The sequence below is a fragment of the Bradyrhizobium sp. ISRA442 genome, from assembly GCF_038085055.1.
GTDB lineage: Bacteria > Pseudomonadota > Alphaproteobacteria > Rhizobiales > Xanthobacteraceae > Bradyrhizobium.
This window is the reverse complement of record NZ_JALGCN010000003.1, coordinates 1-113,329: the sequence shown is the minus strand read 5'-3', so window position 1 is coordinate 113,329 and position 113,329 is coordinate 1. Positions and strand designations below refer to the sequence as shown.

Below are 113,329 nucleotides of genomic sequence, written 5' to 3'. Positions count from 1 at the left end.
TGGCGCAGGAACGGCAGCAGCGCACCACGCGCTGCTCCCCCAGCGCCGAGCATCAGGACGCGCCGGCCGGCCATTTTGACGCCGAGATTGACCGCGATGTCACGCACCAGGCCGATCCCGTCGAAATTCTCGGCAATGATCCGATCGCCGTCGAATTTCAGGCAATTTGCGGCGCCTGCTCGTTTGGCGCTCTCTGAAAGCTCGTTTGCATAGGCGAAGGCATCGAGCTTGAATGGGGCGGTGATGTTCAGCCCCTTGGCGCCCTCGGCCCGGAATTGATCGACCCGTTCGTTGAAGCCATTGAGTGGCCCCTCGATCGCCTCATAGACGAGGTCTTGTCCCGTCATCTTGGCGAAAGTGCCGTGGATGAGGGGTGATTTGCTGAAGCCGATCGGGTTGCCAATCACCGCATAACGATCGCTCATGGTTCACTCCTGCACGGCGGATTCGTTGTAGAGGACGCCGTCGCGCACCATCGCCTCGACGAGCTCGGCCGACAGCCCCAACGAGGCGGCAATGCGGCGATTGTCCTGGCCGAGCAGTGGTGCCGGAGTGCGCACCGTGGTGTCGCAATCGGAGAAACGGAATGGCAGGTTCGGCAACGTCACCTTGCCGAGCACAGCATGTTCCTGCTCGACCAGCATGCCGCGCGCGTGGATCTGCGGGTCCTTCACGACCTCTTCAATGGTCTGCACGGGAGCGGACGGCACACCTGCTTCATCGAGTGCGGCAAGACAAGCATCCCGGGACGGCTGCGACAGCGTCCAGTTGCGCACGACGTCCATCGCTTCGGCATAGTGGGCGTTGCGCGCGGCAGGCGTGGTGAAGCGCTCGTCGGATAACAAACTGCTTCCTCCGATCAGCGTCGCCAATCGTCGCCAGGCATCATCGACTTGCGCGGCGATAACAAGATTGCCGTCCTTGGCCGGAAAGACGCCGTAGACGGTGGAATCCGGCTGACCGCTTCCGGTTTGCTTCGGCAGGTCGGTACCGCCGGAGAGGAAGTACCGCTGAACCGCATAGTCGTGCATCGAGACCATGCAGTCGTACAACGCCAGATCGATATGCTGACCGCGCCCGGACGACGCGCGGCCGACCAGCGCTGCATTGATGGCAGCCACACCGTGAATGCCGGTATACATGTCGGCCAGTGGCATCCGCAGCAGCGGCGGCGCTTCACCGGGGGAGCCAAGTTGCGCCAGAGCGCCCGACATCGCCTCTGCGATCAGGCCGAAGCCTGGGCGGTCAGCATAGGGACCGGTGTGGCCATAGGCGGAGACTGAGCAGTAGATCAGTCTGGGATTCCGCGCCGACAGCGCCTTGTAACCGAGCCCGAGGCGCTCAAGTGCGCCGGGGCGGTAGTTCTCGATGAAGACGTCGGCTGTGTCGACCAGCTTCATCATCATGTCGAGACCACGCGTGTCGCGCAGATCGATGCACAAGCCCTGCTTGCCCATGTTCTGCTGCAGGAAGTAGCCGGATTGTCCGTCCTTGAAATAGCCGTGGGCGCGGCCCGCATCGCCTTCCTTCGGACGCTCCACTTTGATGACTTCCGCGCCCATCGCGGCGAGGCAACGGCCCATGAACGGGCCTGCCAGAAAATGGCTGTAGTCGATGACGCGAACGCCTTTGAGCGGCAGATCTTGCCCCGTCATGCCTGCTCTCCTACGGCATTGTTCTTCGGGCGCATCGGAATCATCAGCCGATGCTCACCGAGCTGCACCACTTCGCCGCGCTGATTAATCAGCTCCGAGGGCAGCACCACGATGCCCCACCCCTCACGCTTGGTGGTGCGCATCGAGCCGACGCGGAACTTCACGTGCACGGTGTCGCCGAGCTTGATCGGCAGCTTGAAATCCCACGTCCAGCCCAGCGACATTCCCGGAAGGAAGCGGTAGTCGGCACGGGTCTTCAAACCGTCGGCCAGCGACAGACCAAACAGCCCGTGCGCGACGCGCGTGCCGAATGGTGTGGTCTTGGCGTATTCCTCGTCGACATGGACCGGCGTGAAATCACCCGTCAGTTCGGCATAGGCATTCACCATCGCTTCGGTGACCGTCACAGAGGGGGTGACGCATTCGTCACCGACCTTGGCATCATCCCAGTAGCGCTCATCGGTCATGTCGCGTCTTCCTCTAACTCTAGGCACGAGGATTAATCGCCAGGGCGGCTTCCACAGCGCCGGCGCTCGCTTGCAAGATTTCGACGTTGAGCCCGCCCGGAAGCTCGAGCCAGTTCGGCCCGGCGGGTAGCGCCTTGGCGCCCCAGGCGGCGGCACGGGCGAGCACGCCTGCGTAATCGTCGACCATGATGCCGAGATGGGCGAGACGCCCCTCCGGCCCGACAAAATGCGGATCCTCGATGAGTTGCACGCTTCCGAGCACCCATACCTGACGCGGGCGCGCGCCGTCGGCGGGTTGCTCGTCGCGAATGGCAAGACCAAGCACCTCACGAAAGAAGCCGACGTGATGATCGACATCCGCCACGCGGATCGCGACGTGTTCAATGTACGCGCGGGGCAACGACATCGTCTCAGGCCTTTCCCGGATAGTCGCTGCGGGCGTATTCGAGCCCTTTGACGAGCGCGACGAGGGTCGAGTTGACGGGGGTCGGCACGTTGAGCTTGGCGCCCCAACGCACGACAGAGCCGTGGATGTAGTCGACCTCGGTCAGATTGCCGGACTGCAAGCTCTGCAACATCGACGTCTTGAACTCGGGCGGCAGTCCGGCAGACGCCATCGTCCAGGCTCGGCGCGGATCGGCGATCGAGATCTTCACGCCGGCCGCCTGCGCGACCGCGATGCCCTCCGAGATCGCGGCCAGCGCGCAATCTTCCAGGATCGGTAGCGAATAGAGACCGCCGTAAGTCAGCCCGGTAACGGCGGTAATCCCTCCTCCAGCGACGTTGATGAACAACTTGTCCCACATCGTGCCCAGGATGTTGTCGCTGAGCAGCGTGAGAATGCCGGCACGATTGAACGTCTCGGAGATTCGCTGTGCGCGTTCCGTCAAGCGTCCATCGAACTCGCCGATGATGGTTTCCTTGCCGATGACCCCGGAGCGCACATGACCGGGGCCGAGCAGCACGCCGCCGACGTAGGTCTTACCTGCCATGACCCTGTCACGGCCGACTTCCTCCGAAAGGATGTCTTCGTGACCAAGCCCGTTCTGAAGCGACATCACGACCGTCTGCGGCCCGATGATCGGCGCTGCCGTCCGGATCGCATCCCGCGTGTGATAGGATTTGACGAGGACGATGACGAGGTCCGCCACGATGCCGACCTGGCTCGGGGAGGTGCAGGCAGAGACCTTCACGACGGTCTCGGCGTCACCTTCGAGCATCCGCAGACCACTGGCATTGATCGCGTCGACATGGGCCTGAAACGGATCGATCAACCAGACCTCGGCACCGCCGCGCGCCAGCGTGCCGCCGATGGTCGAGCCCAGGGCTCCTGCTCCGATAAAGCAGATCCTCATCCGAACGCTTCTCCCTCACCCATTTTGGTGTTGGAAGCGTGCTAGCAGGCCGCCTGGTATTTGGATATGCTATGATCCTTATATCCATTATTGCAGATCGCAATGAAGCACCAAGACGCCTCCGAGACGAACCTGCTGGAGCCGCGCCTGCTCCGGCTCTTCGACGCATTGTTCGCCACGGGCAGCGTTACCAAGGCGGCCGAGAAGCTCGGTCAAAGTCAGCCGACCATTTCGATCTGGCTGGCCCGCCTGCGCAAGGAGTTGGACGACCCGCTCTTCACTCGGTCGGCGGAGGGAATGCTGCCGACCCCGCGCGCCGAGGCGCTCATCGGCACGGCCAGACAGGCGTTGGAGATGCTGCGGCGTCTGGCGGAGCTTCGTCCCGAGTTTGATCCGGCGACGGCAAAGCGGCACTTTGTGATCTGCATGACGGATGCGAGCCACATCACGCTGCTTCCGGCCATCCTCGCCTACGTTCGTCGTGTTGCGCCGGGCATCCGAATCGAGGCGGCGCAGATCGGCGGCGATACCCCACGAATGCTGCAGTCTGGCGAGGCCGATCTGGCGCTCGGCTACATCTCGGACCTCGACGCCGGGCACTTCCAACAAGCGCTCTTTCCGCAGGATTGGGTCTGCCTGGCGAATGCAAAACATGCCCGGATCCGCGACCGCATCACCGCAAGTGATTTCAGGCGTGAGGCGCACGTCGTCATTCGCTCCGGCACCGGACATCAGTTGCTCGCGGACGCCCTACAGGAGCAGCGGATAGTCCTTGACGTTGCGCTCGAGCTACCGGGCTTTTTGGGGTTACCCGCAATCATCGGCACGACTGACCTGATCGCCACCCTTCCAAGGCACATCGGCGAAACGTTGGCTCACTATTACGGACTGCGCGTGCTCGACTGTCCGCTGGCGATCGCCGGCTTTACGGTGAAGCAATATTGGCACGCCCGCTTCCATCACGACCCGGCAAGCCAATGGTTGCGTGACGTGTGCGGTGAGCTCTTTCAACAGCAGGAAGTGCGGGGTCTACATCGTTCCGGGCGGCCAAAAAAACGAAGGCCACGCGATTTGCCGTCGTAAGGGAGCGCTTATTGGTCGCGCGGACATCGCTAGAACGGCGGTTGCGGGCCCGGATTCGAACATACGGAAACTCGCGCACTACCAGGAAGATAAATCCGCGAACTCTTCCCGCGATCATTTGGCGAGCATGATCGTACAACATCGTGCTTCAGCGTGGAAAAGCGCAGTTTTGGTGCCCAGGGAGGGGAACATACGTAATCACCGACAAGACAAGCTGCTGTTTGTCCTTAATATGGTGGCCTGAGTCCCCGGGAGGGTGGCGGAGTTTTGCTGCCGCGAAACCCCACAATTGCGGGAGCTTTTCTCATCGCCGGGGCAGGCTGGCCCGCTGGAAAGCGTCTTTATAGCCTGCTGAAGCCGCCCCTTGTCCCCTCCCCTGGCGGTTCAACTTGGCCTAGGAGTAGCTGACCATCCCCGAATCGCGGCAGCGACAACCGCAAGCGTCGCCTTCGCGCCATCGGCCTCGCCCTTCTCGAAATCGCCTTCCGTCTGCGCCATCGCATTCGTGACGTGCGCAAAACAGACGACGGGACTGCCGCTCTTCGCGCTGAAGGCATAGAGAGCGGCGGCCTCCATCTCGACGGCGAGCGCGCCCAGATCCCGCGCTCGCGAGATGGCGGCCTCGGTCTCGCGATAGGAGGCATCGGTCGTCCACGTTGCGCCCCGATGCATCGTGATGCCCGGCAGAGCCCACCCGGCCTGCTCGACATTCGTGAGTAGCGACGCGTCAGGTGCTTCGGCGAAGGTCGAGCCCGGTAGGTAATGATAGCTCGTCCCCTCGTCGCGCAGCGCGCGGTCGATGAGCACGAAGTACGGCGTCGGCCCGATCGGAGTGATTTGTCCGGCTGACGTGACGCTGACGAGCAGCCGGCAGCCGGACGCGAAAAGTTGCTCGGCGACCAGCACGGCGAACGGCGCGCCCACGGCGCAGCCGACGATCCCAACCTCGCCCAAGCCGTCGAGATCGAAGGCAAGAAGCTCCGTGTGATAGCAGGCCCAGCCTTCATGGACACGGCCGGCGCCGGTCCGCTTGAGGTGACGGACGACGTCACCGTCCGGATCGAGGACGCAAAGCTCCGGGACAGTGGCGAGCGGCAATTGCCTCTGCCGGCGCGCCTCCCTCAACAGCGCTTCGGGCCGAAAGACCGAGGGCGCGTTGTGGTCCTTGAGGCCGACAATCGGCCACGCGGCTTCTGCGCGATGAGGCTTATCATCCATGATGCACCTGATCGGCTTGTCTCAAGCGAGGGCTTCGACCGGCAGGCCGGCGGCTTTCCATTCGGGATAGCCGTCCTCGAGCCGGCGGACGCGATAGCCTTGGGCCCGGAGCGTTGCGACCGCTTCGAACGAAAGGACGCAGTAGGGGCCGCGGCAGTAGGCGACCACCTCGCGCCCCTTCGGAAGTTCGCCGAGCCGTCGTTCCAGTTCGCCAAGCGGGATGTTGAGCGCGCCCGGCAGATGGCCAAGAGCGAACTCGTCATCAGGACGGACATCGAGCACGGTGACCAGATCGTCGTGCAATCTTGCGACCAGATCATCTCGCGAGACCGGTTCGAGCGCGTCGCGGGCGTGGAAGTAGTCGGTCACGACGCGGCCGATCTCGGCGACATTCCGCTCGCCGACCCGACCTAGCGCCTTCATCAGCGCGACCACTTCGGTATCGCCGGCCAGGCGATAGAGAACATGTTTACCGCGACGCTCCGTCTCGACGAGGCGTGCACGCCTGAGGATCTGCAGGTGGCGCGAGGTGTTGGCGAACGTCAGATGGGCGCGGGCCGACAGCTCCTCGACGCTGCGCACCCGCTGGGCGAGATGCTCCAATAATTCAAGCCGATGCGGATGGCCCAACGCCTGCGCCACCTCGGCGAGGTTCTCATAAATCGCGTGTTTCGGTCCGGCACTTGACACGGCAGCTCCTGAATATATCAATCAGCAGATTGATTGAATGTCACTAGCCGCTCTTTGAGAGGAGTGCAAGTCCATGATCCTCCGCCAGTTCTTGCATAGCGAGCCCATCGGCATTTCCTACCTCTTCGGCTGCGGCGGCAAGGCGGCCGGCGCGGTCGTCGACCCTGTCGGCGACATCCAGCCCTATCTGCAAGCCGCCGACAATGCCGGCATGCGCATTCACTTCGTCATCGACACGCATGTTCATGCCGACCACCTCTCGGCGGGACGGGCTCTCGCGGACGCAGCGGGGGCGTCCTACGTGCTCTCATCGAACGCGGGTGTGTTGTTTCCGTTCAAGGGGGTTGGCGACGGCGACGTCCTTACGCTTGGCAACGTCACGGCGACCGTTCTCCACACGCCGGGTCACACACCCGAGCACATCTGCATTCTTGTGACCGACCGGACGCGCGCGAACGAGCCCTGGTTCGTCCTGACCGGCCACACTCTGATGGTCGGCGATCTCGGCCGTACCGAGCTCGCCGCCAGCGCCGAAGAAGGCGCCAAGCAACTGTTCCGCAGCGTGCGCAAGCTGAAGGGCTTGCCTGATTACGTCGAGGTACTGCCCGGCGCCTATGCGGGTTCGGTTTGCGGCCGTCGGCTGAGCGGCAAGCCGTGGTCCACGATCGGCTTCGAGAAGCGGCACAACCAGGCCTTAGTGATCGCGGACGAGGCCGAATTCGTCCGGTTCATGGTCGCCGAGATTCCACCGGCCCCGCCGGAGGCCGCGAAGATCAGAGCCGCCAATTCAGGCGTCACTGCTGCTGCGGCCTGACGCCATGAGCGAAGCCGTATCCGCGTCACAAGCGGCCACATCGGTCAGGCTGGGACTGAAGGAGAACTGGCCGCAATTCGCGCTACTCGTCCTCATCAACGCTTTCGTCGGCGGCATGGTCGGGATCGAGCGCACCGTCGTGCCGCTGATCGGTGCCGAGGAATTCAGGGTCGAGACGACCACGTTTGTCATGTCCTTCATCGTCAGCTTCGGCGTCGTGAAGGCGTGCGCCAATCTGGTGTCCGGGCAACTCGCCGACAACTGGGGGCGCAAGCGTGTCCTCGTCCTGGGCTGGCTCGCCGGGCTGCCGGTGCCGTTCATGATCATTTGGGCGCCGAGCTGGACGTGGGTCATTGCCGCAAACGCGCTTCTCGGCATCAACCAGGGTTTTGCCTGGTCGATGACCGTGATCATGAAGATCGATCTGGTTGGGCCGAAGTCGCGCGGACTCGCTGTCGGCCTGAACGAGTTCGCCGGCTATCTCGCGGTCGGCGTGACCGCCTATCTCACCGGGTACATTGCGTCGGAATACGGGCTGCGGCCGGCGCCGATCTACCTCGGCGTTGCCTACGCGATCCTCGGCTTGGCCCTCTCCATTCTGCTGGTGCGCGACACGCGCGAGCATGTGCGGTTGGAGACGGCGGGGCACGCCCGGCAGGCCGCTCCAATCAGCTTCAAGGAGATATTCCTCCTCACCTCCTTCAGGGATCGCAACCTGTTCGCGGCGTCCCAGGCCGGCCTCGTCAACAACCTCAACGACGGCATGAGCTGGGGCATCTTCCCGCTGTTCTTCGTGTCCTTTGGTCTTTCGGTCGAACGCATCGGGGTCCTGAAGGCGGTCTACCCGGCAGTCTGGGGCATCCTGCAGGTCGCCACGGGTCCTCTGTCCGACCGCTGGGGCCGCAAGGGCCTGATCGCAGCCGGCATGTGGATTCAGGCCGCCGGCCTGTTCCTGACGGCCGCGACCAGTCACTTCGAGTGGTGGCTGGTCGGCAGCCTGCTGCTCGGTGTCGGTACGGCCATGGTGTATCCGAGCCTGATCGCCGCGGTGTCCGATGCCTCGCATCCGAGCTGGCGGGCGCGCTCGCTCAGCGTCTACCGCTTCTGGCGCGATCTCGGCTACGCGATCGGGGCGCTGTCGGCGGGCATTATCGCGGACAGATTTGGACTTGCAGCAGCGATCGTTTCGATCGCCGCCCTGACGTTCATCTCCGGCGCCGCCGTGGCTGTCTTGATGCGCGAACGTGCGGCTGGCTCGGTTGACCTGGCGCAAAACGCGGGCCGACCGGCGGAGTAGAGTTTGGGTTCTTCAATGCTGGAGCAAGCCCATGAAGAAAGTCTTGGTCCAAACGGTCGCTGCTCTCTGTCTCCTACCGGGGGCAGTGTGGGCGCAGGTTCAGGGACCGTCAGATGCCGAACGTTACTATGGTTGGGGTCCACACATGATGGGCTGGGGCGGAGGCTGGTACGCCATGATCTTCGGTCCGTTGTTCATGATCCTCTTTCTCGGGCTCCTTGTTGCCCTCGCGGTTGTACTTGCTCGCTGGCTGGGCGGCCCGTGGCCAGGGACATATCCGCCAAACCAATTGCCGCCTGCCCGCACGCCGCTCGATATTCTCAAGGAGCGCTTTGCGCGTGGCGAGATCGACAAGACGGAATTCGAGGACCGGCGACGCGTCCTCGGCGAATAACTCGGCGCGCCGCCTCGAGCTCGCTTAGTCGGAGGAGGGAACGTGATTCTGCTGATACTGAACGATCCGCCCTACGGCACCGAGCGGACCTACAACGCCTTGCGCCTCTCCCTCGCTCTCGCAAAGAGCGATCCTGCGATCACGGTGACGGTCTTCTTGATGGCTGACGCGGTAGTGGCCGCGAAGTTGGGCCAGAAGACGCCAGACGGCTACTACAACGTGGAGCGCATGCTGAAGGGCGTTCTCGCGGGCAAAGGGCAAGTCCTGCTTTGCGGCACCTGCATGGACGCCCGCGGGCTCACTGATGCCGAGATGATCAATGGCGCGAGACGCAGCACCATGGCCGAACTCGCGACCCTTACCGCTTCCGCCGAGAAGGTACTGGTATTTTGAACCACCGAGGAGCTGGCATTGCCGCCGATTTATCTCGACTACAACGCGAGCACGCCAATCGATCCAGCGGTCGCGGCGGCGATGCAACGCTTCCTGAAGGAGGCTTTCGGCAATCCCTCCAGCGGCCACTGGGCGAGCACGCCGACCAAGGCCGCCCTGGAGCGCGCCCGCGTTCAAGTCGCCGCGCTGATCGGCGCCGCGCCCGACGAGATCGTGTTCACCAGCGGCGGCAGCGAAGCAAACAATCTGGCGATCAAAGGCACGTTCTTCGCGCCGAACCGCCAAGGGGCGCACATCATCACGTCGGCAATCGAGCATCCGGCTGTTCTTGCTCCCTGCCGATTTCTCGAGCGGTTCGGCGCCTTGATTACTCATGTCCCGGTGGACCGAACAGGCCGCGTCGATCCGGAGGACGTCCGTCGCGCGATCACTCCGCAGACGACCCTCATCAGCATCATGCATGCCAACAACGAGGTCGGCACCATCCAGCCGATCCGGGAGATCAGCGAGATCGCGCGGGAGCACGGCATCCGTTTTCATACCGACGCGGCGCAGTCAGTCGGCAAGATCTCGACCAAGGTCGACGAACTCGGCGTCGACCTGTTGTCGATCGCTGGTCACAAGCTCTATGCGCCGAAAGGCGTCGGTGCACTCTACGTGCGCGGCGGCCTCGAATTGGAGCCGTTGATTCACGGCGCTGGTCATGAGCTGGGCCGCCGTGCCGGGACGGAGAGCGCATTGCTCGCTGCTGGGCTCGGAGCAGCATCCGCATTAGGGCAGGACCTCGCTCCCATGGAACGCGTCCGGGCTCTGCGTGATAGATTCTGGCATGCACTGCAAGATCGTTTCGGCGATCACGTCGTGCTCAATGGCCACGCGACACATCGTTTGCCCAACACCCTCAACGTATCATTTGTCCGCAAGATCGGTTCGGATATCCTGGGACAACTCAGCGACGTCGCGGCATCGACTGGTTCGGCGTGCCACTCGGGACGGATCGAGCTCTCGCCCGTCCTTGCCGCGATGGGCGTGCCGGAGAGGATCGGCATGGGAGCGATCCGCTTCAGCTTAGGAAGGACCACCAAATCGGACGAGATCGATGATGTGGTCACACGTCTGGCTGGGGTCGTCTCGACCTGATCGCTTGGGTGGAGCAGATCATTTGTTGTTCTGAACGGGTCGTTTCTCCGCCAACAGGAGAACAGCTTCGTTCGTGCAATCGCTCGCGGCGTACAGGATCGTGCTCGGGCGCGGAAAAGCGTAGCTTTGGTGCCCAGGGGCGGAATCGAACCACCGACACTGCGATTTTCAGTCGCATGCTCTACCAACTGAGCTACCTGGGCGTGCTCCAAGAGAGGGGCCAAGGCCCATCGAGCGGGCGGTTTATAGTGGGCTCGGAGCGGCCTGTCCACCCGGCTTCGCCTGAAGGCGTCGCGGGGGGGCGGCCCGGCTGTGCACAAGGTGGGACTGGGCCGGGATGCAGCAGCCGGGCGCGACGCTCTATCTATATAAATACTTGATAATATTCATCTATTCGACGTCGTCTTCCTCGTCGTCACGGCCGGGGATGACGTAGGCGCCCTTCAGCCAGCGGTTCAGGTCGACGTCGCGGCAGCGCGAGGAGCAGAACGGGCGGGTCGCATGCTCGGCGGGCTTGCCGCAGATCGGGCATTTTCGCTGCGGGGCGGGGTTTTTGACGTGGTCGTTCATGGTCGCGGCAACTTCCACAAGGTGAGGGAGTTCAAGCGCCTGTCGGCAAACGGGTTCCTCCGGCGCACGCGCACGTATCCTGTAGGGGCGATTCTACTTTGCATGGGGTTGTTTTCGAGATTTTTGTCGGCGCGGCCGGCGCCGCCGTCGCGCTCACATGCCGGCGGCGTTGAGCCAGCCGAAGCGGATCGGAAAACCTTCGCCGCCGAGCAGCGCCGTGGTCTCGTAGAGCGGCAGGCCGACAACGTTGGTATAGGAGCCGACCATCTTCACCACGAAGGAGCCAGCGATGCCCTGCACGGCGTAGCCGCCGGCTTTGCCGCGCCATTCGCCGGAGCCGATATAGGCCTGGATGTCGTCCTCCGACAGGCGCTTGAAGCGGACGCGGGTCTCGACCAGGCGCTGGCGGAAGGCCTCGCGCGGCGTCACCAGCGTGATCGCGGTGTAGACGCGGTGGTTGCGGCCCGAGAGGAGGCGCAGGCACTGCGCGGCTTCATCCACCAGGTTGGCCTTGGGCAGGATGCGGCGGCCGACCGCCACCACCGTGTCGGCGGAAAGGATGAAGGCGCCGCGCAGCTCATCGTCGAGCTGCACCGACTTCAGCGCCGCGTCGGCCTTCGCCCGCGCGAGGCGGTTGGCGCAGGCGCGCGGCAGCTCGCCCCGCCTCGGCGTCTCGTCGACGTCGGCGGGCCTGAGCGCGTCCGGCTCAATGCCGGCCTGGTTGAGCAGCGACAGGCGGCGCGGCGAACCGGAGGCAAGAACGAATTTGGGGCGGCCAAGCATCAGGTGATTTTGAGGGGACGAAGCAGGGTGAATTGCGCGCGGAACCTATCGGAAGGGGGCTGATTTCACAACCCGGGAACCCGGACTTTACTGATTCGAGGCTGCCAGGATGCGTGTGCCTGCGGTCTGTGACGGGGGTGTTACGGCGGTGTCTGTCGCGGACCCGGCGCATCCAGGGGCGAGAGTTACCCGCTCGCCGCCCCCACCTTGGCAAAGCGGCGGCGGATGCGCAGCAGGAGCTGGTCGCAGACGTCGCGATAGGCGGCGAGCTTCTGGTCGCGACTGCCTTCGGCGCCGGTCGGATCCTGCGTCGGCCAGTATTCGACATCGGCGGCGAGCGTCCGCGTCAGCTCCAGCGCCTTGTGGTGCGCCTCGGGCGAGAGCGTGATGATGAGGTCAAAGTTCAACCCCTCCCAATCCTCCAGCTCCTCGAAAGTCATCGGCTTGTGGGTGGAGATGTCCTGCCCCAGCTCGGCCATCACGGTGACGGCGAACGGATCGAGTTCGCCCTTCCTGGCGCCGGCGGATTTGACGTAGAGGCCTTGCGGAAACATGTGCCTAAGCAGGCTCTCGGCCATCGGCGAGCGCACGCTGTTCAGCGCGCAGGCGAACAGCACCGACTGCGGATCGCGTGCGCGTGCGGGCGCAGCCATCCGCGTTTATCCTTTCCAGTGCAGGACGGTGATGAGCGTGAACAGGCGGCGCGAGGTCTCGAAGTCGACCCGCACCTTGCCCTTCAGCCGCTCCTGGAGCGTGCGCGAGCCCTCGTCATGGATGCCGCGGCGGCCCATGTCGATGGCCTCGATCTTGTCCGGCGTCGCCGTGCGGATCGCCTGGTAGTAGCTGTCGCAGATCATGAAATAGTCCTTCACGATCCGGCGGAACGGCGTCAGCGACAAAAGATGCGCGACCACCGGCGTGCCGTCCTCGCGGCGGATGTCGAACATCAGCCGGTTGCCTGTGATGCCGATATGCAGTGTGAACGGGCCCTGTCCGTCGGCGCCATCAGGCGCGAACAGGTTTTGCTCGATCAGGTCGTAGATCGCGATCGCGCGCTCATGCTCGATGTCGGGGCCGGAACGGCCGATCGAGTCCTCGTCGAGGGTGACCGCGACGATGCGATTGCTGGAGTCGTCCTGTTCGGGCGAGCTGGTCATGACAGATTGAGGCGCAATCCAACCGAGCGCGAATGGGCGTCCAGCCCTTCCGCCTTGCCGAGCGTCATCGCGGCCGGGCCCAGCGCACGGAGCTGGTCCGGGCCGCATTTCAGGATCGAGGTGCGCTTCATGAAATCGTGCACCGACAGCCCCGAGGAGAACCGCGCCGAGCGCGCCGTCGGCAGCACGTGGTTGGAGCCGCCGACATAATCGCCGATCGCCTCCGGTGTATGCGCGCCGAGGAAGATCGCGCCGGCGTTGCGGATCTTGGCGGCGAGCGCATCCGGATCCGTCGTCATGATCTCGAGATGCTCGGCGGCGATGGCATCCGCGAGCGGGATGGCGTCGGCGAGGGTCTTCACCATGATGACGGCGCCGAAGTCGTTCCACGAGGCGCTAGCGATCGCGGCGCGCGGCAGCGTCTTCAACTGCGCCGCGACCGCGGCTTCGACATCGGCGGCGAGGCGCGCGGAGTCGGTGATTAGGATCGACTGCGCGCTGGCATCATGCTCGGCCTGCGCCAGCAGGTCGGCGGCGATCCAGTCGGCGTTGCCGGTGTCGTCGGCGATGACCAGCACCTCGGAGGGGCCGGCGATCATGTCGATGCCGACCTTGCCGAACACCAGTCGTTTTGCGGCGGCGACATAGGCGTTGCCGGGACCGACGATCTTTGCGACCGGCGCGATCGTCGCGGTGCCATAGGCTAGCGCGGCCACCGCCTGCGCGCCGCCGACGCGATAGATCTCGCTGACGCCGCCGAGCTGGGCCGCCGCCAGCACCAGCGGATTGAGCTTGCCGTCCGGCGCCGGCACCACCATCACGAGGCGCGCGACGCCGGCAACCTTGGCCGGCACCGCGTTCATCAGCACCGAGGACGGATAGGCCGCAGTGCCGCCGGGCACATAGAGGCCGGCGGATTCGATTGCCGAGTAGCGCCAGCCGAGCTCGACGCCGAGGGGATCGGTGAAGCGCTCGTCCTTCGGCAACTGCCGCGCGTGATAGGCCTCGATGCGGTCGCGCGCGAGCTTGAGCGCATCGAGCGTCGCGGCATCGCAGGCCTTTTTCGCGGCCTCGACCTCCGCGGCGGAAACGCGCAAGGCCGATGCAGCCAGCGTCAGCCTGTCGAACTTCGCCGTCGCCTCGATCAGGGCGGCATCGCCGCGCTTCGCCACGTCCTCGACGATGGCGCGTGCGGCGGCCTCGACGTCAGCCGAGGCCTCGCGCTTGGCGGCGAGGAAGGCCGCAAATCGTTGGTCAAAATCGGCGCTGCTGCGGTCGAGACGAACGGGCATTTTGGCTTGGCTTCTGGCTGGTCTTTGGGGCGGATCGGCTCACCCGATCCCTGCTCAATGGCGCGGCGGGGAAGCGGCGTCAACCCTTGGGAGATGTGGTCGTTTTCCGCCGTCATCCCCGTTCAATGTCGTCCTGGCGAAAAGCCAGGACCCATTACCACCGGCAGATGCGACGGCGCGGACCTCGGCCACATATCGTTTCAACAACCGAACCCTGGGGTTATGAGTCCCGGCTTTCGCCAGGACGCCAGCGGAAATGTGGCACGGATATCCATCCCTCGCCCCGGGCCTCACCCCTCCCCCTTTATTCTCGACCCGATCCCGAGCTCGTCCGTGCCGAGATCGGTCAGCTCGCATTCCAGGCATTCCACGTCGAGGCGGATGGCGCCGCCATGGGCGAACAGGAGCAGGGCGCTGCCACTGGGCTCGTCGGCGCGGCCGTCCTGGGGATGAAACTCGATGCCGATGAGGTCCAGAATCTGCTCGGGCACGGCAAGATCGATGTTGCGCGATTTGCAGGCGAGCACGCGGTCGAAGCGGAGCGCAGCGACCAGCCGGCGCGGCTCGGTTTCGCCGGCCAGCGTCTGCTCCCAGTCGAGCCGGCTCATGGCGACCACCAGCCGCTTCTCGCCCTGCCGCCAGATGATGTCCGCGGTCTGCACCCGGGCATCCTGCACCTGGGCCGAGATCACGGCCAGATCGTCGGCGTCGAGCGCAATCATCTTGAGCAGAGGAGACATCGCCGGCACCTCTCCTTCGACGCGGGATCATCTCAACGCGCGGGAGCGCTGATATTTCCGCGAAGCTAGCGGACCGGCGGCTTGAAGCCAACGCGGCGTGCCTCACCCCTTGAAGAACGCCAGAAGGTCCGCATTAATGGCTTCGGCTTCCGTGGTCGGCATGCCGTGCGGAAAGCCCTTGTAGGTCTTCAGCGTGCCGTTCTTGAGCAGCTTGGCCGACAGCGGCGCGGAATCGGCATAAGGCACGATCTGGTCGTCGTCGCCGTGCATCACCAGGACCGGCACGTTGATCTTCTTCAGATCCTCGGTGAAGTCGGTCTGCGAGAAGGCGACGATACCGTCGTAATGCGCCTTTGCGCCGCCCATCATGCCCTGCCGCCACCAGTTCTGGATCACCGCCTCCGACGGCTTCGCGCCGGGGCGATTGTAGCCGTAGAAGGGACCGGCGGCGATGTCGCGATAGAAGCTCGAGCGGCCCGCGGCGAGCTGTGTCTGGAAATCGTCGAACACCTTCTTGGGCAGGCCGCCCGGATTGGCCGGCGTCTGCACCATCAGCGGCGGCACCGCGGAAATGATCGCCGCCTTCGCCACCCGGCTCTCGCCGTGGCGAGCGATGTAGTGCACGACCTCGCCGCCGCCGGTGGAATGGCCGACATGAATGGCATCCTTCAGGTCGAGATGCGCCGTCAGCGCCGCGAGATCGTCGGCGTAGTGATCCATGTCGTGGCCGTCCGCGACCTGCGCCGAGCGGCCATGGCCGCGGCGGTCATGGGCGACGACGCGATAGCCACGGGTCACGAAGAACATCATCTGCGCGTCCCAGTCGTCGGACGACAGCGGCCAGCCGTGGCTGAACACGATCGGCTGACCCGAGCCCCAGTCCTTGTAGAAGATCTCGACGCCGTCTTTGGTGGTGATGGTGGGCATGATTGCTCCTTGGTGGCCGGAATCTGGGGATTGTTGTGCGAGATTCCAGGTTCATCGCTGCGCGATGCCCCGGAATGACGGGCCGTGGCGAGCCGGCCCGCGATCGATCAGACGAACGCGATCGGCCTGAAGCGGCGCCACGCGCCGATGATCACGAGCACGAAGAACACGAGCACGATGCCCTGCACCACGGCGAACACGGGACCTGACGGCGGCGCCGGCGGCACGGCGGGCGCCAGCGCAGCCAGTGCCGGCACCTTCAGGAAGGACTGGATCACCAGCACGAAGACGTTGAGATAGAGCGATGTCATCGCGGTCACGACGTAGATCGGGCGCCACGCGCCCAATAGCTTCATGCCGTAGAGCGCGATGCAGGCGATCGCGAGCAGCACCAGTGAGAGGATGCCGATCATATGCGACGGCATTAGCTCTTTGAACGGAAACAGGAAGCCGGTAGCGCTGGTCAGGATGGTGAAGAGGAGGAAGATCGCGGTAAGGCCCGGCATCCGCTTCGAGCCGAGCAATCCAGACATCACGAAGAGGCCGCTGACGATCGCGATCAAGCTGATGATGACATGTACCATCGTGAAGGCGGGCAGGCTCAACCCGAGAACCATGGCATCTCTCCTACTCTCTGCGCTGAGATCGGAAGTATGGTATTACGGCCCTCATCGGATTGCTACATGCGTTGGCGCCACGCACGCACGCCGAGCCATGCGCCGTCGTGCGAATGGACAGACGCATGCTCGAACTTTTTGCACCGCTGTCACAAACGACAGCAAACTTTCGACGAAAGTTGAGTCGGCTTGGCAAGGACGGCCCGTCGCACGCGCGCCGTCCTTTGCTGCGCGCCTCACACTTCCTTGGTCTCGAAGATCTGCATCTCGACGCCGCCAGTGGCAAATTTCGCCACGTCGGCTGCGGCCGCCTTGCCCTCAGGCGTGCCGAACGCCTCCTGGATATCGCCGACGCTGTCGAAGGTCAGGATCGCAATGAGATGGAATTGCGAGGGACCTGCGGGCGTTCCGACCGGCCCCTTGCTGATCGCGTACTTCTTCAAGCCGGGAAGTTTCTTTGCAAGCGGAATGTGCGTTTCGGCATAATGTTGGTCGAAGGCCGCAGCATCCTTGGGCGTCTTGTAGAGCACGACGAGTTCAGCCATTTAGTCCTCCCTTATTGAAATCCTCGTTCGTTCGGTCAGCTTTCGATCCTCATGGTGAGGAGGCGCGCCAGCGCCTTGCGGACGATGCTTTCGCATCGCCGCGAGAACCATGAAGGCCGCAATGCAACAGCTCGGCCTTCATCCTTCGAGACGCGCGCGCGGCGCGCTCCTCAGGATGAGGGGATAGTCAGTGGTTGCCGGCAAGATGGCAAGTCACATCCCGCTTGCCGATTGCTTGTCTTATCCTTGCCTAAAGCGCCGGTTTTGCGGCGTCGCCGAGGTAGCCGTGCAACGAGGCCACGACCTGCGCGCCTTCGCCGATGGCGCCGCCGACGCGCTTGACCGAGCCGGAGCGGACGTCGCCGACGGCGTAGACGCCGGGCACCGAGGTTTCGAGCGGAGCTACAAGCCGTCCCAGATTCTGCTCGGACTGCGCTCCGGTGACGACGAAGCCGGCGCGATCGAGCGTGACACCGCAGCCATCGAGCCAGCCGGTGGCGGGATCGGCACCGACGAACAAAAAGAGATTGCGGATCTCGGCGGAATCCTCGTCGCTCGACAGCCGGCTCTTCCAGCGGATGCGCTTCAGCAGCGAGGACTCGTCACCCTCCAGCGCCGTGATCTCGGTATTGAACAGCAGTTCGATATTCGGCGTCGCCTCGATGCGTTCGATGAGATAGCGCGACATGCTGGCGCCCAGGCCGCCGCCGCGGATGATCATCAGCACCTTTTTCGCGTGTCCCGACAGGAACACCGCAGCCTGGCCCGCCGAATTGCCGGCGCCGACCAGGGCCACCTCTTCGCCGGCGCAGAGCCGTGCCTCGATCGGCGAGGCCCAATACCAGACGCCGCGGCCTTCGAACTTGTCCAGGTTCGCGATTCCCGGCCGGCGATAGCGCGCACCGCTCGCGACCACCACCGCGCGCGAGCGCAGGGTGTCGCCGCAATCCAGCGCCAGCGCGAAGGTGCCGCCGGCGCGCGAGCAATCCAGCGACTGCACCGACATCGGGATCATGATGTCGGCGCCGAACTTCTGCGCCTGGGTGAAGGCGCGACCGGCCAGCGCCTGGCCGGAGATACCGGTCGGAAAGCCCAGATAGTTTTCGATGCGCGCGCTCGCGCCGGCCTGACCGCCGAAGGCACGGGTGTCGAGGACGGCGACCGAGAGGCCCTCGGAGGCCGCATAGACCGCGGTCGCAAGCCCCGCCGGTCCGCAGCCGACGATCGCGACGTCGTAGATGCGATCGTCCTTCGCGCCGCCGATCATGCCGATGGCGCGCCCGAGCTCGATCTCGCTCGGATTGCGCAGCACGGTGCCGTCGGCGGTGACGACGAGCGGCCAGTCCTCCGGCTTCGGCGAGTAGCGCGCGATCACCTCGGCCGCATCATGCTCACTGTCGGGGTCGAGCAGGTGATGCGGCTGGCCGTTGCGGGTGAGGAAGCCCTGCAATCGCACCACGCCGGCGGAGCTCGACGGCCCAATCAGCACGGGGCCGCCGACGCCGCCCTGGATCAGGCTGACCCGGCGCAGGATCAGCGCGCGCATGATGCGTTCGCCAAGATCGGCCTCGGCGACCAGCAGCGCGCGCAGCCGATCCGGCGGGATCAGCAGCACCTCGACATCGCCCTCGGCGCGTCCATCGACCAGCGCCGGCCGCCCGGAGAGCTGGCCGAGCTCGGCCAGGAACTGGCCGGGCCCCTGGTCGATCACCGGCGTGACGTGACCGAGACCATCACGCTCGGTGATGGCGACACGACCCGACAGCACCACGAACATGCCCGGCCCGCGCTTGCCGGTCTCGAACAGGAGCTCCCCGTTCTCGTAATGCCTGATCTCGCCGAACAGGCGCAGCCGCTCGATCTCGGCGGCGGCAAGCGTCGGGAATGTCTGCTCGGGGCGGGAGAACTTTAAGATCAGCGTGTCCCTGTCGGCTCGTTGCGGTTCGTCCTGCACCATCGTCACTCTCGCTCATTCGCAAAATTCAGCGGCCGGGCTTCCCGGCGGTCTCCTCATCCACGGAGGATTCGTCATTGTGCGAGGGACCGGTGTTCTCCGCGCGTTCGCGCGCCTGCGCCTTCCGCCGCTTCAGATTTTCGCGCAGCGCCGATTTCAGCCGGTCCTGCCGGGAGTCGCCCGTTCGCCTCTTGTCGTTTTCGCCGGTCATCGTGGCCCATCACGGTTGGTCGGCGGCAGCATGCCACCGAAAAACGACAGCTCAAGGGGCGCCAGGCCGCCGGCGCAACGAAGGCGGGAGAATTGGTCGAATCCAAGGGCGCGGCCAACTGGCCAGTTGGCTGGGGATTTCTTCGGGAACCAAATCGAGCCAAAACCGGTCATTTCGGGACAAAAAGGCCACCTCCGGCATCCAACGGGGCCGATTTTATCGATTTCGCAAGGCGGCAAGCTTGCACATGAGGGGGCCTTGTGGCATCCATCGCCCCGCTTGGCGGGCCCATGTCGCGGCCTGATTCTTCGCCAGCATTTGCTGCCGTAGCTCAGTGGTAGAGCACTCCCTTGGTAAGGGAGAGGTCGACAGTTCAATCCTGTCCGGCAGCACCAGCGTTTCACCCGTGGATCAGCGTTCTCGCGGCTCGAAGCGCCCGAGTTTTGCTTTTTTCCTTGACCCTCTTTGGTGAAGAGGGCGCAGGGAAGACCAGGTGCCGGCTGGCACCCGCGGTCCACTGTGCGCATGTAGCGCAGAGAAACCGCACAGCAGCATACAGGTGTAGCCGAACACTCGGCCTTCCCTGCGCAGCGGGTTGACGGCTTATGCCGCGCTCTCCCCGGCGACGAGTTCCTTTTGTCACCGTCGCTTCGCGAATTGACGATGGCCTAAGACCCGGTTGAGCCCCGATCCATCTCCGCAAAGCTTGACCGTAGCAACGACGGCCAGGACCACACGGTTTTGCCGTACGCAGCCATCCGGCTCCGCCCAAAGAGCTTCACCGGACACAGGCGCCGTTCGTCCGCACGCAGAAGGACCTCACGAGGTTCATCTCGCCCTGGTCCCGCATTCGCGTGCCCGACGCTGCCGCGTCCACCGCACCCCGATCCACGTTCGTTACGACGTACGATCGCCCCTCTTCATGGACCGGAATGGGGGACGTATACTGTAATTCCGAATTTCTGTAAAGCAGAATCTTTTTTGTGGAAGAGGCTTGACGGTTTTTTTCATTGGGCAGGTGTTTTGCCCGACGGGTCGACATGGGCTGGCGATTTTGATGGGTTCGCTGGTCTCTATTCATCCTATATGCTTTGGTTTGCTCTTGCGGCATTATCTAAGTCAGAAGTTTGCCAAGACTCGTAGTCCTACATGCTTATACCACCATGACCGCCCTGATATTCGATCCGATTTACACCTCATACAACGACCGGGCGAGCCAGTTTACGGAACTTGCGCGACAACGAATGTCTCGACCTGTTCGTCGATTGCCCTTCTTCGATGGTCAAACGGATGGACAAAAATGGCTCGAACGAGTGTGGGCCGCCGTTGCTGAGGCAGAGATAATCATTTGCCTCGGTGATTATGTCACTCTGCGTCAAGTTGGATCTGATGCGCCCCGTCTGCTGCAACGGATCAAAGAAAAAGCTTCTGAGGGATGCCCCATTCTCTTCCAAGTCGGTGGAATGCGTCACAGCCTATACCATGCACAGCAATTTTGGATGGCGTCGTTGCCCAAATGGGTGACCGGCCGCGTGCCGCGGACACTACATGTTAAGCTTACAAGCGCGCATAATTGCGCAACTCCGGTGTCCTCGCATGATCCCATTCTCCGTGCTCGACCTCGCCCCCATCCGCCAAGGTGGCGATGCGGCGCAGGCGTTTGCCAATTCGCTCGATCTCGCCCAGCATGCCGAGGCTTGGGGCTACAAACGGTTCTGGCTGGCCGAGCATCACAACATGACCGGCATCGCCAGCGCCGCGACGTCGGTGGTGATCGCCCATGTCGCAGGCGGCACCAAGACGATCCGCGTCGGCTCCGGCGGCATCATGCTGCCGAACCATTCGCCTCTGATCATCGCTGAGCAGTTCGGCACGCTGGAGTCGCTGTATCCGGGGCGGATCGATCTCGGGCTCGGGCGTGCACCGGGCACTGACCAGTTCACCGCGCGAGCGCTGCGGCGCGACCTCGCCACGGCTGCCGAAAATTTTCCGCATGACGTCTTGGAATTGCAGGCGCTGCTCGGCGACGTGCAGCCAAACCAGGCCATCCGCGCCGTGCCCGGCATGGGGCTCAAGGTGCCGCTCTGGATCCTCGGCTCGAGCACGTTCGGCGCACAGCTCGCGGCGATGCTTGGCCTGCCCTTCGCGTTCGCCTCGCACTTCGCACCTGGCATGATGATGCAGGCGCTGAGCGAATACCGGTCGCGCTTCGAGCCGTCCGCGCAGCTCGACCGGCCCTATGCGATGATCGGCGTCAACGTGTTCGCCGCCGACAGCGACACTGATGCGCAGCGCATGTTCTCCTCGCTGCAGCAGCAGTTCATCAATTTGCGCCGCGGCACGCCTGGGCCCCTTCCGCCGCCGGTCGACGACATGGACGCGTTATGGTCGCCTGCGGAGAAGGCCGGCGTCGGCCAGTCGCTCGCCTGCTCCGTAGTCGGCTCGCCCGCAGTCATCGAGCGCGGGCTGAAGGCGTTGATCGATCAGACCGGCGCGGACGAATTGATGACGACGGGACAGATCTACGATCACGCCGCGCGGCTTCGCTCCTTCGAGATCGCTGCCGAGGTGCGCGACAGGCTGGGGGCGCCTTGAAGCGAAGATGTTGATATCGGCGAAGACGAAGGCGCACTCGCGCTAAACACTCCGCTGTCGTCCTGGCAAAAGCCAGGACGATATCGAATTTGCCGCCGCGACCTAATTTCGTCACGCTCTAATCCGGAAAGCCGAACAGCTTGGCCGGATTGTGCACCATGATCTTTTCCAGCGTCGCCTGGTCCGGGGCATAGCGGTACATCAGTTCGATCAGGTCGGCATCATTGGGCGGCTGCTTCACCGAGACCGGATGCGGCCAGTCGCTGGCCCAGACGCAACGGTCGGGTGCGGCCTCGATATAGCTGCGCGCGATCGGGATCACGTCGTCGTAAGGAGGGCCGGCCTGCGAGGTCTTCTCGCCAAGCGACAACATGACCCAGAAATTGCCCTTGGCGAGCAGCTCGAGCATCTTGCGCAGATTGGGGTCGTCCTTGCCGCGCACGGGCTCGGGCCGCGCCATGTGGTCAATCAGCACGGGCACATCGAGCTTCTCGTACTTCGCGACGCTTGAGACGATGCCGTCCTTCTCGGGTTGGATCTTGACATACCAGCCGAGCTCGCGGATTCGCGCAATCGCACGGGCGAAGTCCTGATCCGAGAGCACGGCGCCGAGTTCCTGGCGAAAGCTGAAGCGCGCGCCGCGGACGCCTGCGTCATCCAGCTTCGCAAGGTACGCGTCGCTCGCTTCGGCGAAGACCAAGGCGTTGGCGCAGCCGCGATAGTTCGGTCCCATGGCGGCGAGCCCGTCGAGCACAACGGAATGATCCGCGCCATAGGTCGTGGTCTGCACGATGATGCCGCGCTCGATGCCGAGCGTCTTGTGCATGCGCAGCGCCGCCTCCCAAGTCGCCGACGGCATCTGATAGGCCGCACCGGGGCGGATCGGATATTTGTCCAGCGGACCCAGCACGTGAAACTGGCTGTCGACTGTCTTCGGCGGCGGCGCCTTGAGCGGGCGGCGCGGATTGGGGTCGAACGGCAGATAGGTCGGCATGCGCAATGCTCCTTCAGTCGATCACGGCGGTGAAGTCGCACTGCACCAGCGCGCCGCCATCCATGTTGTCCATCGGCAGCGCGTGGCGCGCCGGGCGCGAATGTTCGTCCGGAAACATCTTCAACCACTCGGCGTTGACCGGGCCGCGCTGCGAGCGATCCTTCAGCCACACCGTCATCTTGATGATGTCATCGGTGGTGCCGCCGGCGGCCTCCACCGTCGCCTTCATATGCGCGAACATGTTGGCGCATTGGGCCTCCAGGCTCTCCGGCATGGAGCCGGTCGCGCCATCGCGGCCGAGGATGACGCCCGACATCACGAGATTGCCGATACGGCAGGCGTTCGGAATCGGATTGGCGTGCTTGAAGCCGCCGATGTGAATGCTCTTGCGCCGCGTATGACCCGTCATCGTTCGCTTCCTCTTGCTTGTTGGTTCAGACAAACTGGCACGACACCGAACCGAACCCGCCATAGTCGGCGTGGAACGTGTCGCCGCGGCGGATGTCGACCGGCCGCGTGAACGATCCCGCCAGCACGACCTCGCCGGCGGCGAGATATTCGTCGTGTGGCGCGAGCCGGTTGGCGAGCCAGGCGATCCCGTTGGCGGGATGGTTGAGCACGCCGGCGGCAAGCCCGGTCTCCTCGACCTCGCCGTTGCGGAACAAGAGCGCGCCGATCCAGCGCAAGTCGGCATCCATCGGGCGGAACGGCCGCCCGCCCAGCACGAGCGCGGCGTTCGCGGCATTGTCCGAGATCGTGTCCATGACCTTGCGGGTCTTGCCGGTTTCGGGATCGACGCGGTGCATGCGCGTCTCCAGGATCTCGAGCGCCGGCGTCACGTAGTCGGAGGCGTTGAGCACGTCGAAGATGGTGCAGTCCGGCCCGCGCAGCGGCGCTTTCAGCACGAAGGCGAGCTCGACCTCGATTCTTGGCGCGTGAAAGCGATCGAACGGAATGGGGCCGGCGTCCGCATAGAACATGTCGGCGAACAGCACGCCGTAATCGGGCTCAGTGATGCCGACCGCATTCTGCATCGCCTTCGAGGTCAGGCCGATCTTGTGACCCCTGATGACGCGGCCGCAGCCGAGCTGGAGCTTGGTCCAGGCGCGCTGGATGGCATAGGCGTCCGCGATGGTGATGCCGGGATGGTCCTTCGAAAACATCGGGATCAGCGTCTTGGTGCGCTCGGCCTCGTCCAGGCTGTTGGCGAGACGTTCAATCGTGGCGACATCGAGCACGGCTTAACTCTCCGCCGCCACTGTATTGCTGAGCACGCCGATGCGGCGCGACTCGACCTCGACGACGTCGCCGACCTTAAGCCATCGTGGTGGATCAAAACGCGCGCCGGCCCCGGTCGGCGTGCCCGTCACGATCATGTCGCCCGGCTTCAGCGTGGCGAAGGTGGAGAGATAGGAGATCAGGAAGTCGAACGGGAACATCAGCCGTTCGGTCGTATCCTGCTGGCGCACCTCGCCGTTCACGCGCGTGACGATGTCGTGCGGACCGCGCGGATCGAGCTCGTCCGCCGTGACGATCCACGGGCCGATGCTGCCGGAGCGATCGAAATTCTTGCCCTGCGTGACGTTGAACTTGCCGTGGCGCAGCCAATCCCGCACGGTGCCCTCGTTGCACAGCGTCATGCCGAAGATGTGCGACCAGGCTTTTTCGCGTGGAATGTGTCGGCCGCCTTGGCCGATCACGATGACCAGCTCGCCCTCGTAATCAAGCTGCTCCGACACGTTCGGCTTCTCGATCGACTGGCCAGAGCCGGTCATCGAGGACATGCTGCGCACGAACAGGCTCGGATATTTTGGCAGATCGGAATTGTCTTTGTATTCCGCGTTGCGCTCGGCGTAGTTGACGCCGATGCACCAGAGCTTTTCCGGCGCGAGCACCGGCGGGAGCAGGACCAGGTCCGCAAGCGCATAGTCGGGCTTCTGCCCGGCCACCGCTTCTTGCGCATCGGCGAGCGCATTGGCCGCAATCAGCGCCTTCACATCGGAGAAGTCCCGGCCAATCCGCCTGGTCAGATCGACGACACCGCCTTCGACGGCCGCGCCGTAACGCAGCTCCCCGTCCACCTGATAGCTCAGCAGTCGCATTGTCGTTCTCCCAAATTATTCAGGCGGCGCGACGGGTATGCGCCGGCCCGCGCTCAATCGGTCGATTTCGGAGTCTGGAAGACGGTGTGCAGCGTCACGATCTCGCCGAGACGGGCATAGCGCGGCCCGCCAATGCGGGCGATCGGGTCGAGCGCCTCGGTCTCGACCTTGCCGTTGGTCAGAAGGCCGTCGCGGAGGTGGAACATCACGACCTCGCCGACGATGAGCCGGCTGCGGGCTTCTCCGAATTCGAGGCACTGCCGGAAGCGGCATTCCATCGCGACCGGCGCGGCGGCGAGCCGCGGCACCTTGATGCGCTCGCTGGGATGCGTCTCGAGGCCAAGCGCCTCGACCTCGCTGACCTCGGGCGGATGCTCGATGGAGCTGTCGTGCACCGCATTCATCAGCGGAGTGTCGGCGATGTGAATCACGTATTCCTCGGTATCGAGGATGTTGTGCGCGGTGTCCTTGTAGTCGCTTCCCTTGCGGCCGACGCTGATGGCGAGCATCGGCGGCTTCTGCGAGACGAAGGTGAAGGCGCTGAAAGGCGCGAGATTGAGCACGCCGTTCCGCGACAGGCTGGTCACCCAGGCGATCGGGCGCGGCACCACGATGCCGGTCATCAGCCGATAGATGCGCTCTGCGCCGAGATCGCTAGGATCGATCTGCATCGCTCAGTCAGCCCTGATGTTGGCCTTGCGCACGATCGGAATCCACTTGGCATCCTCGCGCTCCAGATAGGCCGTGAACTCGGCCGGCGTCATCGGAACCGCTTCCGCTCCGAGCTTGTCGAACTTGTCCACCACGCCGGGGTCTTTGAGGATCGCCACCAGCGTCTCATGCAGCTTGTCCACGACCGGCGCCGGCGTGCCGGCAGGCGCGAACAGGCCGGTGAAGGTCTGGGCATCGAAATCCTTGTAGCCAAGCTCGGCGAAGGTCGGCACGTCAGGCAGCGCTTTCAGGCGATGCGGGCTGGTGACGGCAAGCGCGCGGAACAGGCCGGTCTTGATGTATTGCAGGCTGACCGAAAGCTGGTCGAAGGCGAACTGCACCTGGCCGCCGAGCAGGTCGTTGGTCGCCGGCGCATTGCCGCGGTAATGCGCGGTGACCCATTGCAGGCCAAGGCTGGACTGCATCAATTCGCTGAGGAGATGGTTGGTGGTTCCCGGACCGGGCGAGGCCATCGTCAGCTTGCCAGGCTCGCGCTTGGCAAGGTCGAGAAACTCCTTGAAGTTCGCAGCCTGGACGGATGGGTGGACCTCGAGCACCAGCGGCGTCATCGAGATGGTCGAGATGGGGAGGAAATCCCGCTTCCAGCTATAGGCGTCGCGCTTGTTGATCTCGGTCGCGAACAGCACCGGACCGTTGGCGCCGACGAACAGCGTGTAGCCGTCGTTCGGCGATTTCGCGAAGGCTTCGCCAGCGATCATGCCGCCGGCACCGGCCTTGTTCTCGATGATGAAGGGCTGGCCGAGCCGCTCCTGAAGCTTGTCGGCGACAATGCGAGCCGCGCTGTCGACATTGCCGCCGGCCGGATAGGGCACGATCAGCTTGACATTGCGCGCCGGCCATTGCTGGCCCGACGCGGGACCCGCCAGCATCGCCGCCACCGCAGCCATGGCTATCCAGAGCAGTCTCATCTCAGCCTCCCACGAGCGGATCCGGGGCCGCCCTCTTCTCAAAAGTCCATCGGCGCCGTGCGCAGCGCCTCCGATCCAACGCAATGTGTCGATTCCGGACTTTACCTGTCGACCGAATTATGCGGTTCTTGTCCATATTATGGACAAGACACCCGGCCTCTCCGCGGAACCGCGACGGGGCGCGCAGGCGATCCGGCGCGCGCTCGCGGTGCTGCGCATTCTTGCCGCAGGCCGCGAGGACGGTGTGCCGCTGACCGAGGTCGTGCAGGTCACCGGCCTCACCCGTCCGACGGTGCATCGCATCGTCCACGTGCTGATCGAGGAAGGTATAGTCGAACGGCAGGGCAAGACCGGCCGTTACGCGATCGGCAACCAAGTGCCGGAATTGGCGCTGGCCCGCGCCCGGCCTTCGCCGCTGCTGGTTGCGGCAGGCCCTTCGCTGCGGCGCGCATCCGCCGACATCGGCGACACGCTGTTCCTGACGGTGCGGACCGGAAACGACACGCTGTGCGTCGACCGCAGGATCGGCGCCTATCCGATCCAGGTGCTATCGATCGAGGTCGGCGCGCGCCGGCCGCTCGGCGTCAGCAGCGCGGGCGTCGCGATCCTTGCCGCAATGGCGGCGCAGGACGCGCGAAAAGTCGTCGCGGCCAACGAGAAGCGGTTCGACGCCTACCGCACCGATGTCGCGACCGTGCTCGCCCAGGTCACCGCAGCGCGGCGGCGGGGATACAATTTGCGCGAGATCGGCTTGGTGCAGGGCACGAAATCGATCTCCACCTGGATCAAGACTCCCGACGGGCGGCCCGCCGCGGCAATGACCGTCTCCGCCGTGCGGACGCGGCTCGGCCCCCGCCGTGAGCAGGAAGTCGTGGACATCCTGCTGCGCGAGGCCCGCGCCATCGAGCAGAACATCCGGAGTGGGTTTGGCTAGCGCTGCGCGGCGTCGCACCGCGCTGTCAATGGGCTGACGCGGCGCGCCGATTTGTGGCACAAGGGCCGCCTCTCTCGACCGACCAACGAGGCCACGCATGCCCGCGCCCAAGCCGCCAGCCTTTGAGACCCTGAGCCTGCATGCGGGCCAGCATCCGGATCCAGTGACCGGCGCCCGAGCGGTGCCGATCTACCAGACCACGTCCTACGTGTTCCAGGATTCCGATCACGCGGCGGCGCTGTTCAACCTCGAGCGGGCCGGCCACATCTATACCCGCATCTCCAATCCGACCACGGGCGTGCTCGAGGAGCGTCTCGCGGCGCTGGAAGGCGGCGTTGGCGCAATCTGCACCGCAAGCGGTCAGGCGGCGATGCATCTGGCCATCGCCACGCTCCTCAATGCCGGCGACCACATCGTGGCGTCGAGCTCGCTCTATGGCGGCACGATCAACCTGCTCGCGCACACGCTGCCACGCTTCGGCATCACCACGACATTCGTGAAGCCACGCGACCTCGACGCCTTCCGCTCGGCGCTCAAGCCGAACACAAAACTCGTGATCGGCGAGACCATCGGCAATCCCGGGCTCGAGGTGCTGGACATTCCGAAGGTCGCGGCCATCGCGCATGATGCGAAAATCCCCCTGCTGATCGACAACACCTTTGCCACGCCCTATCTCAGCCGCCCGATCGAGCTAGGGGCCGACATCGTCATGCATTCGGCGACCAAATGGATCGGCGGACACGGCATCGCGATCGGCGGCGCCGTCATCGACGGCGGCCGCTTCGACTGGCGCGCGTCGGCCAAGTTCGGCGTGCTGACGGAGCCCTATGGCGGCTATCACGGCATCGTCTTCGACGAGCAATTCGGCACCGCCGCCTTCATCATGCGCGCACGCACGGAGGGCTTGCGCGATTTCGGCGCCTGCCTGTCGCCGACCAATGCGTTCCAGCTCCTGCAGGGCGTGGAGACGCTCGGCGTGCGCATGGACCGCCACATGCAGAACACGCATCTGGTGCTGGAGGCGCTGAAGGCCAACAAGGCGGTCGACTGGGTGCTGCACCCTTCGCTGGAGAATCACCCCGACTACCGGCTTGCCAAGCAGCTTCTGCCGCGCGGCGCCGGCTCGATCGTCTCCTTCGGCATCAAGGGCGGGCGAGCCGCCGGCCGCAAATTCATCGAGTCGCTGCGCATGATCAGCCATCTCGCCAATGTCGGCGATGCCAAGACGCTGGTGATCCATCCCGCCAGCACCACGCATCAGCAGATGGATGCCGAGCAGCTCAAGGCCGCCGGCGTCGGCGAGGAGCTGGTGCGGTTGTCGGTCGGCATCGAGACGGCCTCCGACATCATTGACGATCTCGCCCAAGCGCTGCGCATCTCGCAAAAGGTCTGAAGCCATGAAGCTCTCCGTCAACGGCGCCGAGGTGTTTGTCGCGACCGGCGGCCGCGAATTCGACAAGTCCCTGCCCGCGGTGGTGTTCATCCATGGCGCAGGCTTCGACCATTCGACCTGGGCGCTGCACACGCGCTGGTTCGCGCACCATGGGTTTGGCGTGCTGGCGCCTGACCTGCCCGGCCATGGCCGTTCGGCCGGCCCCTCGCTCCCAGGCATCGCGGAGATGGCTGACTGGACGGCTGCGCTGCTCGACGCCGCCGGCGCGGCCAAGGCGCATCTGATCGGCCACTCCATGGGATCGCTGATCTCGCTGGAGACCGCCGCGCGGCATCCCGACAGGGTCTCCGCGCTGAGCCTGATCGGCACCGCCGCGACCATGACGGTCGGACCGGATCTCCTAAAGGCCGCCGAAGCCAACGATCAGGATGCCATCGACATGGTCTCGATCTGGGGTCTCGGCTTCAAGGCCGAGCTCGGCGGCAGCCTCGCGCCGGGCCTGTGGATGCATGGCGGCGCGCAGGCGGTGCTTAAAGCTTGCGAGCCGGACGTGCTGTTCAGGGACCTATCCGCCTGCAATTCCTATACGAATGCCCTCACCGCTGCCGCCAGCGTCAAGGTGCCGACCACGCTCATCCTGGGCGAACGGGACATGATGACGCCGGCGAAGGCCGGCAAGGCGCTCGCGGCGGCGATCCCGCATGCGAGGACCGTCGTGGTGCCGGGCGCAGGCCACATGATCATGGCCGAGCGTCCCGACGAATTGCTGGCGGCGCTGAGGAACTGAGACGGATCAATCTTCCGTCTGATGCGTTGCGGTCAGATATCCCTGTAAATCCAAAGGGGAACTCGACCCATGCCAAGACAGGAAGTCGTTCGCAAAGCCAAGCAGGACAAGCGCACGGGCAAGTCGCCGAGCACGCAGGCCGGCGAATTCGTCAAGGACGAGATCGACAAGATCAGGAAGGGCAAGCATGGCGCGCGCTCGACGCGCCAGGCCATCGCCATCGGTCTCTCCGAGGCGCGGCGCGCCGGCGTCGATCTGCCGCCGCCACGCAAAGGGCGGACCAAGAAGGCTACGCGCCGCAGCGCCAAATACGCCTATGAGGCCGGCCAGGGCAAGCGGCATCCGAAGAAGCGACCGCGCGTGTCGCGCGCGGTGGAAGGAGTCCTGAAGAAGGAGCCGCGATCAGCCGCATCGCGCCGCGCGCTGTCGAAGCAAGGCAAGCGCGCCGCGAGCCATCGCAGCGCCGCGTCGCGTTCGGCCGCCGCGCGCAAGGCCAGCCGCACCAAGGGCGCCAAGGCCCGCTCCACCGCCGCGAAGAAGGCGGCACGCACCAGGGCACGCCGCCGGCGTTGAGCAGGTGCACCGGCTCACGCGCCAGACGCCCCGAGCCGGCGGCTCAGATGGCGAGAAATGAAGAGTTCGCCCGCTGACGCCGTTCCGAGAACACCGCGCGAGCGGCGCGCTCGGCCTCGCGAGCTGAGCGGAACTGGCGACCTTCGAGGCTGTCGAACAGGCGCTCGGATGAGAAGAAGCGGAAGCCGCGCGCATCCCGGGTAATGATGCCGGCGGCGCGATCGTGAATTTCGATGATGTAGGCGTTCGACTGGGCTTGGGACATGGCTGCTCGTTCGTCGCGGATGCGACGTTCCTGTCGGTTGTTTGCGGTGGGGATTGCTAGGCGGCTGCGGTCAGCAACAACAGGCGCCGGTCGCCGCGGAGAAACAGCGTCGCGTCATGCACTCATGCATGTCGCCCCAAATACGCTGGTGATCGCTTCTCATGTCGCGGCTTCGGCTCTGGGAGCAGTTTCGATGCCTCGAATATCGAGCGATCGGCGCGATTGGTCAATGAAATGGCTATCCATATTTGCACCCCGCACATATCGGTGCTTCTCTCGGCGCAAACGGCGGCAATTGGATTCATCTCGCGATGAGTTCAATTCGGGCGAGCCACCGGCGTGGTACGGTCTGACCGGCAGGCGACGAACGAGAAGGACGGTCGGGACATGGCGGACAATTTGAAAGGGCATACCGCGCTCGTCACCGGCGGCTCGCGCGGGATCGGCGCGGCGGTCTGCCGCGCATTGGCCGAGGCCGGCGCGGCCGTGGCAATCAACTGCCGCGAGCGGATCGGACAGGCCGAGCAATTGGCGAACGAGATCAGCAAACGTGGCGGTCGCGCAATCGCCGTGGCCGCCGACGTGTCGCAGCGCGAGGCCGTCGCCGGAATGATCGAGCACGTAGCGGCGGTGCTCGGCCCCGTCGACATCCTCGTCAACAATGCCGGCATCGCCATCACGCGCGGCGTCGATGATCTCACCGAAGACGATTTCGACCGCACGATGCTCGTCAACCTGAAATCCGCCTTCCTGTGCACGCAGGCGGTGCTACCGGCGATGCGCGCGCGGAAATGGGGCCGCATCGTCAACATCTCCTCCGGTGCGGCGCGAGGCGCCGGCGCGATCGGGCCGCACTACAATGCGTCGAAGGCCGGCGTGGAGGGTCTGACGCGCGGCTATGCAGCACGCCTGGTGAAGGAAGGAATCACCGTCAATGCGGTGGCACCCTCGCTGATCGAGACCGACATGATGAGCGGTCAGCCGCAACTCGTCAGCCGCATCCCGCTCGGCCGCTTCGGCACCGCGGACGAGGTCGCCAAGGCCGTGATGCTGCTGGTCGACAACGCCTACATGACCGGACAGACGGTCGCGCTCAGCGGCGGGATGGCGTTTAATTGAGCCGATTTGCGATCTCTCTTCCCTTCTCCCCTTGTGGGAGAAGGTGGCGCGAAGCGCCGGATGAGGGGTCTCTATCGGCGAACTCGATCGCGAGAGGTCAAGCGCGGCGACAAACCCCTCACCCGTCTCGCCGCTTTGCGGCGAGCCACCCTCTCCCACAACAAGGGGAGAGGGAAACTACCACATCGTCGCCGCGGCGCGCTCGGGCCAGATGCGGTCGTATTCTTCGCCGCCGACCTTGTTCTGGCTCATCTCGGCGAGAATCTGGCCGGGTGTCGGCAGCGTCTTCGGATCGACGCGCCTGTCGGGATTCCAGAGGTCGGAGCGGACGATGGCTCGGGCGCACTGGAAATAAATCTCCTCCACCGTCATCACCATGACGCTGCGCGGCGCCTTGCCGTCGACCTTGAAAGAGGCCAGCAGCTCGGGATCGACGGAGAGATGGGCACGGCCGTTGACGCGGATCGCGTTGCCCGAGCCGGGGATCAGGAACATCAACGCGACGCGCGGATCGCGCACGATGTTGCGCAGGGAATCGACCCGATTGTTGCCGCGGCGATCCGGCAGCATCAGTGTCTTCGGATCATGAATCCGGACGAAGCCGGGCAGATCGCCGCGCGGAGAGCAGTCGATGCCCTCCGGCCCTATGGTCGCGAGTGCCGCGAACGGCGCCTTCTCGATGAAGATGCGATAAAGCGGCGTAACATGGTCGGCGACTTTCACGGTCGAGGCGTCGTTGGTGACACCGTAGATGGCTTCGAGTTGTTCGACCGTTTCAATCACCGACATTCCATTCTCCTGGTTGCGCCGGCCGCTACTCGTGCCAGCCTTCGTTCCTGATCACGCGCACGAGCTGGCGGCCGTGGTACTCGGCGCTGCCGGCATTGACGATAGTGACATCTGCCTGCGCTGCCGTCTCCTCGACGCTGCGGGCGAGCCGCTCCGCGATGTTGCCATCGCTGAGTCGTGCCCGCGCGGCGAGCCGCTGGGCCAGCACGTCCGGCGGCGCCGTGATCGCGACCACCACGACATTGGCATAAGCGCCGCGCAGCTCGCCAATCACCGTGCGCGAGACATTAATGACGACCGTCCGACCCGCACGGATGTCGTCGTTGATTTCGCGCGGCAGGGCGTAGCAATGCCCGTGCGCCTGCCAATGCACGGCGAAATCGCCGTGGTCGAGGGCGCGCCGGAATTCGTCGGGACTGACAGCCAAATTGTCTTCGGCCACCGACGATTCCCGCGTCACGACACGGCGGGGGAAGGCGACGTTGTGATCGTCGATGCAGGCTGCTTGTGCGAGCCGCAGCAACGTGTCCTTGCCTGCGCCGCTCGGACCGACCACGAGGACAAGCCGTCCCGGCCCGATCGCGGACGCCTGCTCCTGCGCAATCGCCACTATCTCGCTCATGCGACGCGGCTTCCTTCACGCCAGACGCTGCGGACCGCGGGAACGCGGCCGGCAAGGTGTACACGGATCAGGTCGGCGCGCTTGCCGATCGCAATCTCGCCGCGATCGGAGAGCCCGACCGCGTCCGCCGGGGCCTTGGTCACGGTGCGGATCGCCGCGGGCAGATCGATCGCCGGCACATGCTCCGGCAGTTGCAGTGCCGCCATCAGCAGGCTGGAGGGGATGTAGTCGGACGACAGGATGTCGAGCAGACCCTCGCGCGCGAGGTCGACCGCAGCGATGTTGCCGGAGTGCGAGCCGCCACGCACGACGTTGGGCGCGCCCATCAGGATATCGATGCCGGCCCGATGGAGCCCGCGCGCGGCCTCGATCGTGGTCGGGAATTCCGCCACCGCCACGCGGTCGCGCACGGCGTCCGCGACGTTCTCCTCGGTGGTGTCGTCATGGCTCGCCAACGGGATGCCATGTTCATGCGCCAGCGCCACGATCGCGCGCATGTTGGTCGTGGCGTAGGCCTTCTGGTACTCGAAGCGCCGCGCGAACAGCGCGTCGAGCTCGGCATCGGTCTTGCCGCCGCCCTTGCCGCGATAATAGTCGCGCAGCTTGACCTCGTCGCGGAACTGGCGCTGGCCGGGAGTGTGGTCCATCAGCGACATCAGCCGCACATCGGGGCGGTCGACCAGCTCCTTGGCCTCCTCGACCACGCTCGGCATCGGGATTTCGCAGCGCAGATGCAGGAAGTGATCGGCGCGCAGCAGATTGTTCTCGCGCGCGACCGAGATCGCCGCCGCGAGCGTGCCCGCTCGGCCATCGACCTCCTCGGCGCCGTCCTCGCGCCAGACCCGCAGCGAATCGAGCACGGTGGTGATGCCCGAAGTGGCGAGCTGGCCGTCATAGGAGAGGACAGCCGCGACCGGATCCCAGAACACCTTTGGGCGCGGCACGTAGTGCGCCTCGAGATGGTCGGTGTGGAGCTCGATCAGGCCGGGCGTGAGCAGATCGCCGCCGGCATCCTCCGCGCCCGCGGGCGCCCTGCCCTCGCCGATCTCGGCGATGCTCCCGTCCGCAACGGCAACCCAGCCCCGTTCGATCACCCGGTCGGCCAGCACGATCCTGGCGTTGGCGATCACGGTTTCATTCGGCTTGGCGTTCATGTCCTTCTCGTCCTTCAGGCCGCGGCGGCAAAGGTGGTGACGTCGACGATGCGGTCGGCGATCAAATGGCGGATCTCGTCGTCATGGACAATCGCGACCATTGCGACGCCGCGGCGCTTCTTCTCGCCGATCAGCTCGACTACCACGGCGCGATTAGCGGCATCGAGGGAGGCGGTCGGTTCGTCGAGCAGCAGGATCGGCAGCTCCGAAATGAAACCGCGCGCGATGTTGACGCGCTGCTGCTCGCCGCCGGAAAACGTCGCCGGCGGAAGCTGCCAGAGCCGTTCGGGAATGTTGAGCCGATGCAGCAGGCCGCCTGCGCGCTGCTGCGCGTCGGCACGCGCCATACCACCAGCGATCAGGGGCTCGGCGACGACGTCGATGGTGGCAACCCGCGGCACCGCGCGCAGAAACTGGCTGACATAACCGATGGTCGAACGGCGGACGTTGAGGACCTGCCGCGGTTCGGCGGTGGCGAGGTCGATCAGCCCGCCGCGGTGGCGAATGCCGATGCGGCCGGAGTCGCAGCGATAGTTCCCGAATATCATCTTCAGGATCGACGACTTGCCTGCACCGGACGGACCGGACAGCACGACGCATTCGCCGGGATCGACGTGGAAGGTCACGCCGCGGACCACTGGCAGCTCGATGCCGCCTTGCAGGTGCATCGTAAAGGTCTTCTTGGCATCGGCGATGTCGATCATGGCAGTCATCGGCGGGCTCATGGCGGCAGAATCGAGGAAACGAGGAGTTGGGTGTAGGGCTCGCGCGGATCGTCGAGCACCTGGTCGGTGAGGCCGGTCTCGATGACACGGCCGCCCTTCATCACCATCACGCGATGCGACAACAGCCGCGCGACCGCGAGATCGTGGGTGACGATGACGACGGCGAGGTGCAGTTCGGCGACGAGGTTGCGCAACAGATCGAGCAGGCGGGCCTGCACGGAGACGTCGAGGCCGCCGGTCGGCTCGTCCATGAACACAAGGCGCGGCTCGGTAACGAGATTGCGGGCGATCTGGAGGCGCTGGCGCATGCCGCCGGAATAGGTACGCGGCGCATCGTCGATGCGCGCGACGTCGATCTCGACCCGCGTCAGCCAGTCGGACGCGGTGTCGCGGATACGGCCGTAGTGATTCCAGCCCACCGCCATCAACCGCTCGCCGACATTGGCGCCGGCCGAGACCGCCATGCGCAGGCCCTGCGCCGGATCCTGGTGCACATAGCCCCAATCGGTGCGGAACAGAAAGCGCCGCTCAGCCTCGCCAAGCGTCGCAAGGTCACGCCTGACGCCATCGCGCATCCGGTAGGACACGCAGCCCCCGCTCGGCGCGAGCTGGCCCGACAACAATTGCAGCAGCGTCGACTTGCCCGAGCCGGATTCGCCGACGATCGCCAGCACCTCGCCCGGATAGAGCGCAAAGGAGACGTCGCGGCAGGCGGCGATCCTGCCGTAGGATTTGCTCAAGGCCTCCGCGATCAGCAGCGGCTGATCGTTCTCGACCTTCTCCTGGTCAACCATTTGATCCCCCTTGCGCCCTCTCCTTGTAAGGCGCGGCACTCAGGCTGCCGTGATGGCCGGCGGCCTGGCGGCCCTCGCAATAATCGGTGTCCGAGCACACGAACATGCGTCCGCCCCTGTCGTCGGTGACGATCTCGTCGAGGTAGGAATTTTCCGCCCCGCACAGCGCGCAAGGCGCGTTGAAGCGGTAGGGCTCGAACGGATGGTCCTCGAAATCGAGCGATACCACCTGCGTGTAGGGCGGGATCGCATAGATGCGCTTCTCGCGGCCGGCGCCGAAGAGCTGCAGCGCCGGGCAGTTATCCATCTTCGGATTGTCGAATTTCGGCGTCGGCGACGGGTCCATCACATAGCGCGCGTTCACCTTCACCGGATAGGCGTAGGCGGTCGCGATGTGACCGAAGCGGGCGATGTCCTCGTAGAGCTTCACATGCATCAGGCCGTATTCGCCGAGCGCATGCATGCGCCGCGTCTCGGTCTCGCGCGGCTCGAGGAAGCGTAGCGGCTCGGGAATCGGCACCTGGTAGACCAGCACCTGATTTTCTTGCAGCGCCGCCTCGGGGATGCGGTGACGGGTCTGGATCACGGTCGCATCTTCCGTCGCGGTCGTCGTGGCAACTCCGGCGGTCTTGGCGAAGAATTTGCGGATCGAGATCGCGTTCGTGGTGTCGTCGGAACCCTGGTCGATCACCTTCAGCACGTCCCGAGGACCGAGGATCGCCGCGGTCACCTGCACGCCGCCGGTGCCCCAGCCATAGGGCATCGGCATTTCGCGGCTGGCAAACGGCACCTGATAGCCGGGGATTGCGATCGCCTTGAGGATCGCGCGACGGATCATCCGTTTGGTTTGTTCGTCGAGATAGGCGAAATTGTAGGCAGGCGCGTTCATTCCGCGGCCTCCTTCATCGGCTCGACCGCATTGGCCTCTGCGAATTCCTGACGCAGCTTGCGCAGCAGGCCGAGCTCGGACTGGAAGTCGACATAGTGCGGCAGCTTCAGATGCTCGACGAAGCCGGTCGCCTGGACGTTGTCCGAATGCGACATCACGAATTCCTCGTCCTGCGCCGGCGCCCCCACCTCCTCGCCGAGCTCGCGCGCCCGGAGCGCACGGTCGACCAGCGCCATCGACATGGTCTTGCGCTCGCTCTGGCCGAAGGCGAGGCCATAGCCGCGGGTGAAGCACGGCGCCTCGGTGGCCGAACCCTTGAACTGGTTGACCATCTGGCATTCGGTGAGTTCGATAGCGCCGAGCGGCACCGCGAAACCGACGTCCTCCGCGAAGAATTCGACCTCGACTTCGCCAAACCGGATCTCGCCGGCGAAAGGATGGTTGCGGCCGTAGCCGCGCTGGGTTGAATAGCCCATCGCCAGCAGAAAGCCTTCGTCACCGCGCGCCAGATTCTGCAGGCGCAGGTCGCGATCGGCCGGGAAGTTCAGCGGCTCGCGCGTGAGATCGCCGACGCTTGCGCCCTCTTCGGCTTGCGGCGAGGACTCGATCAGTCCGTCGCGGCCCAGAATGTCGGTCACACGCGGCGTGGCCGCGGGCGACGCTTCCGCCGTCGCCGGCACCTCCGGTACAAATCCCTCTGCCAGAGTCGGATCGAGCAGGCGATGCGTATAGTCGAAGGTCGGCCCGAGAATCTGGCCGCCCGGAATGTCCTTGAAGGTCGATGATACCCGCCGCTGCACCCGCATCGCGCCGGTGTCGATCGGCTCGCTCGCGCCGAAGCGCGGCAGGGTGGCGCGAAAGGCGCGGACCAGGAAGATCGCCTCGATCAGATCGCCGCGCGCCTGCTTGATCGCGAGCGCCGCGAGCTCGCGGTCATAGAGCGACCCCTCGCTCATGACGCGGTCGACGGCGAGGCCGAGCTGCTCGGATATCTGATCGAGCGTGACCTCCGGAACGCTCCGGTCGCCGCGCCGCGCATGGGCCAGCAGGCGATGGGCGTTCTCGATGGCGCGTTCGCCGCCTTTGACTGCGACATACATGCTTCTAGTTTCCCTTGTTCGCGACACGCGTGGTGCGCGGGATCGCAACCACGGCTTCTTCCGCGACCAGCACCACGTCGATGCCGCGCGGGAACAGCGCCTCGTTGATGCGCAGCCGCTCGAACAGATCGGCAGGCCGGATCGCCGCCTGGAGCGTCGCAACCCCATCGATTCCCGGGCCACGCAGCTCGAAAGCGCGCCCCGCGTCGAGGCTGTCGACTTGAAGGATCAGTGTGGTTGAACGATCCGGATACTCGCTGGAGCCGAGCGCAAAGCGCTCGAGCGGCGGCAGCGCCGAACCGTCGGCGATCAGCGCGAAAGCGGCAATCGAGGAATCCTGCACGACCGGCGCGCCGGTGTGAAACTTCAGCCACTTCACCGTGTCGGAACTTTCCGACATCCGTGCATCAAGCCAGAGCGGCGTATCGTGATCGAACAGCGTCAGCGCGATCGCGGCCGTGCCGCGCATCATTGCGCCAGGCGTCCCCGCCGCCGGCACGATGCGCTGGACCGAACCCGGACGCGCCATCGCATCCATGACGGAGCGAAATGTCGATTGCGCCGACAAGACCTTGTCGGCGAACCCCGGCGGCAATTCCGCAATCCTGGTCATGGCCTCATCCCTCACCGCGCACCATTGTGTAGAAATCAACCTTCGTTGCGGCGGTCTCCTCCGCCACACTCTTGCGTCGTGCCAGAAGATCCTCGCGCAGCGGCGCAATGACGTCCCGCTCAACAGCCGCACCGAAATCCCTCGACTGCACCAGCGCGTCACACAGCGCGATCAGCCTCGCCTTCTCGCGGTCGCGTCCCAGCGTGTAGCCGAAGCCGACCTCGCCGCTCGCAAGCCGCACCGCCGCGCGCGACACCGTCGCTTCGCCGAGATTGAACGGCGCACCGTCACCGCCGACCCGGCCGCGCAGCATCACAAGGCCGTTTTCGGCCTCGCGCAGATCCTGATGGTCCGGCAGGGCGAGAGTACGGAGGCGAGCGGCGATCTCGCCCGCCTCCGCGTGCGCCAGCACGGCCATCGCGGCCTTGCGCTGGGCTTGCTGGTCGTTGTGCTGGGTCACCGGATCCACCGAACTTGCCGAATTCAAGTTGTCTATGATAATAGACAACTTGATAAGGGAAGGCCATGACTGTTTCGTGACAAGTGTATGATTTGTGGGATAGCCTGCCCGGCGACATGAGTATGCAGGACACCGCCTCTTCCGGCGTCGCGTTGTGGCGCCTCGTGGCCGACGGCATCGAGCGCGGCATTGCCGACGGCCGCTTTGCCGCCGGGGAAAAGCTGCCGGGCGAGATGGAGATCGCTGAAACTTATCGCGTGAACCGCCACACCGTACGGCGCGCGCTCGCGGCACTTGCGGAGCGCGGCCTGGTGCGGGCCGAGCGCGGCAGCGGAACCTATGTCGAGGCGCAGCGCCTTGCCTACCCGCTGCGTTCGCGCACGCGCTTCTCCGAGATCGTCGGCGCCGGCGGTCGCGAGCCGCGCGGTCAGTTGATCGGGGCGTCGCAGGACGTCGCAACGCGTGAACTGGCGCGAGAGCTCGGCCTGAAGGTCGGCGCACCGCTGGTCCGGATCGAGGCTATACGCCTCGCCGATCGCACGCCGATCTGCGTCTCCACCACCTGGCTGTCAGCAGAGCTGTTTCCGAATGCAGGAACCGTGTTCGCGGCCACGCGCTCGATGACAAAACTGCTCGAGCATTACGGCGTCCGCGACTATCACCGCGGCGCGACCCGGATCACGGCCGGCATCGTGGATGCGACCGACGCCGCGCGGCTCGATCTGGCGCTCGGCCGGCCGATCCTCGTGGTCGACGCAACCGACCTCGATCTCGACGGCAAGCCGCTGGTGACCAAGCACTCGCGTTTTGCCGCGGAGCGCGTCGAGTTTCTGGTGGAGAACGGGTGAAGTGCCTGTTCTCCCTCTCCCCGTTCTTACGGGGAGAGGGTTGGGGTGAGGGGCTCTATCCACGAAAACGGTGCGAGTGAGACTCGCGGAAGCTCCCCCTCACCCGGATGGCATCTTCGATGCAATCCGGCCTCTCCCCGCAGGCGGGGAGAGGCGAAGGAAAACACGCTAAGCCACCGCCCGCCGCCCGATGATGGCGAAGCGGAGTTTTCCCGAGATGAAATCGATCGCGGCGACCGCAACCAGGATCATCAGGATCAGGAACGATACCTTCTGCCATTCCAGCACGCGGATCTGCTCGGCGAGCTGGAGGCCGATGCCGCCGGCACCGACGATGCCGATGATGGTGGCCGAGCGCGTGTTCGATTCGATGAAATAGAGCACCTGGCCGGCGATCACCGGCAGCACCTGCGGCATCAGGCCGAACCTGATCTCGTGCAGCGCACTGCCGCCGGAGGCGCGGATCCCTTCGACCTGCTTCTGGTCGGCACCCTCGATCGCCTCCGAGAACAGCTTGCCGAAGGCGCCGAAATCCGACACCGCGATCGCGAGCACGCCGGCGAACGGACCGAGGCCGACGACATTGATCCAGACCAGCGCCCAGATCAGCGTATCGACGCCACGGATCGAATCGAGGAAGCGCCGCACCGGAAAGCGCAGGATATTCGACGGCACCACGTTCCGCGCGGCAAGCAGGCTCACGGGAAGCGCGAACAGCGCGGCGAGCGTGGTACCGAGCAGCGCGATCGACAACGTCTCGCCCAGCGCCTGCAGATAGATCGGCAGAGACGAGCCGGGATCCGGCGGGATCATCATCAGGCTGATCCAGCCGAGCTGACCGAGACCGGCGACGAAGCGCGACGGCGAGAAATCGAGATCGACGAGGCCATACACCAGAAGCGCGAGCGCCGCGGCAATCATCGCCGGGGTCGCAAGGCGCGCCGAAGCCGGCCGCTCGAACACATCGGGATAGCGCGCGCGAAGCTGTGCGGTGTCGACCTCCTGAGGCTTGCTCACGTCCGCGCCTCCTTGCCGAACAGGCGGCTGCGCAGCCAGCCGGTCGTGATGTCGATGATGAAGACCGTCACGATGATGGTGAGCAGGATCGCGCTGACGTCCGAATAGTAGAACTTGCGGATTGCGACGACGAGCTCCTGACCGATGCCGCCGGCGCCGACGAAGCCCATCACGGAGGCTTCGCGGACGTTGATCTCGAAGCGCAGCAGCGCGTAGCTGGCATAGCCCGCGGTCACCTGGGGCACGACGGCGAAGCGCATGCAGGAGAGCCAGCTCGCGCCGGTCGAGCGGATGCCCTCGACCGGCTTCATGTCGGCGTTCTCGACGATCTCCGAGAACAGCTTGCCGAGCGCACCGGTGGAGTGGATCGCGATCGCGAGCACACCCGCCATCGGCCCGAGGCCGAAGGCGATGACGAAGACCAGGGCAAACACGATGCCCGGGACGGTGCGAGCGAATTCGAGCAGGCGCCGTACCACGAAGCGCAGCCAGGGCGCCGGCGAGGTGTTCTCCGCCGCGACGAAGTTCAGGGCAAAGGCGAGGGTCGCGCCGATCAGCGTGCCGACATAGCTGATCAGCAGGGTCTCCGCCAACATCTTCAACCATTTGCGCCAGCCCCACAGCCACTCGCCAACATCGGTCCAGACGCGCTGGCCGCTGTCGAGCGTGAGAATGCGATCGAAATAGCTGACGAAGTTGCCGAAATAGGTGAAGAGAGTGCGCAGGTTCACTTCCGCGCCAATCGCTGACAGGACCAGAGCGGAAATGAATAGTGCAATCCCAAGCAGGAGACGAAGCCGCTTGCGCGTCACTGCCTGGCGATAGGCGGCATCGAGCGCGGCCAATTGCTGTTCGGGAAGGATCGAAACCGCGAGCGTCATTTGATCAGGGAGCGTGACCCGTCAAAAGAGAAGGAGCCGGGTCCCTCGACCCGGCTCCAGTGCATCGTCCCGAAAACTCAGGACGCCTTCTTCTTACGCAGAGCATCGACGAACTTGATCAGCTCGATCGTGCCATCCCAATCCTTGGTGGTCGCGGGATGAAAGCCCTTCTTCTGGCCGTCGGAGAGGCGCTCGAACGCGGCCTTGTCCTTGGTCGGCGCATCGAAGAACGCCTTCGCGATCGCCGCCTTGGCGTCTTCCGGCAGGTCAGAGTTGTAGGCGTAGGGCCCGTTGATGATCGGCGCCGACTTGTGGATGATGCGGAAATCGTCCTTCTTCATCGCCGAACCGTCGGCATTCTTCAGCATGCCCTTGGTCAGCATCTGCGCCAGCGTGGAATCGTCGTCGCTGGTCCACTGGTTGGCCGCGACGTCGACCGTGCCCTGCGCCAGCGCCAGCATCGCGTTCTCATGGCTGCCCGTGAACACGACCTTGCTGAAATAGCCGTCGGCATCCGGAATGCCCATCTTGTCGAGCTCGAAGCGCGGCACGTTGTTACCGGAGGTCGAGTTCGGGTCGACGAGGCCGAGGTTCTTGCCCTTGAGCTGATCGACGCTCTTGTACGGGCTGCTCGCTTTAACGAAGAACACCGAGTAGTAGCCGGTCGAGCCATCGGCGTTGATGTCGTTGGCAAAGGCATCGGTCTTGACGCCGGTCAGGCGAGCGCGCGCGAACGAGGCCGAGCCGTAGCTTGCGATGTGGATGTTGCCGGCGCGCTGGCCCTCGATCACCGCGGCATAGTCATTGGCGATGCGCAGCGTGACCTTCACGCCGAGTTGCTTCGACAGGTATTCCACGAAGGGCGTCCAGCGCTCGGTGACGCCGGAGGCGTTTTCGGCCGGAACCACCGCGAAGGTCAGTTCGGGATATTTGGCCTTCCAGTCATCGGCGTAAGCGGATCCGGCAAAGGCCAGCATGGTGGCGCCGGCAAGGACTAATCTGCGAGTGATCATGGTACCCTCTTCATCGGTTGGGGTCGGTTGACGCAAAACTGAAAACGCAGGCGCTGGCTCAGGCGGCTGCCGCAGTCCCGAGCGCCGGAACGCCTTGAGGCGCGGGCACGGGCATGCCGCCCATGACGTCGGCGGCTTCGAGATCGTACAGCTCTCGCGCGACGTGATCGGTCAGCGCGGACGGCGCGCCGTCGAAAACCACGCGGCCCGCCGCCATGCCGATCAGGCGGTCGCAATAGGTGCGCGCCAGATCGAGCGAATGCAGGTTGCAGAGCACGGTGATGCCGAAGTGCTTGTTGATGCGGAGCAGCGCATCCATCACGATCTTGGTGTTGCGCGGATCGAGCGAGGCGATCGGCTCGTCGGCGAGAATGATGTCGGGCTGCTGGACCAGTGCGCGTGCGATCGCAACGCGCTGCTGCTGGCCGCCGGAGAGCTGGTCGGCGCGCTGGGCGGCGAGCGAGGCAATGTCAAATTGCTCCAGCGCCGACATCGCCAGCGCCCTGTCTTGCTCGGGCCACACTTGCGCGAGCGAGCGCCAGGCGGGAATGACGGCCAGACGTCCCATCAGCACGTTGGTCAGCACATCGAGCCGACCGACCAGGTTGAATTGCTGGAAGATCATCGCCGATCGCGCCCGCCATTGCCGCAGCTCCTTGCCGCGCAGCGCAGTGACGTCGACGCCCTCGAACAGGATGCGTCCGTGCGTCGGCGTCACGAGGCGATTGATGGTCCGCAGCAAGGTCGACTTGCCGGCACCGGAACGTCCGATCACGCCGACGAAGCCGCCGGGGGAAATTTGAAACGAAGCGTCGTCCACCGCAGCTTTTGCGCCGAAGCGGCACGTCAGACCTTCCACCACCAGCATGCAGGGCTCCAGAGTAACTGGCTGCCACCGCTAACGCCGACGCTTGACACTTGTGTGACATGCGCGTTGCCGTGCGGCGATCCTACACACCTCATCCCCTGTCATTGTGGCGTCATGACATTGTCATCGAGCCGCTCGAAGACAGGCGCCCCTCCTCGATCTTTCGGATGCAACATGGTCGCCAAAGTGCTTTCGGTCCAACCGACCATCGATCCCTCGGCAAAGCTGCACGAGACGAGGCTCGGCGCCTATACCGAGGTCGGCGCGCGCACGATCCTGCACGAAGTGACGATGGGCGATTACTCCTACGTGATGAATGACGCGCAGATCACCTACACGACGATCGGCAAGTTCTGCTCGATCGCGGCGATGACGCGCATCAATCCCGGAAACCATCCGATGCATCGCGCCACGCAGGCCCATTTCACCTATCGCTCGAGCGCTTATTTCCCGGGCGAGAGCGACGACGCCGATTTCTTCGACTGGCGACGTCAGCATCATGTCCATATCGGCCACGACGTCTGGATCGGTCACGGCGCGATCGTGCTGCCTGGCCGCAACATCGGCACCGGCGCGGTGATCGCGGCCGGCGCCATCGCCACCAAGGACGTGCCGGCCTATACCATCGTCGCCGGCAATCCGGCGCGGATCGTCCGGCGGCGATTCTCGGAAGAGATCGCCGGACGGCTCGCCAGGCTCGCCTGGTGGGATTGGGATCACGACAAGTTGCGTGAAGCTCTGCCCGATTTCCGCAATCTCGGGATTGAAGATTTCCTGTCGACATACGAAGCACGGGCAAGTTCCCTTACGAGCTCTCCTGCCAGCAAACGAAGCGCGGTCGCGTGACAGACATTTTCCTTGAAGGTGGCCGGACCCTGATCGGCTCCGAGCTCGTCGAAACTTCGCTTGCCGTGTCCGGACAGGACATTGCGCGGATCGATGCGCCTCGCGCCCGTGCGCGGCTGGCGATCGACGCGCGCAACCTGCTGGTCCTGCCCGGCATCGTCGATCTGCATGGCGATGCCTTCGAGCGGCAGATGATGCCGCGCGCCGGCGTCGACTTCCCGATCGATGTCGCGCTTGCCGACAGCGACCGCCAGGCGATCAGCAACGGCATCACCACGGTGTTCCACGCCACGACCTGTTCGTGGGAGCCGGGCCTGCGCAGCGGCGACAATGCGAGGAGCCTGATGGAGGCGATCGAGCGCCAGCGCCCGCAATTCGCCGCCGACACCCGCTTCCACCTGCGGCACGAGACCTACAATCTCGACGCCGAAGACGAGATCGGCCAGTGGCTGGCCGAGGGTCGCATCGACCTGTTCGCCTTCAACGACCACATGGACGGTACCGTTGCCGACATGGCGAAGCCGCGCAAGCGCAACCGCATGGTGGAGCGCACCGGGCTGTCGAACGAAGACTTCGACCGGCTGGTCGATCGCGTGGTCTCGCGCGCCGCCGAGGTGCCGGCCTCGATTTCGCGGTTGGCCGCTGCGGCACGCGCCGCCGAGGTGCGGATGCTGTCGCATGACGACGGAACGCCGGCGATGCGCCGGGAATATCGCGCCCTGGGTGCGATGATCGCCGAGTTTCCGATCAACGAGGAGACGGCGCGGGATGCCGCCGCCAACGGCGACGCCATCGTCTACGGTGCGCCGAACGTCGTGCGCGGCGGCAGCCACACCGGCTGGACCAGGGCGTCCGACATGATCGCCAAGGGGCTCTGCACCGTGCTGGCGTCGGACTATTATTATCCTGCGCAATTGCTCGCGGCGTTCCGACTCGCTGCCGATGGCATACTGCCGCTCACCGAAGCCTGGAATCTGGTCTCCGCCGGGCCCGCACGCGCCACCGGCCTTGGCGATCGCGGCACGCTGGCGGAAGGACGTCGTGCCGACATTCTCCTGGTCGACGACACCGTACCGCTGCGGCCGCGGCTCGTCGCCGTGATCGCAGCAGGGCGGCTCGTGCACCTGACAGATGCGGCGCGGCTGCTCGGCCCCGCGGCCACGCCGCGCGAGGCTGTCGTCGCGGCGTAAAGCGGTTATGCTCAGGCAATGACAGGTTTTCCCCGCTACGCGATCTATCATGCAGCCAGCGCCCATAGCGCTCTCTCGCGTTTTGGCGCCGAGCTGCTCGGCTATGACGCTCACACCGGCAACGAGCTGCCCTTCCCCGAGGAAGCACGGCGTGTCGCGCCGGACTGGCGCGACGTCACCGCCGATCCTCGCAAATACGGCTTTCACGGCACGCTGAAAGCGCCGATGGCACTCGCGCCCGAAAAGACCGAAGCCGAGCTCGCCGCCGCCTGCGCGACGTTCGCCGCGAAAGCGCGGCCCATTCCGGTGATCCGTCCCGTTGTCGATTCCATCAGCGGCTTCATTGCCGTCATTCCGGCCGAGCCGGTCGCCGCGCTCCAGCAGCTCGCCGCTGATTGCACGCGCGATTTCGACTCTTTTCGCGCAGCACTGACCACGGAGGACCGCGCGCGGCGCAAACCCGAGAAGCTGAGCGAACGGCAGCGCGATTATCTCGACCGCTGGGGCTACCCGTACGTGATGGAAGAATTCCGCTTCCACATGACGCTGACGGGGCGACTGGACGCGGAGCGTCGCGGAACGATTATCGAGATGCTGCGATCGCGGTTTGCAGCGTTAAAGCTCGACACGCTGACAATCGATCGCCTCGCGTTGTTCAAGCAGGAAAATGCGAACGCGCGCTTCCGCATCATCGGCGAGTGGGTTCTGACGCGATAACCGTCAGCGCCAGCTCGCAACATTGAAGGCGAGTGCCACGGCGCCGACCAGGACAAGGCTGGTCGCCCAGACTGCATCCAGATTAAACCAGCTTCGCGAGACGAACCTCAGTCCCAGATAGCGGTAGACCAGCCAAGCCAGGCATCCGCCGGCGCTGATCATGGCGGCAACGTGCACCACGGACACCAGCACCGCCATCCCGAGACTTGCCTTCATCAGCGCGCCGGCCGCCGCGTGGCCGGCATCGAGTTCAAAGGCCTGGCAGAGCCCGAGATAGATCGGCACGAGCATCAAGGCCGCGCCGTGAGCAATGGCGACAGCAAACGACCAGAGCGCCAACTGCGTCGGCGGGATCCGTGCCAGCGCCCGCGGATGGCGCCGCTCGATCAGCCGATAGACGCCGAAGCCGATGACGAGGAGGCTCGCACTGAACTGGATTGAACGCTGCCACTCGGCCAGCGCGAGCAGGAACGCGAATGGCAGCAGCACGAGAAGTGTTGCCAGGAGATGTCCGGCCGACAGAGCCCACAACGCACGGACGAGCGCGCGCGGACTCTTGTCCATGAGCCCTGCCGAAACGGCGAGCGGCCATCCCATTCCCGGATTGACGCCGTGATAGAGACCGCTCGCGACGAGAGCGAGCCACAGCCAGCCGAGCGCCGGGCTCGCGTGCCCCCAATCTAGACCGACGGGTAGCAAAACGAATCCGTCGAACAATCGCCGCCCTCCAGCCTGATCTGGTGCGCACGATATCCGTCGGGGAAGCTCACGAAATAGTCCTTGGCGAGCTCGAGGCCGCCGTTGTGGCCGACATTGGCCATGACTTCGACGCCCGGCATCCCATCGGGATAGAACTGGTCGTCCCAGGTGGAATAGAGCGAATTGGTCCAGTACACGCGCCGGCCGTCGCGGCTGATCTCGACCATCTGCGGGCCACCTGCATATGCCTTGCCGTTCGGATGCGGCGCGCGGTGCACGATGCCTCCGGTGCGCACCGAGCCCGCAAGCTTGGGCTTTCTCGGGTCGCTGACATCGTACTGGCGCATCTCGCCGGTGCCCCAACAGGAGACATAGAGGAACCTGTCGTCCATCGACAGATCGATGTCGGTCACCAGTGGCGGTACAGCACCAAAACCCTGCAAGAGCGGCGGAAGCTTCTCTTTGGCTGCGGGCTCCGGCGGGATGGTCGCCGTCTTCTCGGCATGGAATTTCCCGCCCTCGCGCCACCAAGTCCAGATCGAGCCTTCGAGATTGGTGGTGTCGACCACCACGCCGGCAAAGCCGTATTCGCGAACCGGATCGTGCGCGGGCCGTACCTCCAGCGCCATCTGATGATTGGCGCCGAGATCGATGGTCTGCACGTTACGCCGGGCGCGGAGATCCCAGAAGTGGAGACGATGGCCGTATTTGTTCGACAGCAGGTCTTCCGGGACGATCCCGTTCTCGAACTGCGGCGGCAACCCCCATTCGCTCGTCACCATGTAGTCGCGCGGCAGGTTCCACCAGAAATCATAGTGCAGCGTTTGCGGACCGCGGTCGATCTCCCATCGTCCAAGCACCTCGAATGTCTCGCAATCCATGATGAAGACGCCTGGAGGCCCGTTGGTGCCGTCGGTGCCGCCGCCGCCCAAGGTGCTCACATAGATGCCGTCCGGCCCGCAATGGATGGTATGCGGCCGCGAGTAGCCGGTCTTCTTCAAGACCTCCTCGGGTTCGATGATCTTGTGGATCTTGGCCTTGGTCGGATCGGGCTTGGTATCGATGATGTAGATCCGCGACGAGCGCAGCCCGGGGATGATGAGATAGCGCCGCTCGATGAAGGCGTGTCCGGCGAGCGGCGACAGTGCTGAGGAGCAGGCATTCCAGCCGAAGTGATGAAACTCATCGCCCTTGTTGGGCATCGTCACGGTGTGGACGATCTGGCTGTAGGTCGGCGATCCCGGCTTGACGTCGATGACCGCGAGAGCATCCGGCTTTGAGAAATCCGGACTGAGCAGCAGCGTGTAGGCAAAATTCTCAGCAGGTGCTTCCATCGCAAGCTTGGGCGATGCGTGAAAGGTCGGATCCGGCCTCATCGTCATGGCACTGCCTCCCTGTTTCCTCGGTTTGCGCCAACCTGGCTCGGGATAGCGGTATAATGAAGAGGTGTTACGCGATGTCTTGAGATTGCTCCGCTGGGCCTGGCTGACCGGCGTACAATACGTCATCGCCGAGCAGCCGAAAACTGGCCGAACCGCGCCAATTCGACGCCTTCGGCCGAAAGGGCTGAGTGGATGACCGCCTTACATTCAGTGTCGTCCCGGCGAAGGCCGGGACCCATAACCCCAGCATGCAGTTGCAGCGCAAGATAGTGGTTATCAGTCTTCGCCAAACTACTCCCTGTGGTTATGGGTCCCGGATCGGCGCTCCGCTTCGCTGCGCTTGTCCGGGACGACAGGGGAGATATGCGGACGACAGCGGAGTGAGTGGCCCGCCTACTTCCCCCAGCGCAGCGCCAGCGCATCGCGCTCTTTGGCCAGTTCCAGCAAGCCCGTGCGGGTCGCCGGGTGCAGCGGTTGAAGCGGGTGCCGCACGGCATCCGACTTGATCACACCGCCGGCCTGCATCATGACCTTGCAGGCGATCAGGCCGCATTGGCGGTTCTCGTAGTTGATCAGCGGCAACCAGCGCTCGTAAGCGGCCTTCGCCTCGTCGCGCTTGCCCGCAAAATAGGGATCGATGATCTGACGGATGCCGTCGGGATAGCCGCCGCCGGTCATTGCACCGGTGGCGCCGGCATCGAGGTCGGCGAGCAGCGTGATCGCTTCCTCGCCGTCCCACGGACCCTCGATGTCGCTGCCGCCCGCCTCGATCAGGCTCCGCAGCTTCGCGGCAGCGAACGGCACTTCGATCTTGAAGTAACGGACATTGGAGAACTCGCGCGACAGCCGCGCGAGCAGCTCGACCGAGAGTGGCGTGCCCGCCACAGGGGCATCCTGGATCATGATGGGAATCGTGATCGCGCCCGAGAGCACGCGGAAGAATTCGACGATACCCTTCTCCGGCACCCGGAAGGTCGCGCCGTGATAGGGCGGCATGACCATCACCATGGCCGCACCCGCCGCCTCGGCCTGCTTGCTACGCGTGGCACAGACGGCCGAACTGAAATGGCTGGTGGTGACGATGACGGGAACCCGGCCCGCGACATGCTCCAGCACGGCATGCATCACGGTTTCCCGCTCGGCATCGGTCAGCACGAACTGCTCGGAAAAATTGGCGAGGATGCACAGGCCGTTTGAACCGGCGTCGATCATGAAATCGACGCAGCGGCGCTGGCCCTCGAGATCGAGCTCGCCGCGATCGTCGAAGATGGTGGGTACGACCGGGAACACGCCGCGATAGGGGCGTTGGGCCTTGGGTTGTGGCGTGACCGGCATCGAACTCTCCATCCCTGATGTTCTCGTAACTCTGTCGCAGCGCGCCCGTGGCGCGGTATCACAGATGTACTCGGCGCGGAGACCGGCGGCAATGCCGATCCGCGCGCCGTTGGAATGGAGAAGATGTTGGGTTATGCGGTCTTCACCGCTCCGAGGAAGCCCTCGACCGCGACGCGAAGACGATCGGCATCGGCCGACATCTTCCTGACCGACTCGAACAACACGTTTCCGGCATTGCCGGTCTCACGGTTCAGGCTGGCGACGCTGCCGATGGTGTCGGTGACCTCGCGGGTGCCTTGCGCGGCCTGCTGGAAGTTGCGCGAGATCTCGGTGGTGGCCGCGCGCTGCTCTTCCACGGCCGCAGCAATCGCCGTCATCTTCTCGTCGATGCCGCTGATGGCACCGCCGATGGAGCGGATGGCGGCGACCGCCTGACCCGTCGCGCCCTGGATCTCCTCGACCTGGCGCGAGATCTCTTCCGTCGCCGTCGCGGTCTGCGCCGCAAGGCTCTTGACCTCGCCGGCAACCACGGCGAATCCGCGGCCGGCCTCGCCGGCGCGCGCGGCCTCGATGGTCGCGTTCAGCGCCAGCAGATTGGTCTGGCCGGCGATGGCGTTGATCATCTTCACGACTTCGCCGATGCGGCTCGCGGTCTGGTCGAGGATCTCGACCGTCGCGTTGGTCTGCTCTGCCTGCGCCACCGCCTGGCGCGCCTCGTGTGCGCTCGCCTGCACCTGTGCCGAGATTTCGCCGACGGAGGCGGAGAGCTCTTCGGTCGCGGCCGCGATGGTTTCGAGATTGTTGGTGGCCTGCTCGGCGGCAGAGGAGACCGCGGCGGTCTGGCTGCTCGACTCCGAGACCAGCGAACGCATGCCCGTGGCGGTCACATCGAGTTCCTTCGCCGATGCCGCGACGCTCTGAATGACGGCCTGCACCGTGTCGTCGAAGCTGCGGCACGCGGCATCCACGGTGCCGGAACGCGCGAGCTGCAACGCCTGCTGCGATTCGCGCTCCTGCCCCAAACGCTCGGCCGTTGCCGCGCTCTCGCGCAGGCTTTCGAGCGCCGCTGCCATGGTGCCGAACTCGTCGGGATATTTCGACTGCGGAACCGCAGTCGCAAAATCGCGGGCGCCGATGCGCGCGATCGCATTCAGGATGGCGCGCACCGGACGAACCAGGCGATTGCGCACCACGAACACGCCGGCGATGGTCACGGCCAGGGCAAGCAGAAACGCGAACGACTGCACGATGAGGTTGGTGAGGGCCCTCTCCTGAACCGTCTCCGCCCGCGCGATCGACTGGTCCAGGGCCTTGGTCGCGACCGCGACGATCTGCGCGAAGGGAGACTGGCACAGCGCATTCCATTCCGCCGCGGGGAGCGCCGGGCGGCCGCTGCCGTCGAGGTTCTTGGTCAGCTCGCCGATCTGCTTGAGAACGCCGTCGGTCTTGGCCCGCGCGTCCTTCGCCGCGTTGACCAGCTCTGCCGTCACGTCAGGCGCAGCCAGAAGCTCGCCCATACCCGTCCAGCCGGCGGTGACGATGCCGTTCCAGCCGGCAACGGTCTGCTTCTGGGTCTCGTCGAGCGGCTTGCTCGTGTTGATGTTCGGACGCAGAGATGAGCACTGGATGCCGTAGCGGTCGCGCACCTGCCAGGCGAGCCGGCGGACCTGAATCATGCGGGCGATGAAGGGATCATTCGTCCAGGCCCGGTTCGACACCGCCGTGGACGCCAGGTTCGCCGTGTCGATGACCTTGGTGACGGCATCATACCAGGCGCTGGTGCGCTCGATCTTGCGCTCGGCGCGCGGCCGCTTTGCCTCGTCATAAAACAACTGGAACTGCGGCGCGGCGTCGCTCCAGCGCTGCTTCAGCGTGCTCGCGAGATCGTCGCGTCCGGCAAACTCGATGGTGGAAAGCGCCGCGGCGATCGCTTCATAACCCGCCTGCTCGGCCTTCTCGGCTTCGCCGAGCTTGGTGCGCGGATCGTCGTCGCCGAGCAGCGCGCTCTGGGCATCGCCGCGATTGTTGCGCAGTGACAGCACGCCCTGGAAGATCGCCTTGTCGGCCGCGGCCAGGCGTCCGGTCTCGAGGCTGTCGCGATAGCGGCCGAAGGCTCCGGCCATCTGGATCGCCGTGCTGGTCAGGGCTCCGACCGCCAGCAAGGCCATCAGGACCAGGAGGAGCGTACTTACCGATTTCTTAAACATTGCCATGAGTCTGGGGGCCACCGCTTCGATGGCGGCCACCTTGCATCGCGACATGCCAAAGTTCCGTTAAACTTTTAATTGAATTGCGGACAGCTCCCGATTTGCCTCCGGGGCAGACCGGATTCACGCGACCTTCGTGAAGTCGGGCGGGCGGCGCTCGGCAAACGCCGTGAAAGCCTCGCGCGCCTCGGCCGTGCGCAGGCGCTGCGCGAACTGCTCGCTTTCCGCGTTCATCTGCGCGATCAGCACCTCGCCATTGCGCATCAGCCGCTTGGTTGCGGTCAGCGCGCCGGCCGGCTGGCGAGCCAGGCGCTGAGCCAGCGCGAGCGCTTCAGCATTGAGCCTGTCGAGCGGCACCACCCGGTTGGCCAACCCCCATTCCAGCGCCGCCTTCGCCGGCACGGTCTCGCCGAGTGCGAACATCTCGTAGGCACGCGCGCAGCCGATGCGTGCCGGCATCAGCAGGCTCGAGGCGGCTTCCGGCACCAGCGCAAGGCTGACGAACGGCGTCGACAATTGCGTATCGTCGGCGAGCACGACGAGGTCGCAATGCAGCAGCATGGTGGTACCGACGCCGACGGCGCGGCCCTGCACAGCCGCGACCAGCGGACGGGTGCAGCGCGCCAGCGACTGGATGAAGCGCACGACGTTGCGGCTACCCTCGGACTTGCCGCTGGCCACTGCCGCGAACTCGCCCACATCGTTGCCGGCGGTGAACATGTCGCCCTCGCCGCGGATCAACAACACGCGGACCGACGGGTCGAATTCGGCGGATTCGATGGTGTCGGCGAGCTTGCCGTACATCGCGTCTGTCAGCGCGTTCTTCTTGTCGGGACGCGCCAGGGTCAGCGTGAGAATTCCGCCGTTGCTCTCGATCCGCACATGCTCGGTCATTGGTCTGCTCCTCTTATTCCTCTGGATCTCTTGGAAACTTGTCCTGAATGCTCGTCAGCCAGCGCGCGACGATGTCGATCTCCGCGCGGGTGAATCCTTGCGTCAGCGCCGCATTGACCTCCGCCGCGGCGGCTTTGGCCTGCGCCAGCGCAGTACGGCCCTTCGGGGTCAGCCAGACGCGCCAGGCCCGTCCGTCCGCGCGATCGGCCCGCCGCTCGACCAGCTTTGCCGTGGCCGTGCGGTCGACGAGGCCTGAAATGCCGGCCGGCCCGAGATCGAGCGCCGCACCCGCCTCGCCCATCAGGATGCCGTCCTGCTTGCCGAGGATGAACAACAGCCCCGCCTGCGCCGGCGTCACCTCACTCTCGGGCTGCGACGCCATCCAGCGCTGCAAACGCCGCTGCGCGACGCTCAGCAGATAGATCAGCCGGTGATGTCGCGCCGCGCTCACGCGGGCTTCAAGTTATTTCGCATGCGAAACATCTAACCAAGCCGCGGGCGGTTGTCAAAGGGCCATCGCTATGGCGATGCGGCGCGACAGCCATTCAGAAAAAGGGTCGCGCAGCTATGCACGCGCCGCTCGATCTGCTTGCGCGAGGGCAAGGCTATGCCGCCATAGATCGCCGCGCGCTGCGGTGCCGATGCGACCATGCCGATCAGCATGCCGGCGGCCTCGTCGACGTCATCGAGCGCGATGCGCTGCTTCTTCACCTGGACGCGGAGCCAGTGCGCGAGCGCCCTAACGGTGCGGGCAATGCCATTCTTGTAGAAGTTTGCGGCAAGCTCGGGGAACGCGGCGGATTCCTGCAGCACCATGCGCTGCAACGCCACCACCTCCGGATCGAGCGCGAGATCGGTGCAGGCGAGCAGCGCGGCGCGCAGGCCCGTCTCGATATCGATCTCTTCGTTCGCCTTGAGATGGACGTCGGCGAGCAGCCGCTCGAGCCGGTCCGCGCACATGGCCTCGAACAGCGCGGCCTTGCCCGGAAACAGCCGGTAGAGCGTCCTGGTGGAAATGCCGGCGAGGCGCGCCAGCTCTTCGGTGCTGGTGGCGGCATAGCCGTCGACGGCGAAGGCGTGACGTGCGGCGTCGAACACGATCTGCTTCGTCTCCTCGTCGCTGCGCAGTTGCGGCCGCCCGCGGGGGCGGCATTCCCTGACAGATTTTTCCTGAGCCATGTTTTTACATGATGCCTGTCATTCCATTGACAGTCCCAAAGCTAATCCTATTTTGGAAACCGTCAAGTTTCCTAATTCAGGGGAGCCGGCCATGACCGTCCACACCAGCCCGTCCAAGACCGAATCCGCCGTCGTCCCGACGGGTGCGCTGGAGGGCGTTCTGCCCGCTCCGGCCCCCTCCGCCTTTCGTCAAAAGCTGAACCTTCGCAAGCTGTTGCTGGCAGGGGTGGCGGTTCTCGCGCTGGCGGGGGCGAGCTGGTATGGCTACGACTATTGGACCGTCGGCCGCTTCCTCGTCTCCACCGATGACGCCTACGTGAAGGCCGACAACACCACCATCGCGCCGAAGGTCAGCGGCTATCTCGACCGCGTCCTGGTGGGAGATAACGAGCATGTGAAGGCCGGCCAGGTGCTGGCGCGGATCGACGACCGCGACTTCAGGGTCGCGCTCGACCAGGCCAGGGCCGATGTCGCCGCAGCGAACGCCACGGTGACGAGCAAGGAAGCCCAGCTCGAGGTTCAGCAGGCGGTGATCGCGGCAGCGAAGGCGACGATCGACGTCGACACCGCTGCGAAGACATTCGCAAGCCAGGAGAACAAGCGCTACACCGACCTCGCCGCGACCGGCTATGGCAGCCTGCAGAATGCGCAGCAGGCGCAGGCGCGCGATGCCGGCGCGGACGCCGCGATCCAGCGCGACAATGCCAATCTCACCTCCGCCCTCAAGCAGGTCGATCTCTTGAAGGCCGAGATCGTGCAGGCCAAGGCCGCAGCCGCGCGGGCCGCGGCGATCCAGCAGCAGGCCGAGCTCAACCTCAGCTACACCACGATCGTCTCACCGATCGACGGCGTAATCGGCAACCGCACGCTCCGTGTCGGACAGTATGTGCAGGCGGGAACGCAGTTGATGTCGATCGTGCCGGCCGAGGGGGCCTATGTGGTCGCCAACTTCAAGGAGACCCAGCTCACCCACGTGCGTGCGGGACAGACGGTCGAGATCGAGGTGGACACCTTCCCGGGCCAGATCGTGCACGGTCACGTCGATTCCATCGCGCCAGCCAGCGGCCAGGAATTCGCGCTGCTACCGCCGGATAACGCCACCGGCAATTTCACCAAGGTGGTGCAGCGCATTCCCGTCAAGATCGCGCTGGATGCCAACACCGTGCCCGCGATCGCGCTGCGGCCCGGCATGTCCGTGATCCCGACCATCGCAACACGTTCGAGCGCGCCGACCGCGGATGCGGCGACCGCGCCCAAGGCAAAGATCAAGGCCAAGCTCGTTTCCGGAGGGTCGTGCCATGTCAAACAGCCTCTCAATCTCGACGCCGACAGCCGCAACGCCGGCCGCGACGCCTGATCGCGCCGCCGTTGATCCCGACCGCGCGAGTGCGGCCACCTGGATCGCCGTGCTCGCCGCCATGATCGGCTCGTTCATGGCGATCCTGAACATCCAGATCACCAACGCCTCGCTGCTCAACATCGAGGGCGGCATCGGCACCGGCGCGGACAACGGTTCCTGGATCTCGACGTCGTACCTGATCGGCGAGATCATCGTGATCCCGCTGACCGATTATTTGAGCCGCGTGTTCTCGTTCCGCCGCTACATGCTGGCAAGCGCGACACTGTTCGCCGTCTTCTCGGTCGCCTGTGCCTTCACCCACGACCTGCCGTCGATGATCGCGATGCGCGGCCTGCAGGGCTTTGCCGGCGGCGTGCTGATCCCGATGGCGTTCACGCTGGTCCTGACCAAGCTGCCGAAGCCGCAGCAGCCCATTGGCCTTGCGATCTTCGCGCTGTCCGTCACCTTCGCGCCGGCGATCGGCCCGACCATCGGCGGCTATCTCACCGAGACCTATGGCTGGCGCACCATCTTCTTCGTCAACGTGATCCCGACCGCCGTCATGGTGGCCGCGCTTTATCTGACGCTGGAGCGGCAGAAGATGCAGCTCGGCCTTCTGAGGGAAGGCGACTGGGCCGGCATCGTCACCATGGCGATCGGATTGTCGGCGCTGCAGGCCGTGCTCGAGGAAGGCAACAAGGACGACTGGTTCTCATCGCCCTTCATCGTCAGGCTGGCGGTGATCGCAGCCATCAGCCTCTCGCTGTTCGTCGCGATCGAGCTGTCGATCGAGAAGCCGCTGATCCGGCTGCGGTTGCTGACGCAGCGCAATTTCGGCTTCGGCACCGTCGCCATGACGATGGTCGGCTTCGCGCTGTTCGGCTCGGTCTACATCCTGCCGGCCTATCTTGGCCAGGCGCAGGGCTACAATGCCGAGCAGATCGGCAACGTGTTGGCCTGGACCGGTCTGCCGCAGCTCGTGCTGATCCCGCTGATCCCGAAGCTGATGCAGCGCTTCGACACGCGCTATATAGCGATCACCGGTCTTCTGATCTTCGCCTATAGCTGCTTCATGAACACCGCGATGTCGCCGGACTATGCCGGCGACCAGCTCTGGATCCCGAACATCGTGCGCGCCGTGGGACAGGCCATGGTGCTGACGCCGCTGACGTCGGTTCTCTCCGGCGGCATTGCACCACAGGATGCGGCGGCCGCCTCCGGCATCAGCAACATGTTCCGCAATCTCGGCGGCGCGATCGGCACGGCGACGCTTGCGACCATCATCACCAAACGCGAGCAGTTCCATTCCAACATCATCGGCCAATCCGTCACGCTAGGCCGCGAGGAAGTCCGCGCCCGCATCGCACAGATGACGAACTACTTCATCGCGCATGGCGTGCCCGATCCCAACGCGGCACGCGAGCAGGCGATCATCGCGCTCGGCAAGACCGTCAAGCGCCAGGCGCTGGTGATGGGCTATTCCGACACCTTTGCCGTCATCGGCGTGGTGCTTGTGCTGGCCGCGATCGCCGTGCTGCTGACGCGGCGCGTGAAGGCGGCCGGCGGACCTGCGCATTAGGGGCTTCGGTCCTCCGCATATCCCTGATTGAAAGTTTGCGCGGCCGTCGCACTTGACGGCCTCCTCACTTTATGTTCCTTATTTGTTCCATTCAAGTAAAGGTTGTATCAACGGAGTTGTTTTGGCGATGAGCGATATGCGCAGCGAACGCGAACCAGCCCAGCTCGTAATCCACAATGATGATGACACTCCGGATGAGTTTGTCATCGAGCTGCTCCGCCGGGTTTTCGGCAAGTCGGAGCGTGAGGCGATCGCCCTGGTGACGAGGATTGAGCAAGAGGAAAAAGCCGCCTGCGGACCCTACCCGCAATCCGTCGCCGAAGCGCTGTTCAAATCCGCCCAGCAATACGTTTGCCTCGCACGCCATAGCCTGAAGATCACGCTCGAAGAGATCAAGACGCCATGCGAGCTGTGCGGCAAGCCAGAGGGACAGACAGATGTTCGGCTCGGCAGCCGCACGATCTGGCTGTGCAGCGACTGCATTCGTGCAGCAGACAGCACCTCGGACGAACCGGAAGAAGAGTTCGACTATGCCTGCGACGTTCTGGACTGGCACTTCACCAACGTTCCGCGCAGCAAGCTCGTGACAACGGTCCGCCAGTTTCCCGGCCACATGCGGGCAGACGTCCAGGCGGCCATCGATCGACTGTTCAGCACCGCGATCCGGCTGTACGGCATCAACGAGGATCAACGTTACGAGACTCTGTCGATTTCACGACTTCTCCGCGAAGGGCGCCATGCGCAGGCGCTCGCCCCGCTCCAGTATTTCGATCTTGAGATCGGCGAGAAGAGTCCGGTCAAATGCCTCGACAACGGGCTCTGGCTGTGCGCGCAGGGTGATCTCCGCTATGCCGTGTTGCTCTGTGTACATCGCGAATATAGCCGTGAGAGCGGCATCCGGATCGAGATCGCGGTGCCCTCGGGCTCCGCAGGCGCAGCCCTCGTCCAGCAATGCTTCGGTGAACTGGAAGAGGCCGTGCAAGCCGCACGCACCTATCGCGGCAAGATCCTCTCGCTCGACGCCGATTCCGACTATCGCGGCCGCTCACGCGGCATCACCGTGCACCGCTTGCCGCCGGTCGCACGAAGCGAGGTGATCCTGCCGGAGCAGACCTTGCGGCTGCTCGATCGCAACGTGCTGAATTTCGTCGGCACCCGCGACCAACTGCGCCGGCTCGGACAATCGACGCGCAAGGGCATCTTGTTGTACGGGCCGCCGGGCACCGGCAAGACCCACACGATCCGCTATCTCGCGACACACTTGCCTGGGCATACGACGCTTATAATCACCGCGGAGCAAATGGGCCTTCTGGGCGCTTACATGAGCCTCGCACGTTTGCTTCAGCCCTCGATGGTCGTGATCGAGGATGTCGATCTCATCGCCCGCGACCGCGACGACATGGGCCCCTGCGAGGAGTCCCTGCTGAACAAGCTGCTCAACGAGATGGACGGGCTGAAGGAGGATGCGGACATCCTGTTCGTTCTGACCACCAATCGGCCCGAAGATCTCGAAGGCGCGCTCGCTGGCCGCCCCGGCCGTATTGATCAGGCCATCGAAGTGCCGCTTCCCGACGAGAGCGGCCGCAGCAAGCTGGTCCAGCTCTATGGCAAGGGACTGCCGCTCGAAGACGCGGTCGTCGTTGAGGCCGCCCGACGCAGTGAGGGTACGAGTTGTGCCTTCATCAAGGAGTTGATGCGGCGGCTGGCGCAGGCGAGCCTTGCGCGCGATGGTGGCAACTCCATCATCTCCGCCGACATCGACGAGGCGCTCGACGACATGCTGTTCTCCGGCGGCCGGCTCAATGCGCGGCTTCTCGGCGGCGCGCAGCAGATGGCGGCGGGGTGAAGCCCCGCGGCCACGACCGCCCGGTTGAGCACCCTTTAGAGTGCGCAGGTGAAGCTCGATGCCTCCGTCACCGGGCCGCTCTTGTAGTGCGGCCAGGCCGGCCAGCGGCACAACGGCAGCGCGCGTAGCACCGCGAATGACGGCGCCTCGAGCTTCTGCTCGGTGACCTCGAGATCGCCGGGCGCCTTGCCCTTCTCGACCCAGTCCACCAGCACGCTCAGTATGTCGACATTGGCCGGCGCCCCGGAGCCGACATGGTCGACGCCCGGCGCGGTGTAGAGCCGCGCGAACTCCGCGGTCTCGGACTTGCCGAGCTTGCGCTCGACGCTCTCGAAATAGCGGATACCGGCATACGGGCTCTGCGCATAGTCGGCCATGTGCTCGAGCATGATCAGCCGGCCGCCGCGAGCGCGGAAGCGACTGAGATCGGGATTGGTCGAATCCATGAGGTCCGAGACCTCGAGCAGCCGCGCCTTGTGCTCCTCCACCTTATAAGTGGTGACGTCCAGCTTGGGATTGCGCGCGAACACATATTGGATGCCGCCCGCGCCGTAGATCCAGGCGATGCCGTTGTTGGGCGCAGGCGGCTGCGCGGGCGGTGCCGTGCCGAGCCACCATGCGACCCAGCCGCCGGTCGGACCGACGGCCGGCGTATCCTCTCCCGAAACGCCCCAGCCGGGATAATCGTCTAGACCATTGGCGAGTGCGAACGGGAATTTGTAGGTCGCATGCAGCGTGTCGATTGCCTTGATTTGTGCGTCGGTGAGGCACTTGTCGCCGGCCTGGCCGCTCGCACAGCGCAGCGTTTCGACCTTGAACGCTGCCTTGCAGGCCACGGGATCCTGTACCAGCGCATCGTCGGAGCCGTCCGCCTTGTCGCAGGCCGCCCGCACCGCATCGCCCACGAGCTTCACCTGCGCCGGATTGATCCAGCCGTCACCCATGGTCACGAGGCCCGAGCGTGTGCCGGCGTGCTGCAGGCCGACCCAGTTGATCACGGGCACGCGCGAGAAAATGCCGTCGAAATCGTCCGGATAGCGCTGCGCCATGGTGAGGCCTTCGCGGCCTCCCTCGGAGGAGCCCATGAAGTACATCTTCTCGGGCTTCCTGCCATAGGCGCGCTCCATCAGCGCAACGGCGGTATCGCGCACTTTCTTGTAGGCGCGATGAGAGAAATTCTCGAACGCTTCGTCGTTGAGCGCGAAGAGCTGCGGCGGCTCGCCGGGCTTGGATTCGTGGCCGGAGTCGGGTGCCGTAGGTGACGAAGCCGCGGGCGAGTGGCGAAGGCTTGTCGAAGGGATAGGCCGGCGGCAGCGCGAGGCCCGTGATGAGCACGCCGTTGAAGCCGCCGCCACCATACTGCACGGAGCGCCCGTTCCACTCGACCGGCAGATTGACCTGGAACTTGATCGGCGGCGCCTTCGGATCGGTCGGCTCGATATGGCCGAGCACCTTGCAGAAGGCGGGATTGGCCGGCGTGATGCGCCCCGAAGGCGTCGGCCCGCGCTCGGCCACGGCGAGTTGCGACGGCGCCTGCAACGTCGCGGCATCGATCTTCACCGCATCGCCTTCGCCGGCGAGGCTCTTGCAGACTGCGTCGGCATCTTCCGACAATGTCGCCGCGAATGCGGCGTTCGTGCCTAGCGTGATCATCCCGCCCGCGAGCAACGCACGCAGTCTCGCATCCATTCGCGCCATCGTTTCCACCCTTATTTGTTTCTCGTTCGATCCGACAGGAGGGCGGCATTCAATGCGACCTTCAATAGCCCGTCAATTCATTGACATCCGCATCCAAGCTAGAACGCCCCCAGCGCGCCGCCCAGTGTGATGACAACCACCAGCGCCAGCAACGATGTCACGATGCCCACCATCACGATGTCGAAATAGCTGTCCTTATGCGTCAGGCCGCAGATCGCGAGCAGGCTGACCACGGCGCCGTTGTGCGGCAGTATGTCCAGCGTCCCCGAACCGATCACCGCCACGCGATGCATCAGCGAAAGATCGATCCCGGTGCGTGCGGCAAGTTCGACATAGTTCTGGCCGAGCGCATCGAGCGCGATGGTCAGGCCGCCCGATGCCGAGCCGGTCAACGCGGCCAGGATGTTGGTTGCCACCGCCAGCGACACCAGCGGGCCGCCTTCGATTGCGAGCACCCAGTCGCGTACCGCCGTAAACGCCGGTAGTGAGGCGACGACCGCGCCGAAGCCGACGAGGCTGGCGACGCTCAGCGCCGGCAGGACCGACGCATTGGCGCCGGCGTCCATGGTCTGCCGCAGCGCCGGTAGCCGGGACCAGTTCAGCACGATGGTCGCGACGATGGCGGCAGCCAGCGCGACCGCGACCGACCACACGCCCGCCACGGCGGCCAGCGACGTGCTGCCGAAGCGCGGCTCGGCGAGATAGTCGACGTCGAGCCGCGGCAGCACCACCAGCGACATCGCGAGATTGACGGCCACGACGACGATCAGCGGCAGGATGGCGCTTGCGACCGGCGACGGCGTACCGCTGCGATGGCCGTGCTGCAGCTCCGCCGGATCGAACTCGCGCGCCGTAGTGGCGCGTTCGCGCACGAGCTCATCGGCGGCAGCCCGCTCGGTCGCATCCTTCGTGTCCTCGCCATAGCCTTCACCGGCGCGGCGCGCGGCAGCTTCGGCACGATGCAGCCACCACAATCCCGTCGCAAGCATGACCAGGGAGGCGAGGATGCCGAGGCCCGGCGCGGCAAAGGGCGTCGTGCCGAAGAACGGCATCGGGATGGCATTCTGGATCGACGGCGTGCCCGGCAACGCAGACATGGTGAAGGTCGACGTCCCCAGCACGATCGCGGCCGGGATCAACCGGCGCGGAATTGCGGCGGCACGAAACAGCGACCGGGCCATCGGCACGATAACAAAGAACGCGACGAACAGGCTGACGCCGCCATAGGTGACCAGCGCACCGGCTAGCACGACCGCCAGCATCACGCGCCGCTCGCCGAGACGCGCCGCCATGAAGCCGGCGACGGATGTGACGGCGCCGCTGTCGTCCATCAGCTTGCCGAAGACGGCGCCGAGCAGGAAGATCGGGAAGAACTGCGCCAGGAACCCGGCCGCGCTCGCCATGAAGACCTGCGTCAGGTTCGCGAGCAGCGGCTCGCCGCCGAACAGCGCGGCAACGAGCGCGGCGAAAGGCGCGAGCAGGAGAACGCTCCAGCCGCGAAAGGCGAACACCACGAGCAGGCCGAGCCCGACGAGAAGGCCAAGAAGACCCATGCCTCAGCACTCCGCCAGTAGGGCATCGAGATCGCTAGTCGAGCGCCGGCCGATGTCCATGCCGTGCTCGTCCAGAAACGCTTGCGCGGCCAGCCGCCCCTCGGCCCGGAGCATCGAGATGAATTCCCACTCCGCATTGAGCTTGGATGATGCGCCGAACTTCGCCAGCATGTCGCTCTTGATCCGGTGCATCCGCATCTTCGCCCAGCGCGCACCTTCGCCGCTGCCGGGATCGGCGGCCTGGCGCAGCAGCGCGATCATGCGCAGCTCCTTCATCAGCGGCGAGTTGAAGGAAATCTCGTTCAGGCGGTTGAGGATCTCCGCCGCCGTCCGTGGCTCCTCCGGCCGCTCGGTCGGATTAATCTGTACCAAAATGGTGTCGTAGGCATCGCTTTCGCGCACCAGCGGCGTGATCGTCGGATTGCCGGCGAAGCCGCCGTCCCAATAGGGCTCGCCGTCGATCTCGATCGCGCGAAACATGGTCGGCAGGCAGGCCGACGCCAACAGCACGTCTGCCGTGATCTCCGCGTTGCGGAAGATGCGCCCGCGCCCGGTCCGCACCCTCGTCGCCGTGATGAACAGCTTGATCGGCGAGCGTGCGAGGCGCTCGAAATCGATGCTCTCGGCCAGCACAGCGCGCAGCGGGTTGTAGCCGGTCGGATTGAGATCGTAGGGCGAGAGCACGCGCGACATCAAATCGGTGAGGATGTAGGCCGGCGAGGTATCGAGTGTCCAGCGCCCCATCAGCCGGTCGAGCGGCGAGCGCTGCAACGGACTGAGGGCCGCCGCGCGCGACACGCGCTGCCAGTACTGTTCGAGCGCATCACGCGCGCCGTCGGCACCGCCGGCCGTCCAGCCGTCCGCCAGCACGGCCGCGTTCATCGCGCCGGCGGACGTGCCGGAGATGGCGGCGATCGTGAGCCATTTTTCTTCGAGGAGACGGTCGAGCACGCCCCAGGCGAACGCGCCGTGCGAGCCGCCGCCTTGAAGTGCGAGATCAATCAGTACGGCGTCCCGTTCCATCGGCACCCACGCGACTGAAGCTCAAATTCGACGCGATTTGTACCACGCCGAGGATGAGCCAGTGTAGAGAGCCGTGGCCGCTTGATGCAACCGGAACGTGACGTCCCGCCGTCTAATGTTCGAAGACCAGCCGTGCGCCGACGGTGCCCTCGAGGGCGCGGATCTGGTCGAGCAGCGTGGACGAATCCTGGCCGCCCAGATCGGCATCGAGCACGACGTAGCCGAGGTCGCCGGCGGTCTCCAGATATTGCGCGGCGATGTTGATATCGCGCTGGAGGAAGACCTCGTTCAGCCGCTGCAGCATGCCCGGCACGTTGCGATGGACGTGGCTGAAGCGCGCGCCTGAGGGCCGCAGATGTAGCTGCACCTCCGGGAAATTCACCGCGCCCATGGTCGAGCCGGTGATGAAATAGTCGACGAGCTTGCGCGCGACCTCGCCGCCGATGCGCTCCTGCGCCTCCTCGGTCGAGCCACCGATATGTGGGGTCAGGATGACGTTGCCGAGGCCCTGCATCGGGCTCTTGAAGCGATCGGCATTCGACGACGGCTCGACCGGAAACACGTCGATGGCGGCACCGGCGATGTGACCGTCGCGCAGGGTACGGGCGAGCGCATCGAGATCGACGACGGTGCCGCGGCTGTTGTTGATCAGGAACGAGCCCGGCTTCATCGCCCGCAGTTCCTTCTCGCCGATCATGCCGGCGGTCTCCGGTGTCTCCGGCACGTGCAGGCTGACGATATCGCTCTGCGCCAGGAGCTCTTCGAGTTTCTCGACCGGCTCGGTGTTGCCGTGGCGGAGCTTGTCGGTGCGGTCGAAGAAGATCACCCGCATGCCCATGGCTTCGGCCAGCGTCGAGAGCTGCGAGCCGATGTTGCCGTAGCCGATGATTCCGAGGGTGCGGCCGCGCACCTCCCGGCTGCCGGTCGCCGACTTGTCCCAGCCGCCCTCATGCGCCGACACCGAGCGCGGAAAAATCCGCCGCAACAGCATTACGATCTCGCCGATCACGAGCTCCGCCACGCTGCGCGTATTGGAGAACGGGGCGTTGAAGACCGGAATGCCGCGCTTGCGCGCCGCCAAAAGGTCAACCTGGTTGGTACCGACGCTGAAGCAGCCGACCGCGAGAAGCTGATCGGCGGCCTCGAGCACCTCCGCAGTGATCTGCGTGCGCGAGCGGATGCCAAGCAGCGACACGCCCTTCAGCGCCTGCCGCAGCGTCTCGCCGTCCAGCGCCTTGGTCAGGCGCTCGACATTGGTGAAGCCTGCGCTCCTGAACAGGTCCACGGCGCTGTCATTGACACCTTCGAGCAGCAGCGCCTTCGCATTCCGCTCGGGGCTTTGATCTGGGGCTGACATAGGATCTCCATGACGATCGGCTTTGTCCGGCGCTCATAGACCGCGGACGAGATGCAACACAATAGGGTTTGGATATGGGAACAAGAAGGCGCGACGGTAGATGTCACAGGCGCCCCGTCATCGCCGCGCAACGGCGAAGCCGTTGTCGCTCGAGATGCGAGGCCTGTGGTGCGAAAGCACCGCAGGGCGAGCCTCGAAGGATGAACGGTCCCGCTGCTGCAGCCGGGCCGCCTGGCCGGCGCTTCAGATGACGTAAAACCCGTGCGTGCCGTCGCGACGGAGCTGCTCGACGAGGCCGTACTCCCAGTCAAGATAGGCCTGCATCGCGCGCGCGGCGACGTCAGTGCCCTCATAGGGGCGGCGGTAGCGATGCGCCGGGTCGGGCTTCGGCACGACCTGCGGCGGACCGACCTCGAGCGCGCCGTCATAGCCGCCATCGAGCACGTAGACCTCCCAGCCCATTTGCGCGAGCCAGGACGCCGTCATGTCGGCGCGAACGCCTTTGTCGTCGGTCAAAACAATGCGCGCGCCGCGCACCGGCGCCGCCATGTCGGTCTCCTGAACAAGCTGGCCGCCGGGATAGTGGCGGAACCCCGGGAGGTGGCCGACCGCATACTCCTCCGCATCGCGCACGTCGAAACGATAGAGCGTCCGACCGGTTTGCGCGTAAAGCGCCGCCGCCTCGCTCGCGCCGATATGGCGAACGCCGGCGCGATAGGCGACATCGCGGGCGTTGGCCGGGCCGCTTTCGAACGGCCCGATGGCGCCGCGGCGGTTCGAGCCGTGGTCCAGCGTGTGCCGCGCCAACGTCCAGCCGATCGTGCCGTTGCGCAGCGCCCGCACCTTGTTGGGCACGCCAGCATTGATCAGCGACTGGGCGCCGATGATCGAGCGCGTGCGGCCTGCACAATTGACGATGATGGTGGTGCCTGGATCGGGCGCCGCGCTGCCGGCCCGCAGCACCAGCTCCGCGCCGGGCACGCTGACCGAGCCCGGGATGTTCATGGTCGCGTATTCGTCGAAACGGCGGACGTCGAGGATCGCGATGTCAGCCTTGTCGGCGATCAGCTTTGCGACCTCGTCGGCGCTGAGCGAGGGCGTGTGCCGGCGCGCTTCGACCAGCTCGCCAAAGGCCTTGCAATAGGAATTGACGTCCGCGAATACCTCAAAGCCCGCCGCGCGCCAGGCCTTCAGCCCGCCGTCGAGCGCACGAACATTGGCGTAACCGAGGCCCGCAAGCCGCTCGGCGCCGGCCGCGACCAGCCCGTCGCCGTCATCATAGAGCACGACGGGCGCGTCTTTGCGCGGCAGCCTCACCTCGGCCTCGATGGCGATACGGTCGACGGCCATGTTGGCGGCGAACAGCGGATGGCCGGTAGCGAAGGCCGCCTCGTGCCTGAGATCGAGCAGCGCGAGCTCCTCGCGCAACAGCAGCGCACGGCGGATCTCGGCGGGAGTGACGGGCTTGAGCATCATGGCATGAACCTCGAAAGGACGAGCCAGGAGCTTTTGGACGATTGCGCAAGCGTTGGCTAGCTTTTCCGGCTTCAGCTCACTCGCCGGGAACCAGGCGCCCGACCGGCGGCTGCACGGGACGTCGCAGCCGGCGGCGCGACAGATAAAGCAGGATGCCCGTGACCGCGAAAAGCGGCATCAACGCCGCGGCGAGCATGAAGGCGAGCTTGCCGGGCCAGCCCAGAATCGCGCCGCGGTGAAGGTCGTACACGCTCGCGATAATCTTCTCGCCGAACGTCTTGTCGGCATAGCGCTCCGCAGAGACCATGTGGCCGGTGGCGGCGTCGATGCGGAATTCGTCGCGTGTGGCCTCGAGCGTAGCCTCCTTCCCCCACGACCGGATCCGCATCACCGTGCCCGGTGCGGCGGGCAGCGTCAGCAAGGCTCTGGAAAAGCGATCGCCCTCCTCGTGGAGGAAGGTCGACCAGGCCCGATCGAATCCCATCGGTTGACCCGGCTCGCGCAGGGCAGCCGCGGGCGGTGGCTTCGGCAACGTGCTTGTGGCAGTGACCTCTGGACGCGCCAACAACCAGACGACGCCGTCCTTGTACCAGTCGAACGAGAACCAAAGCCCCGTCAGCGTCATCACCAGATAGATCGGCAGCACCCAGGTGCCGATCACGGCGTGCAGCGACCGGTGCAGGCCGCGGCCGCTGAGCCCGAGATTCGGCTTCAGCCACATCTTCACGCTGCGCGCGCGGCGGGGCCAGCGCAGCACGAGGCCCGAAACGAGCATGACGATGAGGCCGAGCGCCGCAATGCCGGTGATCGGGCGTCCCCAGCCCTTGGCATCGCCCGGGATCAGCAGCCACCGATGCAACCTGCGGACGGTCGCAAAGAACTCCTCCCCGCGCGGTATGCCCAGCACGCGCGCGTCATAGGGATCGACATAGAGCGAAGCCGGCCGCCCGGCCTGCTCGTCGCGCCCGAAGCGGACGTGGACGGCTGCGGACGGGTCGCTCGACAGCGTGACGGCGGCAACTTTGCCGACATCCTGCGCCGCCTTCAACCGTGCGACTAGCTCGTCCGGCAGCAGCGCCGGTGCCGTTCGCGGCGCGACTTGCATGATCCCGGCGTTCAGATGGTCGACGAGCTCGTCCTCAAAACCCATGATCGCGCCGGTCAATGCGATCAAGGCAAGCAGCGGCGCGAGCACCAGGCCCACAATGGAATGGACTTGAAGCAGGACAACCTTGATCGCGCGCCCCAACTGCACCGCCATCGCTAGAACTTCACCGTCGCCGGCGGCAGCGCCGCTTGCGCTTTCACGGTCGTCGTGGTGATGGGACATTCGGCGAGCCGGACGGCTGCGCCGATGAGAACACTCGCCCGGCTCTTGCCGGCGCAGTTTCGATGGCCGCTGACGCGCTGGCCACCCAGATAGGCACGCACTTTCGATCCACTTCAAGTCACGAACATTGAAGTGTGCGCATCTAGCAGTCGTCGCAGATGGAGAGAACCGTAGAGCGACTTGAATCCCTCTAGTGTTGAATCGTTCTAAACGCGAATGGACGCCGCACGGCAATCATCGGTCGCTTTCGCAGCGATCGCGACACGCAACGTGCCGCAATGCGTCGCGATTTTGCGCGATCTCAAGCGACGACAGGAGCCATCAGCTCGTCGAGCTTCCGCTTGAGCGCGGCGCCGTCGGAGAGCGGGCGCAGCGGCGGTCGGACGCGCAGCCAGCCTGCATCTGCGGTCTGCGCTGCGAGGATGGCCTTCAGCGTCGCGAGGAAGGACGGCGTCTTCACCACGATGTCGATCGCGGCCTGCATGCGCGCTTCGACATCGGCGCCGTCGATCATGCCCTTGACCAGCTCCGGTACGATATTGGCCATGCCGCAGATGGTGCCGGCACCGCCCTCCGCGATCGCGCGGGCGATGTCGGCTTCATTGCCGACGGTGATGGCGAGTTCGGGAGCCGCGCTGCGGAACGCCCGGAATTGCTTGAAGTCGCCGCTGGAATCTTTCAGGCCCGCGACCAGCTTGCCGTAGCGCTTGCGCAGGTTCGCGGCCACCGATGTCGGAATCGCGACGCCGGAGACCTGCGGGATGTGATAGAGCGTGGCGCGCACGCGATCGTCGGCGACCTCGTCGATGATTGCCGCGAAGGCATCCTCGATACCCTCGGGCGTGACGCTGCGGTCGAAATAGGGCGGCAACAGCAACACGTGGCGCAGGCCGAGGCCAAGCACGGCGCGCGTCAGCGCGATGCTGTCGCTGATGGCGGGAAAGCCGCCACCGATCCCGATCCGCTCGGCCGCGACGCCGGCCTTGAGCAGCGCCTCGACGGTCGCGATGCGTTCGGCGACGTTGAATGAGGTGCCTTCGCCGGTGGTGCCGAACAGCACGACGCCGTCGACACCTCTGCCGAAGAGCCATTGGGCATGCGTCGCGAGCCGGACGGGATCCACGCCGCCGTCCGACGTCAGCGGCGTCGCTGCCGCCACCCAGAATCCGCGAATCGCTTCCGTCATCACACCACCCATTGCTGCGGCCTCGGCGTAAGCCCCTGATGCATAACGACCTTCGGGGCTCGATTGGGCCTTGTTTTTGCTTTACTTTTCCCCTTGTACCTTACATACAAGCTCGGGGCAATTCCCGTGTTCGCTCGCGCTCAGTCGGCTGCGGGCGACCTCAAGAGGTGCTGCATGGATATGGTGACCCCGGCCGATCATCCCAACCAATTGCTCAGCGCCCTCCGCGACAAGCTCGGCGCCGCGGCCGTGCTGACTGGCGCCGAGGTGCCCGCGCGCAATTGCAACGACTGGAGCGCGAGCCTGCCGCAAACGCCGCTCGCGGTGATCCGTCCGCTCGATGCGCAAGGCGTCGCCGACGCGATCGCGACTTGCCGGCAGGCGCGGCTGCCGTTTGTGCCGCAGGGCGGATTGACAGGTCTGTGCCGCGGCGCCTCGCCCGAGCCAGGCTGGGTCGCGATCTCGCTCGAGCGCATGGTCGGCATCGAGGAGATCGATCGTGCGTCCGCAACGATGACGGTGAAGGCCGGTACCCCGCTCGAGACGATCCAGAAGGCCGCCGACGAGGCCGGCTTCTTCTTCCCGCTCGATCTCGGCTCGCGCGGCTCCTGCGCCATCGGCGGCAATCTCTCCACCAATGCCGGCGGCAACCGCGTGATCCGCTACGGCATGACGCGCGAACTGGTGCTCGGCCTCGAAGTGGTGCTGCCCGACGGCGCGATCATCACCAGTCTCAACAAGCTGATGAAGAACAACGCCGGCTATGATCTCAAGCATCTCTTCATCGGCTCGGAGGGCACGCTCGGCATCGTCACCCGCGTGGTGCTGCGGCTGTTTCCAAAGCCGCGCTCGACCATGGCTGCGCTGTGCGCGCTGAAGGACTATGCCGCGGTGATCGAGCTGCTCGGGGCCGCGCGAAGCGGGCTCGGCCCGCTGCTCTCGGCGTTCGAAGTGATGTGGCCGGACTATTGGGAGGTGATCACGGCGCGCGCCGGCGTAAAGCCTCCGGTCGCCGCAGGCCACGGTCTCTACGTGCTGGTGGAGGCGCAGGGCACCGACGAGAGCTTAGATGCCCCGCGATTCCAGAGCTGGCTCGAAGAGCTGATGGAGCGCGGGCTCTTGGCGGATGCTGCCGTAGCGCAATCGCTGGCGCAGACCCAGGCGTTCTGGCGGGTGCGCGACATCTGCGCCGAATTCGGCCAGGTGCTGGGGCCGCACATCTCCTACGATATAGGCCTTGCCGTGGCGCGGATGGACGAGTTCGTCACGCGCTGCAAGGCGGCGCTCGCGAAGGGCATTGAAGGATGCGAGAGCGTCTATTATGGCCATATCGGCGACGGCAACCTGCACCTCGTCTCCTGGGTCACGGGCCGCGCCATCGAGCACCAGCCGAAGGCGGAGATGGACGCGATCATCTATGGTCTGGTACGCGAAATGGGCGGCAGCGTCTCCGCCGAGCACGGCATCGGCACGCTGAAGAAGCAGTGGCTGGGGCATGCCAGGAGTGACGCCGAGATCGCGCTGATGCGCACGCTGAAGGCCGCGCTCGACCCCGAGCATCTGCTCAACCCCGGCAAGGTGATCTGACTGCCGCAACGCCATGGGAGCGCCGATGAGAGCCTTGAAGCTCGATGCGCCGAAATCGCTGTCGCAGCGCGTCATGCTGCGACTGCGCCAGGCCATCATCGACGGCGATTTCGCGCTTGGCGCGGCGATTTCCGAGGAGATGGTTGCGAACTCCTTCGGCGTCAGCCGCACGCCGGTGCGCGAGGCGATGGGGCAGTTGCAGGCGCAGGGGCTCGTGGTGATCAGGCCGCAGGTCGGCAGCTTCGTCTTCACGCCGAGCGCCGAGGACATCACCGCGCTGTGCACCTTCCGGATCGCGCTCGAACCCAAGGCGGCCGAGCTCGCGTTCCGTCACGATCGCGACGGCGCGATTGCGACAATGGGCGCCGCGATCGCGGCGATGGAGCCCGCGGTCGCGGCCAGGGACAACATCGCCTATGGCCGCGCCGATGCCGCCTTTCACGAGGCGCTGTTCGCGCATTGCGGCAACCGCTATCTCGTCGAATCCTATCAGCTCGTCTCGGGCCGCGTCGCGGCGCTGCGCACCAACCTGACCTCCCCGATCGACGTGCGGACCCGCACATCGTTCGACGAGCATCGCAAGCTGCTCGATTTGTTCGCACACGGCGAGCTCGCGGCGTTCGAGACGCTGGTCACGACGCATATCACCAATTCAGGCGTGGCCTATGCGCGGGCGTTGAAGGTGGACTGAGCGGCCGCTAAATTAGTGCCCGCCGTTCGGTTCGGGTCGATCCAGAAAATCGAGCGCGGTGTTGATCTGCTCGAGCTGGTGCTCGATCCTGTCGCGTTCCTCGACCGCCTGCGCTTTGTCCAGTTGCTCCACGAGCTGCTGCTTTCGCGCCAGCAGGTTCTCTATCACCGTACTCACAGCTCCCCCTCGCCCGAGACGAACATTCAGGTCAAATCCGATTGCAGGCATCAGCGCCTCGATCGCGTAAAGCGCGCCCCCGCGTCGACCCCCTGACCAGAATGTTCGCGGAAGCGGTTGGTTCCTGCGGCCGAATTCCTGCCATCGGGACATCACCGCCCAATCAGGCGCGAGGCGGGAACCGCGATCTATCACGCGCCCGTCGGTTGAATTCGCCTGGCCGGGGTCTTATGCGTAGGCGCCATGGACACCCAAATCACCGCCGAAAGGCCCCTGATGGCCCGGGCGCGGCCCGGCAAGCCGGCGCCGTTCCTCCCGATGAGCCGCGCCGAGATGACGGCGCTCGGCTGGGACGCCTGCGACATCGTGCTGGTCACGGGCGATGCCTATGTCGACCATCCGAGCTTCGGCATGGCGATCATCGGCCGGCTGCTGGAGGCGCAGGGCTTTCGGGTCGGCATCATCGCGCAGCCCGACTGGCATTCGGCCGAGCCGTTCAAGGCGCTAGGCAAGCCGCGCGTGTTCTTCGGCGTCACCGGCGGCAACATGGACTCCATGGTCAACCGCTACACGGCGGATCGCCGCTTGCGCCACGACGACGCCTATACGGCCGGCGGTGAGGGTGGCCGGCGCCCGGACCGTTGCACCATCGTCTACGCCCAGCGCTGCCGCGAGGCGTTCAAGGAGGTGCCGATCGTGCTCGGCGGCATCGAGGCCTCGCTGCGTCGGATCGCGCATTACGACTACTGGTCCGACAAGGTGCGCCGCTCGGTGCTGGCCGATGCCAAGGCCGACCTCTTGCTCTACGGCAATGCCGAGCGCGCCGTCGTCGAGGTGGCAAACCGGCTCGCCGCCGGCGAAGCGCCGCGCGATCTCGACGACGTCAGGGGTGTCGCGCTGTTCCGCCGCGTGCCCGACGACTACACCGAATTGCATGCCGACGACCTCGACTCCGCCGACGAGGGCGCATCGCGGACGCGGGGCGCGACCGTAATCCGGCTGCCGGCCCTGGAGCAGGTCGAACAGGATCGCGAGGCCTATGCAAGAGCCTCGCGCGTGCTGCACCGGGAGAGCAATCCCGGCAATGCGCGGCCACTGGTGCAGCGCCATGGCGATCGCGATCTGTGGCTGAACCCGCCGCCGATCCCGCTCACCACCGAGGAGATGGACGCGGTCTACGACCTCCCCTATGCCCGCGCGCCGCATCCCTCCTATGGCGACGCCAGGATCCCGGCGTGGGAGATGATAAAATTCTCGGTGACGATCATGCGCGGCTGCTTCGGCGGCTGCACCTTCTGCTCGATCACCGAGCACGAAGGCCGCATCATCCAGAACCGCTCGGAAGGCTCGGTCCTGCGCGAGATCGAGAAGATCCGCGACCGCACGCCTGGCTTCACCGGCGTGATCTCCGACATCGGCGGTCCCACCGCCAACATGTACCGGATGGCCTGCAAGGATCCGAAGGTCGAGGCCGCGTGCCGGCGGCCGTCCTGCGTCTTCCCCGAGATTTGTCCGAACCTCAACACCTCGCATGACGATCTGATCCGGCTCTATCGCAAGGTGCGCGAGGTCAAAGGCGTCAAGAAGGTGATGGTCGCCTCCGGCGTGCGCTACGATCTTGCGGTGGAGAGCCCTGAATACATCAAGGAGCTCGTCACCCACCACGTCGGCGGCTATTTGAAGATCGCACCCGAGCACACCGAGCGCGGTCCGCTCGACAAGATGATGAAGCCGGGTATCGGCGCCTACAACCGCTTCAAGCGGATGTTTGATGCCGCCGCCGAACAGGCCGGCAAGAAATACTATCTGATCCCCTATTTCATCGCCGCGCATCCGGGCACGACCGACGAGGACATGATGAACCTCGCGCTCTGGCTCAAGAAGAACCGCTACCGCGCCGACCAAGTGCAGACCTTCCTGCCCTCGCCGATGGCGACGGCGACGGCGATGTATCACACCGGCGTCAATCCGCTGCGCGGCGTGCGGCGCGGCGGCAGCGACCAGGTCGAGGCGATCAAGGGTCTTCGGCAGCGCCGGCTGCACAAAGCATTCCTGCGCTACCACGACCCCGACAACTGGCCGCTGCTGCGTGAAGCGCTGAAAGCGATGGGCCGCGCCGACCTGATCGGCTCCCGTCCTGACCAGCTCGTGCCCGCGCACCAGCCGCCCGGCACCGGCAAGGCTGCCGGCACAAAGCGTCCGATGCGCCCCGGCGGCCGGACACAGCGCTTCACGACCAAGGGCGTGCGGTTGATGAAGTAGCGGGCAAACGAGATGCGATCAGCTTCGCCCTGATGCTTTCCCGCCCCCTAAACAAAAAAGTCGAAAACAACCCCATGCAAAGTAGCCGGCAGTCGCAGTGTCAATGACTTAAGCACTTTGCGAAGCCGTTGACACGTCGGGCAAAACAGGCGCACGATTCTATCATCGGGGCGCGCTGGCTAGGGCGTGCCCAGTTTGGGGGGCGCACCAGGTCCGCTGTGCCCCTGATAACGGCGCAATCGACAACCCATTCGAACGAGCCCTTCTTCAGTGAACCATTTTTTTGCCGCGAGGACTAACCTCTAAGCGGAAATTTACGGCTCGCCATGTCGAGCGGTATCGAAGACATGATTTGTCGTTCCCGCGGCTGCAATACGGTCGCGTGCTGTGGTCGCTCTTCTGCTGATTCAGTCCGGAAGAAGTGAGCTGGCGCCTGCCGTAACCCTCACCACCGCACCTTTCGGAGGGATACCATAACCGAGATCCGGCTGGCCTCGGGTGCAGAGCAGGGCGATTGTGCTTGGATACCTGCGGGAACTGAGCTGAGGGAGGTGTCAAATTTGCCATGAGAGGCGTCGCGGAGTGGCTCGAGTCGATCGGCTTGTCAAAGTACGCTCAGCGCTTCGCCGAAAACGGCATTGACCTCTCAGTTCTCCGCGACTTGACGGACCAGGACCTCAAGGACCTCGGCGTCTTGCTCGGTCATCGCCGCAAGATGCTCCGTGTCATCGCGGAGCTTGATGATGCGGCTGTGCCTAAACCGGCGAAAACAGCGACCGGACCGGGGCGGCCGGATGAGGGCGAGCGGCGCCATCTGACGGTGATGTTTTGCGACTTGGTTGGCTCCACTGCCCTTTCGGCGCGGTTGGATCCGGAGGACATGCGAGCCCTGATTGACGCGTATCATATCTGCATCGCAGAAGTCATAGGCCGTTATCAGGGAAGGATTGCTCGCTATATGGGTGACGGTGCATTGGACTATTTCGGCTATCCGCACGCCCATGAGGATGATGCCGAGCAGGCTGTGCGCGCTGCGCTCGCACTCATTGATGCCGTAGCGAGCATCCGGAATGTCGCCGCGCCGCTGCAGATTCGCATTGGCATTGCGACGGGGACTGTGGTTGTAACCGAGGTGCTGATTGAGGATATTCCAGCGGAGCAAGCGGTTGTTGGTGAGACGCCGAACCTCGCCGCGCGCCTGCAGACGATGGCCGAGCCGGGGACTGTGTTGATCTCCGCGGGCACACGCCGTCTCACCGGGGGAGAGTTCCATTATCGCGACCTCGGTCCCGTCGCGCTTAAAGGCTGGGCGGAGCCGCTCCGGGTTTATCAGGTGCTGGGAATGAGCGGTGTAGAGAGCCGCTTCGAGGCCATGCACACCACCAAGCTGCCGCCGCTGTTTGGGCGTGAGGAGGAAATAGAGCTGCTGCTACGCCGCTGGCGACAAGCGACCCAGGAAGAAGGCCGGGTGGTGACGCTTGCGGGAGAACCGGGGATTGGCAAATCACACATTGCGTTGGCGCTTAATGAGCGGCTCCACGCTGAATCACACGTCACGCTGCGCTATTTCTGCTCTGAGCATCATACCCACAGCGCATTGTTCCCATTCATCGGCCAGCTCGAACGTGCTGCCGGGTTCAGGCACAGCGACTCACCTCAGGATAAGCTATCGAAGCTCGAGGCTCTGCTGGCGCAATCCACACGGGATCCCGAACATCTGGCAGTTCTGGCCAACTTATTGGCGCTCCCGACAGATGACCGCTGCCGATTGCAGGACCTCACTCCACAAAAACGCAAAGAGAAGACCTTTGCGGCATTGCTGGCCCAGCTCGACGGGTTAGCGGCGCAGTGGCCGGTTTTGCTTGTTTTCGAAGATGTACACTGGATTGACCCAACCTCGCTTGAGCTCCTCGCAGCTACTGTGGAGCACGTGCCGCAGCTTCGGGTACTGGTGCTGATCACGGCCAGGCCCGAATTCACTTCGCCCTGGCCGAGCTATCCCCACACCACAACGATCCCGCTCACCCGCCTTGGCCGACGCGACGGCACAGCGTTGGTCCTGCGGGTGACCGGGGGGAAAACACTCCCCAGGGAGGTAATGGAGCACATTCTCGCACACACCGATGGAGTGCCGCTCTTCGTCGAGGAATTGACGAAGATGGTGCTGGAAGGCGGTTTGTTGCGAGAACGGGACGGGGAATATGTTCTCGAGACACCTCTGCCGTCATTGGCGATCCCAACCACGCTGCAGGCTTCGTTGATGGCTCGCCTTGACCGGTTGTCACCGGTGCGGGACGTCGCCCAAATCGGTGCCGTCGCGGGTCGCGAATTCCACTACGAACTTGTGAGTGCCGTCGCCGGGCTGCCGAAGCAGAGATTGGACGAGGCGCTCGACCAATTGGTGCGTTCGGAACTGCTGTTCTGCCGGGGCGAAATTCCACACGCGGTTTACACCTTCAAACACGCGCTGGTCCGGGACGCCGCCTACTCGGGACTTTTGAAGGGCCGACGCGCGGCACTGCATGCCAGAATCGCAGACGCCTTCGAGCAACGGTTCCCAGAAATTGTGGAGGCTCAACCCGAAACTCTCGCGCACCATCTCACGGTGTCGGGACTGTTTGAAAAGGCGGGAGGATATTGGCTGCAGGCCGGCAAGAAAGCCGCGATGCGCTCCGCCAACCTCGAAGCCATCGCCCACCTGCAGCGAGGTATCGAGGCTTCCGTCCATTTGGCCGACGGCGCAGCGAAGAACAGGCTGGAGCTTGATTTCCAGTTCGCTCTGGGCCCCTGCCTGATCGCTACCCAGGGGCCTGCCTCGAACAAGGCGGTGGCGACCTTCACGCGTGCTCGCGAGTTGTGCGAGCGCCTCGGAGATCCCCCCGAGCAGCTACAAATCATGTTTTGGTTGGCCACCGCGAGCGTCATTCGCGGTGAGTTGCCGGTTGCCGAGGAAATGGTCGCAGTCCTGCTTCATCTCGCCGAGGCGCGCGGCAATCGACCAGCGTTGCTCAACGCAATGCGCGGGCAAGCCATGATTCGCCTTTTCATGGGGCATCTCCCCGGTGCCCGCGAAGCGATCGAACGGGCCCTTGAGGCGTTTGACGCAAGCACCGAGGACGAGAGATTGGCGGCCCGTGCCGCCGGCCAGGATGCCGGAGTGGCAGACCTTGCCCTGATGTCTTGGGTTCTTTGGCTGCTCGGCGACGCCGACACGGCAATCACACGAATGGACGCCGCCATCCGGCGGGCAGACGGCATCTGTCATCCACATTCGCAGGCTTATGCTTGCTATTATGCGTCTGTTCTCCACGCTCTTCGTGGCGAGGTATTGACTGCGCGCCGCTATGCCGAACGCTGTCTCACCTTGTCGGAGGAACACGGATTCCGGCAATGGCGAGGATTGGCGCTCGCCGTGCGGGGGATATGCATGACCTTTCTTGCCCCTTCATCCAGCGCACTCGAGGAAATCCAGACTGCGATGAATGAATATCGTGGCGCAGGGTATCAACTGGGCATCACGGCACTGTACGTGCTCTTGTGTCCGGCCCTGTTGTCGAGCAATCAATGCGAGGGTGCAGTGGAGCTGATCGAGCAGGGCCTCGCTACCGCCAGCCGTAATAGCGAACGGGTGTTTGAGGCCGAATTGTATCGACTGAAAGCGCGCGCGCTGCTCGTCCGCGGCGCGCCGGAAGCCAGCACCGAGGCGCAATCACGGCTCGATCAGGCATTGACCACGGCAAGAAGCCAACAAGCTAAAGCCCTTGAACTTCGAGCTGCAACGGACCTTGCAGCCTTATGGATCGACCAGGGCAGGCGCGAGGAGGCGCTCGAACTGCTCGCGCCCATCTACACCTGGTGTACCGAGGGCTTTGAAACGAACGATCTGAAGGAAGCGAAGGCTTTGCTCGATCGATTGCGGTGACTTGCGCTATCGCTTGTCCAAACCGCGGCGCACCTGGAAACCTTGTCAGAGATCTTTTTCACCTCGAGATATGCGCCACATGGGTCGCATCCCTTGAAGATCGCCGGTGGCTGCACGATAATCCGCTTGCTGGACAGCGCGCCGCTCGCAGTCCGCACGAGGATGCCTGAGGTATCCAGTAGCGGCTTTAATCGCCGCAAACGATCAGCTCGGTCACGCTCTACGGCCCCAACCTCGACCTCCTGCGGGTGCTGCGCCTTAGCCTGTCCAGATGCAAGCGCTCTGTGTGATGTTGCGGCTTGGTACCACAGCCGCAGCATCGGCGGCCTCCGCTTGGTGGCCGTCGCGGTCGCCGACCAACGGTCGGTCCCGATACTTGAGGGCGAGCAGCAGATCGAGAAGTGAACTCATTGATCGAAGGAGGATATGCCATGCGAGGATCGTCAAACTATTCGCGTCGTCGCTTCCTTCATGCCGGCACGGCCGGGGTAGCGGCAACCGTCGTCGCCGCTGCAACGCCTGTTCGTGCGGCGGCGGAGACCGGCATGCAAGCGCCACCCCCGACGGCAACGGCGCCGCGGATTCTGCGCAAGCCACCGCTGCCCGAACTGCAGCGCATCGCCAAATCCTACAACCTGGATCTCAGCCGCGACGATCTGACGTCGTTCCGAAACCTCATGGATGGTGTGCTCGCGTCGTACCGTCGCCTGGACCAGTTCGCGGAGCCGACATTGGCGGTGAATTACCCGCGGGACGCGGGATTCCGTCCATCCGCCTCGGACAATCGACTCAACGCTTGGTACTGGCGGTGCTCCATCAAGGGCGCAACGTCGGGGCCTCTCGCGGGCAAGAAGATCGCCATTAAAGACAATGTGTGCGTCGCCGGCATCCCGATGATGAACGGTTCCAACGTGCTGGAGGGCTATGTGCCCGACGTGGACGCGACCATTGTGACCCGCATCCTCGATGCCGGTGGGGAGATCATCGGCAAGGCCGTGTGCGAGCATCTCTGCTTCTCGGGCGGCAGCCATACCTCCGACACCGGGCCCGTGCTCAATCCGCACGATCCAAAGCGATCGGCCGGCGGCTCCTCCAGTGGCAGCGCCGCGCTCGTCGTCGCCGGCGAGTGCGACATGGCCATCGGGGGCGACCAGGGAGGGTCGATCCGGATTCCCAGCTCTTTCTGCGGAGCGGTTGGCCACAAGCCCACCCAGGGGCTTGTGCCATACACGGGTGTCTTTCCGATCGAGCTAACGCTTGATCACACTGGGCCCATCGCCCGCACCGCCGGCGATGCCGCCCAGCTACTCGAGGTGCTTGCTGGTGCCGATGGCCTCGACCCGCGCCAACCGGCGGGACTTCGTACCGAAGCGTATACCAAGCTGCTCACGGGACACGCCCGCGGCTTGCGGATCGGTATCGTCAAGGAAGGATTTGGCTGGCCCAATTCCGAGCCCGATGTCGACGCCATGGTACGCGAGGCAGCGCAACGCCTGACCCGAGCGGGGGCAACCGTAATCGAGGTATCGATCCCCCTCCACCGCGACGGCATTCACATATGGAACGCTATCGCCGTCGAGGGCACCACGATGCTGATGGTCGCCGGCAACAGCATGGGAACCAATTGGAAAGGGCATTACACAACTTCGCTCCTGGACTTCTACGGCCGGAGCCGGCGGGTGCGCGCCAATGACCTCTCGGAGACCGTCAAGCTCGTCATCCTGCTCGGCCAGTACATGCAGGACAATTACCAGGGTCACTACTACGCCAAAGCCCAAAACCTCGCACGCGTGCTCCGCGCCGCCTATGATGAGGCGCTTGGCGGCGTCGATCTCCTGCTCATGCCGACGTTACCTTTGAAAGCTACGCTACTCCCCGCCCCGGATGCGAGCCGCGAGGACTACGTTGCGCGAGCACTCGAAATGATTTCCAACACTTGCCCGTTCGACGTTACTGGCCACCCTGCCACCACGGTTCCGGCAGGCATGTCGGCAGGGCTCCCTGTTGGCATGATGCTGATCGGACGCCACTGGGAGGACGGCACCGTGTTGCGTGCGGCTGACGCGTTCCAGGTCGTCGGATAGACGAAAGTAGCGAATTGCCGGCTAACAGTAACGCCGGCCCCAAGCTTCGGAAACAAGAGGCCCGCGAGTTATCTTGACGCGAGCCTCTGCCGCTTAGGAGTGATCCGTCGCCGACACCGCCCAGATCACCGCCACTAGCGCACGGGCACGCCGGACCGAACCTGCTGGCAGATGCCGACTTACATCTGTCCCCAGCACCAGCGGGGGGCCGATCACTCAGCGTCATCGGCTAGGCGAGCCAGCGCTTGCGCCGCTTGTAGTGCTTTACATCGCGATATGATTTTCGCTTGTCGCCGGCGACGCCGAGGTAGAACTCCTTGACGTCCTCGTTTGCGGCGAGCGCGCGCGCTTCGCCGTCCATCACCACGCGGCCATTTTCAAGGATGTAGCCGTGGCTCGCATATCTGAGCGCCATGTTGGCATTCTGTTCGGCGAGCAGAAACGATACACCTTCCTTGACGTTGAGATCTTTCACGATCTCGAAGATCTCCTCGACGATCTGCGGCGCGAGGCCCATCGACGGTTCGTCGAGCAGGATCATTTTTGGGCGCGACATCAGCGCGCGGCCGATCACGCACATCTGCTGTTCGCCGCCCGACGTATATCCGGCGGTCGAATTGCGCCGCTCTCTGAGGCGGGGAAAGTAGGCGTAGACCCGTTCAAGATCCTGCGCGATCGCCGACTTGCCGTCCTTGCGCGTAAAGGCACCGGTCCGGAGATTCTCCTCGACCGTGAGATGAGCGAAGGCGCGCCGCCCCTCCATCACCTGAATGCAGCCGCGCCGTACCAGATCGTTTGGCGAATGGGACTGCACCTCGACGCCATCGAACAGGATCGAGCCTTTGGTAACATCGCCGCGCTCCGCGTGCAGCAGGTTGGAGATCGCCTTCAGCGTGGTGGTCTTGCCGGCACCATTGGCGCCGAGAAGCGCGACAATGCCGCCTCGCGAGACCCCCAGCGATACTCCTTTCAACACGAGGATAACGTGATCGTAGACGACCTCGATATTGTTGACCGACAGAAGCGGAGCGGCGGTTTCAGTTGCCGTGGCGAAAACCCTGTCAATTGACACGCGCAGGCCTTTCCAAACAGTGGCAATCCGGGAGCCGCGCATCGGCTCCCGGAGCGATCACACGGCTCAGCTTTCTTTCGAGCACTCGCGCGGCTGGATTTTCTTATCCGCGGCATACTTCGTGGAGACTTCCCTGACGAGCGGATCGATGAGCGCTTCGTCAGCCGTGTACCAGTCAGAGATGATCTTCCAGTGCTTGCCGTCCCACTGCTGGACGCGCCCGTCGCGCGTGCCCTCGTGGTCGGAGCAGGAGATCCTGATCGGCTTCAACATTCCTTCGAAGCCGAGCTCCTTGATGCGTGCCTCGGAGAGGTTGAGGTTCTCAAGACCCCAACGGATCTGCTCGCCCGTCAGCGGCTTCTGGCCGAACTTTTCCTGCGCCTTGCGGATCCCCTCCACGCCGAGCATGGCATTGACGATGCCACGGTTGTAGAGGACTTCGCCGACCTTGCCCGGCTCCGTCGAACCCTTGCCTTTCGCGTAGACGTATTTCTCTATGTCGGCATGGACGGGAAACTTGCCCGCGCCATGCTGAAGCATCAGCGACTTGTAGCCTATGGCCTGATCGCCCGCGGGCGTCACGTCCGGCTCTGCGCCGGACCACCAGACACCGATCATCTTCTCGCGCGGATAGGCAACGGCCGCCGCTTCCTTGACTGCCGTGCTGTTCATGACACCCCAGCCCCAGACCAGGACATAGTCCGGCCGGTTCTGCCGGATCGCCAGCCATTGCGACTTCTGTTCGACGCCGGGGTGCGTGACCGGGATCGGCGTGAAATCAAAGCCGTACTTCTGCGCCAGTACCTGCAGCATCGGGATCGGCTCCTTGCCATAGGGGCTGTCGTGGTACAGCAGCGAAATCTTCTTGCCTTTCAGCTTGTCGAAGCCGCCGAGTTCCTTGGCGACGTGCTGGATCGCGATATCCGCCGCGGACCAGTAAGTGCCGAGCATTGGAAAATTATAGGCGAACACCGCACCATTCTTGGAATCGGCACGGCCGTAGCCCATCGTGATGATCGGGATTTTATCGGCCGCGGTCTTCTCGGTGAGGGCGAAGGTGATGCCGGTCGACAGAGGATTGATGAAGGCCGCCCCGGTTGGACCCTTGCTCTTGAGACGCTCGTAACACTCTACGCCCTTGTCGGTCGCGTAACCCGTCTCGCATTCTTCAACCAGGATCTTGACGCCGTTGATGCCGCCGTCACGCTCATTGATCAGGTTGTAATAGTCCACAACACCGTTTGCGTAAGGAGCGCCATTCACGGCGTACGGTCCGGTCCGGTAGGAGAGAATTGGGATGAACTGCTCGTTTTGCGCTGCGGCCGGTGCGCTAACCGACGCGCCAGACAGGACGGCCGCCACTATCAGTACATTGCGTGCAATGCTTGCCATTTCGATATACTCCTCCTTTTGAGTCCCCTCTTCTTGAGTCCGGGGGTTTTTTTCTTCCTCCTCTTCCAACGGCCGCCATCCCGCGTTGCGATCGAGGCGCGATCGCTTCTTCAATAGGGAAACGGCCAAAGTCTGAGCTTCTCCTTGGCGATCGATATCAGCCGGGCGAAGCCATGGGGTTCTTTTATGAGAAGATAGCAGATCAGCGACCCGAAGATGATGAATTCGAGATGAGCGATCGTTTCCGTCGACAGCGGCACGCCGAGCTCAGTTGGAACCACATTCAGCATGATCGGCACGATGAGGATGAAGGCCGCCCCGACGAACGAACCCATGATCGATCCGAGTCCGCCGATGATGACCATGAACAGAAGTTCCAGCGAACGGTCGATCGAGAACGCAAGCGGCTCCCATGAGCCAAGGTAGACGAACGCCCAGAGTGCGCCCGCCACGCCGATGATGAATGAAGAGACCGCGAAGGCCGTGAGCTTTGCATACAGCGGCCGGATACCTATCAGTTCGGCGGCGATGTCCATGTCGCGGATCGCCATCCATTGTCTGCCAAGATTGCCGCGAACGAGATTCTTCGCCAAAACCGCTATCACGGTCACGAAGAGCAGGCACAGCAGGTAGCGCTCAACCGGCGTCCGAACGACCAGACCGAAGAATTCCAGCTCCGGCGCATTGACCGATCCCGACGGGGCGTAGTTGGTGAACCACGGGATCCGCAGGAACGCCCAATCGAAGAAGAACTGCGCGGCGAGCGTTGCTACCGCCAGGTAGAGGCCCTTGATCCGCAGACTGGGAATGCCGAACAGGATTCCGACCCCCGCCGCGATGAGCCCGCCAAGCAGAATGGATGCCAGCACGGGCAACGGTGGGATCGAGATCGCGAAGCCGAGCCAGGCAAGCGGGATGTGAACGCCGGTTGCCAGCTTGTAGGCGGCATAGGCGCCAATGGCCATGAATGCGCCGCTGCCCAGCGAGATTTGGCCGCAATACCCGACGAGAATGTTCGTGCCGATGGCGGCGAGCGCCAGGATGAGGAAGGGCAGCAAGATGGCCCACAGCAGATAGTCGCTGTGGAACGGCCAGATATGGAGCGTCGCCAACAGCGGCACGCCAATGAACGCGAGACCAAGCAAGATCGCCAGCGCAATTCGGTCCTGACGGATCGGGAAGATCGCCATGTCCTCTGCGTAGGTCGTCTTGAACTGTCCAGCCTCGCGATAAAGCACAACAAATTCCTCATCTCAGACGCGTTCGATGATCCGCTCGCCGAATAGCCCTTGCGGCCGCATGAGCAGCACCGCCAACGCCAGCACGTAGGCAAACCAATATTCGATGCCGCCGCCGATGGACGGCCCCAAATACACCTCGGCAATCTTCTCACCCGCCCCGACGATGAGCCCGCCGACGATGGCTCCCGGAATGGAGGTGAGGCCCCCGATGATCAGAACCGGCAGAGCCTTCAGCGCGAGGAAGGTGATGGAGAACTGCACGCCGAGCTTGGTACCCCACACGGTCGCCGCGACCAGCGCAACGAGACCGGCAACGAGCCAGACCACGAACCAGATCCAACTGATCGGGATCCCGACTGAATGCGCGGCCAAATGGTCGTCGGCCACGGCCCTGAGTGCGCGACCGGTCTTGGTGCGCTGGAAGAAGATCGCGAGACCGGCGACCAGGATGCCGGCAATCAACGCGCCCCAGACATCCAGCTTGTTGATCAGAATTCCACCCGGGAAGAGATCCTCGAGCACAAACCAGGCGTCCGTCGGGAACAGTCGCAACGGGTAGACATCCGACCCGAAGATCATCTCCGACGCACCCTCGATGACGAATGTCACGCCGATCGTGGACATGAACAGCGTGAGCCCGTCCTGGTTGACAAGAGGTCCGATCACGAACCGCTCGATCAGCCAGGCCGTTGCCGCCATGATCCCTGCGGCAAAGCCGATGCCGAGGACGATCGCCGCCCAAAGCGGAAAGCCGTTGGCAACCAGGAGATCCAGGGTGCGAACCAGCGCCAGCCCTGCAAGCAACACCATTGCGCCCTGGGCAAAATTGAACACACCGGATGCCTTGAAGATCAGCACAAAGCCAAGCGCGACCAGCGAATAGAGCACGCCGGACATCAACCCGCCGATCAGAACTTCGAGAAATTGGCCCAATGCGATCACGGGCGCTCCTCAGTGTGCAACGCCAAGATAGGCGTCGATGACGGCTTGGCTGTTCTTGACCTCGTTGGGCGTGCCGTCGGCGATCTTGACGCCGTGATCGAGCACCGCAACGCGATCCGAGAGATCCATGACCACGGCCATGTCGTGTTCGATCAGCGCGATCGTCGTGCCGTATTGGTCGTTCAGGCCGACGATGAACCGCGACATGTCCTCCTTTTCCTCAAGATTCATTCCTGCCATCGGCTCATCGAGGAGAAGGAGGTCAGGCTCCATCGCGAGAGCGCGACCAAGTTCGACGCGTTTCTGCAAGCCGTAGGGCAAACGTCCAACCGGTACCTTGCGGATCGCTTCGATCTCCAGGAAGTCGATGATCTCCTCGACCCGGTGCCGATGCTCAAGTTCCTCTGCCTGCGCAGGGCCGTAACGCAGCATTTGCCAGAACAGGCCCCGACGTACCTTTAGGGTGCGGCCGGCCATGATGTTGTCGAGCGTGCTCATTCCCTTGAACAGGGCGACATTTTGAAAGGTGCGCGCGATGCCGCCGCGGGCCGCCTCGAAGGGCTGCATCCTGGTCCGGGTGCGTCCCTTGAAAGTGATGGCGCCACGATCGGGATGATAGAAACCGTTGACGACGTTGAGCATCGAGGTCTTGCCGGCGCCGTTGGGGCCGATGATGGCTCGAATTTCACCCTTTCTGACGTTGAACGAAACGTCCCTCAGTGCCCTGACGCCGCCGAAGGCAAGGGCCACGCCCTCGACCTGCAACAGGATTTCGTTTGTGTCCGGCGCTCTCATGCGGCCTTCCCCAGAGACTCCGCCGCGCCAGTGGCCTGCATGTCGCGAATCTTGACCCGCGCCGCGATCGCACCCTTGCGGCCGTCCTCAAAGGTGACTTCAGTGGAAATGTCGGCCTCAGGCGAGCCGTCGTAGAGCGCCGAGAGCAGCGGTGCATAGCGTTCGGCGACGAACCGGCGGCGCACCTTCTGCGTGCGGGTCAACTCGCCATCATCGGCATCGAGTTCCTTGTGCAAGATCAGGAAGCGGCGAATCTGGGCGCCCGCAAGCACCTTTTCCCTGACGAGAGAGCAGTTCACCTCTGCAACGTCTTTCGCGACCATGTCGTAGACCAGCGGATGCCCGGCAAGCTCCTGATAGGATCCGTACGCGACGTTGTTGCGTTCCGCCCAATTCGCAACGGCGACCGGGTCGATATTGAGCATGGCGCAAACGAACTCCCTTGAGTCGCCGAACGTGATCGCCTCCTTGATATTGGGAAAGAACTTCAGTTTGTTCTCAAGGTACTTCGGCGCGAACATCGTACCGTCGGCCAGCCGACCGACGTCCTTCGCGCGATCGATGATCTTTAAATGTCCGGTCTTCTCGTCGAAGAAGCCCGCATCGCCGGTCTTGACGTAACCGTCGGACGTCATCGCTTCATCGGTCTTTGCCTGATCCTTGAAATAGCCGATGAACATGCCGGGTGAGCGAAACTGCACTTCGCCCGATTCCGCGATGCGGATGTCGACGTTCGGCGCCGCCGGACCAACCGTATCGGAGTAGATCTCACCATCAGCCTGACAGGTCACGTAAAGGAACGCTTCGGTCTGACCGTAGAGTTGCTTCAGATTTAGTCCGATCGCGCGATAGAACGCGAACAGATCCGGTCCGATGGCCTCGCCAGCGGTATAGGCGACGCGCACCCGAGACAGGCCGAGAACGTTCTTGAGAGGCTCGTAGACCAGCAAGCGCCCGAGCGCATAGCGCAACCGGCCTGACAGCGGCGCCGGCTTTCCGGTCAAAACCTGCTCGCCATACCGACGTGCAACGTCGATGAAGTAGTTGAACATTCGCCGCTTGATCGGCGTTGCATCCTCCATGCGGATCATCAGCCGCGTCAGCATGGCCTCGAAACCGCGTGGCGGGGCAAAGTAAAAGGTTGGTCCGATCTCACGTCGATCCTGCTCGACCGTGTCTGCGCTCTCGGGACACGCCGTGCAGAATCCGGCGACAAGGCCTTGCACATAGTTGAGGTAATGATCGCCGACCCAGGCCAGCGGCAGATAGGCAAGCACCACGTCATCGTGCGTTAGTCCGTCGAACCTCGTGGTATCGGTTGCGGCGTCAATGCAGCCCCGTGTCGACAGCATGACGCCCTTCGACGCGCCGGTCGTTCCCGAAGTGTAGAGGACGACCGCGATGTCCGAACCGTTGCCCGTTCGAACGAATTCATCAATCCGTTCACCTAGCGCGGCATCAGCCGCAAGCGCCGCACGGCCGTCCTCGATGACATCGGCGATGGCGATCGATTGGCTGTGATCGTACCGATCAAGGCCGCGCGACTCGTCATAGACAATCTTGTCGAGTTGCGGCAGTCGATCGGACACCGACAAGACCTTGTCGACCTGCTCCTGATCTTGCGCTGCGACAAACTTCGTCTCGGCGTGAGCGAGCACAAAAGCAAGCTCGTCGGCCACGGCATCCGCGTAAACCGGAACAGGAACGGCGCGCAGCGCCTGCGCTGCCATCATGGTCCAGTAAAGCTTCGGCCGATTGGACCCGACTACGGCGATCGTGTCGCCCGCTCGCAAGCCAAGCCGATGCAAGCCCGCGGCATAGCTACGCACAATCTCGGCAACTTGAGCCCATGTCCAGCTCTGCCAGATGCCGAGATCCTTGTGGCGAAACGCCGGACGCGTGCCAAACTGCGCGGCGTTTCGCAGCAGCAATTTGGGGAACGTGTCAAACGATCCGCCACCGGCCATGTCGGTCTCGATCCCAAAAACCGGCGCGTTGGTTCGCTCCTGTTATGGTGATGCCTGCCCTTTTTGGGCAACAGCCATGCGAGTGCCGCATGATCCGAGATTACAATGAATCGGAAAGCCGACAAGTACCAGATTGGGTATGATCCTATTCTTCGCGGCAGCACATGCGAAGGTATGAACGTGCCGGCTACCACTCCTGGAGGGTGAATCTGACAAACCAAGACAGTCCAAACAACCTTGCAGCGCTACCCCCTCCCGAACATCCATAGATTGCCCTCATGAAGAAAATCGGATTCCTCTCCTTCGGACACTGGACGCCCTCGCCACAGTCGCAGACCCGCTCGGCTGCAGACACGCTGCTGCAATCGATCGAGCTCGCTGTGGCAGCGGAAGAGCTCGGCGCGGACGGCGCCTATTTCCGTGTCCATCATTTCGCGCGCCAGCTTGCCTCGCCATTTCCGCTGCTCGCCGCCGTCGGCGCGAGGACCAGCCGCATCGAGATCGGGACGGCCGTGATCGACATGCGCTACGAGAACCCGCTCTACATGGTGGAGGATGCCGGCAGCGCCGATCTCATCGCCGGCGGCCGGCTGCAGCTCGGCATCAGCCGCGGCTCCCCCGAGCAGGTGATCGATGGCTGGCGCTATTTCGGCTACCGGCCGGCCGACGGCCAGAGCGACGCCGACATGGGCCGGCGCCACGCGGAAGTCTTTCTCGACCTCCTGCGCGGCGAAGGATTTGCAGAGCCCAATCCGCAGCCGATGTTTCCAAATCCGCCGGGACTGCTGCGGCTCGAACCGCATTCGCAAGGCCTGCGCGAGCGGATCTGGTGGGGTGCGGGCTCGAACGCCACTGCCGTCTGGGCGGCCAAGCTCGGCATGAACCTGCAGAGCTCGACGCTGAAGAACGACGAGACCGGCGAAGCCTTCCATGTGCAGCAGGCCGCCCAGATCCGCGCTTATCGTGCCGCCTGGAAGGAAGCCGGCCATGCCCGCGAGCCGCGGGTCTCGGTCAGCCGCAGCATCTTCGCGCTGGTCGACGATCGCGATCGCGCCTATTTCGGCGGCGGGCGCGAAGAGGAAGATCAGATCGGTTTCATCGATCCGCGCACGCGGGCAATCTTCGGCCGCAGTTATGCCGCCGAGCCCGATGTGCTCGTCGAGCAGCTACGCAAGGACGAGGCCATCGCCGAGGCCGACACCTTGCTCTTGACCGTGCCCAACCAGCTCGGCGTCGCCTACTGCGCGCATGCGATCGAAGCGATTCTGACGCATGTCGCGCCGGCGCTTGGGTGGCGGTGAGGCGGTCGTTGAGCCTGTGCTGCAGCGGAGGCAAGATCAGTGCAATGGCGCACCGCGACCGATGAAGGTGGGCAATACGGCTTCGCCGCGACGCCATGATGAACTATCCGGGAAGGCGAAGATCCTTCGCTGCAGCAGGATCGCAATCAGGATTTGATTTCGATCGGACCGGTTAGACGCATAAGCCCGCCTTTTGCCGGCGTCACCGCGGTGTGTGCCATGCCTGACGTGAAATCGAGCACGTGAACGATCGTGCTTCCGATGTGTTCCTGCCACGAGAGCATGACGAGCCCATCGCGAATGACGGTTGCCTCATATTCAACCGTATCGGCGAAGCCGATGTCATCGCCCGGCACTGTTTCCACGGTTAGCTCGCGTTCAGAGTGGAAAGTGATCCGCGGCGTGAATTTTGGGAACTTGATCTCGAGCACTTGGCCGGCGCGAAGCAGAAGTACGGCTGACGAGTTCATCTCACGGCTCCCGCTCTACGGCCATCCATAGCTTGGCATTCATGGCTTGGAGTTGGTGCGTCGCACGCGAATGTCCAGGCGACGGCATGTCCGCGGTTGGGCGGGTGAAGAATGTGCGCGGTTAGGACAGATCGACCTAAGCAACCGGCTCAAGAGCGACCCACATTTTGCTCGAGGAAGTGCGCCACCCTCGGGAGATCCAGCCACTATCGCTTCGTCTTGTGAAGGACCACCCTGCCCTGTGAAGAAACACCACCCCACCTTGCGGACCAATTGACTTCCGAGGCTTCGGTGCCTTTCTGGTCCCAAGGCCCCTGCAGCGCAAACAGGGCGCCTTGGGGATCGGCGCATCGCACGATCCAGCAGCCATCGGGCAAGGCGATCGGACCCTGGAGGACCCGGCCTCCGCCAGCATTGACGCGCTCGGCGGCCGCGCCGATGTCGTCGACATTGAAGTAGTAGAGCCAACAGGGCTGCGACACGCTCGGAAGCTTGGTGAGCATGCCGCCGATCGTCTGCCCGGCCGCCGAAAACACTTCATAAAGGTCTGCCGGATCGGCTTCAGCGGAGGCCCTCTGCCAGCCGAGAAGCTCGCCGTAAAACGGGAAGATCCTGGTCCGGTCTTCAGCCAGCAGCTCGTGCCAGCCCACGCGCCCGGGCTCGTCCAAGCCGCCGGGTTGCCGCTCGCCATATGTCAGTCCGGTGACAAGCGCAAACGTCGCTCCTTGCGGATCGGCGGCCACTGAAATTCGGCCGATATTGCTATCGGTCGGTGATACCAGGATGGCGCCCCCAAGACGGCGGATCTGCGCGGCCTTCGCATCCATGTCATCGACGGCGACGTAGCCGATCCATCTCGGCGTTGCGCCCATTCGCAGCCCCTCTTCGGGAAGCTCCATGAGCCCAACGACCGGAGCGCCGCCTGCGTTGAGCAGCGTGTAGGCCAGCTCCGGGCTAGACGCATCCGTCGCGGCCCAGCCGACGACCTTGCCATAAAAGGCCGCCGCTGCCGGCATGTCCGTCGTCAGCAGCTCATACCAGGCGAAGCGTCCGAGTTGATCGACCAAGCTCGTTTCCCCATTCAAGCGGGCAGACCATTGCGCACCGCATCAAATCGCATCCGTTGCAATCCGCTCACGCGCGCGGATCCTCGGTGCAGTTGATGAAATTGCGGCGACATCGTTCATGAAGATGAATGCAATCTGAACGAGCTTCATTACATTTCGTGTATCCGTGAATCTTGCCTGCCCTGGTCGCCCGGCGTAGGATCATCTTCTCAGAGATCCTTCTTCCAACTGGAGGATGCGGCCATGCAGCGGGCGAAGCAAGCTTCGAAAAAGAGGCGAGTGACCAAAGCGGCGGTACCGGCGCTGGGAGTAGCCGGCCTGACTTTTTCGCTGGCTGGAAGCGCAGCGGCGTCGGCCGTGCCGACCGGCGACGTGCAGCAAAGGCCGAACTTCGCGCCCGGCCACATGACTACGCTCAGTGAGGAAGAACTCGCCGACGTCAGTCTCGCCACCTTCCATCTCAATCTCATCGACAATGGCAGCGTCGCTGGCAGCGTGCTGCTCGCGCGCGGATGCGGTGGTTGCCATGGCTGCGGAGGCGCCAGAGGTTGCGGAGGCTGCAGAGGCTGCGGCGGATGCAGGGCGTGCAGAGGTTGCCGCTGCGGCTTCGGCTGCGGTGGATGCGGCGGCTGTGGCGTTGGTTGGATAGGCATAGGCGTGCCCTGGGTTTCCTGCGCAGGGTGCTGTGCATCGTGGGGCCGCTGCCGCTGGTGCTAACGCCTGCTGACTGTGTGTCGACACGTCGCGATTTCATTGGCCGGGCCACGAACGCCCCGGCCATTTTTTTTGCTTTCGTTGCAACGTTCGCCGGGCCTGGCCGGTCGGCTTGCCGATGGCGAGCGAGTGTGATCCAACTTCTTCGAAGAATGCCGGTGGTCGAGCTCGGCGTACAAGTCGGGCGGGACCAATGGTTCGCCCCGTGCCGGCAATCGGACGTGACAGCAATAGGATCAGCGTGCTGACCCGATGACAGTCAATGGCAAGAGCCGCGCAGCGAGGCAGACCCGCAAGGGCATTTTGCGATTCGCACCGAACTTCACCGCCTATCTCATTCCTCCCGATGCGGTCTGTCTCTACTCCGAGAACCGCAAGTTCTTCCTGCACGGCGATCTCTATTGCGCGGTGGCCACGGCGATCGGAAAAAATGGCAAAGAAGCGCCAGAGATCGTTCGCCAGCTCTCGAAGAATTTTCCCGCCGACAAGATCGAGGAAGCGATCAGGCGGCTGCTCGAGCGCCGATACGTCGTAACGGTAACAGGAGCATCGCGCGCATTCGATGGCACCGTTGATGGATATTGGGCGAGCCTCGGCCTGCCTGCCGAGATCGCGGAACAGAATCTCCGCGATTGCCCCGTGCGGGTGGAATCGATCGATGTCAAGGGTGCCAAAGAACTTGCCGCGGCCTTGAGCAAGCTCGGCGTTCAAATCACCAAGCGGTCACCCAAACTCACGATCACGCTGGTGAACGACTATCTCGACCGGCGGCTCGCCGAGGTGAACGGGGAGCGCGTGGGCGATGCGGCGCCCTGGCTGCTGGTCCAGCCGTCCGGCGTGTTTCCGTTGGTGGGGCCTGTGTTCAAGCCGGGCGAGAGCGCCTGCTGGACCTGCCTGTTCGATCGCATGATACGCAATCGGGAGATCAAGGGATTTCTCGACCGCGGACCGGCGCAAGCGGTCGCCGTATCGCCCCTGGTCAGCGACACAGTGGGACAGATCGCCATCCACTTCGCTGCTGTTGAAATCGCCAAAGCGATCGCCTCGGGATTTCGCACCGATCTGCGCGACCACATCGCGAGCCTGGACCTGACCGGGGCGGTCATCGCCAAGCACTACGTCGCGAAACGCCCGCAGTGTCCGACCTGCGGAGCCAAGAGGCTGCAGAATCCGCGCCGGGCGGCGGCACCGATCGAAATTGCGGAGGGCAGAAAGCTCGTCATGACGAGCGGCGGGTACCGCACCGTGACGTCACGAGCCACCGTAGCGCGGTTCCGCAAACACGTGAGTCCGTTGACCGGCGTCGTTTCGCGGCTCGAGCGGATCGAGGCCGATCTGCCGATGAACACCAATTTTTTTGCGTACCATAACTTCTCCGCGCCGGCCTGGAACGTCGACCAGCTCAGATCCGGACTGAGCGGCGGCAGCTTCGGCAAGGGTTCCACAGCCGAGCAGGGCGAGGCCAGCGCGCTGATGGAGGCGATCGAACGCTATTCGGGCATTTTCCAGGGTGACGAGATCAGGACGAAGCGCCGCTTTGCCGATTTCGCTCCCGGTGATGCTCTTCTTCCCAACGACATCCAGTTTTTCAGCGACGCGCAGTTTCAAAACAGGTATGCCCCGCAGCCGGACGATTCACATCCGGTTCCTGAGCCGTTCGATCCATCGACTAGGACCGAGTGGTCGCCGGTCTGGTCGTTTCGCGACAAGCGTTTCAAATATCTTCCGACTGGCCTGTTGTACTTCTTCTATGGCGGCTTCCATACTGATTCCAACGGATGCGCGGCCGGCAACACCCGCGAGGAAGCCATCGTTCAAGGCTTCCTCGAACTGGTCGAACGCGATGCCTACGCCATCTGGTGGTACAACCAGCTGCAGCGTGCCGAAGTCGACCTCACGCAATTCGACGATTCCTATGTGCGGGATCTGCAGGCCCAGCTTGCCGATGCAGGGCGCAGGCTTTGGGTGCTCGACATCACCAGCGATCTCGGCATTCCCTCTTACGTGGCGATCACGCACTGGATGCAGAACGGACACGAAAATATCGAGTTCGGTTCCGGCTCGCACTTCGATCGCCGCATAGCCCTCTTGCGGTCCCTCACCGAGCTGACCCAGTTCATGTCGATTGGCATGATGGGCGGCGGAAGTGGCGAGAAGCCGACGCTCGACGGCGTCACGCCGCTGCGACTGGACGATTATCCGTTCTTGATCCCCAGCGACAATCCGATTGTCCCGCCGGCACCGAGCCTGAAGGTTCACGACAATACGCGCGACCAGGTCAATGCCTGCATCGAGATCGCCACCGACGCGGGCTATGATTTCCTCGTGCTCGACCAGACGCGGCCCGACGTCGAGGTCCCCGTGGTCAGGGTGCTCGTTCCGGGCTTGCGGCATTTCTATCGCCGCTTCGCGCCCGGCCGGCTTTACGATGTACCGGTGAAGCTCGGATTATTGGATCGCCCGCGGCTGGAAAGCGAACTCACGCCGTTCCTTCCGCACACCTGAAGGTTGGCCTCGTTGCGCAACTTCCGGAAAAAGCCGGCCAGGAAGATCGCGCCCGTCATCTCCGCCCGTCTGAACGGTCGTTTTTCCCTTCACCTGCAGGCGGACGGAAGCCTCGCCGCTGCCTTGGGCGGCTATTCGATCAATCTGGGACAATTCAGCACGGCGGCGATCGCCCGTGCCGGACAGCTCGCCACTGGCCTGCCGCTCGTCTCCTTTGCCGGCAAGGGCGCCCTCGCGAAGCAGGTTCATGCCCTGGTGCAGCGACTGGCGCGGCACGGACTTGTCGAATACCGCCTATCCTCTCCGCGCGACGAACAGGATCTCGTGGTCATCGAGCCGCAGGTCGCCGAATACTGGCCGCAACCCGCAAAGCTGGGGAACGGTGATACCATCGTGTTGTCGCGCTTCGCCTATCTGCGCCGGCGCGGCAACGAGATGGTGCTGGAATCACCGCGCGCCGGCGCGCTGTTTCGGATCTGCGATCCCGCCATCGCGGCCACCCTCGCGGCCCTGTCGCGGCCTTGGAAGATCAGCACGCTTCGCCGCCACGCGGCCTCGTTGAACCTCAATCTGCTCGGATTGCTGCTTCATTGCCAGATGCTGATCAAGCTCACTGCGAAAGACGGCGACGGCCTTCGGGAGAATGAAGGCGACGGCAATCTCGTTCTCTGGGATTTCCATGATCTCGTGTTTCACACGCGGAGCACGGAGGGCCGGCATGCCAATCCAGTCGGCGGCTCGTTCACCTATGCGGGCGTCGTTCCACCGCTGCCAGCGGTGCGTCCGCCCTGGCCCGGCAAGCAGATCGACCTCGGCAAATTCTTCACGAAGCCAGCCTCGCCCCTCGCGAAGCTGCTGCGCGAACGCCATTCAATACGGGATTTCGACGACCAGCATCCGGTCACGCTCGCCGAGCTCGCGCAATTTCTCGGCACGACAGCCCGCGTGCTGTCGGAATGGAAGATCCGCGCGGACTTTGACCGCGGTCCGGAGGTCACCTACAGCGCAAGACCCTATCCGTCGGCAGGCAGCGCGTATGAGCTTGAATTGTACCTGGCGGTTTCGAACTGCGAGGGGCTTGCACGTGGGCTCTACCACTACGACGCGGGCAGCCACGCGCTGGTCGCGATCGACGTCTCCGCAGCGCAGCTCCAGGCGCTCTCGATGGCGGCCGAATTTGCCATGGACGCATCCGGTCCGCCGCAGGTCCTGATCACGATCGCCGCGCGCTTTGGGCGGATCTCCTGGAAATACAGCTCAATCGCATATTCGCTGATCCTGAAGGATGTCGGCAATTTGATCCAGACGTTCTACCTGGCGGCGACCGAGATGGGCCTTGGTGGCTGCGCCATTGGCACCGGCAACATCGATCTGTTTGCAAGAATGACGGGGCTCGAATTCCACGTCGAAGGCCCGGTCGGTCAATTCGCGCTCGGACGCGGCAAGAAACCGGCAATCCCGAGCTAGACTAGAGGGCGACATCTTTCGAATGTCTACGGCCGTGTGAGTCTCGGGCGCGATGCCGCGTGAGGTTGCGGGAGTTCGGCTCCTTTACATCGGCGGCATTAACCCGTTTTGGCCAACCGCGATCGACTTCGCGACCAGTGTGCTGCCGTTCCCTTCGCTCGCGAGGGCAAAGACCTTGGCGCCCGACGTCAAATCAGAGCGTTGCCCAGGCGTGAATCGTACCACGGGTGCATCCGACGGAACCGATATCTGCGTCTGCTTTCCGTCGTTGTATGACAGTGTCAGCTTCTTGCTCCCGTCCTTTCCGCTGCTGAGGCCAACCGTTCCGTTCGTCATCGTGCCCTGAACGGGTGCCGCCGGTTCTGACAAGCTTCTGCCCACCGTGCCATTCGTCATGGTACCTTGGACCGCTGGTGCGCCCGGTGCCGTGCTTGCCGCATGCCGATCGGCATTGGCGACGGCAGCAGGTACGCTCCATGCATAATGGCCTTCACCAGTGCCGCGCATTGAAGCGGGAAATATGACGACCTCTAGCGCTTCGAGACCGTCTTCTGGTCCTGTAGCGCCGACCCCGACAAAATCTCCCTGCTTGATATCGGACAGGTGGGCCGGAACGACCATCTTGTACTGCGTTTGGGAATCCAGCATCAGCTCTAGCGGCTTCCCGTCATATGACCTGACATTTAGCGTGTTACCGCTCAGCGATTGAATTTCCCCGCGAATGCGTGCCGGTTGCTCGGCCGCGACCGCGGCGGCCACCACTCCAATAATGGCTGCGCCGGCGAGCGGTGCCGCTGAGAGACTGCTCATTCTGCTCATTGTTCGGTCCTTTGGTTTACTCTTCGCTCGCCGTCGCTGTCCGAATTTCCGCGGATGTCAACTAGCGTCAGCCGCAAACCCAGATCCGGCGCCACCTCCAGCCAACCGGGGTCCAGACGTGTCTCACGCGGAAGCATCCGTTGTCTCCGATCGCCGCGAACGCGAAGCGGTGCCTGAAGAAGCGGTGACGGAATGCGAAGTCATCACGGTCTCGAAACGCGAAGCGATTTCGGAATGCGAATCGGTCATCACGAGCTCGAAACGCGGAGCGACTTCGGAAGGCGAATCGGTCGTCACGGTCTCGGAACGCGGTGTTGAACTGCGGATGGACCCTGCCACCGGTGACGCCGGGCCCCGTCGCTCCGCTCATCCCGCTCCTTGCCGGAGCTGCTGTCCCGCCGACAGGAGCCCCAGCGGCGTGGCCGCCACCTGCAGCACCGGCGCTAGGTGCTCCGCCCATGCCACCCCTCATTTGCGCCGAAGCATGAGGGCCAGCAAGTGCTGCAGCGCCCAGCATTGCCATCAGAGCAAGCATATTCCTGGTCAAGCGTTGCATCGCGTTACTCCTTCTTCCTCGTCTGCCTTCGCCTGGCTCTCTGCTAGGCCCGCGAGGGACGGTGGTCGAAGGTCGAACGCAGGTCACCAATCACGCGTTCCCAACGATGATTGCCCACGCCAATTACAAATGAGCCAATTTCTGAAATAGGAGTTAGGTTTCGATTTCCAGTTCGCGCCCGCGCAATATCCGGGCCCGCGGCCGACGCGCTGGGCACGGACGCCGTAAGATTTGCGCCGCGCCTTGCCTTCATTCGGAACCTCGATTCGGCGCGCGCGTTCGATCATTGGTTATCGCTTCGTCGATGGGCGTCGAACAGAGGCGGTTCTGTAAGTTCCCAATCTGCCGATAGACCGCGTGCAGCGACTTTTAGCGACGTATCGAACGGACCACAGCGCAGTCGATGGCTTGCGCCACGCGCAGACAGAGTTCTGATCGCACCCTGCGCCAGGGACTGACACTTTATCATCGTGCGTCGCCCATTTTTCGCGACGACAGGGATAAGTGATGGCCGACTTGAAAGATACAAAGGAGACACAGCTTCTCTATCGTCAATCGGTCTGGACGCGCGTGACTCATTGGGTATGGGCCGTGACGCTGTTTTTCATGGTGACGAGCGGGCTGCAGATCTTCAACGCACATCCGATCCTCTATCTTGGGCGACAGTCAGGCTTCGGCGACAAGCAATATCTGGGTCCGCAGGCAGGATACGGCAGCAAGCAATTCGACAATACGGTCCTCGACATTCATGCGGAAATGCACGACGGCAGGATCGTCGGCGTAACAAGCATTTTGGGTCATGACTTCGATACCACCGGACTATTGGGCAAGAGCGGATCGAAGGACCAGCCGGTCTACCAGGCCTTCCCCGAGTGGGCGACGATCCCCTCCTACTACGACCTCGCGACCGGGCGGGTGATCCATTTCTTTTTCGCCTGGATCCTCGTCCCGACGTGGTTTGTCTGGTTGTTCGCCAGCCTGATCAACGGTCATTTCTGGCACGACATCGTCCCCAGGCTGCGCGATTTTCGGCTTCTGCCACGCGACATCGTCAGCCATCTGCGCCTCAAATTTCCGCACCGGCGCTCCTACAACGTCTTACAGAAGCTCAGCTACGCCGTGATTCTCATCCTCGTCATCCCGGGCATGATCGCCACCGGCCTCACGATGTCGCCCGGTGTCGATTTGGCCTGGCCCTGGCTGCTCGACGTTTTCGGCGGCCGCCAGACGGCGCGTCTGCTGCATTTCTGCGGCATGCTGGTCATCGTCCTATTCTTCGTCGTTCACATCATCATGGTGATCGCCGCAGGACCGATCAACGAGATGCGCTCGATGATCACGGGCTGGTATCGCAGCGACCAGCCCGAGCCGACCAGCGGGGAAGCTTGATATGAGCAAGATCAAGATCATGTCCAACCGCCGCCGGTTTCTTGGCCAGCTCGGCGCTGGTGCGTCGTTGGTGACGCTCGGCGGCTGTGATGCTTTCGACGGCGTGCTCGGACTTGGCCATCCTGCGCTCGGCTTTCTGCGAAAGGCGAACGCTCTTACCATGGGAGCGCAACGCGCGATTCAAGGACCGGCGACGATGGCGCGCGAATATCCACCCAGCGCCATCCGGCAAGACCAGCGCCCGAACGGCTCGACCGATCCGCAGACTGACGATTATCTCGCCGTCCAGAAAGACGATTTCGCCGGCTACCGGCTGCAAGTCACGGGGCTTGTCGACAAGCCGTTGTCGCTCAGCCTCAACGAATTGCGGCAAATGCCGTCGCGCACCCAGATCACACGGCACGATTGCGTCGAGGGTTGGAGCTGCATCGCCCAATGGACGGGCGTGCAGCTATCGCGCGTCCTCGACCGGGCGGGGATCAAGCCGGCCGCGCGCTACGTCGTCTTCCACTGCTATGATTCGATGGACGACACGCTCGGCGACGACTCGACTCTTTACTACGAGAGCATCGATCTCATCAGTGCCTATCATCCGCAGACGATCCTCGCCTACGGACTTAACGGGCAGACGCTGCCGATTGCCAACGGCGCGCCATTGCGTGTACGCATCGAGCAGCAGCTCGGCTACAAGATGGCTAAGTACATCCGAGCAATCGAAATCGTCGACAGCTTCGCCAAGATCGCCGGCGGCAACGGTGGCTATTGGGAAGACCGAGGTTACGATTGGTATGCAGGCTCGTAAGCTGGTCGCGCTCTTTGGCCGCTACATCCGATCGCGGCACTGGCCTGCGTTGCTGCGCGTCACCGGAAGGCGTATAATTCCATTGGTGCAGAACGATCAATATCCCGTGGAGGTGGCCATGAAATATGTGCTGCTTGGCAATCTGAACCCGGAGTGGGCGGGTAAGCAGGCGGATAGGGTCGGCAAGGCCAAGGCAAAGCTCGACAAGCTGGGCATCAAGATCGAGTCGATCCACTACACGCAGGGCTACTACGATTTCGTCGACGTCGTCGATGCCCCGAACCCGGAGGCGATGCTCGCGTTCTCCGTCTGGTATGCGACCCACGGTCTAGGGCGGATTCAAACTATGCCGGCCTTCGACGCAAAGGCCTTCGAAACGGCGATCAAACACGCTGCGGGCTAAGTGTCGCGTGAAGGCTCACCGCTTTTGCGCCAACCAAGCGTGCGACCTCGCTCGCGTGAGCGGGGTGCTTCGGTTCGCGCTCCGAGGCATTCCCGCCGGACGACTGCTCAATCAAGCAACACTTCATTGGTGCCGAGTGGCGCGCGCGCCGACGCAAACCACTCTTTTCGGGCGGCAGCCCTGCGGCAGGCGCGCTCCGTGATCGGCAGGTTCAGAAGGCCGACCAGATCGCGCATCTCTTGTTGAGCCAACCGGTGTGACTGACCTGGTCTGGCGCCGAAGGTCGCTTCGTCCAGCGCATCGAGGGCAGTGAGGCCGGAGGGAAAAAGCTGGCGATACACGCTTCGCTCGGCACAGCCTCGGATATCTCTGAGCCCCAGCCTTATACCGAGTTCGGCAATGTTGGGATGCAGCAGCCGGCCCCGCGCTGAGCGATTACGGAGGACGACCCAATCGGTCTGGCATTGGTCGAACTCGCGCCGATGCCTGCGAGCTTCGCACACCATCTCGGCGTAGTGGCCGATCCCCGTCACCTCGTGCGTGATGGGGTCGACCGAGGCCAGCGTGCCGAAATCAAGAAAGCTATCAGTTACGGGCGTCACGAGCGTATCGGCCACCAAGTGTGCAAGGCGCATCAGATAAGTATCCGTCGAGGGGGTGTCGATCACGACGAGATCGACGGACTTTTTGATGTCGGAAACAGCCGCCTGAAAGGCGACGAGTTCCTCGACTTCGTTGTCCTCGAGGTTCGCGCCCTCGGCGCGCCGGACCAGGCGATGCGGCGGCAGTTCTAGTTCGATCCGCCGATGCCAGGCCCAGATGCGCCGGTTTTCGATGTAGCGCGTCAGAGCTCCCTGATTACTATCGAGATCGATCGTCCCGACCCGGTGGCCCTCTTTGAGGAGTGCGACGGCCAGATGCATGGCTATCGTCGTCTTCCCTGAGCCACCCTTCTCGTTGCCGATGACGATGACATATGGCGATCCCGCCCCTGCGATTGGTGTCGCGTGCAGCATCGCTGGGCCTGATAAGTAACTGATTCCACTGCAAGACTAATACGGTTATCCCGCGCCTGGTTCCGGGCCGATGTCATTACAGTTTGCGACCGGACGTCGCCAACCCAAAAATCCGTGCAGCAACAGTTCGAGGTCGTGGACGAAGGAACGCGGGGTTTGATCGCTATGCTGTTGACGAAGCAGTGAAAGCGCTGCCGCGTGCTCGTGCCAACGCCATGGCAGAAGCTCTCTGAGTGGCGCGCCCGGAGCGATTCGAACGTCCGACCCAATTGCGGCATTCGAGAGCAAGGCCTATGCTGAAGTCCGGCAATCACGCGGCCGCTCATCGTGCGGCGGGGGCAGCCCTACGGTGGATGGCTCGCATACCCATCCGGAGGCCACGCCATGTCTATTGCCCCCACCCTGCAGCGATATCTGGCTGCCGAGAACATCGAGTGTGCCGAGATCCCGCACGATCTCACCATGTCATCAACGCGCACGGCGCAGGCCTGCCACGTCTCGGGCGATCGTCTCGCCAAGGCCGTCGTGCTGCGGCATGACGGCGGCTATATGCTCGCGGTCGTGCCGGCATCGCACCATCTCAACCTGCCGGACTTGAAGGAAAGGCTTGGCGAGGATCTCGTCATGGCCAACGAAACCGAGATCAACCGGCTGTTCGCGGACTGTGCGCACGGAGCAGTTCCGGCGGTCGGCCGGTGCTACGGGCTCGATCTCATCGTCGATGAGAGCATCCGGGCCCAACCCGAAGTCTATATCGAAGCCGGCGATCACGAGACGCTGCTTCAGCTCACCCAAGCACAGTTCGCGCGCCTGACGGCCAACGCACCGCATGGACGCTTCAGTATGCATGACTGACGCGGCATGACGGCGGGATAATTTCCAGTGCCCCTTCGTTCCGGCGACGCGTGCGGTCGCGCCCGGTTCGTTGTATAGTCACGTCGCGGGGGCTGCGTTCGCAACGGAGGTCCTCCATGAAAGTCAAGGACGTGATGCACAAGGGCGTCGATTGGGTCAGCCCCGACACCCCGATCACCGAGATCGCGAAGTTGATGCAAGGGCACGACATCGGCTGCATTCCGATCGGCGAAGACGACCATTTGATCGGGATGGTGACGGATCGCGACATCGTTTGCAAAGGCCTTGCGAGTAACGGCTTCAACGCCGCGCGCACGACGGCGCGGGACGTGATGACCGAAGGCATCCATTGCTGCCGGGAAGACGACGATCTGGCGAAGGCCGTACATCACATGGAGACGCTGAAAATTCGCAGGTTGCCTGTGATCAACAAGAGCAAGCGGATGGTCGGCATGATCAGCCTGGGTGATGTCGGCCGATCCGCCACCGCTGATCTGTTGACCCAGTGCGTCAAGGGTGTGTCGGCCCATCATCATTGAGGGCAAACGCCGGCCGGTTCCGGAACTTTGTCGGCTGCGGCGAACGCGGACGCAATGATCACGCAACCTGCCGCCGCTCCGCCGTCTTCTCGCCCCCATTGTCATTCAGGGAGCTAGGCGGGGCGGCGCTAGGCTGGGCAAAGTTCCCAAAGGTTCCGTGTGATCGTCCGACGTCTTCTGCAACGCGACCCTCATCATTCTCTTTCGCGCCGCGCGCTCCTGGGCGGGCTTGCGTCGGCGGGCAGTGCCCTCGCGCTCGGCGGATGTGCCGGCTTGGGCGCGACCGGCGCGCGCTTCGACGCGTCGTCCCTCTCCGTTGACCCCACATTGCTTGTCGCCACCACGCGCAAGCCCGTGAACGGCGGTCGCGCGAAACCCTGGTTCGGGCCGGAGCGCGCGACCGCAATGACGGTCGCGCGGGCAAAGCTGGTGGCGCCGGACGAGAGCCGACTTTCTCTCGCCTCGGTCGGACTTGGCGATTGGCGCCTTGATCGGGTCGAACCGGTGCCGGGCGACATTGGCGATCTCGTTGCACAGGGCGGCGCGGGAGGAGACGTGCTGATCTATGTGCACGGCTTCAAGCAGACATTCGAAACGGCGGCACTCGATGCCGCCCATCTCTCCGACGGGATCAGGTTCCGCGGCCGGACCATGGTGTTCTCCTGGCCCTCCAAGGCCGGCCTGTTCGACTACGCCTATGACCGCGACAGCGCGATGTGGTCCCGCGACGATTTCGAACGCGTGCTCTCGTCCCTGGTGTCGGCTCCAGGCGGCGGCCGTGTGCACGTCGTTGCGCACAGCATGGGAACCATGCTGACGCTCGAAAGCCTGCGTCAGCTCTATGCGCGATACGGCGACACCGTCACGAGCAAGATCGGGGCGGTGGTGTTTGCCGCGCCCGATATCGACATGGACGTGTTCTCGTCGGCGATCCACCGCATCGGTCCGCTTGCCGGCAAGATCACCGTGATCGCCGCGACGAACGATCGCGCGCTGGCGCTGTCGGGGCAAATCGCAGGCGGAATGACCAGGGTCGGCGCCGCCGAGAAGGCCGTCATCGAGCGGCTCGGCGTGCGCGTGGTCGATGCGTCCCAGGAAGGCTGGGGCATCATCAATCACGATCTGTTTCTATCGAATGCGGAAGTGCAGCGCGTGATCCGCCGCTCGATCGACGGCACGACCGCTTAAGCTCCTCTCACAGCTCAATGAGAACGCTCTTCCGCCGGCGGTTCGCCTCGAACGCCTCTTTCCCCAGATCCTTGCCGATACCCGAACTCTTATAGCCTCCCGTCGGCAGAATGTGATCGCGGGAGCGCCCGTAGCGATTGACCCATACCGTCCCGGCTTCGATGCGTCCTATGGCGCGCAGTGCTTGTGACAAGTCACTGCTTTCACTGCGCCGGATCTCGGGCTGCGCCGCCGGCCCCCTAGCCGAAAGGCGCATGGAACCCGGGAACAGGTGCCGCGTTGCGACCACGGCGCGAATGAGAAAGCTGGGTGGGAAGGTGACGAGCCCCAGCTTTCGCCGCCGGATCATCGAAAGTAGCTCTGCTACCCTCCGCATCATTGACCGGCACTGGCGCACCTCGGTGAAAGAGGTCTCCATGTCAAATGACGTCGGTTCGAGATACAGCATTCAGGAAGCAGCCACCGGCCGGCAGAACGAAAAACGCGCCGGATGGAGCTGGTGGTACCTGCTCTTCCTCATTCAATTCATCGCCGTTCTCTGGCCGCCGTTCTACAACATGGCCGAGCCTGATCTCATCGGCATCCCATTCTTCTACTGGTACCAGCTTCTCTGGGTCATCATTGGAGCCATGCTGACCGCAGTGGTCTATTTCGCGACGGAGGACTAGCCCGCCGGCGGCGCACGATCACGCAAGAGGAGACGATAGCAAGGGAGGGCCAATCGGGAGGAGTGCCGTGCAGGATGTAAACTGGACTGCCTTGATCATCTTCCTGGTGCTGTTTGCATTGATAACATGGCTCGGCTTCGCCGCGGCGCACTGGCGCAAAGGCGACCTCGACCTGTTGCATGAATGGGGGCTTGGCGGACGCCGTTTCGGCACCGTCATCACCTGGTTCCTGATCGGCGGCGACCTCTACACGGCCTACACATTCATTGCCGTTCCGGCGCTGGCGTTCGGGGCCGGTGCGGTCGCCTTCTTCGCGGTACCGTATACGATCGTCGCTTATCCTATTCTCTTCCTGGTTTTTCCGCGGCTTTGGTACGTTTGCCACCGGCACAACTACATCACGGCCGCCGACTTCGTCCGCGGGCGTTTCGGCAATCGCTGGCTCGCCCTGGCGATGGCGGTCACCGGCATCGTCGCGACGTTGCCCTATATCGCGCTCCAGCTTGTCGGACTTCAGGTCGTGATCGGCGGGATGGGCGTTTCCGGCGAAGGCTACGCTGGCGACCTGCCGCTGCTCTTCGCGTTCATCATTCTCGCCGCCTTCACCTATTCGAGCGGACTGCGGGCCCCAGCCTCGATCGCCATCGTCAAGGACATCCTGATCTACATCACGGCGTTCGCCGCCGTCATCGTCGTTCCAATACAGCTTGACGGCTTTGCAAATATCTTCGCCGCCGTACCGGCCCAGAAACTCCTGCTGGCCGCTCCCGGCGCCAACACGACCGGGGCGTACGGATCCTACGCAACGTTGGCGCTCGGATCGGCGCTTGCGCTCTTCCTCTACCCCCATTCGATCACGGGCATCCTGAGCGCCAGCAGCGGACACGCCGTTCGACGCAACGCGGCGCTTCTGCCGGCCTATTCATTCATGCTTGGGCTGCTCGCGCTCGTCGGCTTCTTCGCCATTGCTGCAGGCGTCGGCAACCTTCCCGAATATGCGGCCGGCTTCAAACAGTTCGGCAACAATTTTGCGGTGCCGGCCCTGTTCCTTCACAGCTTCCCGTCATGGTTTGTCGGCATCGCCTTTGCCGCCGTCGGCATCGGAGCGCTGGTGCCGGCCGCGATCATGTCGATCGCCGCCGCCAATCTCTACACACGCAACATTCACCGCGAGTTCATCAACGGCGCGCCCACCGACAGGCAGGAAGCGCAGATGGCAAAGTGGGTGTCGCTCATCGTGAAGTTCGGCGCACTTGCCTTCATCGTCTTCGTGCCATCGAAATATGCGATCTACCTTCAGCTCCTTGGCGGGATCTGGATCATCCAGACGCTGCCCGCCGTGATGCTCGGCGTCTACACGCGCTGGTTCAACGATTGGGCGCTACTCACCGGATGGGCCGCGGGAATCGTCGCCGGCACCGCAATGTTCGTCGCCGCGAACCTCACCCCGACCTATGCTCTCGCGGTCGGCGCCTTCACTTTTCCAGGCTATTCGGCGCTATACGCAGTGGTGCTCAACCTCGTTCTGACACTCGTCCTCACGCCGCTGTTCAATCTCATGAGCGGCGCTTCGGCCGACGAGACTCTCGCGGCCGAATATCGAGCGCCGTCGCGAACCTGAGCAAGCACCGCCCGGCTCGATGAGCAGCGGCGGCGGCGAATAGCGTGGGCGACTGCCAGGGGCGTGCCAAGAACGCGCACAAGACAGAAAGCGCACGTCGCAGTTCAGTTGTGAACGACGGAAACTGGCGCGCCATTCGGAATAAAACCGCGAACTCGTATATGATTGAAATCTCGTTATAATTTCGGCCAAGGCTTGGCGCGACCGCTGACGGCCGGCGCTTGTAAAATACAAAAACCGTTGCGAACTGGCCCTTCCAGATTCTCCCGCAAGATCTCCTAAGACGCTTGCAATTCGCCGTGCTCTCGCGAGAGATTTCCAAGTTGCCGGCCCACCTTTTGGAGCAGGGTATGAGCCGGGCCGGCACGCAGGCTCTTATGTCTGGTGGGGCTTGCTGCGTCGGAAAACGAAATGTCTGTGCAGCCGTTGGAGGAAACGGACGCCACAGGAATAAGCGGAAAGGGGCCCGCTCTTGGGGACAAATGGAATTGATAACGATCAATTGTCGAAAGTCATCGATCGATTTGGGGAAGCTGCGGTGGATCCCGCCGCTTGGCCCGCCATCATGGACGACATCTGCAGGGCGGTCGGCGCATCGGCTGCCGTCCTTCTCCAGAGCGACGTTCGGACGCCGGACGTCCCGCGGACGCAATCGATGGATGAGGGTACCCAGGTCTATTTCAAGGAAGGTTGGCACCTGAGTGATCCGCGAGCCGCTGGATTTCCGCGCATGATGTCCGGCGAGATCGTCACCGACCACGATATCCTGACACCGGAGCAGATTCGCTCCGACCCCATGTACAACGAGGTCCTTTATCCGTTCGGGTTGCAATGGTTCGCGGGTGTCGGCTTTTGGGCCGGGTCCGCCGCCTGGGCGCTGGCCATCCAGCGGACCGGGCGCGAGGGTCCGTTCGAGGCGCGGGACAAGCGCTTGCTTGCACGGCTTGCGCCGCGATTGACGGAGACGGCCACCCTTTCAACCGCAGTAGGCCGGGTCGCCCTCACCTCCATGACGGACGTGCTGAGCAGGGTCCGCCAGCCTGCACTGGTCATCGATCGGCAGGGCATGGTGCTGAGCACGAACGCTGCGGCCGATGCCGGATTTGACGAGGAAATCCGGATTAGAGATCGACAACTGGTCGTACGTGACAAGAAGGCGGCCGCCGAGCTTGATCAACTTATCGACATGATCCGATCGACGCCTGATACCGCCGCACTGCCTGCCGCCCCGGTGGTGGTCCGTCGCACGGCAAAGCCACCGGTCGTCATCCGCATGTTGCCCGTCGATGGTGCGGCCCGCACCGTCTTTCTCGGAGCGCGGGTGATGCTTGTCTTGTCCAACCTGACTCCACGCACGCCCGAGCCCGCGTTGATTTCGCAGGCGTTCGATCTCACCTCGGCTGAATCCCGGCTGGTATCGCTGTTGGCGAGCGGCAGGTCTCTGGAGGAAGCGGCACAACAGCTACGGATTGCGCGAGAGACAGCACGGAATCAGCTGAAATCAGCGTTCTCCAAGACGGGTACGCACCGCCAGGCAGAGTTGGTCAGCCTGGTATCGCAGCTGGCATGACCAAACCGGATCGCATCAGCAGTTCGTGCCAATCTCAGTACTTGGCACGAACTGCAGAGGATTCGAACGCAACGTTCAGTCCGAACTGCGCGCCATAGGTGGCGACATTGTTCTGGCCGAATTGAGAGTAGAGCGCCGCGAAGGCGGTCGTATTCGGCGCGAACTTGACGCGCGTGCCAACCGTACCCGAGCCCCAGTCCTTTCCAAGCAACACTGCCGGCAGCGAATAGCTCGGGGCCGTGATGCTGAGCAGTGAGGCCGTAACGAGCCGGCCGCTGCCCGCGAGTTCGTGATTCCACACCGCCCTGGCGTAAGGCTCCCAGATGCCGAGGTTCAAGCTCGCCTGATAGCCAAGCTCGCTCACCGCCGAATTGCGAAGCTGGCTTGCGAACGCCAGGTTGGTCGGAGCGCCACTCGCATTGGTTTCCGCAAACGGGTTGATGTGAACCTGCTGGGCGATGATTCCGACGATGGGCCCATGTGTGAGATAGACCGGCGTGGCCGCCGGTGCCTTAAGAGCCCTGCCAGCTCCATCGGGAAGAGGTCCGACAGCGGTCCGGAAGTGATAACCCGTCTCGGCCGCAACCGAGATGTTGGTACCGCTGGTGCTTCCTCCATTGGACTGCGTCGTGATGCCGAGCGGGACCACGCGATTGATCCCATCGCTTAACGCGCCCCAAGTCGCGATGCCGTTCAGCCAGAACGCATCCTTGCGATAGGCGCTGTAGACGCTGATCGCGTATTCGGTCTGCCGGTAATCGCCGCCAAGGCTGAAGCTCTGCTTGGTGGTGCCGCCGGAGAAGGCCGCGCCGACCAGCCAGTCGCGCGTGACTGCGTAGTCAAATCCGGCCGTCGCCGCCACCGGCGTTCCGGGATCGTCCGGAAAACCTGGAGAGCTGTTCGTTATCTTCAGCCAGGAGACGTCGCCGCTGACCCAGCCGTGGAACGCGCCCGGGGTGCTGAAGGACAGCGGGATCTGGTTGGTGATCGCGTTGACCACAGCGGTTCGCGTTTTCACCGGCGCCTCGGCCAGGTACGATATCTGGCTTGGCGCGACAATCAGGCCGTAGAAATAGTCCGCTTCGATTTTATATCCGGTCGGTGAAAGATGCTGGTCATCCGAGAACAAACTCGTCAGCAAGGAATTCTGCGAGTTGAGGTACGCCGTGCCGTTGATACCGGCACCGGCTGGCGTGGTCGAAGGAACGCAGATTAGTCCGTAGCCTTGCGCGCCGGGCGCGCCAATTGGCGTGTTACAGGCGGAAACGCCGCCGCTTGCTGTCGGCAAAACCGATGTAAGGCCGAACGCCGCCGGGTTCGCAACGACGAATCGTCGAAGCGCGCCCGAATCCGCGGGAATGAATTTGACGCCGGCGGCCGAGAGGTCTCCCCAAAGCTGCTGGTGGTAGGCCACGAGATCAGAATTGGTCGTGAAGTAGGTCGGCAAAATGATGTAGCGCGCGCCGGCTGCGCTCAGTTGCCTGATCGATGCCTCCAGAGCGGCCAAGCTGGGCTGCACGGCAACGTTGAACAAGCCGGCCGGCGGTGAGGCGCCGCCGTGGGTGGCCTTATAAGCGTTGACGAAGGCGGTGCGGTCATTACCACCGGAGCGGATGATGTAGAGGGCGTCTGGATTGGCCTGCCCGCCCGTCGACGCAAGATAATTGCCAATCTGCTGCACGGTGGAAGGGCTGGTACCTCCTCCGATGTTGGGCGAATTGTTCTCCGCGCCGGAGACCGCAAAATTCGTTCCTCCGCCTGGCGCATTGCTCGGCGCCAGCGTCAGCCCGAAGGAGGCGGCCAGGAAATCAGTGTTCATGAGTCCAGCGGACGGCGTAATCGACGCACCGTTGGCCCGCGCTGTTACAAATCGGGCTTCATTCGACCAGCCGGTGCTGGTGTATCGAAAATATCCGCTATCGAGCGAACTATCGCCAAATCCAACTAGCTGATTGAAGGTCTGTGCCGATGCGGAACCGGCGATGATCAATCCCAGACTCAGAGCCCCCAGGCCGCGCAACATCATTTAAAACCCCAAAAGTATGCACCCCGATACCTTGCTGCTCATAATCTTTCGGCTCTGATCGGGCATGACCCAATTGGGTTAATCCAAGCAAAGAAGCCCCTCGTCGCGGTGCGCGATTGAGTTGAGGTACGCACCCCGGCCGGCGGAATGCGGGTTCGGGCGCGCTTCAGGGCTGCATGCGGGAAACGTAGTAGCCCGGGTACATAGCATTGCGCTTGATCAATTCGGGCAGGTCCCGTCCGGACGAATTACCGGCTCTACTGCATTGGAGGCGGGTATGGCTGGAACGCGCTCGCCGAGCCGAGAGGCGATCGAAATTTCGCAATTAGTCAGCCTCGCCGTCCACTGCGTAGCTCGTTAGCCACAAGCATTGAGAAACTTGAACCGTCTGATTTCGGTGCGCCATGCGCGCCATGATTGTGGCGCAATCTGCGAGTATTTTTTCTTACATACAAGCTGAGATTGCTGCCCATCTTTCACCGTGTCATCCATTGGCTGACGGCGGAGCAGGTTCTCATGATCAAAGTTGCTAAGGCGGAGAAGCTGGCCCGAGACGCTCAGCTCGGGCAGCCGGTAGTCCAACGTAGGTGCGGCAAACTGCGGGCGGTCGGCCGATTGCGGACGCTCTTGTCAGACGCATTTTCGAGGATTGGGGCGCGATCGGCGATCGCGCTGGCCGCGTTGCCCACTACGGTAACCCTGGGTACAAATTACGCCGAAGCGGGCTGTAACCCTGGAGTCAGTTGTACCGCCGGACCGGGCGAAGTGCTGGCCTTGCCGAGTGTGGCGAACCCGTCGCTGTCCTATACCGCTGGCACCCAAGCCCTGGTGGCGCGAGGCGCTGGTGCCAGCGTTACGGCTACCGGCATTACGTTCACCGCGACCACGAACACCGTGATAGCGGGCGCCGCAACGCTACCCGGCACGATCGTCCTGAACGGCGGAACGGTTGTTGCCACGAGCGGCAGCGGTGGTACTGCCGCCCTCCAGCAGCAGGGCCTAGGGCTGCTCACGGCGACGGATACCGTAGTCCGGGCAGCAGGCGTTTCAGGCGACGCGGCAATACGGCTCACCGCCAGTGCCGTAAATCCGATGACCCTCAAGCGCGTTCAGGTCTTCGCGGCGGGTACAACCGGCCTGGACGCGGACTCGCCGACGGCTCCTCTCGTTGCCAGTGATGTCCGCATAACGACGACCGGAAGCAACGCGGATGGCGTTCACGGAGATGGCCTCCTGACAATGACCGGAGGCAGTATCACGACGTCCGGCAATTCTTCGCGCGGCCTGTTCGCATCCGGAGCGGCCGCCAATTTTGCGGCCACGGACGTTTTCATCACGACCGCCGGTATCGGGGCGCATGGCGTGGACGTCGAAAACGGGGGCACGGTTATGGCCACGAGTGTCTCCGTGACTGCGACCGGAGCTGGCGCGAGCGCCCTGTTTATGGCAGGTGCTGCGGGCACATTGCAGACGGCCAACGTGTCCGGAAGTACGCTGACTAGCACAGCAGCGCCGGCGATCTCCGTTCTCAGCGGCACGGCCGATGTCATGCTGCGCCAAAACACTGCCGTGTCATCCGAGAGCGGTGTCTGGCTCGACGTCAGGGGGCCGGCTCCAACCAATTCGGGCCTCCTCAATTTGACTGCCGACTTTTCCAAGCTCACCGGCGCGGCGATCACGGAAGCCGGCGCCACGTCCAGTGTGACGCTGCAGAACGGCACAATCTGGAGGATGACTGGCAATTCGAATCTGACGACGCTCGTTAACGATGCCAGCCAAATCACTTTCACGTCGCCCTCCGGCGATCCAACGCTACTGAGCAGTTATAAAACGCTGACCGTTGCGAACTACACTGGCTTGGGTGGCGGGATCACGCTTAACACCTTTCTCGGTGGCGATAATTCCCCATCCGACCAGCTCATCATCAATGGCAGTGCGATCGGCTCGACCACGCTCACAATCCACAACACGACGGGCCCAGGCGACTATACGACGATTGGCATCCCGGTGGTCGTGACAACACCCGGCGGCACGACGGACCTCGGTGCGTTCACGCTCGCGGGCGAGGTGCGCGCCGGCTTCTTTGATTACCGTCTTTTCCGTGGCGCCCCCGACGGTAGCAGCCCCGATAACTGGTTCCTGCGTTCGGACTTCCTCGGCAATGGTGGGAACGGCGGCAACGGCCCGGTCACGCCGCCGGGCGAGCTGCCCGATGTGCCTGCACCCGACAACGGACAGCCGCCGCCTCCGGGCATCTGGCCGATCATCGGGCCGGAGATCGCGACCTATGGTGTTGTGCAGCCGATTGCCCGGCAGATGGGGCTCACCACACTCGGCACGTTGCATGAGCGCGTCGGCGATGCAGCGGCGGATGCCGCGTGCTTGAACGCCACGTACGACAGCGTAGCCATCACCAAGACCCCAGCCGCTCCGGAAGCCAACTGTCGGCCGGCCGTATGGGGCCGCCTGTTCGGTCAGCAGATCAACAATCACTACCAGGCCTTCGCCGACCCGCGCGCGACCGGCCAGGTGGCCGGCATCCAGACCGGCATCGATGTCTGGCGCGGCAGCTTGATTCCGGGCCACCGCGACACCGCCGGCGTCTACTTCGCCTATGGCAATGGCAATGTGAGCGTGGATGGCCTCGTCACCAACGCGGCCGCGACCGCCTATATCCTGCAACACACCGGCTCGTTGAACCTCAATGCTTATTCGTTTGGCGGCTACTGGACCCACTATGGTCCCGCCGGCTGGTACATCGACGCGGTGCTGCAGGGCTCGTTCTACAACGGCAATGCGGCGACCCAGTTCGCCAACCTGCCAACCAATGGCACGGGCTTCACCTCGTCGTTGGAGGCGGGCTATCCGATTCCGCTACCATGGTTCGGGCCCGGTTTCGTGCTGGAGCCGGAGGGCCAGATCATCTGGCAGCGGGTTTCCTTCGGCGACGCCGACGACGGCTTGGGCCCGGTCGCTCTCGGCACCACGTCCGGCGCCAGCGGGCGGCTTGGCCTGCGTGGCAAGTGGACTATCGACGACCCGGCCGGACGAGTGTGGCAGCCTTACGTGCTCGCCAACGTCTGGCACGATTGGGGTGCCGACGTGAACACGATGTTCGGCCCCGAGTCGGTGCTCTTGGCCGAGCAGGCGACGCGGCTGGAGTTTGCCGGCGGCCTGAGCGCGAAGCTGCTGCCCGGCCTCACCCTCTATGCCCAGGCAGGCTATCAGTTCGCAGTGAGCGGCACCGATGGCAGCAGGCGTGACGGCGTCAGGGGCGACTTCGGCGCGCGCTACTCGTGGTAGACACGACATCCGGCGCCACGCCGGTTAAGGCGGCACACTGGGCTTCGACGGATGAGGTCCAGAGGGCAGCTCCGAAATCGAAGGTTCTGAACCGCGAGCGCGTCAGGTTCGAAGTTGCGGGAAGGTGGCTTTCGATTTCCGCCGACAAGTGGCCTTTGTAAAGGTCGTCGGAACCCATGCCGAATACGACAGCATCGATGCGCTGACCGTCCCGCAGTTTTAAAGCGAACGATCCATGGAAATCCGACCGATCAAGAGCGATAAAGATCATCATGCGGCGCTCGCCGAGATCGATGCATATTGGGGGGCTGCTGAAGGCACCGAGAAGGGTGACCGGCTCGATGACCTCCTCGCGCTCGTCGAAATATACGAGGCGAAGCGATGGCCGATCGAGAGCGGCAAGCGTTTTGATCCGATCGACGTGCTCAGCTATGCAATCGAGGAGCTCGGACATACTCAGGGCCGAGCTGGCTGAGCTTTTAGGTTCGCGCTCTCGCGCTTCGGAGATTCTTTCGCGTCGGCGCGCGCTTACGGTAGATCTGATTCACAAGATCGGCGAGGCGTGGAAAATTCCGGCCAACCTGCCGGTCCGGCCCTACAGGATCGAACGCGCCGCCTGAGACCCGACGCATACTCGGGTCGCCCTGTGCACGGCGGCGTCTGTCGTATTGTGTCGTATTATTGGTGGCTTGCGGCTATGAATGCGTGCTCTGACGAAATGGCGCGCCCCGGCCGATGAAGATGGGCACTATTGCTTCGCCGTGGCGCTATGATGCCGTAGCCCGCACGGCGCTCCAATCGGCAAAACTGCGACGGCTTGCGATCTCGCGCTACGCCTCATGGGCGGCATCTCTCACCTGCGAAGGTCGAGACTATCAAGTCCGGCCCGGTGGTGGTTTATCATGCAGTTCTCGCTGGAGGAAATTAGCGACGCTCTTGCATGACTTCTCGGAGGTAGTCGAGTTCTCGCCGCGATACCAACCGTACGTCGTCAACATCGGCGGAAAGGTCGGCGGTTGATTTAGGGCCGTATAGCTCGCCGCGACGAGTTGCGTGCCAGCGCTACCGACCGCGTATATTTCAACCGGCGGCGAAGAAATGTCCACGGAGACGCGATCCAGAAAGATAGGCGGTCGGTCCGGGAATCGAACGAGCACGTATTCGGCCGGCGCGCCGTCCGCGACTACACCCTTGTTCACCGGCGAATTGGCTGTTGCCCGCGTGAACCGGAGATAAGGGCCCCAGCTTTGCCTGCGTCGCCCGTGAGTCAGTACGTCGCCGACGCCATAGTCGGCGGAGAGGATGCTCTTCCGCGCGCAATTGATAAGCGACCCCTCTTCGCCTTCAATGACTACGATGTCGATTTTTGCGGGCAGGGCAACTTTGGGAATTGCCGCGATCGCCTCCCTTTCGTGCGCCTTCGCCATGAGGACCGACGAGAGCGACGTCGCCCAGAAGCCGAATGGAATCAGCGCGACAAAGAGTGCGGTGGCCGCGATGGCGTCCCGTCTGGCCATCAACCGCAGCACCGCTGCGACCAATGCCGTATAGATCACGAATGTTGGCACGTAGAACGGCAACAGATTGGCCGCAAGTGCCATCAGCACCATTGGAACGGGCATGAGGCTGGTCGACAGGAGCGTCCATAGCAGAACCGCGAAGGCGACGATCGGGCCGACGAGCGCCGCGCGCCCGGGCCGCCAAAGGTTCGGCGTCTCCGATACGACAACGGGAGATGGCGACGGCGTCGCGAGAGCACCCCGATCTGTCCGCCAGAGACGATAGGCCGCCAAGGCAAGAAACAGCGGCATTGCGTATGTCGCGTAGGACTCAAACATAACGACAGCAAGCGCGACCAGCGGCAAGGCCGTGAAGACGAAGAGCGGAAGGCCACCCGCGCGCACCACGGCAGCAATTGACAACAATGCTGCCAGCGCCAGCAACGCTCGGTCCAGAAGGCTGCTTCCATGGCCGCGAAGGGCATCACGCGAGGGGACCCCAAGCAGACCGATCAGGGCCGTCCCGAACAGCGCATAGACGGGTGGATTGATCGACAGGACGCCGGCCGAGAAGGGATATGCCCAGCCCGCTCCGGCATACTGCAGGAGAGCCTGATCGCCGACTAACATCAGCGGCGGAAACGCGCCCAGCCATGGCTGCAATCCGGCATGGCGTGCCCTGCGGACGCATGCGCTCAGAGCCATTGCCATGGCTGCAACAAAGAGGATCGGCCGAAGGATTGTGGGCGCAACGAGAGCGACGGCGCCGCACGTATCCGCCGCGCAATGCGACGCCATCACGATCGCCTGTGAAAGATATGGGAAAAGCAGGATCGTTCCGATCAGAAACGCGATCGTGACTCCGGATCTCCAGGCGTAAGCGGCTCGATCGAGAACGCCCCTCCAAGTGAACATAGAGTACACCCTTTCCTTCATATGCAGCAGAGCTACCTAAGGCTGCCCCAACTCCGTCTCCCTTGCCTAGGAAGGCCGAAGCACAAGTTCGTCCGAAGGTGATCAAGTCCTCATCGATCTTGATCAGTATCGGGCATGCAACTTAAGCGCGATTTAAAGCGGGGGCACCGGCGTAGCGACCACGGGACGAG

105 protein-coding genes, 2 tRNA genes and 2 pseudogenes (1 of these 109 cut by a window edge) are annotated in these 113,329 nt (G+C 63.9%); 40 read left to right on the top strand and 69 right to left on the bottom strand.

Annotated features, from left to right (window positions below):
• The 5 genes in view from aroE to MTR72_RS06760 are tightly spaced (at most 19 nt apart) and all read right to left on the bottom strand, a layout consistent with a single transcriptional unit that may run on beyond the window.
• A protein-coding gene (aroE, locus tag MTR72_RS06780; protein ID WP_280968079.1) for a shikimate dehydrogenase crosses the window boundary here: on the bottom strand, positions 1–425 show its 5' portion. Its footprint begins 403 nt before the window's first position; only the first 425 of its 828 coding nucleotides appear in the window; its start codon is at positions 423–425; its stop codon lies off the left edge, out of view.
• Positions 426–428: 3 nt separating this feature from the next.
• Positions 429–1,655, bottom strand: a complete 1,227-nt coding sequence (locus MTR72_RS06775) for a CaiB/BaiF CoA transferase family protein (protein ID WP_280968078.1) — start codon at positions 1,653–1,655, stop codon at positions 429–431.
• Entirely contained in the window at positions 1,652–2,122 is a 471-nt protein-coding gene (locus MTR72_RS06770) for a MaoC family dehydratase (protein ID WP_280968077.1), read from the bottom strand. The genes MTR72_RS06775 and MTR72_RS06770 overlap by 4 nt, the downstream gene beginning before the upstream one ends.
• Positions 2,123–2,141: 19 nt before the next feature.
• Positions 2,142–2,528 (bottom strand): VOC family protein, encoded by a 387-nt coding sequence (locus MTR72_RS06765; RefSeq protein ID WP_280968076.1) that lies wholly within the window; start codon positions 2,526–2,528, stop codon positions 2,142–2,144.
• A gap of 4 nt (positions 2,529–2,532) precedes the next feature.
• Positions 2,533–3,477 carry a ketopantoate reductase family protein gene (locus MTR72_RS06760; RefSeq protein ID WP_280968075.1) on the bottom strand — a complete coding sequence of 315 codons (945 nt, stop codon included), beginning with the start codon at positions 3,475–3,477 and terminating at the stop codon, positions 2,533–2,535.
• Positions 3,478–3,579: 102 nt separating this feature from the next.
• Here MTR72_RS06760 and MTR72_RS06755 point away from each other — a divergent pair, with 102 nt between their 5' ends.
• Entirely contained in the window at positions 3,580–4,560 is a 981-nt protein-coding gene (locus tag MTR72_RS06755; RefSeq protein ID WP_280968074.1) for a LysR family transcriptional regulator, read from the top strand.
• A 384-nt stretch (positions 4,561–4,944) separates the two neighbouring features.
• On the opposite strand, the gene MTR72_RS06750 is transcribed toward MTR72_RS06755, so the two are convergent.
• Together MTR72_RS06750 and MTR72_RS06745 are read right to left on the bottom strand one after the other, a co-directional pair.
• Positions 4,945–5,778, bottom strand: coding sequence for a nucleoside phosphorylase (locus MTR72_RS06750; protein ID WP_341510249.1), 834 nt, complete (start codon positions 5,776–5,778; stop codon positions 4,945–4,947).
• Positions 5,779–5,799: 21 nt separating this feature from the next.
• Positions 5,800–6,468 (bottom strand): ArsR/SmtB family transcription factor, encoded by a 669-nt coding sequence (locus tag MTR72_RS06745; protein ID WP_280968072.1) that lies wholly within the window; start codon positions 6,466–6,468, stop codon positions 5,800–5,802.
• A gap of 73 nt (positions 6,469–6,541) precedes the next feature.
• On the opposite strand from MTR72_RS06745, the gene MTR72_RS06740 reads away from it, so the two are divergent.
• From MTR72_RS06740 to MTR72_RS06720, 5 genes are all read left to right on the top strand, one after another.
• Complete coding sequence (locus MTR72_RS06740) at positions 6,542–7,282, top strand: MBL fold metallo-hydrolase (protein WP_280968071.1); 741 nt, start codon at positions 6,542–6,544, stop codon at positions 7,280–7,282.
• 4 nt (positions 7,283–7,286) lie between these two features.
• A complete protein-coding gene (locus tag MTR72_RS06735) occupies positions 7,287–8,579 on the top strand; it encodes an MFS transporter (RefSeq protein WP_280968070.1) in 1,293 nt (430 codons plus the stop codon).
• A gap of 145 nt (positions 8,580–8,724) precedes the next feature.
• Positions 8,725–8,973 carry an SHOCT domain-containing protein gene (locus tag MTR72_RS06730; RefSeq protein WP_280968069.1) on the top strand — a complete coding sequence of 83 codons (249 nt, stop codon included), beginning with the start codon at positions 8,725–8,727 and terminating at the stop codon, positions 8,971–8,973.
• A 42-nt stretch (positions 8,974–9,015) separates the two neighbouring features.
• Positions 9,016–9,366: a DsrE/DsrF/TusD sulfur relay family protein gene (locus MTR72_RS06725; RefSeq protein WP_280968068.1), complete on the top strand. Its 351-nt coding sequence runs from the start codon at positions 9,016–9,018 to the stop codon at positions 9,364–9,366.
• A gap of 18 nt (positions 9,367–9,384) precedes the next feature.
• Positions 9,385–10,506 (top strand): cysteine desulfurase family protein, encoded by a 1,122-nt coding sequence (locus MTR72_RS06720; RefSeq protein WP_280968067.1) that lies wholly within the window; start codon positions 9,385–9,387, stop codon positions 10,504–10,506.
• Between the two features lie 127 nt (positions 10,507–10,633).
• On the opposite strand, the gene MTR72_RS06715 is transcribed toward MTR72_RS06720, so the two are convergent.
• The 12 genes from MTR72_RS06715 to MTR72_RS06660 all read right to left on the bottom strand — a co-directional run bounded on the left by MTR72_RS06715 (position 10,634) and on the right by MTR72_RS06660 (position 19,302).
• Positions 10,634–10,709 (bottom strand) — tRNA-Phe (locus MTR72_RS06715).
• A 187-nt stretch (positions 10,710–10,896) separates the two neighbouring features.
• Positions 10,897–11,076 (bottom strand): DNA gyrase inhibitor YacG, encoded by a 180-nt coding sequence (gene yacG / locus MTR72_RS06710; protein WP_280968066.1) that lies wholly within the window; start codon positions 11,074–11,076, stop codon positions 10,897–10,899.
• Positions 11,077–11,229: 153 nt separating this feature from the next.
• Complete coding sequence (locus MTR72_RS06705) at positions 11,230–11,859, bottom strand: Maf-like protein (protein ID WP_280968065.1); 630 nt, start codon at positions 11,857–11,859, stop codon at positions 11,230–11,232.
• A gap of 185 nt (positions 11,860–12,044) precedes the next feature.
• Positions 12,045–12,512: an arsenate-mycothiol transferase ArsC gene (locus MTR72_RS06700; protein ID WP_280968064.1), complete on the bottom strand. Its 468-nt coding sequence runs from the start codon at positions 12,510–12,512 to the stop codon at positions 12,045–12,047.
• A 6-nt stretch (positions 12,513–12,518) separates the two neighbouring features.
• Complete coding sequence (locus MTR72_RS06695) at positions 12,519–13,016, bottom strand: UPF0262 family protein (protein ID WP_280968063.1); 498 nt, start codon at positions 13,014–13,016, stop codon at positions 12,519–12,521.
• Positions 13,013–14,308 (bottom strand): histidinol dehydrogenase, encoded by a 1,296-nt coding sequence (gene hisD, locus MTR72_RS06690; RefSeq protein WP_280968062.1) that lies wholly within the window; start codon positions 14,306–14,308, stop codon positions 13,013–13,015. Before hisD ends, MTR72_RS06695 begins: the two co-directional genes overlap by 4 nt.
• 290 nt (positions 14,309–14,598) lie before the next feature.
• A complete protein-coding gene (locus tag MTR72_RS06685) occupies positions 14,599–15,048 on the bottom strand; it encodes a DUF2948 family protein (RefSeq protein WP_280970827.1) in 450 nt (149 codons plus the stop codon).
• A gap of 102 nt (positions 15,049–15,150) precedes the next feature.
• On the bottom strand, positions 15,151–15,975 hold the full coding sequence (locus MTR72_RS06680) for an alpha/beta fold hydrolase (RefSeq protein ID WP_280968061.1): 825 nt from the start codon (positions 15,973–15,975) through the stop codon (positions 15,151–15,153).
• A gap of 107 nt (positions 15,976–16,082) precedes the next feature.
• Positions 16,083–16,592 (bottom strand): hypothetical protein, encoded by a 510-nt coding sequence (locus MTR72_RS06675; RefSeq protein ID WP_280968060.1) that lies wholly within the window; start codon positions 16,590–16,592, stop codon positions 16,083–16,085.
• 236 nt (positions 16,593–16,828) lie between these two features.
• Positions 16,829–17,137, bottom strand: coding sequence for an EthD family reductase (locus tag MTR72_RS06670; protein WP_280968059.1), 309 nt, complete (start codon positions 17,135–17,137; stop codon positions 16,829–16,831).
• 250 nt (positions 17,138–17,387) lie between these two features.
• Positions 17,388–19,094, bottom strand: coding sequence for an FAD-dependent oxidoreductase (locus MTR72_RS06665; protein WP_280968058.1), 1,707 nt, complete (start codon positions 19,092–19,094; stop codon positions 17,388–17,390).
• Positions 19,095–19,119: 25 nt separating this feature from the next.
• The gene (locus MTR72_RS06660) at positions 19,120–19,302 is read right to left on the bottom strand and encodes a hypothetical protein (RefSeq protein ID WP_280968057.1); all 183 of its coding nucleotides are present in this window, start codon (positions 19,300–19,302) and stop codon (positions 19,120–19,122) included.
• Between the two features lie 320 nt (positions 19,303–19,622).
• On the opposite strand from MTR72_RS06660, the gene MTR72_RS06655 reads away from it, so the two are divergent.
• Together MTR72_RS06655 and MTR72_RS06650 are read left to right on the top strand one after the other, a co-directional pair.
• A tRNA-Thr gene (locus MTR72_RS06655) sits at positions 19,623–19,697 on the top strand.
• A 1,201-nt stretch (positions 19,698–20,898) separates the two neighbouring features.
• The gene (locus MTR72_RS06650; protein ID WP_280968054.1) at positions 20,899–21,897 is read left to right on the top strand and encodes an LLM class flavin-dependent oxidoreductase; all 999 of its coding nucleotides are present in this window, start codon (positions 20,899–20,901) and stop codon (positions 21,895–21,897) included.
• A 118-nt stretch (positions 21,898–22,015) separates the two neighbouring features.
• Here the strand turns inward: MTR72_RS06650 and MTR72_RS06645 are convergent, their stop codons facing one another.
• Genes MTR72_RS06645 through MTR72_RS06620 form a run of 6 tightly spaced genes read right to left on the bottom strand, consistent with a single transcriptional unit; the run spans position 22,016 to position 26,633 of the window.
• Positions 22,016–22,891 (bottom strand): amidohydrolase family protein, encoded by an 876-nt coding sequence (locus MTR72_RS06645; RefSeq protein ID WP_280968053.1) that lies wholly within the window; start codon positions 22,889–22,891, stop codon positions 22,016–22,018.
• A gap of 13 nt (positions 22,892–22,904) precedes the next feature.
• Complete coding sequence (locus tag MTR72_RS06640; RefSeq protein ID WP_280968052.1) at positions 22,905–23,300, bottom strand: RidA family protein; 396 nt, start codon at positions 23,298–23,300, stop codon at positions 22,905–22,907.
• 25 nt (positions 23,301–23,325) lie between these two features.
• On the bottom strand, positions 23,326–24,129 hold the full coding sequence (hpaH, locus tag MTR72_RS06635) for a 2-oxo-hept-4-ene-1,7-dioate hydratase (RefSeq protein WP_341510248.1): 804 nt from the start codon (positions 24,127–24,129) through the stop codon (positions 23,326–23,328).
• A 3-nt stretch (positions 24,130–24,132) separates the two neighbouring features.
• The gene (locus MTR72_RS06630) at positions 24,133–24,993 is read right to left on the bottom strand and encodes a fumarylacetoacetate hydrolase family protein (RefSeq protein ID WP_341510247.1); all 861 of its coding nucleotides are present in this window, start codon (positions 24,991–24,993) and stop codon (positions 24,133–24,135) included.
• A gap of 53 nt (positions 24,994–25,046) precedes the next feature.
• Positions 25,047–25,664 carry a flavin reductase family protein gene (locus MTR72_RS06625; RefSeq protein WP_280968049.1) on the bottom strand — a complete coding sequence of 206 codons (618 nt, stop codon included), beginning with the start codon at positions 25,662–25,664 and terminating at the stop codon, positions 25,047–25,049.
• Between the two features lie 3 nt (positions 25,665–25,667).
• Complete coding sequence (locus MTR72_RS06620) at positions 25,668–26,633, bottom strand: Bug family tripartite tricarboxylate transporter substrate binding protein (RefSeq protein WP_280968048.1); 966 nt, start codon at positions 26,631–26,633, stop codon at positions 25,668–25,670.
• Positions 26,634–26,772: 139 nt separating this feature from the next.
• Between MTR72_RS06620 and MTR72_RS06615 the strand changes: the two genes are divergently transcribed.
• From MTR72_RS06615 to MTR72_RS06600, 4 genes are all read left to right on the top strand, one after another.
• Positions 26,773–27,567 (top strand): IclR family transcriptional regulator, encoded by a 795-nt coding sequence (locus tag MTR72_RS06615; protein WP_280968047.1) that lies wholly within the window; start codon positions 26,773–26,775, stop codon positions 27,565–27,567.
• A 97-nt stretch (positions 27,568–27,664) separates the two neighbouring features.
• Entirely contained in the window at positions 27,665–28,960 is a 1,296-nt protein-coding gene (locus MTR72_RS06610; protein WP_280968046.1) for an O-acetylhomoserine aminocarboxypropyltransferase, read from the top strand.
• Positions 28,961–28,964: 4 nt separating this feature from the next.
• Positions 28,965–29,747 (top strand): alpha/beta fold hydrolase, encoded by a 783-nt coding sequence (locus MTR72_RS06605; protein WP_280968045.1) that lies wholly within the window; start codon positions 28,965–28,967, stop codon positions 29,745–29,747.
• Positions 29,748–29,816: 69 nt separating this feature from the next.
• A complete protein-coding gene (locus MTR72_RS06600; RefSeq protein ID WP_280968044.1) occupies positions 29,817–30,320 on the top strand; it encodes a DUF6496 domain-containing protein in 504 nt (167 codons plus the stop codon).
• A gap of 43 nt (positions 30,321–30,363) precedes the next feature.
• Here the strand turns inward: MTR72_RS06600 and MTR72_RS06595 are convergent, their stop codons facing one another.
• Positions 30,364–30,585: a hypothetical protein gene (locus tag MTR72_RS06595; RefSeq protein ID WP_280968043.1), complete on the bottom strand. Its 222-nt coding sequence runs from the start codon at positions 30,583–30,585 to the stop codon at positions 30,364–30,366.
• A 387-nt stretch (positions 30,586–30,972) separates the two neighbouring features.
• On the opposite strand from MTR72_RS06595, the gene MTR72_RS06590 reads away from it, so the two are divergent.
• A complete protein-coding gene (locus MTR72_RS06590) occupies positions 30,973–31,704 on the top strand; it encodes an SDR family NAD(P)-dependent oxidoreductase (protein WP_280968042.1) in 732 nt (243 codons plus the stop codon).
• Between the two features lie 177 nt (positions 31,705–31,881).
• On the opposite strand, the gene MTR72_RS06585 is transcribed toward MTR72_RS06590, so the two are convergent.
• Genes MTR72_RS06585 through phnG form a run of 9 tightly spaced genes read right to left on the bottom strand, consistent with a single transcriptional unit; the run spans position 31,882 to position 38,859 of the window.
• On the bottom strand, positions 31,882–32,493 hold the full coding sequence (locus MTR72_RS06585) for a pyridoxamine 5'-phosphate oxidase family protein (RefSeq protein ID WP_280968041.1): 612 nt from the start codon (positions 32,491–32,493) through the stop codon (positions 31,882–31,884).
• A 25-nt stretch (positions 32,494–32,518) separates the two neighbouring features.
• Positions 32,519–33,115 (bottom strand): phosphonate metabolism protein/1,5-bisphosphokinase (PRPP-forming) PhnN, encoded by a 597-nt coding sequence (gene phnN / locus MTR72_RS06580; protein ID WP_280968040.1) that lies wholly within the window; start codon positions 33,113–33,115, stop codon positions 32,519–32,521.
• On the bottom strand, positions 33,112–34,269 hold the full coding sequence (locus MTR72_RS06575; RefSeq protein ID WP_280968039.1) for an alpha-D-ribose 1-methylphosphonate 5-triphosphate diphosphatase: 1,158 nt from the start codon (positions 34,267–34,269) through the stop codon (positions 33,112–33,114). Before MTR72_RS06575 ends, phnN begins: the two co-directional genes overlap by 4 nt.
• 14 nt (positions 34,270–34,283) lie before the next feature.
• Positions 34,284–34,982, bottom strand: coding sequence for a phosphonate C-P lyase system protein PhnL (gene phnL, locus MTR72_RS06570; RefSeq protein WP_341510246.1), 699 nt, complete (start codon positions 34,980–34,982; stop codon positions 34,284–34,286).
• Between the two features lie 8 nt (positions 34,983–34,990).
• Complete coding sequence (gene phnK, locus MTR72_RS06565; protein ID WP_280968037.1) at positions 34,991–35,788, bottom strand: phosphonate C-P lyase system protein PhnK; 798 nt, start codon at positions 35,786–35,788, stop codon at positions 34,991–34,993.
• Positions 35,781–36,677 carry an alpha-D-ribose 1-methylphosphonate 5-phosphate C-P-lyase PhnJ gene (locus tag MTR72_RS06560; protein WP_280968036.1) on the bottom strand — a complete coding sequence of 299 codons (897 nt, stop codon included), beginning with the start codon at positions 36,675–36,677 and terminating at the stop codon, positions 35,781–35,783. Before MTR72_RS06560 ends, phnK begins: the two co-directional genes overlap by 8 nt.
• Entirely contained in the window at positions 36,674–37,777 is a 1,104-nt protein-coding gene (locus MTR72_RS06555; RefSeq protein WP_341510245.1) for a carbon-phosphorus lyase complex subunit PhnI, read from the bottom strand. Before MTR72_RS06555 ends, MTR72_RS06560 begins: the two co-directional genes overlap by 4 nt.
• Positions 37,778–37,781: 4 nt before the next feature.
• Complete coding sequence (gene phnH, locus MTR72_RS06550; RefSeq protein ID WP_280968034.1) at positions 37,782–38,390, bottom strand: phosphonate C-P lyase system protein PhnH; 609 nt, start codon at positions 38,388–38,390, stop codon at positions 37,782–37,784.
• Between the two features lie 4 nt (positions 38,391–38,394).
• A complete protein-coding gene (gene phnG / locus MTR72_RS06545; RefSeq protein WP_280968033.1) occupies positions 38,395–38,859 on the bottom strand; it encodes a phosphonate C-P lyase system protein PhnG in 465 nt (154 codons plus the stop codon).
• Between the two features lie 107 nt (positions 38,860–38,966).
• Between phnG and phnF the strand changes: the two genes are divergently transcribed.
• Positions 38,967–39,698, top strand: a complete 732-nt coding sequence (gene phnF, locus MTR72_RS06540) for a phosphonate metabolism transcriptional regulator PhnF (RefSeq protein ID WP_280968032.1) — start codon at positions 38,967–38,969, stop codon at positions 39,696–39,698.
• A 168-nt stretch (positions 39,699–39,866) separates the two neighbouring features.
• Here phnF and phnE (MTR72_RS06535) read toward each other — a convergent pair whose 3' ends face one another.
• From phnE (MTR72_RS06535) to phnC, 4 genes are all read right to left on the bottom strand, one after another.
• Positions 39,867–40,715: a phosphonate ABC transporter, permease protein PhnE gene (gene phnE, locus MTR72_RS06535; protein WP_280968031.1), complete on the bottom strand. Its 849-nt coding sequence runs from the start codon at positions 40,713–40,715 to the stop codon at positions 39,867–39,869.
• Positions 40,712–41,596 (bottom strand): phosphonate ABC transporter, permease protein PhnE, encoded by an 885-nt coding sequence (gene phnE, locus MTR72_RS06530; protein WP_280968030.1) that lies wholly within the window; start codon positions 41,594–41,596, stop codon positions 40,712–40,714. Before phnE (MTR72_RS06530) ends, phnE (MTR72_RS06535) begins: the two co-directional genes overlap by 4 nt.
• Positions 41,597–41,673: 77 nt before the next feature.
• Complete coding sequence (gene phnD / locus MTR72_RS06525; protein WP_280968029.1) at positions 41,674–42,609, bottom strand: phosphonate ABC transporter substrate-binding protein; 936 nt, start codon at positions 42,607–42,609, stop codon at positions 41,674–41,676.
• Positions 42,610–42,667: 58 nt separating this feature from the next.
• Complete coding sequence (gene phnC / locus MTR72_RS06520; protein WP_280968028.1) at positions 42,668–43,477, bottom strand: phosphonate ABC transporter ATP-binding protein; 810 nt, start codon at positions 43,475–43,477, stop codon at positions 42,668–42,670.
• 174 nt (positions 43,478–43,651) lie between these two features.
• Here phnC and MTR72_RS06515 point away from each other — a divergent pair, with 174 nt between their 5' ends.
• The 3 genes from MTR72_RS06515 to MTR72_RS06505 are packed head-to-tail and all read left to right on the top strand — an operon-like array spanning position 43,652 to position 46,230.
• On the top strand, positions 43,652–44,323 hold the full coding sequence (locus MTR72_RS06515) for a chloramphenicol acetyltransferase (protein WP_280968027.1): 672 nt from the start codon (positions 43,652–43,654) through the stop codon (positions 44,321–44,323).
• The gene (locus tag MTR72_RS06510; protein WP_280968026.1) at positions 44,320–45,513 is read left to right on the top strand and encodes an alpha-D-ribose 1-methylphosphonate 5-triphosphate diphosphatase; all 1,194 of its coding nucleotides are present in this window, start codon (positions 44,320–44,322) and stop codon (positions 45,511–45,513) included. The genes MTR72_RS06515 and MTR72_RS06510 overlap by 4 nt, the downstream gene beginning before the upstream one ends.
• A gap of 18 nt (positions 45,514–45,531) precedes the next feature.
• Positions 45,532–46,230 carry a DUF1045 domain-containing protein gene (locus tag MTR72_RS06505; RefSeq protein WP_280968025.1) on the top strand — a complete coding sequence of 233 codons (699 nt, stop codon included), beginning with the start codon at positions 45,532–45,534 and terminating at the stop codon, positions 46,228–46,230.
• Between the two features lie 3 nt (positions 46,231–46,233).
• Here MTR72_RS06505 and MTR72_RS06500 read toward each other — a convergent pair whose 3' ends face one another.
• The 7 genes from MTR72_RS06500 to MTR72_RS06470 form a co-directional block, all read right to left on the bottom strand.
• A complete protein-coding gene (locus tag MTR72_RS06500) occupies positions 46,234–46,827 on the bottom strand; it encodes a hypothetical protein (protein WP_280970826.1) in 594 nt (197 codons plus the stop codon).
• Positions 46,828–46,910: 83 nt separating this feature from the next.
• Complete coding sequence (locus MTR72_RS06495) at positions 46,911–48,311, bottom strand: selenium-binding protein SBP56-related protein (RefSeq protein ID WP_341510244.1); 1,401 nt, start codon at positions 48,309–48,311, stop codon at positions 46,911–46,913.
• A gap of 393 nt (positions 48,312–48,704) precedes the next feature.
• On the bottom strand, positions 48,705–49,646 hold the full coding sequence (locus MTR72_RS06490; RefSeq protein ID WP_280968023.1) for a dihydrodipicolinate synthase family protein: 942 nt from the start codon (positions 49,644–49,646) through the stop codon (positions 48,705–48,707).
• A 131-nt stretch (positions 49,647–49,777) separates the two neighbouring features.
• Entirely contained in the window at positions 49,778–51,859 is a 2,082-nt protein-coding gene (locus MTR72_RS06485; RefSeq protein WP_280968022.1) for a methyl-accepting chemotaxis protein, read from the bottom strand.
• A gap of 117 nt (positions 51,860–51,976) precedes the next feature.
• Entirely contained in the window at positions 51,977–52,747 is a 771-nt protein-coding gene (locus tag MTR72_RS06480; RefSeq protein ID WP_341510243.1) for an enoyl-CoA hydratase, read from the bottom strand.
• 13 nt (positions 52,748–52,760) lie between these two features.
• Positions 52,761–53,129, bottom strand: coding sequence for a MarR family winged helix-turn-helix transcriptional regulator (locus MTR72_RS06475; protein WP_280970825.1), 369 nt, complete (start codon positions 53,127–53,129; stop codon positions 52,761–52,763).
• 137 nt (positions 53,130–53,266) lie between these two features.
• Complete coding sequence (locus MTR72_RS06470; protein WP_280968020.1) at positions 53,267–53,926, bottom strand: TetR/AcrR family transcriptional regulator; 660 nt, start codon at positions 53,924–53,926, stop codon at positions 53,267–53,269.
• Positions 53,927–54,017: 91 nt separating this feature from the next.
• Here MTR72_RS06470 and MTR72_RS06465 point away from each other — a divergent pair, with 91 nt between their 5' ends.
• The 3 genes from MTR72_RS06465 to MTR72_RS06455 all read left to right on the top strand — a co-directional run bounded on the left by MTR72_RS06465 (position 54,018) and on the right by MTR72_RS06455 (position 58,690).
• Positions 54,018–55,283 carry an HlyD family secretion protein gene (locus MTR72_RS06465; RefSeq protein WP_280968019.1) on the top strand — a complete coding sequence of 422 codons (1,266 nt, stop codon included), beginning with the start codon at positions 54,018–54,020 and terminating at the stop codon, positions 55,281–55,283.
• Positions 55,243–56,844 carry an MDR family MFS transporter gene (locus MTR72_RS06460; RefSeq protein ID WP_445819563.1) on the top strand — a complete coding sequence of 534 codons (1,602 nt, stop codon included), beginning with the start codon at positions 55,243–55,245 and terminating at the stop codon, positions 56,842–56,844. The genes MTR72_RS06465 and MTR72_RS06460 overlap by 41 nt, the downstream gene beginning before the upstream one ends.
• A gap of 127 nt (positions 56,845–56,971) precedes the next feature.
• On the top strand, positions 56,972–58,690 hold the full coding sequence (locus tag MTR72_RS06455) for an ATP-dependent Clp protease adaptor ClpS (RefSeq protein ID WP_280968018.1): 1,719 nt from the start codon (positions 56,972–56,974) through the stop codon (positions 58,688–58,690).
• 35 nt (positions 58,691–58,725) lie between these two features.
• On the opposite strand, the pseudogene MTR72_RS06450 reads toward MTR72_RS06455, so the two are convergent.
• From MTR72_RS06450 to MTR72_RS06415, 8 genes and pseudogenes are all read right to left on the bottom strand, one after another.
• Positions 58,726–60,388 (bottom strand): annotated as a pseudogene (locus MTR72_RS06450) (tannase/feruloyl esterase family alpha/beta hydrolase).
• A gap of 98 nt (positions 60,389–60,486) precedes the next feature.
• The gene (locus MTR72_RS06445; protein ID WP_341510242.1) at positions 60,487–61,941 is read right to left on the bottom strand and encodes a GntP family permease; all 1,455 of its coding nucleotides are present in this window, start codon (positions 61,939–61,941) and stop codon (positions 60,487–60,489) included.
• A 3-nt stretch (positions 61,942–61,944) separates the two neighbouring features.
• A complete protein-coding gene (locus MTR72_RS06440) occupies positions 61,945–62,964 on the bottom strand; it encodes a patatin-like phospholipase family protein (protein ID WP_280968016.1) in 1,020 nt (339 codons plus the stop codon).
• A gap of 112 nt (positions 62,965–63,076) precedes the next feature.
• A complete protein-coding gene (gene serA, locus MTR72_RS06435; RefSeq protein WP_280968015.1) occupies positions 63,077–64,321 on the bottom strand; it encodes a phosphoglycerate dehydrogenase in 1,245 nt (414 codons plus the stop codon).
• Between the two features lie 243 nt (positions 64,322–64,564).
• Entirely contained in the window at positions 64,565–65,797 is a 1,233-nt protein-coding gene (locus tag MTR72_RS06430) for a rhodanese-like domain-containing protein (protein ID WP_341510241.1), read from the bottom strand.
• 76 nt (positions 65,798–65,873) lie between these two features.
• Positions 65,874–67,058, bottom strand: a complete 1,185-nt coding sequence (locus tag MTR72_RS06425) for a PepSY-associated TM helix domain-containing protein (RefSeq protein ID WP_280968013.1) — start codon at positions 67,056–67,058, stop codon at positions 65,874–65,876.
• Positions 67,059–67,060: 2 nt separating this feature from the next.
• On the bottom strand, positions 67,061–67,228 hold the full coding sequence (locus MTR72_RS06420) for a hypothetical protein (protein ID WP_280968012.1): 168 nt from the start codon (positions 67,226–67,228) through the stop codon (positions 67,061–67,063).
• A 200-nt stretch (positions 67,229–67,428) separates the two neighbouring features.
• Positions 67,429–68,313, bottom strand: a complete 885-nt coding sequence (locus MTR72_RS06415; protein ID WP_280968011.1) for a dihydrodipicolinate synthase family protein — start codon at positions 68,311–68,313, stop codon at positions 67,429–67,431.
• 174 nt (positions 68,314–68,487) lie between these two features.
• Here MTR72_RS06415 and MTR72_RS06410 point away from each other — a divergent pair, with 174 nt between their 5' ends.
• Both MTR72_RS06410 and MTR72_RS06405 read left to right on the top strand, forming a co-directional pair.
• Positions 68,488–69,900, top strand: coding sequence for an FAD-binding oxidoreductase (locus MTR72_RS06410; RefSeq protein ID WP_341510240.1), 1,413 nt, complete (start codon positions 68,488–68,490; stop codon positions 69,898–69,900).
• Positions 69,901–69,925: 25 nt separating this feature from the next.
• Positions 69,926–70,591, top strand: coding sequence for a GntR family transcriptional regulator (locus tag MTR72_RS06405; RefSeq protein ID WP_280968009.1), 666 nt, complete (start codon positions 69,926–69,928; stop codon positions 70,589–70,591).
• 12 nt (positions 70,592–70,603) lie between these two features.
• On the opposite strand, the gene MTR72_RS06400 is transcribed toward MTR72_RS06405, so the two are convergent.
• Positions 70,604–70,819 (bottom strand): hypothetical protein, encoded by a 216-nt coding sequence (locus MTR72_RS06400; RefSeq protein WP_280968008.1) that lies wholly within the window; start codon positions 70,817–70,819, stop codon positions 70,604–70,606.
• Positions 70,820–71,011: 192 nt separating this feature from the next.
• Between MTR72_RS06400 and MTR72_RS06395 the strand changes: the two genes are divergently transcribed.
• The 3 genes from MTR72_RS06395 to MTR72_RS06385 all read left to right on the top strand — a co-directional run bounded on the left by MTR72_RS06395 (position 71,012) and on the right by MTR72_RS06385 (position 79,036).
• Complete coding sequence (locus tag MTR72_RS06395) at positions 71,012–73,030, top strand: YgiQ family radical SAM protein (RefSeq protein ID WP_280968007.1); 2,019 nt, start codon at positions 71,012–71,014, stop codon at positions 73,028–73,030.
• A 565-nt stretch (positions 73,031–73,595) separates the two neighbouring features.
• Complete coding sequence (locus MTR72_RS06390) at positions 73,596–76,952, top strand: adenylate/guanylate cyclase domain-containing protein (RefSeq protein ID WP_341510239.1); 3,357 nt, start codon at positions 73,596–73,598, stop codon at positions 76,950–76,952.
• A gap of 545 nt (positions 76,953–77,497) precedes the next feature.
• On the top strand, positions 77,498–79,036 hold the full coding sequence (locus MTR72_RS06385; RefSeq protein ID WP_280970823.1) for an amidase: 1,539 nt from the start codon (positions 77,498–77,500) through the stop codon (positions 79,034–79,036).
• Between the two features lie 229 nt (positions 79,037–79,265).
• Here MTR72_RS06385 and MTR72_RS06380 read toward each other — a convergent pair whose 3' ends face one another.
• The 6 genes from MTR72_RS06380 to MTR72_RS06355 all read right to left on the bottom strand — a co-directional run bounded on the left by MTR72_RS06380 (position 79,266) and on the right by MTR72_RS06355 (position 86,445).
• The gene (locus tag MTR72_RS06380) at positions 79,266–80,108 is read right to left on the bottom strand and encodes an ABC transporter ATP-binding protein (RefSeq protein ID WP_280968005.1); all 843 of its coding nucleotides are present in this window, start codon (positions 80,106–80,108) and stop codon (positions 79,266–79,268) included.
• Between the two features lie 66 nt (positions 80,109–80,174).
• On the bottom strand, positions 80,175–81,629 hold the full coding sequence (locus MTR72_RS06375) for an ABC transporter substrate-binding protein (RefSeq protein WP_445819560.1): 1,455 nt from the start codon (positions 81,627–81,629) through the stop codon (positions 80,175–80,177).
• On the bottom strand, positions 81,611–82,738 hold the full coding sequence (locus tag MTR72_RS06370; protein WP_280968004.1) for a branched-chain amino acid ABC transporter permease: 1,128 nt from the start codon (positions 82,736–82,738) through the stop codon (positions 81,611–81,613). Before MTR72_RS06370 ends, MTR72_RS06375 begins: the two co-directional genes overlap by 19 nt.
• 15 nt (positions 82,739–82,753) lie before the next feature.
• Complete coding sequence (locus MTR72_RS06365) at positions 82,754–83,683, bottom strand: branched-chain amino acid ABC transporter permease (protein WP_280971317.1); 930 nt, start codon at positions 83,681–83,683, stop codon at positions 82,754–82,756.
• A gap of 9 nt (positions 83,684–83,692) precedes the next feature.
• Positions 83,693–84,478: an ABC transporter ATP-binding protein gene (locus MTR72_RS06360; RefSeq protein ID WP_280968003.1), complete on the bottom strand. Its 786-nt coding sequence runs from the start codon at positions 84,476–84,478 to the stop codon at positions 83,693–83,695.
• Positions 84,475–86,445 carry an AMP-binding protein gene (locus MTR72_RS06355; RefSeq protein ID WP_280968002.1) on the bottom strand — a complete coding sequence of 657 codons (1,971 nt, stop codon included), beginning with the start codon at positions 86,443–86,445 and terminating at the stop codon, positions 84,475–84,477. The genes MTR72_RS06360 and MTR72_RS06355 overlap by 4 nt, the downstream gene beginning before the upstream one ends.
• 278 nt (positions 86,446–86,723) lie before the next feature.
• On the opposite strand from MTR72_RS06355, the gene MTR72_RS06350 reads away from it, so the two are divergent.
• Positions 86,724–87,746 (top strand): LLM class flavin-dependent oxidoreductase, encoded by a 1,023-nt coding sequence (locus MTR72_RS06350; RefSeq protein WP_341510238.1) that lies wholly within the window; start codon positions 86,724–86,726, stop codon positions 87,744–87,746.
• A 146-nt stretch (positions 87,747–87,892) separates the two neighbouring features.
• Here the strand turns inward: MTR72_RS06350 and MTR72_RS06345 are convergent, their stop codons facing one another.
• From MTR72_RS06345 to MTR72_RS06335, 3 genes are all read right to left on the bottom strand, one after another.
• Positions 87,893–88,216: a MoaF-related domain-containing protein gene (locus MTR72_RS06345; protein ID WP_280968000.1), complete on the bottom strand. Its 324-nt coding sequence runs from the start codon at positions 88,214–88,216 to the stop codon at positions 87,893–87,895.
• Between the two features lie 206 nt (positions 88,217–88,422).
• A complete protein-coding gene (locus MTR72_RS06340; protein WP_341510237.1) occupies positions 88,423–89,283 on the bottom strand; it encodes a VOC family protein in 861 nt (286 codons plus the stop codon).
• A 201-nt stretch (positions 89,284–89,484) separates the two neighbouring features.
• A complete protein-coding gene (locus MTR72_RS06335; RefSeq protein WP_280967998.1) occupies positions 89,485–89,811 on the bottom strand; it encodes a hypothetical protein in 327 nt (108 codons plus the stop codon).
• 438 nt (positions 89,812–90,249) lie between these two features.
• On the opposite strand from MTR72_RS06335, the gene MTR72_RS06330 reads away from it, so the two are divergent.
• Together MTR72_RS06330 and MTR72_RS06325 are read left to right on the top strand one after the other, a co-directional pair.
• Positions 90,250–92,502, top strand: coding sequence for a TOMM precursor leader peptide-binding protein (locus tag MTR72_RS06330; protein WP_280967997.1), 2,253 nt, complete (start codon positions 90,250–90,252; stop codon positions 92,500–92,502).
• 93 nt (positions 92,503–92,595) lie between these two features.
• Positions 92,596–93,969 (top strand): SagB/ThcOx family dehydrogenase, encoded by a 1,374-nt coding sequence (locus MTR72_RS06325; RefSeq protein WP_341510317.1) that lies wholly within the window; start codon positions 92,596–92,598, stop codon positions 93,967–93,969.
• A gap of 84 nt (positions 93,970–94,053) precedes the next feature.
• On the opposite strand, the gene MTR72_RS06320 is transcribed toward MTR72_RS06325, so the two are convergent.
• Complete coding sequence (locus MTR72_RS06320; protein ID WP_280967996.1) at positions 94,054–94,788, bottom strand: metal ABC transporter permease; 735 nt, start codon at positions 94,786–94,788, stop codon at positions 94,054–94,056.
• Between the two features lie 1,063 nt (positions 94,789–95,851).
• Between MTR72_RS06320 and MTR72_RS06315 the strand changes: the two genes are divergently transcribed.
• The 3 genes from MTR72_RS06315 to MTR72_RS06305 are packed head-to-tail and all read left to right on the top strand — an operon-like array spanning position 95,852 to position 97,938.
• Positions 95,852–96,733, top strand: a complete 882-nt coding sequence (locus MTR72_RS06315) for a cytochrome b/b6 domain-containing protein (RefSeq protein WP_341510236.1) — start codon at positions 95,852–95,854, stop codon at positions 96,731–96,733.
• Between the two features lies 1 nt (position 96,734).
• A complete protein-coding gene (locus MTR72_RS06310) occupies positions 96,735–97,535 on the top strand; it encodes a molybdopterin-binding protein (RefSeq protein ID WP_280967994.1) in 801 nt (266 codons plus the stop codon).
• Entirely contained in the window at positions 97,489–97,938 is a 450-nt protein-coding gene (locus MTR72_RS06305; protein ID WP_280967993.1) for a GYD domain-containing protein, read from the top strand. Before MTR72_RS06310 ends, MTR72_RS06305 begins: the two co-directional genes overlap by 47 nt.
• Positions 97,939–98,045: 107 nt before the next feature.
• Here MTR72_RS06305 and MTR72_RS06300 read toward each other — a convergent pair whose 3' ends face one another.
• Positions 98,046–98,954, bottom strand: coding sequence for a division plane positioning ATPase MipZ (locus tag MTR72_RS06300; RefSeq protein WP_280967992.1), 909 nt, complete (start codon positions 98,952–98,954; stop codon positions 98,046–98,048).
• A gap of 384 nt (positions 98,955–99,338) precedes the next feature.
• Between MTR72_RS06300 and MTR72_RS06295 the strand changes: the two genes are divergently transcribed.
• The 3 genes from MTR72_RS06295 to MTR72_RS06285 all read left to right on the top strand — a co-directional run bounded on the left by MTR72_RS06295 (position 99,339) and on the right by MTR72_RS06285 (position 101,536).
• Entirely contained in the window at positions 99,339–99,809 is a 471-nt protein-coding gene (locus MTR72_RS06295) for an aminoacyl-tRNA deacylase (RefSeq protein ID WP_280967991.1), read from the top strand.
• A 116-nt stretch (positions 99,810–99,925) separates the two neighbouring features.
• Positions 99,926–100,348 carry a CBS domain-containing protein gene (locus MTR72_RS06290; RefSeq protein WP_280967990.1) on the top strand — a complete coding sequence of 141 codons (423 nt, stop codon included), beginning with the start codon at positions 99,926–99,928 and terminating at the stop codon, positions 100,346–100,348.
• Between the two features lie 159 nt (positions 100,349–100,507).
• Positions 100,508–101,536 (top strand): alpha/beta hydrolase, encoded by a 1,029-nt coding sequence (locus MTR72_RS06285; protein ID WP_280967989.1) that lies wholly within the window; start codon positions 100,508–100,510, stop codon positions 101,534–101,536.
• Positions 101,537–101,543: 7 nt separating this feature from the next.
• Here the strand turns inward: MTR72_RS06285 and MTR72_RS06280 are convergent.
• Positions 101,544–101,732, bottom strand: a pseudogene (locus MTR72_RS06280) (aldehyde dehydrogenase family protein); the annotation flags it as partial.
• 220 nt (positions 101,733–101,952) lie between these two features.
• Between MTR72_RS06280 and MTR72_RS40325 the strand changes: the two are divergent.
• From MTR72_RS40325 to MTR72_RS06265, 3 genes are all read left to right on the top strand, one after another.
• The gene (locus MTR72_RS40325; protein WP_445819559.1) at positions 101,953–102,204 is read left to right on the top strand and encodes a DUF3311 domain-containing protein; all 252 of its coding nucleotides are present in this window, start codon (positions 101,953–101,955) and stop codon (positions 102,202–102,204) included.
• Between the two features lie 67 nt (positions 102,205–102,271).
• Positions 102,272–103,825 (top strand): monocarboxylate uptake permease MctP, encoded by a 1,554-nt coding sequence (gene mctP / locus MTR72_RS06270; RefSeq protein ID WP_280967988.1) that lies wholly within the window; start codon positions 102,272–102,274, stop codon positions 103,823–103,825.
• A 502-nt stretch (positions 103,826–104,327) separates the two neighbouring features.
• The gene (locus MTR72_RS06265; protein WP_280967987.1) at positions 104,328–105,395 is read left to right on the top strand and encodes a helix-turn-helix transcriptional regulator; all 1,068 of its coding nucleotides are present in this window, start codon (positions 104,328–104,330) and stop codon (positions 105,393–105,395) included.
• A gap of 34 nt (positions 105,396–105,429) precedes the next feature.
• Here MTR72_RS06265 and MTR72_RS06260 read toward each other — a convergent pair whose 3' ends face one another.
• Positions 105,430–107,418, bottom strand: a complete 1,989-nt coding sequence (locus MTR72_RS06260) for an autotransporter outer membrane beta-barrel domain-containing protein (RefSeq protein ID WP_280970818.1) — start codon at positions 107,416–107,418, stop codon at positions 105,430–105,432.
• Between the two features lie 519 nt (positions 107,419–107,937).
• On the opposite strand from MTR72_RS06260, the gene MTR72_RS06255 reads away from it, so the two are divergent.
• The 3 genes from MTR72_RS06255 to MTR72_RS06245 all read left to right on the top strand — a co-directional run bounded on the left by MTR72_RS06255 (position 107,938) and on the right by MTR72_RS06245 (position 111,199).
• Complete coding sequence (locus MTR72_RS06255; RefSeq protein WP_280967986.1) at positions 107,938–110,724, top strand: autotransporter family protein; 2,787 nt, start codon at positions 107,938–107,940, stop codon at positions 110,722–110,724.
• Positions 110,725–110,848: 124 nt separating this feature from the next.
• Positions 110,849–110,947: a type II toxin-antitoxin system HigB family toxin gene (locus MTR72_RS06250; protein ID WP_341510235.1), complete on the top strand. Its 99-nt coding sequence runs from the start codon at positions 110,849–110,851 to the stop codon at positions 110,945–110,947.
• 12 nt (positions 110,948–110,959) lie between these two features.
• Complete coding sequence (locus tag MTR72_RS06245) at positions 110,960–111,199, top strand: hypothetical protein (protein ID WP_341510234.1); 240 nt, start codon at positions 110,960–110,962, stop codon at positions 111,197–111,199.
• A gap of 400 nt (positions 111,200–111,599) precedes the next feature.
• Here the strand turns inward: MTR72_RS06245 and MTR72_RS06240 are convergent, their stop codons facing one another.
• Entirely contained in the window at positions 111,600–113,021 is a 1,422-nt protein-coding gene (locus tag MTR72_RS06240) for a hypothetical protein (RefSeq protein ID WP_341510233.1), read from the bottom strand.
• Positions 113,022–113,329: the final 308 nt, after the last annotated feature.

Excerpts from the sequence above, each read along its gene's own strand:
- MTR72_RS06260 (WP_280970818.1), bottom strand. The coding sequence starts at position 107,418 with ATGTTGCGCGGCCTGGGGGCTCTGAGTCTGGGATTGATCATCGCCGGT.
- MTR72_RS06255 (WP_280967986.1), top strand. The coding sequence starts at position 107,938 with ATGATCAAAGTTGCTAAGGCGGAGAAGCTGGCCCGAGACGCTCAGCTC.
- MTR72_RS06605 (WP_280968045.1), top strand. The coding sequence starts at position 28,965 with ATGAAGCTCTCCGTCAACGGCGCCGAGGTGTTTGTCGCGACCGGCGGC.
- MTR72_RS06675 (WP_280968060.1), bottom strand. The coding sequence starts at position 16,592 with ATGGTTCTCGGGTTGAGCCTGCCCGCCTTCACGATGGTACATGTCATC.
- MTR72_RS06495 (WP_341510244.1), bottom strand. The coding sequence starts at position 48,311 with ATGACGATGAGGCCGGATCCGACCTTTCACGCATCGCCCAAGCTTGCG.
- MTR72_RS06310 (WP_280967994.1), top strand. The coding sequence starts at position 96,735 with ATGAGCAAGATCAAGATCATGTCCAACCGCCGCCGGTTTCTTGGCCAG.
- MTR72_RS06705 (WP_280968065.1), bottom strand. The coding sequence starts at position 11,859 with ATGCTTGGCCGCCCCAAATTCGTTCTTGCCTCCGGTTCGCCGCGCCGC.
- MTR72_RS06630 (WP_341510247.1), bottom strand. The coding sequence starts at position 24,993 with ATGCGACTGCTGAGCTATCAGGTGGACGGGGAGCTGCGTTACGGCGCG.
- MTR72_RS06685 (WP_280970827.1), bottom strand. The coding sequence starts at position 15,048 with ATGTCTCCTCTGCTCAAGATGATTGCGCTCGACGCCGACGATCTGGCC.
- MTR72_RS06490 (WP_280968023.1), bottom strand. The coding sequence starts at position 49,646 with ATGCCGGTCACGCCACAACCCAAGGCCCAACGCCCCTATCGCGGCGTG.
- MTR72_RS06665 (WP_280968058.1), bottom strand. The coding sequence starts at position 19,094 with ATGGTGCAGGACGAACCGCAACGAGCCGACAGGGACACGCTGATCTTA.
- phnF (WP_280968032.1), top strand. The coding sequence starts at position 38,967 with ATGAGTATGCAGGACACCGCCTCTTCCGGCGTCGCGTTGTGGCGCCTC.
- MTR72_RS06500 (WP_280970826.1), bottom strand. The coding sequence starts at position 46,827 with ATGGGATGGCCGCTCGCCGTTTCGGCAGGGCTCATGGACAAGAGTCCG.
- MTR72_RS06405 (WP_280968009.1), top strand. The coding sequence starts at position 69,926 with ATGAGAGCCTTGAAGCTCGATGCGCCGAAATCGCTGTCGCAGCGCGTC.
- MTR72_RS06670 (WP_280968059.1), bottom strand. The coding sequence starts at position 17,137 with ATGGCTGAACTCGTCGTGCTCTACAAGACGCCCAAGGATGCTGCGGCC.
- MTR72_RS06755 (WP_280968074.1), top strand. The coding sequence starts at position 3,580 with ATGAAGCACCAAGACGCCTCCGAGACGAACCTGCTGGAGCCGCGCCTG.
- MTR72_RS06345 (WP_280968000.1), bottom strand. The coding sequence starts at position 88,216 with ATGAACTCGTCAGCCGTACTTCTGCTTCGCGCCGGCCAAGTGCTCGAG.
- MTR72_RS06735 (WP_280968070.1), top strand. The coding sequence starts at position 7,287 with ATGAGCGAAGCCGTATCCGCGTCACAAGCGGCCACATCGGTCAGGCTG.
- MTR72_RS06765 (WP_280968076.1), bottom strand. The coding sequence starts at position 2,528 with ATGTCGTTGCCCCGCGCGTACATTGAACACGTCGCGATCCGCGTGGCG.
- MTR72_RS06335 (WP_280967998.1), bottom strand. The coding sequence starts at position 89,811 with ATGGCAACCACCGCATCCGCGCGCGAGCAGCACGCTGCCAGCGACGCT.
- MTR72_RS06740 (WP_280968071.1), top strand. The coding sequence starts at position 6,542 with ATGATCCTCCGCCAGTTCTTGCATAGCGAGCCCATCGGCATTTCCTAC.
- MTR72_RS06415 (WP_280968011.1), bottom strand. The coding sequence starts at position 68,313 with ATGACGGAAGCGATTCGCGGATTCTGGGTGGCGGCAGCGACGCCGCTG.
- phnC (WP_280968028.1), bottom strand. The coding sequence starts at position 43,477 with ATGCTGGTGGTGGAAGGTCTGACGTGCCGCTTCGGCGCAAAAGCTGCG.
- MTR72_RS06475 (WP_280970825.1), bottom strand. The coding sequence starts at position 53,129 with ATGGCGTCGCAGCCCGAGAGTGAGGTGACGCCGGCGCAGGCGGGGCTG.
- MTR72_RS06610 (WP_280968046.1), top strand. The coding sequence starts at position 27,665 with ATGCCCGCGCCCAAGCCGCCAGCCTTTGAGACCCTGAGCCTGCATGCG.
- MTR72_RS06730 (WP_280968069.1), top strand. The coding sequence starts at position 8,725 with ATGATGGGCTGGGGCGGAGGCTGGTACGCCATGATCTTCGGTCCGTTG.
- MTR72_RS06695 (WP_280968063.1), bottom strand. The coding sequence starts at position 13,016 with ATGACCAGCTCGCCCGAACAGGACGACTCCAGCAATCGCATCGTCGCG.
- phnD (WP_280968029.1), bottom strand. The coding sequence starts at position 42,609 with ATGATCACTCGCAGATTAGTCCTTGCCGGCGCCACCATGCTGGCCTTT.
- MTR72_RS06645 (WP_280968053.1), bottom strand. The coding sequence starts at position 22,891 with ATGCCGACCTATCTGCCGTTCGACCCCAATCCGCGCCGCCCGCTCAAG.
- MTR72_RS06445 (WP_341510242.1), bottom strand. The coding sequence starts at position 61,941 with ATGGGTCTTCTTGGCCTTCTCGTCGGGCTCGGCCTGCTCGTGGTGTTC.
- MTR72_RS06360 (WP_280968003.1), bottom strand. The coding sequence starts at position 84,478 with ATGAGAGCGCCGGACACAAACGAAATCCTGTTGCAGGTCGAGGGCGTG.
- MTR72_RS06660 (WP_280968057.1), bottom strand. The coding sequence starts at position 19,302 with ATGACCGGCGAAAACGACAAGAGGCGAACGGGCGACTCCCGGCAGGAC.
- MTR72_RS06505 (WP_280968025.1), top strand. The coding sequence starts at position 45,532 with ATGACAGGTTTTCCCCGCTACGCGATCTATCATGCAGCCAGCGCCCAT.
- MTR72_RS06430 (WP_341510241.1), bottom strand. The coding sequence starts at position 65,797 with ATGATGCTCAAGCCCGTCACTCCCGCCGAGATCCGCCGTGCGCTGCTG.
- MTR72_RS06625 (WP_280968049.1), bottom strand. The coding sequence starts at position 25,664 with ATGCAGATCGATCCTAGCGATCTCGGCGCAGAGCGCATCTATCGGCTG.
- phnK (WP_280968037.1), bottom strand. The coding sequence starts at position 35,788 with ATGGTTGACCAGGAGAAGGTCGAGAACGATCAGCCGCTGCTGATCGCG.
- MTR72_RS06480 (WP_341510243.1), bottom strand. The coding sequence starts at position 52,747 with ATGACCGAGCATGTGCGGATCGAGAGCAACGGCGGAATTCTCACGCTG.
- MTR72_RS06400 (WP_280968008.1), bottom strand. The coding sequence starts at position 70,819 with ATGCCTGCAATCGGATTTGACCTGAATGTTCGTCTCGGGCGAGGGGGA.
- MTR72_RS06300 (WP_280967992.1), bottom strand. The coding sequence starts at position 98,954 with ATGCTGCACGCGACACCAATCGCAGGGGCGGGATCGCCATATGTCATC.
- MTR72_RS06590 (WP_280968042.1), top strand. The coding sequence starts at position 30,973 with ATGGCGGACAATTTGAAAGGGCATACCGCGCTCGTCACCGGCGGCTCG.
- MTR72_RS06470 (WP_280968020.1), bottom strand. The coding sequence starts at position 53,926 with ATGGCTCAGGAAAAATCTGTCAGGGAATGCCGCCCCCGCGGGCGGCCG.
- MTR72_RS06775 (WP_280968078.1), bottom strand. The coding sequence starts at position 1,655 with ATGACGGGGCAAGATCTGCCGCTCAAAGGCGTTCGCGTCATCGACTAC.
- MTR72_RS06290 (WP_280967990.1), top strand. The coding sequence starts at position 99,926 with ATGAAAGTCAAGGACGTGATGCACAAGGGCGTCGATTGGGTCAGCCCC.
- MTR72_RS06245 (WP_341510234.1), top strand. The coding sequence starts at position 110,960 with ATGGAAATCCGACCGATCAAGAGCGATAAAGATCATCATGCGGCGCTC.
- phnN (WP_280968040.1), bottom strand. The coding sequence starts at position 33,115 with ATGAGCGAGATAGTGGCGATTGCGCAGGAGCAGGCGTCCGCGATCGGG.
- MTR72_RS06770 (WP_280968077.1), bottom strand. The coding sequence starts at position 2,122 with ATGACCGATGAGCGCTACTGGGATGATGCCAAGGTCGGTGACGAATGC.
- MTR72_RS06395 (WP_280968007.1), top strand. The coding sequence starts at position 71,012 with ATGGACACCCAAATCACCGCCGAAAGGCCCCTGATGGCCCGGGCGCGG.
- MTR72_RS06350 (WP_341510238.1), top strand. The coding sequence starts at position 86,724 with ATGAAGAAAATCGGATTCCTCTCCTTCGGACACTGGACGCCCTCGCCA.
- MTR72_RS06680 (WP_280968061.1), bottom strand. The coding sequence starts at position 15,975 with ATGCCCACCATCACCACCAAAGACGGCGTCGAGATCTTCTACAAGGAC.
- MTR72_RS06425 (WP_280968013.1), bottom strand. The coding sequence starts at position 67,058 with ATGGCGGTGCAGTTGGGGCGCGCGATCAAGGTTGTCCTGCTTCAAGTC.
- MTR72_RS06650 (WP_280968054.1), top strand. The coding sequence starts at position 20,899 with ATGATCCCATTCTCCGTGCTCGACCTCGCCCCCATCCGCCAAGGTGGC.
- MTR72_RS06700 (WP_280968064.1), bottom strand. The coding sequence starts at position 12,512 with ATGGCTGCGCCCGCACGCGCACGCGATCCGCAGTCGGTGCTGTTCGCC.
- MTR72_RS06640 (WP_280968052.1), bottom strand. The coding sequence starts at position 23,300 with ATGACGGGTCATACGCGGCGCAAGAGCATTCACATCGGCGGCTTCAAG.
- phnL (WP_341510246.1), bottom strand. The coding sequence starts at position 34,982 with ATGACTGCCATGATCGACATCGCCGATGCCAAGAAGACCTTTACGATG.
- MTR72_RS06330 (WP_280967997.1), top strand. The coding sequence starts at position 90,250 with ATGACAGTCAATGGCAAGAGCCGCGCAGCGAGGCAGACCCGCAAGGGC.
- MTR72_RS40325 (WP_445819559.1), top strand. The coding sequence starts at position 101,953 with ATGTCAAATGACGTCGGTTCGAGATACAGCATTCAGGAAGCAGCCACC.
- phnH (WP_280968034.1), bottom strand. The coding sequence starts at position 38,390 with ATGACCAGGATTGCGGAATTGCCGCCGGGGTTCGCCGACAAGGTCTTG.
- MTR72_RS06555 (WP_341510245.1), bottom strand. The coding sequence starts at position 37,777 with ATGTATGTCGCAGTCAAAGGCGGCGAACGCGCCATCGAGAACGCCCAT.
- MTR72_RS06315 (WP_341510236.1), top strand. The coding sequence starts at position 95,852 with ATGGCCGACTTGAAAGATACAAAGGAGACACAGCTTCTCTATCGTCAA.
- MTR72_RS06385 (WP_280970823.1), top strand. The coding sequence starts at position 77,498 with ATGCAAGCGCCACCCCCGACGGCAACGGCGCCGCGGATTCTGCGCAAG.
- MTR72_RS06390 (WP_341510239.1), top strand. The coding sequence starts at position 73,596 with ATGAGAGGCGTCGCGGAGTGGCTCGAGTCGATCGGCTTGTCAAAGTAC.
- yacG (WP_280968066.1), bottom strand. The coding sequence starts at position 11,076 with ATGAACGACCACGTCAAAAACCCCGCCCCGCAGCGAAAATGCCCGATC.
- MTR72_RS06760 (WP_280968075.1), bottom strand. The coding sequence starts at position 3,477 with ATGAGGATCTGCTTTATCGGAGCAGGAGCCCTGGGCTCGACCATCGGC.
- MTR72_RS06515 (WP_280968027.1), top strand. The coding sequence starts at position 43,652 with ATGGTCGCCAAAGTGCTTTCGGTCCAACCGACCATCGATCCCTCGGCA.
- MTR72_RS06295 (WP_280967991.1), top strand. The coding sequence starts at position 99,339 with ATGTCTATTGCCCCCACCCTGCAGCGATATCTGGCTGCCGAGAACATC.
- MTR72_RS06615 (WP_280968047.1), top strand. The coding sequence starts at position 26,773 with ATGGACAAGACACCCGGCCTCTCCGCGGAACCGCGACGGGGCGCGCAG.
- serA (WP_280968015.1), bottom strand. The coding sequence starts at position 64,321 with ATGTCAGCCCCAGATCAAAGCCCCGAGCGGAATGCGAAGGCGCTGCTG.
- MTR72_RS06600 (WP_280968044.1), top strand. The coding sequence starts at position 29,817 with ATGCCAAGACAGGAAGTCGTTCGCAAAGCCAAGCAGGACAAGCGCACG.
- MTR72_RS06320 (WP_280967996.1), bottom strand. The coding sequence starts at position 94,788 with ATGAGCAGAATGAGCAGTCTCTCAGCGGCACCGCTCGCCGGCGCAGCC.
- phnE (WP_280968030.1), bottom strand. The coding sequence starts at position 41,596 with ATGACGCTCGCGGTTTCGATCCTTCCCGAACAGCAATTGGCCGCGCTC.
- MTR72_RS06240 (WP_341510233.1), bottom strand. The coding sequence starts at position 113,021 with ATGGCGTCGCATTGCGCGGCGGATACGTGCGGCGCCGTCGCTCTCGTT.
- MTR72_RS06455 (WP_280968018.1), top strand. The coding sequence starts at position 56,972 with ATGAGCGATATGCGCAGCGAACGCGAACCAGCCCAGCTCGTAATCCAC.
- MTR72_RS06575 (WP_280968039.1), bottom strand. The coding sequence starts at position 34,269 with ATGAACGCCAAGCCGAATGAAACCGTGATCGCCAACGCCAGGATCGTG.
- MTR72_RS06465 (WP_280968019.1), top strand. The coding sequence starts at position 54,018 with ATGACCGTCCACACCAGCCCGTCCAAGACCGAATCCGCCGTCGTCCCG.
- MTR72_RS06485 (WP_280968022.1), bottom strand. The coding sequence starts at position 51,859 with ATGGCAATGTTTAAGAAATCGGTAAGTACGCTCCTCCTGGTCCTGATG.
- MTR72_RS06440 (WP_280968016.1), bottom strand. The coding sequence starts at position 62,964 with ATGGAACGGGACGCCGTACTGATTGATCTCGCACTTCAAGGCGGCGGC.
- MTR72_RS06750 (WP_341510249.1), bottom strand. The coding sequence starts at position 5,778 with ATGGATGATAAGCCTCATCGCGCAGAAGCCGCGTGGCCGATTGTCGGC.
- MTR72_RS06595 (WP_280968043.1), bottom strand. The coding sequence starts at position 30,585 with ATGTCCCAAGCCCAGTCGAACGCCTACATCATCGAAATTCACGATCGC.
- MTR72_RS06410 (WP_341510240.1), top strand. The coding sequence starts at position 68,488 with ATGGATATGGTGACCCCGGCCGATCATCCCAACCAATTGCTCAGCGCC.
- MTR72_RS06355 (WP_280968002.1), bottom strand. The coding sequence starts at position 86,445 with ATGGCCGGTGGCGGATCGTTTGACACGTTCCCCAAATTGCTGCTGCGA.
- hisD (WP_280968062.1), bottom strand. The coding sequence starts at position 14,308 with ATGCCCGTTCGTCTCGACCGCAGCAGCGCCGATTTTGACCAACGATTT.
- MTR72_RS06585 (WP_280968041.1), bottom strand. The coding sequence starts at position 32,493 with ATGTCGGTGATTGAAACGGTCGAACAACTCGAAGCCATCTACGGTGTC.
- MTR72_RS06560 (WP_280968036.1), bottom strand. The coding sequence starts at position 36,677 with ATGAACGCGCCTGCCTACAATTTCGCCTATCTCGACGAACAAACCAAA.
- MTR72_RS06620 (WP_280968048.1), bottom strand. The coding sequence starts at position 26,633 with ATGAGACTGCTCTGGATAGCCATGGCTGCGGTGGCGGCGATGCTGGCG.